The sequence below is a fragment of the Rhodococcus sp. FG69 genome (genome assembly GCF_057808915.1).
The window spans coordinates 173,015-269,562 of sequence record NZ_JBMDIX010000002.1; the positions used below are offsets into that span (position 1 = coordinate 173,015).

At 63.0% G+C, this 96,548-nt stretch carries 87 protein-coding genes and 2 tRNA genes (1 of these 89 cut by a window edge); 44 read left to right on the top strand and 45 right to left on the bottom strand.

What is annotated here, in order from left to right:
• Positions 1-1,220 carry the 5' portion of an ABC transporter ATP-binding protein gene (locus tag ACODSO_RS03230; RefSeq protein ID WP_489035110.1) on the bottom strand. It extends 493 nt beyond the left edge of the window, so only the first 1,220 of its 1,713 coding nucleotides appear in the window; it begins with the start codon at positions 1,218-1,220; its stop codon lies off the left edge, out of view.
• A 202-nt stretch (positions 1,221-1,422) separates the two neighbouring features.
• Here ACODSO_RS03230 and ACODSO_RS03235 point away from each other — a divergent pair, with 202 nt between their 5' ends.
• A complete protein-coding gene (locus ACODSO_RS03235; RefSeq protein WP_489034982.1) occupies positions 1,423-1,848 on the top strand; it encodes a MarR family winged helix-turn-helix transcriptional regulator in 426 nt (141 codons plus the stop codon).
• Positions 1,849-1,884: 36 nt separating this feature from the next.
• On the opposite strand, the gene ACODSO_RS03240 is transcribed toward ACODSO_RS03235, so the two are convergent.
• The 4 genes from ACODSO_RS03240 to ACODSO_RS03255 all read right to left on the bottom strand — a co-directional run bounded on the left by ACODSO_RS03240 (position 1,885) and on the right by ACODSO_RS03255 (position 7,412).
• Entirely contained in the window at positions 1,885-3,918 is a 2,034-nt protein-coding gene (locus ACODSO_RS03240) for a bifunctional copper resistance protein CopD/cytochrome c oxidase assembly protein (protein ID WP_489034983.1), read from the bottom strand.
• 92 nt (positions 3,919-4,010) lie between these two features.
• Positions 4,011-5,129: an XdhC family protein gene (locus tag ACODSO_RS03245; protein WP_489034985.1), complete on the bottom strand. Its 1,119-nt coding sequence runs from the start codon at positions 5,127-5,129 to the stop codon at positions 4,011-4,013.
• 58 nt (positions 5,130-5,187) lie between these two features.
• The gene (locus ACODSO_RS03250; RefSeq protein ID WP_489034987.1) at positions 5,188-6,291 is read right to left on the bottom strand and encodes an SMP-30/gluconolactonase/LRE family protein; all 1,104 of its coding nucleotides are present in this window, start codon (positions 6,289-6,291) and stop codon (positions 5,188-5,190) included.
• Complete coding sequence (locus tag ACODSO_RS03255; protein ID WP_489034988.1) at positions 6,288-7,412, bottom strand: hypothetical protein; 1,125 nt, start codon at positions 7,410-7,412, stop codon at positions 6,288-6,290. The genes ACODSO_RS03250 and ACODSO_RS03255 overlap by 4 nt, the downstream gene beginning before the upstream one ends.
• 221 nt (positions 7,413-7,633) lie before the next feature.
• On the opposite strand from ACODSO_RS03255, the gene ACODSO_RS03260 reads away from it, so the two are divergent.
• On the top strand, positions 7,634-8,284 hold the full coding sequence (locus tag ACODSO_RS03260) for a cutinase family protein (RefSeq protein ID WP_489034990.1): 651 nt from the start codon (positions 7,634-7,636) through the stop codon (positions 8,282-8,284).
• A 66-nt stretch (positions 8,285-8,350) separates the two neighbouring features.
• Here ACODSO_RS03260 and ACODSO_RS03265 read toward each other — a convergent pair.
• Positions 8,351-8,423 (bottom strand) — tRNA-Arg (locus ACODSO_RS03265).
• A gap of 162 nt (positions 8,424-8,585) precedes the next feature.
• On the opposite strand from ACODSO_RS03265, the gene ACODSO_RS03270 reads away from it, so the two are divergent.
• Both ACODSO_RS03270 and ACODSO_RS03275 read left to right on the top strand, forming a co-directional pair.
• The gene (locus ACODSO_RS03270; protein WP_489034992.1) at positions 8,586-9,728 is read left to right on the top strand and encodes a N(5)-(carboxyethyl)ornithine synthase; all 1,143 of its coding nucleotides are present in this window, start codon (positions 8,586-8,588) and stop codon (positions 9,726-9,728) included.
• Between the two features lie 205 nt (positions 9,729-9,933).
• Positions 9,934-10,542: a YdcF family protein gene (locus tag ACODSO_RS03275; protein WP_489034993.1), complete on the top strand. Its 609-nt coding sequence runs from the start codon at positions 9,934-9,936 to the stop codon at positions 10,540-10,542.
• A gap of 46 nt (positions 10,543-10,588) precedes the next feature.
• Here ACODSO_RS03275 and ACODSO_RS03280 read toward each other — a convergent pair whose 3' ends face one another.
• The 4 genes from ACODSO_RS03280 to ACODSO_RS03295 all read right to left on the bottom strand — a co-directional run bounded on the left by ACODSO_RS03280 (position 10,589) and on the right by ACODSO_RS03295 (position 14,671).
• Positions 10,589-11,797 carry a PucR family transcriptional regulator gene (locus tag ACODSO_RS03280; protein ID WP_489034995.1) on the bottom strand — a complete coding sequence of 403 codons (1,209 nt, stop codon included), beginning with the start codon at positions 11,795-11,797 and terminating at the stop codon, positions 10,589-10,591.
• Positions 11,798-12,039: 242 nt separating this feature from the next.
• A complete protein-coding gene (locus ACODSO_RS03285) occupies positions 12,040-12,267 on the bottom strand; it encodes a hypothetical protein (RefSeq protein ID WP_068378511.1) in 228 nt (75 codons plus the stop codon).
• 45 nt (positions 12,268-12,312) lie between these two features.
• Positions 12,313-13,491 (bottom strand): fatty acid desaturase family protein, encoded by a 1,179-nt coding sequence (locus ACODSO_RS03290; protein WP_068378483.1) that lies wholly within the window; start codon positions 13,489-13,491, stop codon positions 12,313-12,315.
• 67 nt (positions 13,492-13,558) lie between these two features.
• On the bottom strand, positions 13,559-14,671 hold the full coding sequence (locus ACODSO_RS03295) for a ferredoxin reductase (RefSeq protein ID WP_489034997.1): 1,113 nt from the start codon (positions 14,669-14,671) through the stop codon (positions 13,559-13,561).
• A gap of 185 nt (positions 14,672-14,856) precedes the next feature.
• Between ACODSO_RS03295 and ACODSO_RS03300 the strand changes: the two genes are divergently transcribed.
• The gene (locus ACODSO_RS03300; protein ID WP_231912666.1) at positions 14,857-15,507 is read left to right on the top strand and encodes a TetR family transcriptional regulator; all 651 of its coding nucleotides are present in this window, start codon (positions 14,857-14,859) and stop codon (positions 15,505-15,507) included.
• 12 nt (positions 15,508-15,519) lie between these two features.
• Positions 15,520-16,383 (top strand): alpha/beta fold hydrolase, encoded by an 864-nt coding sequence (locus tag ACODSO_RS03305; RefSeq protein ID WP_489034999.1) that lies wholly within the window; start codon positions 15,520-15,522, stop codon positions 16,381-16,383.
• On the opposite strand, the gene ACODSO_RS03310 is transcribed toward ACODSO_RS03305, so the two are convergent.
• The gene (locus tag ACODSO_RS03310) at positions 16,361-17,683 is read right to left on the bottom strand and encodes an MFS transporter (protein WP_489035001.1); all 1,323 of its coding nucleotides are present in this window, start codon (positions 17,681-17,683) and stop codon (positions 16,361-16,363) included. The genes ACODSO_RS03305 and ACODSO_RS03310 overlap by 23 nt on opposite strands.
• 108 nt (positions 17,684-17,791) lie before the next feature.
• On the opposite strand from ACODSO_RS03310, the gene ACODSO_RS03315 reads away from it, so the two are divergent.
• From ACODSO_RS03315 to cmrA, 3 genes are read left to right on the top strand one after another with little or no spacing between them, the layout of a single operon-like run.
• Entirely contained in the window at positions 17,792-18,319 is a 528-nt protein-coding gene (locus tag ACODSO_RS03315) for a PadR family transcriptional regulator (protein ID WP_489035003.1), read from the top strand.
• Positions 18,316-20,352, top strand: a complete 2,037-nt coding sequence (locus tag ACODSO_RS03320; protein ID WP_489035005.1) for an oxidoreductase — start codon at positions 18,316-18,318, stop codon at positions 20,350-20,352. The genes ACODSO_RS03315 and ACODSO_RS03320 overlap by 4 nt, the downstream gene beginning before the upstream one ends.
• Positions 20,353-20,376: 24 nt before the next feature.
• Positions 20,377-21,180 carry a mycolate reductase gene (gene cmrA / locus ACODSO_RS03325; protein WP_068378471.1) on the top strand — a complete coding sequence of 268 codons (804 nt, stop codon included), beginning with the start codon at positions 20,377-20,379 and terminating at the stop codon, positions 21,178-21,180.
• Positions 21,181-21,185: 5 nt separating this feature from the next.
• Here the strand turns inward: cmrA and ACODSO_RS03330 are convergent, their stop codons facing one another.
• A complete protein-coding gene (locus ACODSO_RS03330) occupies positions 21,186-22,976 on the bottom strand; it encodes a helicase HerA-like domain-containing protein (protein ID WP_489035007.1) in 1,791 nt (596 codons plus the stop codon).
• An 85-nt stretch (positions 22,977-23,061) separates the two neighbouring features.
• On the opposite strand from ACODSO_RS03330, the gene orn reads away from it, so the two are divergent.
• The 3 genes from orn to ACODSO_RS03345 all read left to right on the top strand — a co-directional run bounded on the left by orn (position 23,062) and on the right by ACODSO_RS03345 (position 24,885).
• Complete coding sequence (gene orn, locus ACODSO_RS03335; protein WP_338891077.1) at positions 23,062-23,664, top strand: oligoribonuclease; 603 nt, start codon at positions 23,062-23,064, stop codon at positions 23,662-23,664.
• An 87-nt stretch (positions 23,665-23,751) separates the two neighbouring features.
• Positions 23,752-23,827 (top strand) — tRNA-His (locus ACODSO_RS03340).
• A 311-nt stretch (positions 23,828-24,138) separates the two neighbouring features.
• On the top strand, positions 24,139-24,885 hold the full coding sequence (locus tag ACODSO_RS03345; protein WP_489035009.1) for a M23 family metallopeptidase: 747 nt from the start codon (positions 24,139-24,141) through the stop codon (positions 24,883-24,885).
• A 3-nt stretch (positions 24,886-24,888) separates the two neighbouring features.
• On the opposite strand, the gene ACODSO_RS03350 is transcribed toward ACODSO_RS03345, so the two are convergent.
• From ACODSO_RS03350 to uraD, 8 genes are all read right to left on the bottom strand, one after another.
• A complete protein-coding gene (locus ACODSO_RS03350) occupies positions 24,889-26,082 on the bottom strand; it encodes a L,D-transpeptidase (protein WP_489035011.1) in 1,194 nt (397 codons plus the stop codon).
• Positions 26,083-26,273: 191 nt separating this feature from the next.
• Positions 26,274-27,758, bottom strand: a complete 1,485-nt coding sequence (locus ACODSO_RS03355) for a flavin-containing monooxygenase (protein ID WP_489035013.1) — start codon at positions 27,756-27,758, stop codon at positions 26,274-26,276.
• Positions 27,759-27,786: 28 nt separating this feature from the next.
• Positions 27,787-28,677 carry an SDR family oxidoreductase gene (locus ACODSO_RS03360; RefSeq protein WP_489035015.1) on the bottom strand — a complete coding sequence of 297 codons (891 nt, stop codon included), beginning with the start codon at positions 28,675-28,677 and terminating at the stop codon, positions 27,787-27,789.
• Between the two features lie 96 nt (positions 28,678-28,773).
• On the bottom strand, positions 28,774-29,535 hold the full coding sequence (locus ACODSO_RS03365) for an IclR family transcriptional regulator (protein WP_068378459.1): 762 nt from the start codon (positions 29,533-29,535) through the stop codon (positions 28,774-28,776).
• A 154-nt stretch (positions 29,536-29,689) separates the two neighbouring features.
• Positions 29,690-31,075, bottom strand: coding sequence for a nucleobase:cation symporter-2 family protein (locus tag ACODSO_RS03370; RefSeq protein WP_489035111.1), 1,386 nt, complete (start codon positions 31,073-31,075; stop codon positions 29,690-29,692).
• A gap of 15 nt (positions 31,076-31,090) precedes the next feature.
• Positions 31,091-31,981: a factor-independent urate hydroxylase gene (gene pucL, locus ACODSO_RS03375; protein WP_068378457.1), complete on the bottom strand. Its 891-nt coding sequence runs from the start codon at positions 31,979-31,981 to the stop codon at positions 31,091-31,093.
• Between the two features lie 2 nt (positions 31,982-31,983).
• Positions 31,984-32,313, bottom strand: coding sequence for a hydroxyisourate hydrolase (uraH, locus tag ACODSO_RS03380; RefSeq protein WP_489035016.1), 330 nt, complete (start codon positions 32,311-32,313; stop codon positions 31,984-31,986).
• Positions 32,306-32,905, bottom strand: coding sequence for a 2-oxo-4-hydroxy-4-carboxy-5-ureidoimidazoline decarboxylase (gene uraD / locus ACODSO_RS03385; protein ID WP_489035112.1), 600 nt, complete (start codon positions 32,903-32,905; stop codon positions 32,306-32,308). Before uraD ends, uraH begins: the two co-directional genes overlap by 8 nt.
• Before the next feature lie 174 nt (positions 32,906-33,079).
• On the opposite strand from uraD, the gene ACODSO_RS03390 reads away from it, so the two are divergent.
• Genes ACODSO_RS03390 through allB form a run of 7 tightly spaced genes read left to right on the top strand, consistent with a single transcriptional unit; the run spans position 33,080 to position 40,525 of the window.
• Positions 33,080-33,469 carry an allophanate hydrolase-related protein gene (locus ACODSO_RS03390; protein WP_068378451.1) on the top strand — a complete coding sequence of 130 codons (390 nt, stop codon included), beginning with the start codon at positions 33,080-33,082 and terminating at the stop codon, positions 33,467-33,469.
• Positions 33,470-33,486: 17 nt separating this feature from the next.
• A complete protein-coding gene (locus ACODSO_RS03395; protein WP_489035018.1) occupies positions 33,487-34,329 on the top strand; it encodes a hydroxypyruvate isomerase family protein in 843 nt (280 codons plus the stop codon).
• A gap of 9 nt (positions 34,330-34,338) precedes the next feature.
• A complete protein-coding gene (locus ACODSO_RS03400; RefSeq protein ID WP_489035020.1) occupies positions 34,339-35,220 on the top strand; it encodes a 2-hydroxy-3-oxopropionate reductase in 882 nt (293 codons plus the stop codon).
• A gap of 1 nt (position 35,221) precedes the next feature.
• Positions 35,222-37,021, top strand: a complete 1,800-nt coding sequence (gene gcl / locus ACODSO_RS03405) for a glyoxylate carboligase (RefSeq protein ID WP_489035022.1) — start codon at positions 35,222-35,224, stop codon at positions 37,019-37,021.
• Positions 37,022-37,023: 2 nt separating this feature from the next.
• Positions 37,024-38,172, top strand: a complete 1,149-nt coding sequence (locus ACODSO_RS03410) for a glycerate kinase (RefSeq protein WP_489035024.1) — start codon at positions 37,024-37,026, stop codon at positions 38,170-38,172.
• Positions 38,169-39,215 carry an allantoicase gene (alc, locus tag ACODSO_RS03415; RefSeq protein WP_489035025.1) on the top strand — a complete coding sequence of 349 codons (1,047 nt, stop codon included), beginning with the start codon at positions 38,169-38,171 and terminating at the stop codon, positions 39,213-39,215. The genes ACODSO_RS03410 and alc overlap by 4 nt, the downstream gene beginning before the upstream one ends.
• Positions 39,212-40,525, top strand: coding sequence for an allantoinase AllB (allB, locus tag ACODSO_RS03420; protein ID WP_489035026.1), 1,314 nt, complete (start codon positions 39,212-39,214; stop codon positions 40,523-40,525). The genes alc and allB overlap by 4 nt, the downstream gene beginning before the upstream one ends.
• A 63-nt stretch (positions 40,526-40,588) precedes the next feature.
• Here allB and ACODSO_RS03425 read toward each other — a convergent pair whose 3' ends face one another.
• Together ACODSO_RS03425 and ACODSO_RS03430 are read right to left on the bottom strand one after the other, a co-directional pair.
• Complete coding sequence (locus ACODSO_RS03425) at positions 40,589-42,193, bottom strand: hypothetical protein (RefSeq protein ID WP_489035028.1); 1,605 nt, start codon at positions 42,191-42,193, stop codon at positions 40,589-40,591.
• Positions 42,194-42,228: 35 nt separating this feature from the next.
• Positions 42,229-43,302, bottom strand: a complete 1,074-nt coding sequence (locus ACODSO_RS03430) for a class I SAM-dependent methyltransferase (protein WP_068378432.1) — start codon at positions 43,300-43,302, stop codon at positions 42,229-42,231.
• Between the two features lie 159 nt (positions 43,303-43,461).
• Here ACODSO_RS03430 and ACODSO_RS03435 point away from each other — a divergent pair, with 159 nt between their 5' ends.
• Positions 43,462-43,767 carry an amidohydrolase family protein gene (locus tag ACODSO_RS03435; protein WP_489035030.1) on the top strand — a complete coding sequence of 102 codons (306 nt, stop codon included), beginning with the start codon at positions 43,462-43,464 and terminating at the stop codon, positions 43,765-43,767.
• A 9-nt stretch (positions 43,768-43,776) separates the two neighbouring features.
• Positions 43,777-44,457 carry a hypothetical protein gene (locus ACODSO_RS03440; RefSeq protein ID WP_489035032.1) on the top strand — a complete coding sequence of 227 codons (681 nt, stop codon included), beginning with the start codon at positions 43,777-43,779 and terminating at the stop codon, positions 44,455-44,457.
• Between the two features lie 93 nt (positions 44,458-44,550).
• Here ACODSO_RS03440 and ACODSO_RS03445 read toward each other — a convergent pair whose 3' ends face one another.
• From ACODSO_RS03445 to ACODSO_RS03475, 7 genes are all read right to left on the bottom strand, one after another.
• Positions 44,551-44,817 (bottom strand): DUF2716 domain-containing protein, encoded by a 267-nt coding sequence (locus tag ACODSO_RS03445; RefSeq protein ID WP_489035033.1) that lies wholly within the window; start codon positions 44,815-44,817, stop codon positions 44,551-44,553.
• A gap of 70 nt (positions 44,818-44,887) precedes the next feature.
• Positions 44,888-45,970: an XdhC family protein gene (locus ACODSO_RS03450; RefSeq protein ID WP_489035035.1), complete on the bottom strand. Its 1,083-nt coding sequence runs from the start codon at positions 45,968-45,970 to the stop codon at positions 44,888-44,890.
• Positions 45,970-47,406 carry an NCS2 family permease gene (locus ACODSO_RS03455; RefSeq protein ID WP_489035037.1) on the bottom strand — a complete coding sequence of 479 codons (1,437 nt, stop codon included), beginning with the start codon at positions 47,404-47,406 and terminating at the stop codon, positions 45,970-45,972. The genes ACODSO_RS03450 and ACODSO_RS03455 overlap by 1 nt, the downstream gene beginning before the upstream one ends.
• 102 nt (positions 47,407-47,508) lie before the next feature.
• On the bottom strand, positions 47,509-49,833 hold the full coding sequence (locus ACODSO_RS03460) for a xanthine dehydrogenase family protein molybdopterin-binding subunit (protein ID WP_489035038.1): 2,325 nt from the start codon (positions 49,831-49,833) through the stop codon (positions 47,509-47,511).
• Positions 49,830-51,185, bottom strand: coding sequence for an 8-oxoguanine deaminase (locus tag ACODSO_RS03465; RefSeq protein ID WP_489035040.1), 1,356 nt, complete (start codon positions 51,183-51,185; stop codon positions 49,830-49,832). The genes ACODSO_RS03460 and ACODSO_RS03465 overlap by 4 nt, the downstream gene beginning before the upstream one ends.
• Positions 51,182-51,655 (bottom strand): (2Fe-2S)-binding protein, encoded by a 474-nt coding sequence (locus tag ACODSO_RS03470; RefSeq protein ID WP_489035042.1) that lies wholly within the window; start codon positions 51,653-51,655, stop codon positions 51,182-51,184. The genes ACODSO_RS03465 and ACODSO_RS03470 overlap by 4 nt, the downstream gene beginning before the upstream one ends.
• Before the next feature lie 3 nt (positions 51,656-51,658).
• The gene (locus tag ACODSO_RS03475; protein WP_489035044.1) at positions 51,659-52,525 is read right to left on the bottom strand and encodes an FAD binding domain-containing protein; all 867 of its coding nucleotides are present in this window, start codon (positions 52,523-52,525) and stop codon (positions 51,659-51,661) included.
• Positions 52,526-52,672: 147 nt separating this feature from the next.
• On the opposite strand from ACODSO_RS03475, the gene ACODSO_RS03480 reads away from it, so the two are divergent.
• From ACODSO_RS03480 to ACODSO_RS03490, 3 genes are all read left to right on the top strand, one after another.
• The gene (locus ACODSO_RS03480; protein ID WP_489035046.1) at positions 52,673-54,175 is read left to right on the top strand and encodes a PucR family transcriptional regulator; all 1,503 of its coding nucleotides are present in this window, start codon (positions 52,673-52,675) and stop codon (positions 54,173-54,175) included.
• A 37-nt stretch (positions 54,176-54,212) separates the two neighbouring features.
• Entirely contained in the window at positions 54,213-54,872 is a 660-nt protein-coding gene (locus ACODSO_RS03485) for a TetR/AcrR family transcriptional regulator (RefSeq protein WP_489035048.1), read from the top strand.
• A gap of 86 nt (positions 54,873-54,958) precedes the next feature.
• Positions 54,959-55,309, top strand: a complete 351-nt coding sequence (locus ACODSO_RS03490; protein WP_489035050.1) for a hypothetical protein — start codon at positions 54,959-54,961, stop codon at positions 55,307-55,309.
• Here ACODSO_RS03490 and ACODSO_RS03495 read toward each other — a convergent pair.
• The 5 genes from ACODSO_RS03495 to ACODSO_RS03515 all read right to left on the bottom strand — a co-directional run bounded on the left by ACODSO_RS03495 (position 55,238) and on the right by ACODSO_RS03515 (position 61,543).
• Positions 55,238-58,144 (bottom strand): AfsR/SARP family transcriptional regulator, encoded by a 2,907-nt coding sequence (locus ACODSO_RS03495; protein WP_489035052.1) that lies wholly within the window; start codon positions 58,142-58,144, stop codon positions 55,238-55,240. The genes ACODSO_RS03490 and ACODSO_RS03495 overlap by 72 nt on opposite strands.
• A gap of 43 nt (positions 58,145-58,187) precedes the next feature.
• Positions 58,188-58,781, bottom strand: a complete 594-nt coding sequence (locus ACODSO_RS03500; RefSeq protein ID WP_489035054.1) for a hypothetical protein — start codon at positions 58,779-58,781, stop codon at positions 58,188-58,190.
• 85 nt (positions 58,782-58,866) lie between these two features.
• The gene (locus ACODSO_RS03505; RefSeq protein ID WP_489035056.1) at positions 58,867-59,499 is read right to left on the bottom strand and encodes a pyridoxamine 5'-phosphate oxidase family protein; all 633 of its coding nucleotides are present in this window, start codon (positions 59,497-59,499) and stop codon (positions 58,867-58,869) included.
• A 44-nt stretch (positions 59,500-59,543) separates the two neighbouring features.
• Positions 59,544-60,731, bottom strand: a complete 1,188-nt coding sequence (locus ACODSO_RS03510) for a PP2C family protein-serine/threonine phosphatase (RefSeq protein WP_489035057.1) — start codon at positions 60,729-60,731, stop codon at positions 59,544-59,546.
• Between the two features lie 11 nt (positions 60,732-60,742).
• On the bottom strand, positions 60,743-61,543 hold the full coding sequence (locus tag ACODSO_RS03515) for an alpha/beta fold hydrolase (protein ID WP_489035059.1): 801 nt from the start codon (positions 61,541-61,543) through the stop codon (positions 60,743-60,745).
• A gap of 79 nt (positions 61,544-61,622) precedes the next feature.
• Between ACODSO_RS03515 and ACODSO_RS03520 the strand changes: the two genes are divergently transcribed.
• The gene (locus ACODSO_RS03520) at positions 61,623-62,642 is read left to right on the top strand and encodes an LLM class flavin-dependent oxidoreductase (protein ID WP_489035061.1); all 1,020 of its coding nucleotides are present in this window, start codon (positions 61,623-61,625) and stop codon (positions 62,640-62,642) included.
• A 21-nt stretch (positions 62,643-62,663) separates the two neighbouring features.
• Here the strand turns inward: ACODSO_RS03520 and ACODSO_RS03525 are convergent, their stop codons facing one another.
• Positions 62,664-63,671 carry an alcohol dehydrogenase catalytic domain-containing protein gene (locus tag ACODSO_RS03525; RefSeq protein ID WP_489035063.1) on the bottom strand — a complete coding sequence of 336 codons (1,008 nt, stop codon included), beginning with the start codon at positions 63,669-63,671 and terminating at the stop codon, positions 62,664-62,666.
• 247 nt (positions 63,672-63,918) lie between these two features.
• Here ACODSO_RS03525 and ACODSO_RS03530 point away from each other — a divergent pair, with 247 nt between their 5' ends.
• The 3 genes from ACODSO_RS03530 (at position 63,919) to ACODSO_RS03540 (ending at position 66,829) form a co-directional block, all read left to right on the top strand.
• The gene (locus tag ACODSO_RS03530) at positions 63,919-65,016 is read left to right on the top strand and encodes a ferredoxin reductase (RefSeq protein WP_489035065.1); all 1,098 of its coding nucleotides are present in this window, start codon (positions 63,919-63,921) and stop codon (positions 65,014-65,016) included.
• 31 nt (positions 65,017-65,047) lie between these two features.
• A complete protein-coding gene (locus ACODSO_RS03535; RefSeq protein ID WP_489035066.1) occupies positions 65,048-66,472 on the top strand; it encodes a fatty acid desaturase family protein in 1,425 nt (474 codons plus the stop codon).
• Positions 66,473-66,628: 156 nt separating this feature from the next.
• Complete coding sequence (locus ACODSO_RS03540; protein WP_489035067.1) at positions 66,629-66,829, top strand: hypothetical protein; 201 nt, start codon at positions 66,629-66,631, stop codon at positions 66,827-66,829.
• A 33-nt stretch (positions 66,830-66,862) separates the two neighbouring features.
• Here ACODSO_RS03540 and ACODSO_RS03545 read toward each other — a convergent pair whose 3' ends face one another.
• Entirely contained in the window at positions 66,863-68,428 is a 1,566-nt protein-coding gene (locus ACODSO_RS03545) for a glutamate synthase-related protein (RefSeq protein WP_489035068.1), read from the bottom strand.
• A 269-nt stretch (positions 68,429-68,697) separates the two neighbouring features.
• Between ACODSO_RS03545 and ACODSO_RS03550 the strand changes: the two genes are divergently transcribed.
• Positions 68,698-70,131: an amidase gene (locus tag ACODSO_RS03550; protein ID WP_489035069.1), complete on the top strand. Its 1,434-nt coding sequence runs from the start codon at positions 68,698-68,700 to the stop codon at positions 70,129-70,131.
• Positions 70,132-70,213: 82 nt separating this feature from the next.
• On the opposite strand, the gene ACODSO_RS03555 is transcribed toward ACODSO_RS03550, so the two are convergent.
• The 3 genes from ACODSO_RS03555 to ACODSO_RS03565 all read right to left on the bottom strand — a co-directional run bounded on the left by ACODSO_RS03555 (position 70,214) and on the right by ACODSO_RS03565 (position 74,485).
• Positions 70,214-71,719, bottom strand: coding sequence for a carboxyl transferase domain-containing protein (locus tag ACODSO_RS03555; protein ID WP_489035071.1), 1,506 nt, complete (start codon positions 71,717-71,719; stop codon positions 70,214-70,216).
• Entirely contained in the window at positions 71,719-72,915 is a 1,197-nt protein-coding gene (locus ACODSO_RS03560) for a CaiB/BaiF CoA transferase family protein (RefSeq protein WP_489035073.1), read from the bottom strand. The genes ACODSO_RS03555 and ACODSO_RS03560 overlap by 1 nt, the downstream gene beginning before the upstream one ends.
• Before the next feature lie 196 nt (positions 72,916-73,111).
• Complete coding sequence (locus ACODSO_RS03565; RefSeq protein ID WP_489035075.1) at positions 73,112-74,485, bottom strand: SLC13 family permease; 1,374 nt, start codon at positions 74,483-74,485, stop codon at positions 73,112-73,114.
• 193 nt (positions 74,486-74,678) lie between these two features.
• Between ACODSO_RS03565 and ACODSO_RS03570 the strand changes: the two genes are divergently transcribed.
• The 3 genes from ACODSO_RS03570 (at position 74,679) to ACODSO_RS03580 (ending at position 77,854) form a co-directional block, all read left to right on the top strand.
• Positions 74,679-75,377, top strand: a complete 699-nt coding sequence (locus tag ACODSO_RS03570) for a FadR/GntR family transcriptional regulator (protein WP_489035076.1) — start codon at positions 74,679-74,681, stop codon at positions 75,375-75,377.
• 87 nt (positions 75,378-75,464) lie between these two features.
• The gene (locus tag ACODSO_RS03575) at positions 75,465-76,292 is read left to right on the top strand and encodes an MBL fold metallo-hydrolase (protein WP_489035078.1); all 828 of its coding nucleotides are present in this window, start codon (positions 75,465-75,467) and stop codon (positions 76,290-76,292) included.
• Between the two features lie 158 nt (positions 76,293-76,450).
• Entirely contained in the window at positions 76,451-77,854 is a 1,404-nt protein-coding gene (locus tag ACODSO_RS03580; protein WP_489035079.1) for a carotenoid oxygenase family protein, read from the top strand.
• Here the strand turns inward: ACODSO_RS03580 and ACODSO_RS03585 are convergent.
• Positions 77,840-78,733, bottom strand: a complete 894-nt coding sequence (locus tag ACODSO_RS03585; protein ID WP_489035081.1) for a helix-turn-helix domain-containing protein — start codon at positions 78,731-78,733, stop codon at positions 77,840-77,842. The two genes, ACODSO_RS03580 and ACODSO_RS03585, sit on opposite strands and share 15 nt — an antisense overlap.
• A 166-nt stretch (positions 78,734-78,899) precedes the next feature.
• Here ACODSO_RS03585 and ACODSO_RS03590 point away from each other — a divergent pair, with 166 nt between their 5' ends.
• Entirely contained in the window at positions 78,900-79,754 is an 855-nt protein-coding gene (locus ACODSO_RS03590; protein WP_489035083.1) for an SDR family NAD(P)-dependent oxidoreductase, read from the top strand.
• 53 nt (positions 79,755-79,807) lie between these two features.
• Here ACODSO_RS03590 and ACODSO_RS03595 read toward each other — a convergent pair whose 3' ends face one another.
• A complete protein-coding gene (locus tag ACODSO_RS03595) occupies positions 79,808-80,986 on the bottom strand; it encodes an Nramp family divalent metal transporter (protein WP_489035113.1) in 1,179 nt (392 codons plus the stop codon).
• Between the two features lie 376 nt (positions 80,987-81,362).
• Positions 81,363-82,304 carry a dihydrodipicolinate synthase family protein gene (locus ACODSO_RS03600; protein ID WP_489035084.1) on the bottom strand — a complete coding sequence of 314 codons (942 nt, stop codon included), beginning with the start codon at positions 82,302-82,304 and terminating at the stop codon, positions 81,363-81,365.
• Between the two features lie 253 nt (positions 82,305-82,557).
• Between ACODSO_RS03600 and ACODSO_RS03605 the strand changes: the two genes are divergently transcribed.
• Entirely contained in the window at positions 82,558-83,589 is a 1,032-nt protein-coding gene (locus ACODSO_RS03605; protein WP_489035085.1) for a LacI family DNA-binding transcriptional regulator, read from the top strand.
• Positions 83,590-83,812: 223 nt separating this feature from the next.
• Positions 83,813-85,075: an MFS transporter gene (locus ACODSO_RS03610; protein ID WP_489035087.1), complete on the top strand. Its 1,263-nt coding sequence runs from the start codon at positions 83,813-83,815 to the stop codon at positions 85,073-85,075.
• Here the strand turns inward: ACODSO_RS03610 and ACODSO_RS03615 are convergent.
• A complete protein-coding gene (locus tag ACODSO_RS03615) occupies positions 85,044-85,925 on the bottom strand; it encodes an ABC transporter substrate-binding protein (protein WP_489035088.1) in 882 nt (293 codons plus the stop codon). The two genes, ACODSO_RS03610 and ACODSO_RS03615, sit on opposite strands and share 32 nt — an antisense overlap.
• 271 nt (positions 85,926-86,196) lie before the next feature.
• Positions 86,197-86,772, bottom strand: a complete 576-nt coding sequence (locus ACODSO_RS03620) for an FKBP-type peptidyl-prolyl cis-trans isomerase (RefSeq protein ID WP_489035114.1) — start codon at positions 86,770-86,772, stop codon at positions 86,197-86,199.
• Between the two features lie 255 nt (positions 86,773-87,027).
• Here ACODSO_RS03620 and ACODSO_RS03625 point away from each other — a divergent pair, with 255 nt between their 5' ends.
• From ACODSO_RS03625 to ACODSO_RS03650, 6 genes are read left to right on the top strand one after another with little or no spacing between them, the layout of a single operon-like run.
• Positions 87,028-87,996 carry an acyl-CoA desaturase gene (locus ACODSO_RS03625; RefSeq protein WP_489035090.1) on the top strand — a complete coding sequence of 323 codons (969 nt, stop codon included), beginning with the start codon at positions 87,028-87,030 and terminating at the stop codon, positions 87,994-87,996.
• The gene (locus tag ACODSO_RS03630) at positions 87,993-88,244 is read left to right on the top strand and encodes an acyl carrier protein (protein ID WP_489035091.1); all 252 of its coding nucleotides are present in this window, start codon (positions 87,993-87,995) and stop codon (positions 88,242-88,244) included. The genes ACODSO_RS03625 and ACODSO_RS03630 overlap by 4 nt, the downstream gene beginning before the upstream one ends.
• A 1-nt stretch (position 88,245) precedes the next feature.
• Entirely contained in the window at positions 88,246-89,100 is an 855-nt protein-coding gene (locus tag ACODSO_RS03635; protein ID WP_489035093.1) for a class I SAM-dependent methyltransferase, read from the top strand.
• Entirely contained in the window at positions 89,097-90,326 is a 1,230-nt protein-coding gene (locus ACODSO_RS03640) for a cytochrome P450 (protein WP_489035094.1), read from the top strand. Before ACODSO_RS03635 ends, ACODSO_RS03640 begins: the two co-directional genes overlap by 4 nt.
• A complete protein-coding gene (locus tag ACODSO_RS03645) occupies positions 90,323-91,060 on the top strand; it encodes a thioesterase II family protein (RefSeq protein WP_489035095.1) in 738 nt (245 codons plus the stop codon). Before ACODSO_RS03640 ends, ACODSO_RS03645 begins: the two co-directional genes overlap by 4 nt.
• A complete protein-coding gene (locus ACODSO_RS03650) occupies positions 91,057-92,676 on the top strand; it encodes a fatty acyl-AMP ligase (RefSeq protein WP_489035096.1) in 1,620 nt (539 codons plus the stop codon). Before ACODSO_RS03645 ends, ACODSO_RS03650 begins: the two co-directional genes overlap by 4 nt.
• On the opposite strand, the gene ACODSO_RS03655 is transcribed toward ACODSO_RS03650, so the two are convergent.
• Entirely contained in the window at positions 92,673-93,614 is a 942-nt protein-coding gene (locus tag ACODSO_RS03655; RefSeq protein ID WP_489035097.1) for a PDR/VanB family oxidoreductase, read from the bottom strand. The two genes, ACODSO_RS03650 and ACODSO_RS03655, sit on opposite strands and share 4 nt — an antisense overlap.
• A gap of 148 nt (positions 93,615-93,762) precedes the next feature.
• Between ACODSO_RS03655 and ACODSO_RS03660 the strand changes: the two genes are divergently transcribed.
• Genes ACODSO_RS03660 through ACODSO_RS03670 form a run of 3 tightly spaced genes read left to right on the top strand, consistent with a single transcriptional unit; the run spans position 93,763 to position 96,490 of the window.
• Positions 93,763-94,968: an acyl-CoA dehydrogenase family protein gene (locus tag ACODSO_RS03660; protein ID WP_489035098.1), complete on the top strand. Its 1,206-nt coding sequence runs from the start codon at positions 93,763-93,765 to the stop codon at positions 94,966-94,968.
• A gap of 34 nt (positions 94,969-95,002) precedes the next feature.
• The gene (locus ACODSO_RS03665; RefSeq protein WP_489035099.1) at positions 95,003-95,539 is read left to right on the top strand and encodes a YiiD C-terminal domain-containing protein; all 537 of its coding nucleotides are present in this window, start codon (positions 95,003-95,005) and stop codon (positions 95,537-95,539) included.
• Between the two features lie 3 nt (positions 95,540-95,542).
• Complete coding sequence (locus ACODSO_RS03670; RefSeq protein ID WP_489035100.1) at positions 95,543-96,490, top strand: alpha/beta hydrolase family protein; 948 nt, start codon at positions 95,543-95,545, stop codon at positions 96,488-96,490.
• The last annotated feature ends 58 nt before the right edge of the window (positions 96,491-96,548 follow it).

A 96,548-nucleotide genomic window follows, 5' to 3' on the forward strand; every position in this document is an offset into this window, starting at 1 on the left:
GTCTCCTGCGAGACGACACCGACGAGATCGGCGACCGTCGTGGTCTCCAGATCGCGAAGGTCGACTCCGTCGATGGTGATTCGTCCCGACGTCGGATCGTGCAACCTGGCAGCGAGATATCCCAAGGTCGTCTTGCCGGAGCCGGTCGCACCGACGAGCGCCAACGTGCTGCCGGAGGGAACGACAAGGTCGATATTTCTCAGTGTCGGCGTCGTCGCCTCCGCGTACGAGAAGTCGACGTGGTCGAACTCGACATCTCCGCGTACGTCCGTGCGTGAGAGCGCTGTCGGATTCAGCGGTTCTGCGATGTCGATCGGCAGATCCAGGTACTCGAAGACCCGTCCGAACAGCGCCAGCGAGCTCTGGACTTCGACACCGGTGCCGAGCAACTGCATGGTCGGACGGAACAACTGGGTCTGCAATGTAGTGAACGCAACGAGTGTTCCCACCGTAAGCGCACTGCCGTTTCCGATGGTGACGCCGGCGAACCAGTAGACGAGAGCGGGCATGATCGCGAAGCTGATCTGCATGCTGGCCATGCGCCACTTTCCCGCCATCATCGCCTTCAACTCGACGTCGGCGACTTCGTCCGATCGTGCTGCGAAGCGGTCGGTGAGCACGTGGGCGGATCCAGTGGTCTTGCCGAGCAGAATTCCGCTGACCGACAGTGATTCCTCGATCTGAACCGACAACTCCCCCAGCAGCTTCTGCCGAGCGGTGGAGATCTTGCGACGCTCGTTGCCGATCCGACGTGCGATTCTGACGAAAACCGGCAGGATGGCGAGCGAGAACAAGGCCAGGCGCCAGTCGAGCAGAAACAGAGCGACGACGGTGGCGGCCACGGTGGTCGCATTCTGCGCGATCGAGGTCGCGGTGTTGGTGACCACCGATTGCATTCCGCCGATGTCGTTGGCGATCCGTGATTGCACCTCACCGGTGCGGGTCCGAGCGAAGAACCCCAGCGATTGCTTCTGAAGATGTCCGTACACGGCGACTCGAAGATCGTGCATGAGCTTCTGACCGACGCCGTTGGACATCCACGTCTGTACGACGCCGAGAGCGTTGGTGATGATGGCGACTGCAATCATGCCCGCAGCGATCAGCGTGACGAGTGTGACGTCGCGATCAGGGATGGCATGGTCGAGCAGTTCGCGGAGAAGGAGGGGTGAAGCGAGCGCGATGATCGCGCTGAAGACGATGATGGCGGAGACTGCGGCGATACGCGCGCGGTACGGATGAAAGAGTGCGAGAACTCGGCCGACGGGTGCTGGATCGGCGACGGGTCCCGGCTTATTCGTCGGAACGGCAGATTCGGTGTTGCTGCTGAGTCGGCTTTCCAAGTAGACCTCCGGGTTCGATGAACAACATAAAGCAGAGGCTACCTCATTATGAGGTTGACCGCAATGCGGCTATGCTGCTGTCATGCATACGGGAGACAACCCGAATCTCGCCGACTCGTTCATGGCTGTTGCGAGGCGAATACGCCGCATACACATGGGCGCGCTCGAGCCGTTCGGTCTCAATCCGTCCCAGAGCCGGGCGTTGCACGTTCTCGCTCGCGAAGAGCGGCCGATGCGACTCCGCGCACTCGCCGACCATTTGCGCATCGTCGCTCGCTCGGCCACGGACATCGTCGACTCCCTCGAAAGCGCAAACCTGGTTGTCCGCGAAAACGATCCCGCGGACCGCCGCGCGGTTCTCGTCGCGTTGACCGACGAAGGCCGCACTCGACTGGACGCTATCGACTCGGCTCGCCGCGCTGTCGCGACCGAGTTGTTCGACAGCCTCGACTCCGCCGAACGCGACGAACTGCAGCGAATTCTCGGGAAGATCACGACCGAGAGATGACGGCTGCGGCGGTGGTGGTGGTGGTGGTGCCTCCGACTACCGCTCCCCGTCGCGATCTCGACGAGCCAATTCGGCGAACATTGCGTTGTGCGCTGCGAGGTCCGCGTCATGGTCACGATCGGCTGCCCGGTCCGTGCGCTGTGCGTTCCGATCGTCGCTGCGCGACCACTGAATCAGGAGTGCAAGCATGACGAGCACGAGCGGAATTTCGCCCGTCGCCCAGGCGATACCGCCGCCCAGCTTCTGATCTCCCATCAGATCGGCGTTCCAGTCGAGACCGAGTGTGCGGTAGTACCACCCACCCATCACGGTGTTCATGCTCATCAACGCGACGCCGAAGAATGCATGGAACGGCAGCGATCCGAAGACCATGGCCAACTTGGTGATCGGTTCGATGTGACGCGGTGATGGATCGACGCCGATGACCACCCAGTAGAAGAGATATCCACTGAGGATGAAGTGCGCGTTCATGAGCAGGTGCGCGGTGTGGTTGTCCAGGATCGCCCCGAAGATTCCGCCCAGGTACAACGCGTAGAACCCACCGACGAACAACACTGCTGCGACGATCGGGTGCGTGAGGAATCTCGAGACCGGGCTGTGCAGAGCTTGCAGCAGCCACTCACGTGGGCCTGGCACGCCGCTCTTGCCCGCCACGGGGAGTGCGCGCAGCGCGAGAGTGAGCGCTCCGCCGAGGGCGAGCAGAACGGGGACCAACATCGACAGAGCCATGTGCGCGCCCATGTGCACGCTGAACGCCGCCGGCGAGTATTTCCCGACGCCGGAGGAGGTGGCAACCAGCATGGTCACGCATCCCAGCACGAACGCCACAGTCCGGCCGACGGGCCACGAGTCGCCCCGTTTGTGGAGGCGACGAACTCCGAGCAGGTACACCACGGCCAGGACGATCGACGCAGTCCCGAAGATGAGGTCGAACCGCCAGTCGAACATCAGGCGTGCGAGCGTCGGCGGTCCGTCGAGGTCGTACCCGAGTGCTGCCTCGGTCAGCGACAGGTCGGGGTTCACATTCGACGGCGGAGGTGTACGGCCGAGTCCGACAGCCAATCCGATGGTGGCTGCCATGACAAGAACTTCGCCGCCGGCAAATCGGATGAGAGCTCCACGCGACTCGGGGTTCGCAGCGAGCGCAGGCAATGATCGCCGTCGCTGAATCCATCCGAAGAATCCGAGGACGACGAGGGCGACGATCTTCCCCAGGATCAGCCGTCCGTACAGGGTGCCGAACAAGTCCGAGACCGACACCCTGACGAGAGCGTTGATCACTCCGGACGCTGCCATCACCACGAAACACACGGACGCGATCGACGAGAATCGCCTGGTCGCCACGTCGGTGTATGCACCTCTGCGGCGTGCATGCGCGAGGACCGCGAACAGGCCACCCGCCCAGAGTGTCGCGGCTATCAAGTGCAGGATCAAACTGTTGGTCGCTACGTCGTGGGATCCTCCCGAGGACGAGTGACCGGTCACGGCGATCGGCATCAGCGTGCCGAGCGCGAACAGCAGTAGCAGCGGGGTCCACGACCACCGCAACACCGCACGCGACGCAATCGCGAGAATGACCGCGAGGATTGCCGTCCAGCGCCAGGCGCTCGCGATTTCCACCTGGTCCAGTGCCACCCACAGATTGGCAGGCTGGATCGCCACGGTGAACGGCTGGCCGGACGTGTCCGACAACGTCAGGGGAACCAGGACCAGCGCACACGCTGCCCACACGATCGCGGCAACCGATCCTGTTCGCACCGCCCGATAGCCACCGACGTCGAGCACGCCACTCTTCTGCGGCGGAACCAGGAATGCAGCGAGAAGGAAGGAGCCGATGGCGATCGACGCGGCGATTTCACCGATAGCTCGTACCGCGGGCAGGCCGTAGGTCGTTGCCGGCCCGGGATCGGGAATACCGAGCAGGACCAGGGCGTCCGACGCGGACAGGCTGATGACGAGAGCAGCGACGACGGCCGCGATCAGAGCCGCCGTCGCGAACACGGACGTCGACGCCGTTGCCGCAGGTTTCGTCGACGACGGTTCGATCGTTCCCACATCAGGTGCTGCCATGACAACCAGAGTAAGAGGTGTCTGGACTGGTGGGATACGCAGCATCCCGTAGTCCTACGGCCCGTCGTAGATGGTGTGGCGTTGCACACCCGTCAATCGTGGTGGATGCGGCCTTGCTGACCGGCGAGCGGCTCGCCGGATCCGCCCCATCGCCTCGCGACGATTTCCGCGGCGATGGACACTGCAGTCTCCTGTGGTGTGCGTGCCCCCAGATCGAGCCCAATGGGACTCGACATGCGAGCAAGTTCGACGTCGGTGAGACCGACCTCCTTCAACCGCGCGACTCGGTCCTCATGCGTTCGACGTGACCCCATGGCACCGACGAATGCGAAGTGCTCCTGGCGAAGCGCAATATCGAGTAGCGGCACGTCGAATTTCGGATCGTGTGTCAGTACACACACGATCGTGCGGTCGTCCAACGCCCCGGCGGCCAGTTGCTCAGCGAGATAGCGGTGTGGCCAGTCGACGACGACGTCAGCTGCGGAAGGAAAGCGATCCGAAGTTGCGAATAGCTCGCGTGCGTCGCACACGGTCACTCGATAGCCGAGGAATGTCCCCTGCTCCGCGACTGCCGCTGCGAAGTCGATGGCCCCGAACACCAGCATGCGCGGCCGCGGCGCATAGCTGGCGACGAACACGTCCATTCCGTCGCCGAGGCGCTCACCGTCGGGGCCGTAGGTGAGCATCGCTGATCGTCCGCTGGCAAGGAGCCCACGAGCGTCGTCGACTACGGCTGCGTCGCAGCGCGGAGACCCCACCGACCCCGAGGAGTCACTTTCACCGAGCACGATATGCATGCCGACACGCTCGACATCTCGGTGACGCACCACCGTCGCGACAGCGATCGGACGATCGGTGGCGATGGCTTCGGCGACGGTTCCCAATTCGGGAAACGTTGACTGCGATACGGATTCGACGAACACGTCGAGTATTCCGCCACAGGTGAGGCCGACTGCGAACGCGTCGTCGTCACTGACGCCGTACCGTTCGAGCACTGGAATACCGCTGGCCGAGACATCGGCTGCGACCTCGTAGACGGCACCTTCGACGCACCCGCCGGAGACCGAGCCATGCACCGAGCCGTCGGGAGCCACCATCATCGATGCACCCGCCGGGCGTGGTGCGGAGCGGAAGGTGCGAACGACGGTTGCCAGGCCCGCTGAACCTCCGGCACGCCACACTGCCACCAGATCATCGAGGACGTCGCGCATGCGTCATCCTCTCACCCCGAAAGTGTGGTGCGCCTCCCGGCTGTGTCGCGCGGCGCGGCTAGGCCAATCCCTCCGGGTAGTTGAGCGCCAGCCCCGTCTCCCCTACGCCGAGCTCGAGGATCGCCCACTGTGACGGGTCGATGACAAGGAGCCCGTGATTGGAGATGATCAGCGACGTTCCCCGGAATGCCACCGAGGCGGGGGTCGAGTACGGAATCGAGCGGGTGACACGATCGACGACGGCCGGCAAGTCCGCCACCACCGAACCCGCGCTCGGGTCGACCACCTGGATCGAGTTGTCGAAGGGGTTCGAGATCGGCAGGTAGATGCGGCCACTGGTTCCGATGGCCAAGCCGTCGGCCTGGCCGACGACCGCGACCTTCTCGAGCAGCCCGGGTGAACCATTGGAATTCAACGCAATTCGGTAGACGACGCCGCGCCCGATAGAGGTGATGTCCGGGGCGAGCGACACCGTCACGACGAAATTGAGCCGTCCCACTGCGTCGAATTGCATTCCGTTGATGCTGTAGATCGAGGCGAAATCGGCGTTTTGATACCAGATTTCGGCTGCACCACCACCCGCGGGCACCTTCCAGATGGTGGCCTGGTTCAGGTCGCTGACGTACATGGTTCCGTCGGGCGCGAAGGTCGCCCAGTTCGGCCAGGCCTGTCGATCGACGGGCGACGGCTCGCACGGAATGCCCGCAACCCCCGCGCAGGCCGGGAGATTCGCAAACGTCGCATAGACCGATTGTGCTCCGGTCGCCGGATCGATACGAACTGCCCGCGCCCCGGAGTAGTCGAGGGCGTACACCCGACCGTCCCCGTCGAGAGTGATCCCGTTGACGCCGTGTTCAGCGGGTACGTGATCTGCCAAGGAATATGTCTCGAGCAGACGGCCATCGGCATCCCAATGCCATACGTCCGCTGACGAATTGGGCCGGTTCGAACCCGACCAGATGCTGCCGTCCTCAGGATCGACTGCGATTCCCTCCGGCTGCCCAGGCAGCGGAACCACAGCGATGTCCCTGGTCTGCCCGTATCCGAGGGGACCGTCCACCGCGGTCGGTTCGGCCACTGCCCCGGGCGCGGTCACCACCGCGCCCGAGATGCAGCTCGCCACCAACGCCAGAACGAGAACCCCGGTCCGACGTCCGATCATCGTGGGGTGATGGGACCGAGGAACGACGTGGTCCAGATCGCCGAATTGGCAGATCCTGCTGCGTCGTTCGTCGGGACCAGGCCGTTGAGCGTCACCTGGCCGCCCGTCAGACCGAGTGCGGGCTGCGGAGGCAAGGTGAAGCCGCAGGACTGCTGCACCGTGCCCGGTTCGATGGCCAGCTCGGTGCGACGGCACTGCCCGGTGGACGTGGCCGTGAGCGCAGGCGTGACGCCGTAGCTCGTGATGCTCAGCGACGCGCCGAAGTCCGGAGACGACGGGTTCTGGTAGCAGATCGACGCCGTAGCGGCGACGTCCTCGGAGGGCTCGGTCGAAGCCGCGCCGGTAGCGGAATCGACGGACACGGCGTGAATCTCGGTTGTGCGCACACCACCCGGGCATGCGGGAGTGCTTCCGGTCGAGACCGAGTTCACCTCGCGGCCGACGCTGTACTTCACCGAACCGGTCGACTGCGGTGTGCCTGCAACAGGCTCGGGTACGGGCGCAGTGCCCTCACCGAGGGTGTACAGGGTCCACATCGAGCCAGTGCGGCCGTCCGGCAGACGAAGCGGGTTGGCGATCGAGTTGCTGGTCGCGACACCGTCGGTGACCCCGGAATCGTTGGGGTTCACTCGCAGAACACAATCGACGGCTGCGCGTCCAGGCGAACCGATCATGAACTCGAGCCCGCACGGCCCGTACATCGAGAGCGTGCCCAGGCCGGGAGCCGTGAGCGCGCCCCACTGATCGAGAAAGGCCTGGCCATCGATGATCGGACCGTCGCACACGTAGATCGGACCGACGTTCTGCGCAGTGGGGTTCGTCAGGAAGCCCGTCGACGGATCGTTGGTGAAGGTGTACATCCGCGCGTCCAGCCGCTCGACCACGGTCAACGAGAGCGGAGAGCCGAAGTAGTCGTTGCACGCAGCGTTGTCCTCCGCAGTGGGACGCTGACCGCTGTCGACGGTCCGGAAGACGCTGAAGCTACCCGGCCCATCCTCGATGGAACCCATGATGGTCGCTGGTGCCGGGCTCGGTGCAGGATCCGCCGACGCCGAAGCGATCGGACACAACGCGACCGCCAAGGCAGACACTACGGCGCCGCGCAACCACTGTTTCGTCACTATGCATCCCCCGGAAAATATGGATCCGCAATTGGTGCAGATCGGACTCACCCCGCCGAGGAGAATAGCGCAACAAACGTTGAGAAGCGAGAGTTCGAGGCGATCGAATCGGGCAGAGAATTCTGCCGCAGTTCGTGGTCCCGTCGTTCGCCACTGCTGCGCTCCGCCGGCCGACGCAGTTAAGGTTCGACAAGCACAGTCACCCGTCGAGGAGTAGCTGAATGAACAACCGTCTGACCTCTTATGTAGTTGCAGCACTGGCTGTTTCCGCATTTTTCGTGGCACAACCGTCGGGTGTCGCGAACGCTGCCCCATGTTCGGACGTCGATGTGTCGTTCGCCCGCGGAACCGGCGAATTCCCCGGCTTGGGCATCACCGGCGCACCGTTCGTCGATCGGTTGAAGTCCGAGCTGTCGGACCGATCGGTCAGCACCTATGCCGTGAACTACGCGGCGGACTTCACTCAGGCCAGCGCCGGCCCGGGATCACGTTACCTCGTCGCCCACCTGACGTCGGTTGCGGCCTCGTGCCCGTCGACAACGTTCGTGATAGCGGGCTACTCGCAGGGAGCGACCGTCGTGACCAACGCAGTGGGCGTGCGGACCACCAGCAGCGTCACCGGTGCCGTAATTCCCGCGGACATCGCCGACCGCGTCGACGCAGTTGTCGTGTTCGGCAATCCGATCGGACTCCGCGGCAGCACCATCGAGACGGCCAGCAGCACCTACGGCCCGCGCTCACGTAGCTTCTGCAACTTCGGCGATCCGGTGTGCCAGATCGGCGGTTTCAACACCTTCGCGCACCTTCAATACGGGACGAACGGCTCCACCACGCAGGGCGCACAGTTCGCAGCGTCGCAGGTCCGTGACTGAACCAGGTGGGGCGGCCCATAGAAGAACCTGCGCCTCGCGGCGAAGGTTCGACTGTGACCACTTCGGTGCCCCCGGCAGGATTCGAACCTGCGACCAAGGGATTAGAAGGCCCTTGCTCTATCCCCTGAGCTACGGAGGCGTTGCTCGGCCGGGCGCAGGCCACGTCCGAGCACGGTGAACGAGTGTACCCGCTGGACCGATGCGGCCTCTGGAAGGGCATTCGAGTGGCCGTACGCAGCGGCTCGAGCGGATCTCGTGGCTGCTCAGGTGTGGTTGACTGAACTCAACCGAAGGGGCCATAGTGCACCAGCTCACCCTCGGCGTCACGTCACGGTCATCGAAGCCGAACGAACGCCGCCTCCCGATTCACCCGCTGCACATCGGACGCATACCTCACGACATTCGAGACCGAGTCTATTTCGAGACCGGCTACGGACAGCCCTTCGGAATCTCCGACGATCACATCGCATCGTTGACGGCAGGGGTTCGCTCACGACAGCAGTTGATCGACGAGTGCGACGTCATTCTGCTTCCCAAGCCGCAAGCCAGCGACCTCGAGTCGCTGCGGATCGGTCAGATCCTGTGGGGTTGGCCCCATTGCGTTCAGGACTTCGAGCTCACGCAGATCGCCATCGATCGACGGTTGACACTCGTTGCATTCGAAGCGATGAACCATTGGAGCCCGGAAGGCGCCTTCAATCTTCATGTCTTCCACAAGAACAACGAACTCGCCGGGTACTGCTCGGTTCTCCACGCCCTACAGCTGATCGGATCCACTGGAGATTACGGACGACGACTTCGGGCGGCCGTCATCGGATTCGGCGCTACAGCTCGTGGGGCCGTGACTGCTCTCAACGCCCACGGCATACACGAGGTCGACGTACTCACTCAGCGTGGCGTCACCGCGGTCAGCTCACCGATCCACTCTGCCAGGATCGTCAATTTCGACCTCGACGGGGAGAACCCACGTCGCAGCCGTGCCTTGACCGACACCGGACGTGTTCCTCTGTCCGAGTTCCTGGGCGATCACGACATCATCGTCAACTGCGTTCTGCAGGATACGAATTCGCCTCTGACGTTTCTGGTGAACGACGATCTGCCGTCGATCTCCCCGGGAACCCTGATCGTCGATGTGTCGTGCGACGAGGGCATGGGCTTCGAGTGGGCAAAGCCCACATCCTTCACCGAGCCGATGTTCACCGTCGGTGACAACGTCCGGTACTACGCCGTCGATCACAGCCCGTCCTACTTGTGGGACTCGGCGACGTGGGAGATCAGCGAGTCCCTGCTTCCATTCGTGCGGACCGTCCTCGGTGGACCGGTCGCCTGGGGAACCAGCGACACCATCGAAAGGGCGATCGAGGTGCGCGAGGGCACTGTCGTCAATCCGAACATCCTCGCATTCCAGCACCGGAGTGCGGAGTACCCACACCTTTCTGCGTAATGCGTTGCTTGTCACAGCATTACGAACCCGACCAGACGCAGGTGTCCTGATTCACAACGGATACCGTTGATCTTGGAAGCACTCACAGCCGGTGATGGTTGTGCACCGCCTACCCCCTGCTGCACGCTGATTCGAAGAGTATTCGAAGGTGATCGGCCGGGGGGCTTTCTTGATGTCAGCAGGATCTTGTTCCACGTTCTGGCGTGTGGCGTTCGCATCGGTGATCGCAGGGGGTCTGACGCTGGGACACAGCACTCATGTAGCGCACGCGGACATAACTCCGATCACTCTTGGAAACAGCGTCATGTCCACGCTCGGGGGATGTCTGTTCCCCGACGTGCCGGCCATAATCTGGTGCACTCAGCAGGAAGTCCTCACCGAACACGCACCGCTGATGCTCGACCTCAACCCTGTCGGCACGGCAATAGTGGTGCTCGGAGCAGGACTGTACGACGATGGCACCATCCAACCTGTGCTGCGGGAACGGCTCGATGCGGCGCTTGCGCTGGCGCAGCGCTACCCTGCCTCGCAGATCATCACCAGCGGAGGTGTGCCTCGATCCGGGATCACCGAGGCCCGCGCCATGCGCACGTGGCTGATCGCGAACGGGGTTCCGCCGGAGCGCATTGTCGAAGAGAACACATCGACGTCCACCGTCGAGAACGCACGAAATACCGCTGCGATCCTCGCCCAGCGCGGCGCGCAGGGCGCTGTGGTCGTATCGAGCCCGAACCACGTCGAGCGTGCATTGATCGACTTCCGCAAGGCGATCTCCGGACGCTTTCCGGTGAGCGGCGTCGTCTCGGCCGGCTAGCAGACTCTCGATGCCGGCCGAGACTCGAGCGACCGGCACCGAACAGCTAGGACGCTTCGGCGACCACGGACGGCCCCGAGGCCCCTGCCGCATCTGCCCGCGTGAGGCAATCGACGACAAGTGCAGCGTGCAGGGACATCAGACCGGCGGAACTCAGTGGGTCCACGCCAGTGAGCTGTTCGATCCGCTTCAACCGGTAGTCCACGGTGTTCGGGTGGACGTAGAGCGACTTGGCGCTGGCCCGTCGATTCGCCTCGCTCGCAACAAAAGTCTTGAGGGTATGCATGAGCTCGGGGAACGCATCAAGGGGCGCGATGACCGATCGCAGCCGCGATCTACCCGGGCCCGGACGAGACAGCTGATACTCCAACGCCAAGTCGCCGGTGCGGTACAACCGCGGCTGCATGCGGAGCGAGCGTGCAAGGTCGACCAATTCTCGACAGTGCGCCACGGCATCCGCTATCGCGCCCGGCACAGCCCGAGCTGTCGCCGCGACCACGTTGACGCGCAATACCGAATTCAATTGCGCGATGCACTCTTCCACCGCATCGGATCGAACGCCCGGCACCAATATCGTTCCGCCACTGGTACTGAGCGACAGCAACGGACCGTGTGCGACAGTGTCCGATGTCAGCGCGAGTTCAGCGGCGGCGACCTTCGCGCTGTCGATCGTGCGACCGACAGACCGTTCGGCATCAGCTGCGTCTGCCACGAAGCGAAGGAACACGACGTCGTACTCGGCAGCGATGTCGATGCCGTGACGTTCCGCCACGGCACGTGCCTCGGGATCGTCGGAGACAAGCAGATCGACCAACCTGGACGCCTGATCGCCAGTCGTCCCCGATTCCTGCTTGCAATGCTCGATGTACGCCGACGACACCGTGTTACCCAGCAACTCGAGAACACGCATCATGAACACCGCGTTGCCGACGACATCGGCATCCTGCCCTCCCGACACACCGTCGATGCTGCCCCTCAGCACGGCGCTCACCGCCAGATGCACGGCGCGTTGCGCGTCACGAAGGGCGACGCCACCCCGGACGAGGTGATCCGACGAGCGCCGAACGGGATCGAGTTCAGCAGGGGTGGGTGGTTTGCCGGCGCGGACGCAGCGAGCAACGATCGCGCCGCAGTGCGCCTCCAGAACGGTCGTGGCGGCTGACGCCCCCCCGCTGGAGTGACCGGACCGAAGGGGTGGGCGATCCACCGCGTGATCGCTGGTGGTGCAGTGCGCGAACGAAGTGTCCAACCGCATGTCGAGCCGCCTTTCGTACCGCTGTGTGGTTCGTCACGTAACGGTAACCCACTTTGCGATCCAAGAGTATGCAAATGGGGCTACAAACATTCTTTGAGTTTGTTTCGATGGAGTCGCGGTTCCAACGAAAACCGGGCCGCCCAGCCCCTTCGGACAGACGACCCGGCATCGAGTGGAACTACAGGGTGGCTCCAGTTGCAGGATTTCTCAGCGACATGGAGAACACTCTGGGGATCTCGAACTCACCGGTTCTCGAACTCACCATTGATGACTTTGCCGACCGGTGCGTCGTCGCGCGCCTTCTTCGCCGCCTCACGCATCTCGATACCGTCGGAGACCCAGTCGCCGATCTCTCGAGTGACATCGCGAACCGCTCCTGCGATGATCACGGCGATCTTCCCGACGTGATTCGCAGCGGACTCCGTCAACTCCTGCACGGTGTCCTTGTTGCGCTCGAACTTGCCTACCACGACGACCACCCCTGATTCGGTATTCGATCCGATTGCACCGGCCACCTACGCAGCAACCTTCTTGCGCTCGACGATAACACCGACGGTCGGCTCGGAACCGGTCAGCGAATTCGGCAGGGCGAGCTTGAAGATCTTTCCCCACACCGAACCGATCTGCTTGAAGAATCCGCCGGTGTTGTACGGGAGACCGTACTTGTCGCACAACGCCTTCACCTCGGGAGCCAGTTCCGGGTAGCGGTGCGCGGGCAGGTCAGGGAACAGGTGATGTTCGATCTGGTGGGACAGGTTTCCGGACATGATGTGGAACAGCGGCGAACCTTCGATGTTGGCCGAGCCCAGCATCTGACGGACATACCACTCGCCGCGCGACTCGTCGGCAGTCTCCTCCTCGGTGAACGTCTGGACTCCAGTCGGAAAGTGTCCACAGAAGATGATCGAGTAGGTCCACAGGTTGCGGATCAGGTTCGCGCCGACGTTACCGACCAACGTGGTGACGAAGAACGGACCCGACAGCGCTGGGAAGATGACATAGTCCTTGAGCACCTGACGGCCGGCCTTGCGCCACATTCCCTGTAGCAGCGGCTTCACGTCGTGCCACTTGCGCTTGCCCTGGATGATGTTTTCCGATTCGAGGTCGTGCAGCATGACGCCCCACTCGAAGAACGTCATCAGCAGGAATGCGTAGACAGGGTTTCCGAGGTAGTACGGGTTCCACTTCTGTCCCTCGTCCATCCTCAGGATGCCGTAGCCGATATCGCGATCCTTGCCGACGATATTGGTGAAGGTGTGGTGCATGTAGTTGTGCGAGTGCTTCCACTGGTCGGCTGGGCAGACCGTGTCCCACTCGAATACCTCGGAATTGAAGCCAGGTTCGCGCATCCAGTCGTACTGGCCGTGCATGACGTTGTGCCCGATCTCCATGTTGTCGAGGATCTTCGACACACCGAGAGCTCCGACTCCAGCGAGCCAGACCGGCGGCAGGAATGGAAGGTACATCATTGCGCGACCGGCGATTTCGAATCCGCGCTGGGTCTTGACGATGTTGTAGATGTACTCACGATCGGTGTCGCCGAGCTTGGCGACGGTGCGTGCGCGCAGTTCGTCGAGTTCACGGCCGAGCTCTTGGACTTGCTCGTAGGACAGGACGGTCGGCGTGAGCGCCTCAGCCTTGGCCGAGGAGCCGAAGAACGGCAAAGATACTGCAGGTAAAGGAATTCCGAACATTGAAACACTCTCCGTTTCGATTGTCGAAAGGTTGTTCTCGGACGGGTTCGATCGGTGGGCCGAGCTGTCAGATCTCGATGGAGACATCACCGACGGGCACCGTGACACAGAGTTGAATCTTCTTGTGCGGCTCGCTGTCCTTCTCACCCGTCTTGACGTTCGTCGTGCATCCGGAGGTCTTCACCGACGTGCAGGTGAAACAAATCCCCATTCGACAGCCGTACGCGGGGGTCAATCCGGCGTCTTCCGCCTGTTCCAGCAGTGTCCGCCCGGAGTTGGACGCGACCACATCACTGTCGGAGAAGGTGACATCACCCGCAGCATCCTCCGCTACGACTGCCACCGGGGCCGCAAATTCCTCGAGGTGGAGGTTTTCACTCAGACCCAGATCCGCGTACACGTTCTTGACTCCGCGCATCAAACCCGGCGGGCCGCAGAGGTACGTCTCCGCGTCGGCGTACCACGGCGCTACGGCGTCCAGGTGCTCCGTGCCGAAGAATCCGTGCAGATCGCCACCCGACTGCTGATCGGTGTACGCCAGCACGATCCGAACGTTGTCGTTCTCGGCCGCGATGGCGTCGAGTTCGGCTCGGTACGACACGTCGTTCTCGGTGTACGCGTAGTGCAAGAAAGTCAGGGCGCCGCTGTACCCCTCGTCCAGCAGCGTCCTGAGCATCGAGAGCACCGGGGTGATGCCGCTTCCGCCGCTGATCAGCAGAACGCGGTCCGGCCTTGGTGTCGGAAGATGGAAGGTGCCGTCGGCCTGCGAGAGGCTGACCACGAGACCGACGTGAGCATTGCCGTGGAGGTACTGCGAGACAAGTCCCTCCGGATGAGCCTTGATCGTGAGCTCGATGCGTCCGTCGTCGCGATACTGCGAGCACGCGGGCGAGTAGCACCGGGTATGCCGGACGCCGTCGATGACGACTCCGACCTGCACGAACTGACCGGCTTCGAAACCCTGCCACTGGTGCGTCGGGCGAATGGTCAGTGTGACGGTATCCGCAGTGGAGCGGTGTACAGCAGTAACCTCACCGCGGAGGTCCCTGACTGTCGTCATCGGGTCGACCAGTTCGAGGTACCGATCGAGAGCATGCGGAGTGGCCATCGCCTCGAACAGTGACAACAGCGAGAACTTGCTTCGGCTTCTAGGGCGCCGAATCTTCTGCTGGACTGTCATGTCGCCTCCGTGTTCGTACGATTAGAAGGACTGATTCAGTGTACGGCTGTGCACTAGAATCCAGTGTGGCAGATCCACACCGGGAACTGTCAACGCCAATGTGATCGCACCGACAGGGAGTGAACATAAGTGATCGGCATCACATCAATAGGTAAGTCGAGGTCAGGACCGGAGGTGATCACACAATGGACGGCAATAAACTCGAACATGTGACAGAACCGGGCACCCGTGCCGAGCGCAAGGAACGGACGAGGCAGGCACTCATCGACGGCACTCTCGACCTGCTGCGTGACCGCTCGTTCGCAAGTGTCAGCCTGCGGGAAGTCACCCGGTCTGCAGGAATCGTCCCCACCGCGTTCTATCGCCACTTCGCGTCGATGGAAGACCTGGGCGTTGCGCTCGTCGAGGACTCGATGCGCATGTTGAGGCAGATGCTCCGGGACGCACGAAAGGACCCCACCACAAAGAACGCGACCGAATCGTTGCGCATCCTCGTGCGCCAGGTCAGGTTGCACGAGGACCAGTTCAGGTTTCTCGCGCGAGAACGCTACGGCGGAGTGACCGAGATTCGACGGGCGTTTGCAACCGAACTTCGCATGTTCGTCAGCGAACTCACCATCGATCTCTCTCGCATGCCCGGCCTCGAATCCTGGGACATCGCCGATCTGGAGATGGCTGCAGACCTCATCGTGTCCACGATGCTGACCGCTACGGTGGGCCTGCTGGAAATCGATCGACCCAACAGTGCGAAAGAACGTGAACTCCTGCGCCGAACCGAACATCAAGTACGGCTCATCGTGCTCGGCATGGGAGGGTGGAAGCGGAACCACGGCTGAGAGGACTCGTCCATGACAGCAACCGCCACCACCGTGACCGTCGACGATCTGGTGTTCGACGTGTCCCTGGACGGACCTGACAACGGCGTCCCGGTCGTTCTTCTTCACGGGTTTCCGCAGACCTCGGCATGCTGGGACCGCGTCGTGCCACGTCTTACCGCTGCCGGCGTCCGCACTATCGCACCTGACCAGCGCGGCTACTCCCCCGGCGCACGACCCATCGGGACCGACGCCTACCGGTCCTCTCATCTGGTCGACGACGTCCTCGCGATCATCGAGGCATTCGACCTCGAATCTGCGCATGTCGTCGGGCACGATTGGGGTGCGGCCGTTGCCTGGCAATTGGCCGCCACGCATCCTGAGCAGGTCCGTACGCTCACGGCGGTGTCGATACCGCACACCGCCGCATTCGGTTGGGCCATCCGAGAAGACGCGGACCAACAGCAGCGGTCGTCGTACATCGGACTGCTTCGGCAAGAAGGCAAAGCCGAACAACTTCTACTCGAGAACGATGCGCAGAGGCTACGGGCAATGTTCTCCGACGACAGTCCGGACGACAGATACGTGAAGCACCTCGCCGAGCCGGGTGCGCTCACGGCCGCTCTCGAGTGGTACCGGGCGATGACGAGCGAGTTCGGACGGTTGGGTCCGGTGAAAGTTCCGACGACTTACGTCTGGAGCAATCAGGACTCGGCCGTCGGCCGCGCAGGCGCCGAACGCTGCGGCGAGTTCGTGGATGCGGAGTACAAGTTCGTCGAGCTCGACGGTGTGTCGCATTGGGTACCGGAGGAGGCGCCGGACCGCCTGGCCACGGAGATCCTCGCGCGGATAAAAGACCTGAGCGTCGGTTCTGTCAGACCTTGTCCGGTGACTTGACCGCCAGAAGCGCGCCCAGTCCGACGACCAGAACCACCAGCAAGCCACCGATGCCGGCGCGGTCGGCGTCGAACATCCATACGAATAGTCCGAACAGCGTCGGCGCGATGAAGGACACTGCCCGGCCCGTTGTCGCGTACAGGCCGAAGAACTGTCCTTCCCGCCCCGGCGGAGCCAACCGCGCCAGGTACGTCCGGGAGGACGATTGCGCTGGGCCGACGAAGAGGCAGAGAATCAGCCCGAACACCCAGAACATCAACGGACCTGACACGAACAGAAGCACGAGGCCCGCGAGGATCATCGCCGTCAGCGAGAACACGATGACCGCCTTCGGTCCCACTCGATCGTCGAACCGACCCGCCGTGATCGCGCCCAGTCCGGCGGCGACGTTCGCAGCGACGCCGAACAGCAGCACGTCGGCGGTCCCGATGCCGTACACGCTCACGGCGAGTACCGCACCGAACGTGAACACCCCTGCGAGACCGTCGCGGAACAACGCACTGGCAGCCAGGAAGTAGACGCTGCGCCTGTCGGCTGTCCAGAGTTCGCGAAGGTCGCGGAACAATACCTTGTACGACTCGAGCATTCCGGCTTTGGCTGCACCGGGATCGGCCGTCGTAGCGGGCAACTCGGGGACAGTGAGCAGCACCGGGATGGCAGACACGGCAAACCACACCGCCGCAAGGAGCGCGACAACACGGATGTTGAGCCCGCCGTCCGTCGTCAGACCGAACAGTCCGCGCGTGTCTCCGTCTCCGACGATGAAGCCGAAGTAGCACATCAACAGCAGGACGATTCCGCCGAAATAGCCCATCGACCAACCGAATCCGGAAACGCGGCCGATGTTCTCCGGAGTCGACACCTGCCTGAGCATCGCGTTGTACGGGATGCTGGCCAACTCGAACAGAATCGATCCTGCAGCCAGCAGCACAAGCCCCAGCCACAGGTAGTGGTAGTCGTCTTTGACAAAGAAGAGACCGGACATGCTCAGGACCGTCAAGCCGGTGAGGAGTGCGAGCGAGCGCTTCCTCTTGCCTCGGGCGTCGAAGCGTTGGCCGGACACCGGCGCCAGTACCGCGATCACGACGCCCGCAAATCCGACCGACCAACTGAACCACGACGTTGCCGAGATCGACCCGGGAAGATCGTCGCCGACGGCATCTGTGAGGTACACCGAGAACACGAAGGTGAGGATGACCGCGTTGAACGCGGCGGATCCCCAATCCCATATCCCCCAGGCGAATACCTGTTTACGCGCAGTCGCAACGCCGACGACGGCATTCTCGGCCCGAGTGTCCATGACGGGAAGCCTAGGCGAGTCGGGCTCTGTGGACCCGCTACTCAGGTATCAGGTCCCGGGCTATGCACTCTGTTGCATAGTCACCTCGTTGCATACATACTGGTTCGCGTGGCACTCGAACACGCGATACTCGTCTCCCTCACCGAACTGTCCGGCTCGGGGTACGAACTCGCGAACAGATTCGACAAATCCATCGGCTTCTTCTGGAGCGCCACGCACCAACAGATCTATCGAGTGCTGACGCGGATGGATGCGGCGGGATGGATCGTCGGCACTGCGGTCGTTCAAGAGGGCCGTCCGGACAAGAAGGTCTACTCGGTCAGTGAGGCCGGACGAAGCGAACTCGACCGGTGGATTGCCGAACCGACCGAACCGAGTACGTTGCGCGAAGAACTGGCCGTGAAGATCCGCGGCGCCGCCAACGGTGACATCGCCGCGCTGACGGCCGAGGTCAGGCGCCACAGGTCGGTCCACGTCGAACGGCTCGAGCTGTACCGACTCATCGAAAAGCATGATTTCCCCTCCCCTGCCGACCTCACCGGAACCGCGTTGCACCAATACCTCGTGCTTCGCGGTGGAATCCGAGTCGAGGAAGGCTTCGCCGAATGGTGCGACGAGATCTTGGAGAAACTGTGACCACATCGAATAGATATCCGAACCTGCTCTCGCCGCTGAACGTCGGCAGAACATCGTTGAAGAATCGCGTGATCATGGGCTCGATCCACACCGGACTCGAGGACCGAGCCCGGGACACCGGCCGGTTGGCGGAGTATTTCGCCGAACGGGCGCGCGGCGGGGTCGCGCTCATCGTGACCGGCGGATACGCGCCCAACCGAACGGGCTGGCTGCTTCCGTTCGGCGCGAAGCTGACCAATCGTCTCGAAGCGCGTCGACATCGCACGATCACCGACGCCGTTCATCGCGAAGGTGGCAAGATCGCGCTGCAGATCCTGCACGCCGGCCGGTACTCGTACCAACCGTTCAGTGTGTCGGCGTCGTCGATCAAGGCTCCTATCAATCCTTTTCGTCCGCGACGGCTCACCTCACGTGGGGTGCGTTGGCAGATCCGCAACTACGTGCGCTGCGCCCGACTGGCACAGTCAGCTGGATACGACGGCGTCGAAATCATGGGCGGTGAAGGCTATTTCATCAATCAATTTCTCTCCGAACGCACCAATCACCGACGCGACGAATGGGGTGGAAGTCCTTCGAACAGGCGTCGAATTGCTGTGGAGATCTCACAGCAGATACGCGAAGCCGTCGGACAGGACTTCTTGATCGTATTCCGACTGTCGATGGCCGATCTGGTGGAGGGCGGTCAGAGCTGGGACGACATCGTCGCTCTTGCACAGGAATTGGAACGCGTCGGCGTCGACATCATCAATACCGACATCGGCTGGCACGAGTCGAGAGTGCCGACCATCGTGACTTCGGTACCCCGTGCTGCCTTCGCCGACATCACCGGAAAACTCGACAAACACGTCTCCATACCCGTCGCGGCATCGAACCGAATCAACATGCCCGACATCGCCGAGGACATTCTTGCCCGTGGCGACGCGCAACTGATCTGCATGGCGAGACCGATGCTCGCCGATCCGTTCTGGGTGCGCAAAGCCGAGGCCGACGCCGCGGACAGCATCAACACCTGCATCGCGTGCAATCAGGCATGCCTGGATCACGCGTTCGTGCACAAGACCGTCTCGTGTTTGGTCAACCCACGAGCCGGACGCGAGATCGAACTGCAGCTGCTTCCCGCTCGTCGGGCCAAGAAGGTGGCCGTCGTCGGCGGTGGGCCCGCCGGACTGTCCGCCGCCTTGGAGTCGGCCCGACGCGGACACGCAGTCAGCCTCTTCGAAGCACGGCCCGCTCTGGGCGGTCAATTCGGCATTGCACAGCGAATTCCAGGCAAGGAGGAGTTCGCCGAGACCATCCGATACTTCACCACCGCGCTGAAAGACGCCGACGTCGCAGTACATCTCGGTCATCGAGTGACCGCAACCGAACTGCGCGACGGCGATTTCGACGAGGTCGTCATAGCCACCGGAGTCGTCCCTCGAATTCCGTCGATACCGGGCATCGATCACCCGTCGGTGTTGTCCTACGCCGAGGTGGTCGAGGACGGTAGGCACGTGGGTGACCGGGTCGCGGTGATAGGCGCAGGCGGCATCGGCGTCGACATCTCCGAATTCCTCACCACCGACGCGTCCCCCACCCTGGATCTGAAGGAGTGGAAGCAGGAATGGGGCGTCACCGAACCCGAAGCCGCGCCCGGCGCACTCACGACCCCGGTCCCCGCACCCTCACCGCGTGAGGTCTTCCTGCTACAACGCAAGAAGGGCAGAATCGGCGCCGGCCTCGCAAAGACCACCGGCTGGGTACATCGCGCAGCGCTGAAAGCAAAAGGCGTGCACGAGCTGTCCGGGGTCAACTACGAGCGGATCGACGATGACGGCCTTCACATCACCTTCGGAGACAAGCACGAGCGGCCACGGACACTGGAGGTCGACACGATCGTCGTCTGCGCCGGGCAGGAATCGGTCAGAGACTTGGTCGACGACCTGAAGGCCTCGGGGACCGCAACTCATGTGATCGGCGGCGCCGAGCTGGCGTCGGAGCTCGATGCCAAGCGAGCGATCGAACAGGGAACCACTCTAGCGGCCCGCATCTGATCCCATCAACTACCCTGTCTCACCGTGAGCCTGCCGAGTCCTGCACCCGAAGCCCGTGCCGTCGTCACCGGAGCCTCCTCCGGCATCGGAGAGGCGTTGGCCACCGAACTTGCCGCACGCGGCCATTCGCTGATCATCGTCGCCCGTAGAGGTGAGTTGCTCGAAGCGCTTGCGAAGAAGCTCGAGGCCGACCACGGAGTGACCGTCGAAATCCGAGTTCTCGACCTTTCGGACCGGGACGCGCGCGCACCGTTCGCCGACGAGCTCGCCGGCCGCGAGATCAGCATCCTGTGCAACAACGCCGGAATCGCGACGTTCGGACCGGTGTCGGGGCTCGACCCCGCCTACGAACGCGACCAGGTCGAACTCAATGCGGTTGCCGTGCACGACCTGACTCTCGCGGTGATCCCGGGGATGATTGCGCGCGGCAGTGGGGGCATTCTCATCACCGGTTCCGCAGCAGGCAACATGGCCATCCCCAACAACGCGACGTACGCAGCGACGAAGGCATTCGTCAACACGTTCTCGGAGTCGCTGCGGCTGGAATTGAAGGACAGCGGCGTCCACGTCACTCTGCTCGCGCCCGGTCCGGTACGCACCGAGACGCCCGATCCGGCCGACGCGTCGATCGTCGACAAGCTCGTTCCCGATTTCCTGTGGATCGACAGCGCCTACACAGCGAAGCTGTCACTCGACTCGCTTGCCAAGAACAAGATGCGAGTCGTTCCCGGGTTGCTGAGCAAGGGCATGTCCATCGCCGGTCAGTACAGCCCGCGTGCGATCTCGGCACCCATCGTGGGCAGCTTCTACAAGAAGCTGGGCGGCTAGCGGATTCACCGCTTGCGGCGACGCCCGGTACCGAAGATGCTGCGTGAGATCTCCCGTCCTGCAGCGGAAGCCGCAGATCGCAGAAAACTCTTGACCGCCGGATTGTCCATGATCCGTTCGGCAGCGGACGGACCCTCCGGCGCCGGTGGAGGCAAGTCGGGTAAATCCGTCGGCAACGGCGGGTAGTCGAACTTCTCGGCGGGAACGGGGGCGTCCGCGACCCGAGCCTGCAGTCTCTCGTACGCCGACTCACGGTCGATCGTCTCGCGGTACTGTGCGCTCAGGGGGCTCGCCGCCGCGGCAGCGGCGATGGCATCGTTGCCGATGGTGTCCATCAGCGAGCGAGGCGGACGGATCTTGGTCCATGCCACCGGCGTCGGTGCACCCTTCTCGGACAAGACCGTCACGATGGCCTCGCCGGTTCCCAGGGAGGTCAGGGCCTTCTCCAGGTCGTACGCCTTCGTCTTCGGATAGGTACGGACGGTCTTGTTCAGCGCCTTCTGATCGTCCGGTGTGAACGCGCGCAGAGCGTGTTGGATCCGCGCGCCGAGTTGGGAGAGGACTTCGTTGGGCACATCGGTCGGGAGCTGCGTGCAGAAGAAGACACCGACGCCTTTGGATCGGATCAGCTTCACGGTCTGCTCGACCTGCTGCAGGAAGGCCTTCGACGCATCCGCGAACAACAGGTGGGCCTCGTCGAAGATGAAGACGAGTTTGGGTTTGTCGACATCGCCTACCTCGGGGAGCGTTTGGAACATATCGGCGAGAACCCACATCAGGAACGTCGAGAACATCACTGGTCGCGCCGCATGCGCTCCGAGTTCGAACAGCGTGATGACGCCCTTGCCGTCGGCACCGACGCGCAGGAGATCCTCGGTCGCGAGCTCGGGCTCGCCGAAGAAGGTGTCCCCGCCGTCTGCTTCGAGATTGACCAGCGCACGCAGAATGACACCTGCTGTCGCCGACGAGACGCCGCCGATGCCTTTCAGGTCCGCTTTGCCCTCGTCGCTCGTCAGATGTGTGATGACGGCGCGAAGGTCCTTGAGGTCCAGCAGCGCGAGCCCCTGCTTGTCCGCCCAGTGAAAGATCAGACCGAGCGTCGACTCCTGAGTGTTGTTCAGCCCCAACACCTTACTCAGCAGGATGGGCCCGAACGCCGTGATGGTCGCGCGCACCGGTATGCCGATTCCTTCGGTGCCGAGGGAGAGGAACTCGACGGGATATCCAGTCGGTACCCAATCCGACGCGCCGGTGTCCACTGCGCGAGCGCGGATCTTCTCGTTGTCTTCACCCGGCGCCGACAGCCCGGACAGGTCACCCTTCACATCGGCCATGACGACCGGTACGCCCGCTGCGGACAACTGCTCCGCGATGCCCTGCAGCGTCTTCGTCTTGCCGGTACCGGTGGCTCCGGCGACGAGTCCATGCCGATTGAGCGTGGCAAGGGGAATGCGTATCTTCGCGCCCGGATCAGTCGTCCCGTCGAGGACGACTGTGCCGAGTTCGAGTGCCGCTCCTTCCGATGCGTAGCCGGCAGCGATCTCGCCTGCGACGGTGCTCGTTGCGGTGTTGGTGGGAACTTCTGTGACGGCGGGTTCTACGGCGGCGGCCGATTCTGCAGCTGCAGCTTCCTTCTCGGCGGCTTCGGCAGCGGCCAATGCTTCTGCGGCGACCCGAGCGGCTTCGACGGCGGCAGCCTTGGCCACCTTCGCTTTCTCGGCAGGGGACAATTCGACGCCTGTGGATGGAACCGATACATCTGGGGTGAAATTCTCCGATGCCGGATCAACCGTCATGTCCGCATGCTCCTTCTCGGTTCGCTCACAGTGGATCGCCACCGCAAACCTTAGCGGTGAGCATGCTCGCACTAGTGTGTGTCTCGTGCAGGACAAACTTGTGTGGATAGATTGCGAAATGACCGGCTTGGATTTGTCGAAGGACAAACTCATCGAAATCGCGGCGCTCGTCACCGACAGTGAGCTCGAAATCCTCGGTGAGGGCGTGGACATCGTCATTCATGCCGACGACGACGCTCTCGCCGGAATGCCCGACGTCGTGAAGAAGATGCATGCCAAGTCCGGATTGACCGAGGAGGTGCGCGCATCCACGGTGAGTTTGGAAGAAGCTCAGCAGCAGGTACTGGCGTACATCCGTGAGCATGTGCCGGTCGCGGGGACCGTTCCGCTTGCAGGCAACTCCATCGCCACCGATCGCGGTTTCATCTCGCGCGACATGGTCGAGCTGGACACCTACCTGCACTACCGCATGATCGACGTCAGCTCGATCAAGGAGCTCTCACGTCGGTGGTACCCGAGGATCTACTTCGGTCAGCCGGCGAAGGGTCTCGCGCACCGCGCGTTGGCAGACATCAAGGAGTCGATCAAGGAGCTGCAGTACTACCGCCAGACCGTCTTCGTGGCCCCTCCAGGCCCGTCGACCAGCGAGATCGCGGCCGTCGTCGAAGGTCTCGACACGCCAACCTGAGGGCGATTCGCAACTGGAGAATCGAACCGCTAGTATTATCTCCGCTGCTGATACAGAGCCCGAAAGGGCGAAGTGGATGCAGTTATGGTGGGTGTAGTTCAGCTGGTAGAGCACCAGGTTGTGATCCTGGGTGTCGCGGGTTCGAGTCCCGTCACTCACCCCATAGAAGCAAGAAAGCCGGTCTCCACACGGAGGCCGGCTTTTTTGTGTCCTCAGTCGGTATTGCCCCCCAGAAGACAACTACCCGCACACGGGTGGGAAAGGCGCACAACGAATTACGTTGTTGTAATTCAACTTTCGAGTTTCCTATGGGGTTCATGTGACGTACGGTTACAAATGGCACTTTTGGGGAAGAAAAGTACCAACGTTAAAGCTGTGAACGTTCAGCGTTGATTCAACGCGCCCCGAAACGCGCCACCGGTACGAAGCCCACATGGGATACATCCGTCGGGCAGAGACGAGGAGGCACTAGACGTGGGTCGAAGAGTTCACAGGGTTATTGCGGGTTCGGTGTTGTCGGCGGCGTTGTGCATCGGTGCCACGGGTCTGATCAACCCGGCTGTTGCAGCAGCGCAGCCGACCATCGACCTGCCCGAGGTCCCGATACCGCAGCCTGACGCGCAACAGCGGTCAGCAATCCTCGCCGCCGTTCTGGACGCCACAGGCGCACTCATCAGCGAAGTCGCCGGCGTAATTCTCGATTCCGACTTCAGCCCCGCTCCGAGCGAGGACACCACTGCGGACGAGCCGGAGATCACGGCCGCTCCCCCAGCAGTCGGACTCGGCGGCTCGATTTTGCCGCTACCGGCGCGCAGCTACGAAATCTCATCCGGATACGGCGGCCGCAACAACCCCACCGGCAACGGCGGCCAGTTCCACCAGGGCGTCGACTTCGCCGCACCGTCGGGAACCCCGATCTACGCCGTCACCGGAGGAACCGTCGAGCAGGCAGGCGACGCAGGCGATGGCTACGGCAATCTCGTACGCGTCAAGAGCGGCAACACGGTGACGTACTACGGGCACCAGTCGAGCATCGGCGTCGAGGTCGGCGACACGGTGGAGGCGGGAGACCAGATCGGAACTGTCGGCAGCACCGGCAACTCGACGGGGCCACACCTCCACCTCGAAGTCAGGAACAACGGCTCCAGCGTCGAACCCGTCGCCTATCTGAAGACGCTCGGGATCGATCCCGCACGGTATGCGAAGGACGACGACCGCTAGCGTCTACACCGATGTGGCGTTGCCCGCCTTCCATTCCTCCCACGGAATGTTCCAGTCGCCGAGCCCATCGGTGCCGGACAGGGTGCCGCCCACGGTGTTCTTCACGACGACAATGTCGCCGCGCTTGGTGTTGTCGTAGACCCACTTCGCGTTCGACGGGCTGAGATTGAGGCAGCCGTGGCTCGCGTTCGAGTAGCCCTGCTGCCCGACCGACCACGGCGCCGAGTGGAAGAAGATACCGCTGTAGGACATCCGAGTGGCCCAGTCGACGGGCGTGCGGTATCCGCTTGCCGAGTTCACCGGCACGCCGTACGTCGACGAATCCATCACGAGGTGCTCGAAGCGGTCGCCGATGATGTAGACACCGTTGTCCGTCGGCGTGCTGTCCTTGCCCATCGACGTCGGCATGGTGATGACGTCTTGTCCGTTGACGCTGAAGGTGACCTGCTTGGTGTTGTCGTCGGCGGTCGCAACGACGGCGTCGCCGATAGTGAACGACGTCGTCGCGTTCTCCTGACCGAAAATGCCGCCACCGAGATCGCGGCCGTACACGTTGACTGCGACGTCCACGCGCGTGCCCGACGCCCAGTAGTTCTGCGGGCGCCATCGAACCTCGCGGTCGTTGACCCAGTAGAACGCGCCCTCGACGGCGGGCGTGGTGGTCACCTGAATCGCGTTCTGCGCCGCGATCTTGTCGGTGATGGTCTCGTCGAATTGGACCGCAACCGGCTGGCCGATTCCGACGACGTCGCCTTCGTACGGCAGTACGTACGGCTTGGTGAAGTTGCCCGGCTGACTCGTGGTGAAGCTGCTGACGGTACTGCTCGACCCACCGAGACCATAGGCGTCGGCCTGCACGCGGTACTGCCGGTTGTACCCGAGCGGTTCGGTATTGGTCCAGCTCATGCCGTCCGGAGAGATTGCCCCGGCTACCGGGACACCCTCTGGGTTCAGCATGGTCACGTTCGCCAACTTGCCGTCGGCGACGGTGACGGTCACCGGATCGGCGGGTGAGAATCCCACGGCTCCGTCGGCGACGGTGGAGGACAGCTTGGGCTTGAGGAGTTCAGCGATCGGGTTCGAGTCGATGGGGGCAGCAGTGGTTGCGCTGTCCGCCGACGACGTGCATCCGGACAGGGCGACCGTTGCCGCCACTGTCACCACCGCGGCCAATACGACTCCGCGCGAGATCCTCATGAACACTCCACTTCCAGACCGACCGATTCCGAGCGTCTACCCGGGGCGGACACTTCGACGCAATACTGCCAGGCCACGGCCTGGGCATCCAACCGAAATGCCGCTCCCCGAATAACGATTCGAATACCAATCGCCCGGTTACGGGTCTGTGTTACTTCACACCGCGGATGTCCCGCCGCAGTGACGCGTCATCACCGCAAGCTCATGTTCTCGTCGACGAGCTTCCCGAACCGCAGCGCGGGCAAGTCACGGAAATAGTTCATCCGGAGCCGCCATGGTGCCACCGACCCCTGCTTGGGGAACGAATCGACAGCCCTGAGCACGTACCCGGCTGCGAAATCGAGGAACGGCTCCTCCCCCACCGACGAGTCGCGTTCGAGTCGCACCTCACGGAAGCCGTTCTTGTCCATGTGTTCGAGGAGTCGAACGACATAGTCGCAGACAAGATCGGCTTTGAGCGTCCACGATGCATTCGTGTATCCGACGACGAAGGCGAAGTTGGGGACATCGGTCAACATCATGCCCTTGTACGCCATGGTGTCCGTGAGTTCGACCTCGAGCCCGTCGACCTTCAGATCCACATGTCCGAAGGCGACCAGATTGAGTCCGGTTGCAGTGACGACGACATCTGCATCGAGGTGCCTCCCCGACTTCAAGGCGATACCGGTCTCGGTGAAGTGGTCGATGTGGTCTGTGACGAATTCGACCTCGTCCCGTCGGATCGATCGAAAGAGGTCGTTGTCCGGCACCAGGCACAACCGCTGATCCCACGGGTTGTACTTCGGGGTGAAGTGCGTGTCCAGGTCGTAGCCCGCGGGGAGCCACCCTTCCTGAAGCTTGCGAATGCGCTTCCTCATGAACTTCGGATACCGCTGGCAGAGAACGTACATGCCGATGGCCGTGACCGCGTTCTTGACGCGGGTGACGCTGTACGCCGCGCGAGAAGGTAAAACCTTGCGGAGAGCAAGTGCGATGGGATCTTTCGACGGCAGCGACATGATGTAGCTCGGCGAACGCTGAAGCAGCGTGACATGCGACGCTTCGCGAGCAAGGTTGGGCGCCAGCGTGATCGCCGTTGCCCCGCTCCCGATCACGACGACCTTCTTGTCTGCGTAGTCGAGGTCCTCGGGCCACTGCTGTGGATGAACAACGGTCCCACCGTAGTTCTCGATACCGGCGAAGTCCGGGGTGAAGCCTTTGTCGTAGTCGTAGTAGCCGCTGCAGCACATGAGAAACGATGCCTTGAATTGCACTGTGGCACCGGTGTCCGACCGCAGAGCCGTGACGGTCCACGTCGTCTCCGCCGTGGACCACTCCGCGGAGATGACCTTGTGGTGGAATCTGATGTGGCTGTCGATCCCACCCTCGCGCGCGGTGTCTTCGATGTACTCCCGGATAGATGAACCGTCGGCGATCGACTTGTCACCGATCCACGGCCGGAAGTTGTATCCGAGGGTGTACATGTCGGAGTCCGAGCGAATCCCCGGGTAGCGGAACAGATCCCATGTGCCACCGATCGCGCCGCGGCTCTCCAGAATGGCGTAGGTCTTGCCGGGCAGTTTCGACTGCAGGTGATGTGCCGCACCGATGCCGGACAGCCCGGCGCCGACGATCAGGACGTCGACCGTCGCGATTTCGGCGTCGTCTTGCGTTTCCGAGGGAGATGTCGTTGTCATCGAACAGCTTTCGTCAGAGTGGGCTGGATCAAGGTGCGATGTTTCGCTTGCTCGTGGAACGGCCGAGTGCGGCCACCTCGGCGTCCATCTTCGGAAGCAACCGTGGCACATGCTTCAGCAGCGCACGATCGCCGACGGCGGAATTGAGCACCGACCGGAAGTGGCCCGCGAACGCCACCCATCGGGGCACGTACACCTTGCGTTTGCGACTTTCGAGGCCGTCGACGAAGGCGTCGACGCACTTGTCGACGGTCATCGTCTGCCCGAACGGTCCCGGCATCACGTCGAGCATTTCGCGGAATGCTCCCAGGTCTTCCTTGGCGTCTCGCACGAGCGGGGTGTCGATCCAGGCCATGTGAGCCGATCCCACCGCGACACCCTGATGCGCGACCTCGAGACGAAGCGCATTGGCGAATTGCTCGACCCCGGCTTTGCTGGCGTTGTACGCCGCGAGCCCCGGGCACGGCGCGAAGGCTGCGAGCGAGGACACGACGAGGATGTAGCCCTGACGTTCGATCAGCGACGGCAGTGCCGCGCGGACCGTGTTGAACACCCCGAGAATGTTGATGTCGAGCACTCGCGCAAACGTTTCGGGGTCCACCTGCAGCACCGAGCCGTAGCTGGAGATTCCAGCGTTGGCCAACACGAGGTCGATACCCCCGAACTTCACGATCCCCTCGTCGACTGCGGCCTGCATGGCAGCCAGATCACGAACGTCGGCGACGACGGTCAACGCGGAGTCGCCGAGTTCGAGTCCCAATTCACGGAGCGGCGTCTCGTCCACGTCGGTGAGCACCAGCTTGCTGCCCTTGGCTGCCAGCGCGCGAGCGGTCTCGGCTCCGATTCCGCGTGCGGCACCGGTGATGAGCACGACCTTGTGCGAGAGCGTGGGCGCTGCTTTGTTCGAGCGTGTGGGCACAGCCCGTCACCTCCAGATTCCGTTCCCCCCGTTATTGGGAACTGCTACGTGTCACTTTCCATCTGATACGGACGGGTGTCAAGATCGGAGGAGGAATCATCTGGACTGCAAATCGCTCGAAAGGTCCTTCGACAACCGTTCTGCAGCGGAGAGGAGTAGCGGTACGAACTGTTCAGCGGATTCGAGAGTCACCCGGGCGGTGGGGCCAGCAATGGACATCGCGGTCAGGGTGGGTGCGCCGACCACTGGCACTGCGAAGCACCGGACGCCGATTTCCTGTTCCCCGTCGTCGATCGCATACCCGCGGGTGCGGACCAGTTCGAGATCGGCCATGAGAGTGTCGAGCGTGCTCAGCGTGTTGACGGTCCGTGGTGTCATTCCGGTCCGCGACACCAGCGCGCGCACCTCGTCGTCGTCCAATTGCGCCAGTAGAGCTTTGCCGACGCCGGTCGAGTGCGGCAGCACTCGCTGACCCACCTCGTTGAACATCCGCATGGCGTGCTCGGAGGGAACTTGGGCTACGTAGACGGCCATGTCGTCCTCGAGGAAGGCCATGTTCGACGTCTCGTGGGTCTGCCGAACCAATTCTGCAAGATACGGTTTCGCCCACCCGCCGATCAGTTTCGTGGCGCTGTCGCCGAGGCCGATCAGCTTCGTTCCCAGCGCATACCGTCGTGTGGCAAGCCTTCGCACGTACCCGAGGGAGACCAGTGTTCCGATCAATCGGTGCACGGTCGGCATGGGCAGATCGGCTGCCTCCGCGAGTTCACTGATTCCGATCGATCCGCCCGAGGACGCCATGATGTCGAGCAATTCGAAAGCCCGCTCGACCGATTGAACGCCGCCGCTCGCTGCCACTGGCCACCTCTCACTGTCGGGTTCTATCCACACTATTCCACCAAGCGGAAGATTCCTCGTCTTCCCTGGTATGAGAGAGGGCCGGACCTGGCTGCACACTATCGCCCGAAATCGACGGCTCTTCGCCGATTCCGGACGATAGTGTGCACTCCGGTCAGCCCAAGTGATGCTTGGTGGCGACGGGAGGTGCAGCGGTCACCACGGACGGGGACGTCTTGTGCCCCCGCGTGAACACGTTGAAGAAGATGTTGAGCAACACCGCGACGATGCTGGCCGCGCTGATGCCGGAATCGAAGATCACGTGCACCCACTCGGGGAACGCCGCGTAGAAGCCCGGCACAGCAATGGGGATCACGCCGAATCCGATGGCGACAGCGACGATCACCAGGTTCAGGTTCCCATCGAAACTCACCTTCGACAGCGTCCTGATGCCGCTGGCAGCCACCGATCCGAACAAGACGATGCCCGCTCCGCCGAGCACCGGCAGTGGCACTGCTGCCACGACCCGACCCAACACCGGGAAGAGCCCCAAGAAAAGCAGCACCGATCCACCCGCTGCCACGACGTAGCGACTCTTGATGCCGGTGACTGCGACGAGACCGACGTTCTGCGCGAACGCGCTGGCCGGGAAGGTTCCGAACACGGGAGCGACAGTCGTGGCGATCATGTCGGCACGCAGCCCGTCGCCCACACGTTTGGCGTCGACCTCGGTGCCGACGATCTCACCGACCGCGAGGATGTCGGCGGTCGTCTCGGTCATGATCACGAGAATGACGACGACCATCGAGACTATCGCGCCGATCTGAAAGACGGGCGCGCCGAACACGAACGGCTCCGGAAGGGCAAAGACGCTGCCGTCACCGACATCGGAGAAGTCGGCCTTGCCGATCGTGAATGCAAACACGGTCCCTGCGACGATGCCGATGAGGATCGACAGCCGTGAGAGTGTGCCTTGCACGAGCCGACTGACCAGCAATACGACGCCGAGACTGAATCCTGCGAGCCCGATGTTCGACATCGACCCCCAGTCCGTCGCTTCCTGATCTCCGCCCATCGCCCACCGCACGGCGACAGGAAGGAGTGAGATGCCGATGACCGTGATGATCGTCCCGGTGACGACGGGAGGAAAGAACCGAACTATCTTGCTGAAGAACGGGGTGATCAGAATACCGATCGCGCCTGCAGCGATGATGGCGCCGAAGACCGAGTTCAGCCCACCCGGGCCACTGGCGATGGCGACCATCGTCGACACCGAGGCGAAAGAGATTCCCTGCACGAGTGGAAGTTTGGCACCCACGTACGGTAGTCCAAGAGTTTGGAGCATCGTCGCCGCTCCGCTGACGAACAGGGCTGCGGAGACCAGGATGGCAATCTCGGTTCCAGTCAGGCCTGCCGCACCACCGACGATCAGTGGTGGTGCGATCACGCCGCCGTACATCGTCAGGATGTGCTGCAGTCCATAGATGTACGACCTTCCGATCGACAACCGCTCGTCCTCGGGACGGGCGGGGTCATGATGCGAGCGTGCGTGCTTCGTCAGCTTCACAGCGCGCTCCTAGCAGAATCCGGGAACGGTATCCCAGACGCGGCCGGCGCCTGGAACGTCGTCCCGTTCGACGGTGGCTTCGATCAATCCGTAGGGACGATCGGCGACGTAGAACACTTCCCCCGGGTTGTCCAGTCCGAACGGCTCCAGGTCCACGAGGAAGTGATGAATGTTCGGCATCGAGAACTTGATCTCACCGATCTCGGGATGGGCTTCGAGTACCTTGGTTCCCATCTGGAACAGGCTCTGCTGCAAAGCCAACGAGTGGGTCGACGCAAAGGCGTCGAGCATGATCGCGCGGACGTCGTCGAATGTCTTGTCGAAGTCGAGGTCCGTCGACAGGTAGCGCCAACGAGCACTGACCGAGGTCGCCAGAATGCGATCCGTGGTCTCTTGCAAGGTGGTGTACCGGTCCTTGGGGTATCCCCAGAACTCCGACGCCGTCGAATTCAACACGACGAGATCGGTGATGCCCGAGATGACAGTGGTGGTGTCACCGTCGATGGTCACGATGGTGTTTCGCTTCTCGTCGCTACCTTTGACGAACGAGTGGTCGTATCCGTCGGTGCCCGACGGGATGCGAGACCAGCTGTACTGCTCGATCTCCCACCTGCCACCGTCGATCCAGTCGAAACTGCCGGTGAAGTGTGCACCGAGCCGCATCGCGAAGTCCTCGATGGCGCCGATGCCATCGCGTGCGAATGCATAGACGGTGTTCTTCTGCGTGTCGGTGGCAACGACGTGGCTGTTGTCGCCGACCGTGTGTACGGCTTCGAGGTCGCCGCGCAACTGCGACGTGACACTGACGTCGGTGATGCGGTGACGCGGGGTGTCCCGGTCGATGCGTACGAGTCGGCATTCGGCTTTGCCGTACTGGTTTGCTCCGAGCACGATACTCATGTCTAGCTCCCTCGATAGGTGGTGAATGCACACGGGCTGAGAAGAAGTGGAACGTGGTAATGCGAGGCGTCGGCGAGAATCTCGAACACGATCTCCACTGCGGGATAAAAGGTTTCGACGTCTCGATCGGCAAAGTAACGGCCGGTCTCGAAGATGAGACGGTAGCGGCCGGGAGGCAAGGACGCGGGCCCTAGATCGGCTATCCGACCCTGCGCGTCCGTCACGCCCGACGCCACATCGCTCCCGCCGGTGAGAGTCACCGAAATCCCCTGCGCTGGTGTACCAGTCGACGCATCCAGAACGTGCGTGCTGATGAGGCTGCGGTCAGGCATCGGCGAACCCTCGCACGAGTCGAAGTGCGGCGATCTCGCGCAACTCACGTTCGACGATGCGTAGCTCGGTGGCGGGGTCGTTGTCTAGCCGCTGTTCGAGGGCCGCCAGGATCTCCGAACCATCGCGTCCGGCCGCTCGAATGAGAAAGACTCGACCGAAGCGGCGTTCGTACTCGAGGTTGCCGTCCCGCAGGCGACGCCGAACGTGCGTCTGGGTGATATCGACACCCGATTGCTCCCCGCGTGCCTGCTCGGCATGCCCGTCGTCCCCGTCCGGGCGTTCACCGATCCTCGGGTGGACCTGCAAGGCGCACGCTATCTCGTCCTCGGTGAGCGGATCGGCCGCCGTGAAGACTGCGGATACGAGAGCGTCGTCGTTCGGATACGGACGTGCGACGGCTATTGCCGCAATCCAGCGAGGTACGTCGAGGCAGAGCTGCAGGGCGCGGTGCATATCCATGTCGGGCGTCGCATTGAAGCGACCTGAGCACCCTTCGAGCTCAAATTCCGTATTGCGAAACAGTAATTCCATATATTGAGCGTGACAGCCGTCACAAGTGCTGTCAATAGGCAATCGGCAGACAGCCAGCATTTCGCCATTCAGGTTCATACACAACAGATTTCGCATCGTGGAATTGATCTTGATCGGCGACCCAGAGGTTGACAGGATCGAGTGTGTCACGTCACACTTGGTTCATTCGTGGAATTACTATTCCACAATACGGACTTTCAAACCGCGATCGTCCATCCGAGAGGAGTCATCTACATGACCGAGCTGTTCTGCAACGGCGGAGCGATGCGCGGAGGGAGTCTTCACCACAACGTGTCCTCCCACCCGTTCGTCGGCACTGTCCGCACCACGCCCAGCTACCGCTTCTATTCGGTACGCGACGAGTTTCCCGCGCTGCTGCTCGACCACACGGCGGGCGCGGCCATCGAAGGTGAGCTCTACGACATCCCCCTGGACGACATCCGGACCGCGTTCCTGCCGGACGAACCACCGGAGCTCGAACTCACCGTCGTTGCCCTCGACGACGGCCGCTCGGTACTCGGTGTCGGCCTGAGGCCGGGTGTCCTGGCGGCGCAGCCCGACGAACTCACCGACATCACCCACACGGGGAGTTGGCGTCGCTACCGCGGGCTTCCGACACCGTAGATCCGAAAGGAACTTGTATGCAGCATAATTCGTACACCGTCAACTGCTCCATTCTGTTCACCGATACCCCGCTCCTGGAGCGACCGCAGCTCGCCAAGGATGCAGGTTTCGACGCCGTCGAGTTCTGGTGGCCGTTCGACTCCCCCGTGCCGGCCGATACCGACGTCGCGACGTTCATCGCCGCCGTCCGCGACGCAGGGGTCCAACTCACCGGACTGAACTTCGCCGCCGGCAACATGCCTGCGGGTGACCGAGGCATCTTGTCCGATCCTGCCCAGGTCCAGGCGTTCCGCGACAACATCGATGTCGTCGTCGGAATCGGAGAAGCATTGGGAACCAAAGCGTTCAATGCCCTGTACGGCAATCGAATCGACGAGATAGACCCGATCGAGCAGGACCGGGTCGCCATCGAGAACCTTGCAGCGGCAGGAACTGCCACGGCCCGCATCGGTGCTGTCGTACTGATCGAGCCCGTCAGCGGCGCTCCTCGGTACCCGTTGAAGCATGCCGCCGGAGCTGTCGCGACCATCCGTCGTGTCGCACGCGAACACGACGTACACAATTTTCGGTTGCTCGCCGATCTGTACCACTTGGACGTCAACGGGGACGACGTCAAGGCAGTTCTCGACGACTATCGCGATCTGATCGGGCACGTACAGATTGCCGACTCCCCCGGCCGCGGAGAACCGGGAACCGGAAACCTCGATCTCGACTCGCATCTGAAGCAACTCGCCGACAACGGCTACGACGGCTACATCGGACTCGAATACAAAGCCACCCGCCCGGACACGTTCTCCTGGATCCAGTCAGATCGTTCCGCAGGCTCCACTCCGGGGCTCGCCCGCACCACCACGACGTAAAGGACACTCATGAGCACCATCGCATTCATCGGTCTAGGAATCATGGGCAGTCCCATGTCCGTGCACCTCGCCAACGCCGGCCACCAGGTCGTCGGCTACAACCTCACACCCGATCGCACCGGGCCGCTCGTCGACGCCGGCGGTGTCGCTGCCGACTCGATCGCCAAAGCAGTCGCCGACGCCGACGTCGTCGCGATCATGGTTCCCGACTCCCCCGACGTGCAGGACGTCCTCACCGGGAAGGACGGCGTGTTCGAGAATGCTCGACGCGGCGCTCTCGTCATCGACTTCTCGAGCATTCGTCCCGATGTGACGGCCACCCTCGCGGAAGAAGCCGCGACCCGCGGTTTCCGTCTGATCGACGCACCCGTCTCGGGTGGTCAGGCAGGCGCCGAGAACGCCGCCCTGTCCATCATGGTCGGCGGCAGCCCCGAGGACTTCGCCTCGGCCAAGCCGATACTCGATGTCGTCGGCAAAACCGTCGTGCACGTCGGGCCCAACGGGTCAGGACAGACGGTGAAAGCAGCCAACCAGCTCATCGTCGCCGGCAACATTCAGGTCCTCGCGGAGGCCATTGCGTTCCTCGAAGCGTACGGAGTCGACCTGGCCGCATCGGTCGAGGTGCTCGGCGGCGGTCTCGCCGGATCGGCTGTGCTGAACCAGAAGGCGCAGAAGATCCTCGACCGCAATTTCGACCCCGGTTTCCGAATCGACCTGCATCACAAGGACCTCGGCATCGTCACCTCTGCTGCACGCGAAGCCGGCGTGGTCATCCCGATGGGCGCAGTCCTCGCTCAGCTGATGGCGTCGGCCCGCGCGAACGGTGATGGCTCACTCGATCATTCGGCTCTGTACCGCGGGGTCGCACGCCTTTCCGGCAAGGAGAACTGACATGGCGAAGATGCGCGCGGCGGACGCCGCCGTCAAGATACTCGAGCTCGAAGGCGCCACGACGGCGTTCGGACTGCCCGGTGCCGCCATCAACCCCTTCTACTCCGCGATGCGCAACCACGGCGGCATCCGGCACGTCCTCGCCCGCCACGTCGAGGGTGCCTCGCACATGGCCGAGGGATTCACCCGCGCGGCCGCAGGCAACATCGGTATCTGTATCGGAACCTCCGGCCCCGCCGGAACCGATATGATCACCGGTTTGTATTCGGCGATGGCGGACTCGATTCCGATCCTTGCCATCACCGGCCAGGCCCCCGTCGCCCGCCTGCACAAGGAAGACTTCCAGGCCGTCGACATCGCCGCCATCGCCGCGCCAGTCACGAAAATGGCGATGACCGTTCTCGAACCCGCCCAGGTCCCAGGCGCCTTCGCCCAAGCATTTCACCTCATGCGTTCAGGACGCCCCGGCCCGGTTCTCATCGACCTGCCCATCGACGTGCAGCTTGCCGAGATCGAGTTCGATCCCGACACATACCAGTCGCTCCCCGTGCACAAGCCGCTCTGTTCACGTGCACAGGCCGAGAAGGCAATCGACATGCTGATCGCGTCCGAGCGACCGTTGATCGTGGCCGGCGGCGGCATCATCAACGCCGACGCGTCCGAGTTGCTCGTCGAACTTGCCGAACTTCTCGACGTTCCCGTCATCCCGACGCTGATGGGCTGGGGAACCATTCCCGACGACCACCGTCTGGCTGCGGGCATGGTCGGACTGCAGACCGCGCATCGCTACGGAAATGCGACGATGTTGGCGTCGGACTTCGTGTTGGGTATCGGCAACCGCTGGGCCAACCGGCACACCGGGGGCCTCGACACCTACCGCAGGGGCCGCACGTTCATTCACGTCGACATCGAGCCGACGCAGATCGGCCGGGTCTTCGCGCCCGACTACGGAATCATTTCCGACGCCAAGGCTGCGCTGGAGCAATTCATCGCCGTCGCCAAGGAACGCGCTTCGGCCGGCACACTACGCAACCTCACCGGCTGGGTCGACGAGTGTGCCACCCGCAAGCGCACGATGCACCGGCGCACGCACTTCGACAACGTCCCCATAAAACCGCAGCGGGTCTACGAGGAGATGAACAAGGTCTTCGGTCGCGACACTCGATACATCAGCACCATCGGGCTCTCGCAGATCGCCGGCGGACAGTTCCTGCACGTGTTCTCGCCGCGAAACTGGATCAACTGCGGTCAGGCCGGCCCGTTGGGGTGGACCATTCCCGCTGCGCTCGGAGCCGTCGCGGCCGACCCGTCCGCGGACGTCGTTGCCCTCTCGGGTGATTACGACTTCCAGTTCATGATCGAGGAACTCGCCGTCGGCGCGCAGTTCAATCTTCCGTACGTGCATGTGGTCGTGAACAATTCCTACCTGGGACTCATCCGTCAGGCCCAGCGCGCGTTCGACATGGACTTCTGCGTGCAGCTCGGTTTCGACAACATCAACACACAGGAATCACAGGACACGCAGCCCGGAATCCCCAAGGGGTACGGCGTCGACCACGTCCGGGTCGCGGAAGGCTTGGGCTGCAAAGCACTTCGCGTCACCGAGCCCGAGCTGATCGGCGAGGCGCTCGTGCGAGCTCGCACGTTGGCGTCAGAGCACAAGGTGCCGGTCATCGTCGAGGTCATCCTCGAACGTGTCACGAACATCTCGATGGGCACCGAGATCGACAACGTCGGCGAGTTCGAGGAACTGGCAGCAACGTCGGCCGACGCACCTACTGCCCTGCTGTTGTTGGACTAGAGATGACACGAATTCTGCTTGCACCGGACAAGTTCAAAGGATCGCTCACGGCGCTGCAGGTGACCGATGCCCTCCGAGACGGCATGCTGTCCGCGGACCCGTCTCTGGGCATCAAGTCCCTTCCTGTCGCGGACGGCGGCGACGGTCCCGGCGCCGCCGCGGTCTCCGCCGGATGGGAACCGGTGGAGGTGTCCTGCCACGGTCCGACGGGGCTGCCGGTGGAGACGTCGTATGCACGTCGAGGTACCTCTGCGGTCGTCGAACTGGCCTCAGCCGTCGGTCTCGAGCTCGTGGACTCTCTCGATCCGCTCGGTGCAAGCACGTTCGGGCTCGGAACCGTGATGGCCCACGCGTTGAGCGCCGGAGCCGATCACATCGTCCTCGGCCTCGGTGGGAGTGCGTCCACCGACGGCGGCGCGGGGATGCTTCAGGCGTTGGGAGCTCGGATCCAGGGCGCCGACGGCAACGACGTCGCACGAGGAGGGGGTGCGCTACGTGGCGCCACGCGGCTCGACGCGTCGGGGCTGCATCCGGCACTTCGACGTGCTCGAATCCAACTCGCGTGCGACGTCGACAACCCACTGTTGGGCCCCACCGGCGCGAGTGCTGTGTACGGGCCGCAAAAAGGCGCAGGGCCACAGGATCTGCTCCATCTCGATCATGCGATGAAGCAGTGGGCGCATGTCGTGCGATCGGCGATCGGCCGGGATCTCAGCGGTGTGGCCGGAGCAGGCGCCGGCGGCGGCACCGGGTTCGGTGCGCTTGCCGTGTTGGGAGCCGACGTCCGACCAGGCATCGGGACCGTCCTCGATCTGATCGAGTTCCACCGTCGCCTGGCATCGGCAGATCTCGTCGTGACGGGGGAAGGCTCGTTGGACGAACAATCGCTGCATGGCAAGGCCCCGATCGGAGTGGCCCTGGCAGCGCGCAGCGCCGGTGTCCCGGTCGTCGCGGTGTCAGGACGCCGAACCGTCGGAACCGACACGTTGCGCGAGTACGGCGTCGTCGATTCCTACACGTTGAGCGATCTCGAACCCGACACCGCCACGTCCATGCGTGACGCCGCCGATCTGCTGCGTCGTATCGGGGAATTCATCGCCCTGTCCCCTGTCGTCAGATCCACCATCCATACATCCGAGGGAGTTTCATGAGTACCACCGACTTCACCCTGCTGACGGACCTCGCCTCGCGCGCGCTCGGCGGCAGTGTATCCGCAGCCAACGACGAGCTGTTCGCGCAACGCGAGAACCTGATCAGACCCGAGGCGCCCTTCTTCGACCCCAACGAATTCGGACACAAGGGCAAGGTTTACGACGGGTGGGAAACACGCAGGCGGCGAGACGAGGGCGGCCACGACTGGGCAATCGTCCGCCTCGGCGCGCCTGGGATCGTGCACGGAGTGGTCGTCGACACCGCCTATTTCAAGGGCAACTACCCGCCGTTCGTGTCGGTGGAAGCTGCGTTCGTCGAGGGCTATCCGTCGATCGAGGAGGTGCTGAAAGCCGATTGGCAGACCATCGTCACCAAGGCGCCGGCCGAGGGCGACACCGCCAATCGCTATGCAGTCGAGGACCGCCACCGCTGGACACACGTCCGGTTGTCGATCTATCCCGACGGCGGGGTGGCCCGGTTCCGCGTACACGGCCAGGTCGTGCAGGATCCGCGATTCCTCTCCGGCACAGTCGATCTACTGGCGGCCGAGAACGGCGGACGACTCACCGAGTGCTCCGACGCCTTCTATTCCTCCCCTGCGAACATCATCCTTCCCGGCCGGGCGCGCAACATGGGCGAAGGGTGGGAGAACTCTCGACGACGCAACGGCGGAAACGATTTCGCGATCTTCGAGCTCGCAGCTCCCGGAGTGCCGCGGCACGTCGAAGTCGACACAAGCTACTACGTGGGCAATGCTCCGGGGTGGATTCGGCTCAGCGCCATCGACTCTCGTCACCGCCACAAGGCCGACCACACTGCCTGGACCGAGATTCTCTCTCGCACAGCGGTGCAGCCGGATACTCGTCATCGCTTCCTGATCGATCGCGCCGACGCCTATACCCATCTGCGACTCGACGTCTATCCCGACGGCGGCCTCTCTCGGCTGCGTCTGTTCGGAGAGCTCGATGGCGACGCGCACGACACCGTCGACCAGGCATGGCAGGCGTCGGCCTCGCAGTTGGTCACGAGCGGAAAGCAATGAGGGAGACTCTCGATCTCGATCTGCTGATCAGAGCGCAACGCGCGATCGTCGACGGCCGAGAGATCGCCGTTGCGGTCGGCGTGCGCGCTGGACGAATTGTTCATCTGGGTTCTTTCGACGCCGCGGCCGAAGCCGGCGAGGTCGTCGAACTCGGCTCGGACGAGGTGCTGATCCCCGGACTCGTCGACACGCACGTTCACGTCAACGAACCAGGCCGCACCGAATGGGAGGGCTTCGCCAGCGCGACCCGGGCCGCTGAGGCCGGCGGGATCACGACCATCATCGACATGCCTCTCAACAGCATTCCACCGACCGTCGACGTCGACGCACTCGAGATCAAGCGAGAGGTAGCGGCTGACCAGTCCGTTGTGAACGTCGGCTTCTGGGGCGGAGCAGTGCCCGGCAACCTCGAGCAGCTGCGTCCGCTGCACGACTCGGGTGTGTTCGGGTTCAAGTGCTTTCTGCTGCACTCCGGTGTCGACGAGTTCCCGCCGCTGTCGTTACCGGAACTCGAGAAGGCACTGATCGAGATCGCGTCGTTCGACGGGTTGATGATCGTCCACGCCGAGGATGCGGGCGTGATCTCGTCCTCGCCGCAGCCCGTGGGCACCGCGTACGCGGGGTTCCTCGAATCCCGTCCGCGCGCCGCGGAGAATCTGGCGATCTCCCAGGTAATCGAGTTGTCCCGGCGCACAGGTTGCCGGGTGCACATTCTGCATCTGTCGAGTTCGGATGCGCTTCCCATGATCGCCACAGCCCGACGGGCAGGTGTCCGAGTCACCGCCGAGACGTGCCCGCACTACCTCTGCTTCGATGCCGAGGACATCCCCGCGGGTGCAACGCAGTTCAAGTGCTGCCCGCCGATCCGCGAGGCCGGAAACCGAGAGTTGCTGTGGCAGGGGCTCTCCGACGGCATCATCGACACGATAGTCACCGACCACTCCCCCTCCACCGTCGATCTCAAGCGGCTCGACACTGGCAACTTCGGCGACGCGTGGGGCGGGATCGCATCGCTGCAGGTCTCGTTGCCAGCGGTCTGGACCGAAGCGTCACGGCGCGGGTTCGACCTCGCCGATGTCGTGCGATGGATGGCGACGAACACTGCCGATCAGGTCGGCTTGACCGACCGCGGCCGGATCGCTGTCGGTGCCGTCGCAGATCTGGTGGTCTTCGCACCCGACGAGGAGTTCACGGTCGATGTGGCTCGGCTGCACCACAAAAACGCCGTGACGGCCTACGACCAGCTCGGTCTGCGCGGGTTAGTTCGACGAACCTGGCTGGCCGGCGCGTCATTGCTCGTGCGTGGGTAGTTACCGCCGTGCGTAACTGCACGCCGTCACAGGTTTCGATGATCGCGGGCTCGATCTGATTCGTCATGGCTTGCCAAGCGTGCGTCGGATCAAATCGAGTGCTTCGTCGGCCCACGCAATGATGTCGAGGGTGGAGTTGATGTTTTGGGGCGGATTACGGACCAGGGTGTCGCGACGAAGGAGTCGGTCGAAGTCGACGGTGACCGTATCTGTTCGCTCGGCGCCGCTGGGGTGGTAGAACTTCACCTTGGCCAACCGCATGACGTTGATCATTTCCTGGGCGATCAGTCCGTAGCCGACTGTCGTCGGGTGCACGCCGTCCAACGAGAACAGTCCGCCGCTGGCCCTGCCTCCGCGACCGTCGGAGGTCAGCCAACGCGAATCGGGGGGCGGATCAAGGGCCGACAGCGGCGCAGGTAAGGGATACGGGGTCCACCAATCCGGGCGCGCGGCGGGATCCTCGATGTAACGGCGGGAGGCGATTCGATCCAACAGACCAGCGATGTCGACGAGGTACCAATCCCGTTCGACACCGTCCGCGCCGTCCCGTGCAGCCCGAACTGCCGCCTCGATCGTGTCGTTGTACATGTCGATCGCATAGTCCACTGCACGTGCCTGCACAGCGGTGATGTGTTTGTCCTGCTTAGCGTTGAAGGTTTCGTTTCGCAACCACGGACGGGCGTAATACGGATAGTACCGTGATCCCGGCATCACCTTGCTTCCGAGCCCGCGTGCGATGGGGGCGATGGTCACATGGGGAACGGTGCACCAAATCACGTGGCGCGCCTTGATCGCCTTCACCGCGGTGACGACTTCGGTGAACTCTGCGGCGAAGTGCTCCGGCTGCCAGATGGTGTATGCGCCCCTCCTCTTGGGGTCACGGAAGTTCTCATCGCTCCACGTGACGCGCAGTTCGGTGACCGTCTTCAGCGCGTTGTTGGCGCCGAGGAACACCACCAAGGTTTCGATGCCGCAGTCGGTGTCGTCGTTGTGTTCCTCACCGAGTGCCTTCGCGGTGTGAAATAGCGTCATCTTCGTTTGTTCGGGTGCCCAATGTGGGTAGACCCGTAGCGCTGCGCGGTCGCTGTTGTTCTGTACGACCTGGTCGAAGATGTCGTCGTTCGGAGCTTTGATTGCCTTTTCACAGCTGGCGGCCGTCTTGCTCAACGCGTCGCGCAGGTTCCAGCCGTAGACCGACAGGTTGTGGCAGTACGCCGAGAGTGCGGGCGCTTCCTTGCCGGGTCCGCGTTCCCAGTAGTCCTCGACGTCATCCATAAAGGAGCGTGCGGCAAACAGGGCCAGTGGAATCTCCCAGACGTTGGTTTCGGGGCCGAAGCGTTCCTCGAGTGTGCGCAGGAGGAGTTCGATGTTCAGCGGAAGGCCTCCCGGACCCGCGTAGCGAGGGAAGCGGAAGTCATTGAGCCAGCCGAGTTCGTGAGCGATGATCGCGGGGTAAGAGATATCGGTGTTGAAGATGGCGCCACTTTGGAAGCCGTGGGAGAGGGAGTCTCCGATCACGACCAATCGATGCGGCGGCGTGCCTTGCCAATCTGCTGAGATATCCGTTCCGAGCGTGGGATCGAATTGGGGCTCCCGCGGCCCGGCAGCTGCCCTGACTCGTATCTCCTCGGGTGCGTCCTTCGGTAGATCGGTACTGGTGTCCAACATTGGCGCATTCGACTTTCCATTCGAATCGTGCCGGGTCAGTGCCGCGCCTCCAAGACAAGGTTGAACGGGGTTTCGGACACCCGCCTGAAGGAGCTGAATCCTGCGGCCGCGGCCACCTCGCCGAGTCGCTGCTCGCCCGCCTGTGCGCCGAGCCCAAGAGCGACGGGCTGGTCGAGTGAGGACGGAGTGCACAGCACTGTCGATGCCGCGTAGTACATCCGACCGACCGGGTTGAGGTTCTCGGCAAGACTGTCGTTCGCAAAGGGCTCGACGAGCATGACACTGCCGTCGTCTGACAGCGTTTCGCGCGCATGGCGTAGCGCACCGACCGGGTCACCCATATCGTGCAGGCAGTCGAAGTAGCAGATCAGGTCGTATCCGCTCCCTGGGTAGTCCGACGCCGAGGCGACGGAAAAGTCCGTGTTGTTTTCGGCACCCTGCTCCGTCGCCAACTCGCGGGCCCGCTCGATCGACGCGTCGTGGTAGTCAAATCCATGCACCCTCGAGTTCGGGAATGCCTGCGCAATGAGTGTGGTGGACACGCCGTGTCCGCAGCCAACATCGGCGACCGTGGCTCCGGCGGAAAGCTTGTCGACCACCCCGTCGAGCGCTGGCAACCATGATTCGACGAGATTCGCGCGGTACCCCGGTCGGAAGAACTGTTCGGTACCAGAGAAGAGCTCACGGTCGTGTTCGTGCCAACCGAATCCCTCGCCCTTGCCAATCCTTTCGGTGATCTTCGGTAGGTCCTTGAATACCGAACCGATCAGGTGGTACCCGCCCGCCATGTACACCGGACTGTCGTCGCGGGCGAACGCCATTGCCTGTTCAGGAGGCAGCGTGAACGTTTCTTCGTGCGCGTCGTAGGTCAGGTAGCCACTGGCGGCCTGCGCGGCCAGCCACTCGCGAATGTACCGCTCGCGGATACCGGTCGCTTCCGCCAGAGCACTACTGTCCATAGGTCCGGCGTCGTCCAGCGCTCGCCACAGCCCCAGGTCGACCCCAATCAGAACCAGCGCACCATTCATGGCTGCGCCCATGTCGACGACCAGCTGTCCGAGGACTTGCTCAAGTTTGACTTCGTCGAGGTCACCCGCCTCCGCCGCCATCAAATGCCTCCAATGTCGATGTGATGTGGATCACATTTTACGCTGCTCTGGAGAGGTGAGTACGGCCCCAGGCCGCAATCGGGTGTCGATGTACAACGAGATTCGGAGCCGTATGGTCACGGAAGAGTAACTGACCCACCAACCACTCAACGGAAGGTCGTGAGCGGAGAGTTACGGCGCGGGTTCGACCTCGCCGATGTCGTGCGATGGATGGCGACGAACACTGCCGATCAGATCGGCTTGACCGACCGCGGCCGGATCGCTGTCGGTGCCGTCGCAGATCTGGTGGTCTTCGCACCCGACGAGGAGTTCACGGTGGATGTGGCTCGGCTGCACCACAAGAACGCCGTCACGGCGTACGGCAAACTCGGTGGTCCGAGTAGATTCAACGTGGACCGACAGAAGCAGCGAATTCGAACCCCGCAGCATCCTCTCCGACGCTGCGGACGCCACACCGTCCAGTAACTTTGTCCCGTGCACAGAACTGGTTTTCGGGTCGACCTGCTGGTGGTGGTGTCGATTGTCGCAATCGGTGTACTCGTGGCCGGCGCGACACATGATTCGGCCCCAATCGATCAATACGCCTCCGGTAGCTCCGAGACGGCTTTCCCCACGACCGAATTGGATCCGGCCACTGCGGCGCGCGCACTTTCGGAACTACCGAATGTGCCAGGAGCGCACGACTTCGACTGGTCGCCTGATCTTTCGAACGGCATAGCGGCGATGGAGTCGCAACAGCAACGAGAACTGGCGCGGTGGGCCGCGGCCCGCGCATTCGAATTCGCAGGCCTTGCCAATCGGAGTTGGGTTGTTCCAGCACTCACCGCCCTGTCCAAAGGACAGCCCCTACCGGCGCCCTTCAACGATCCGAGCGCAGCAACCAGAAGGCTGATAGAGGAGGATCTTCCAGCCGAGGGGAACGGAGGACCGTTCATTCCCCTCGGAACCGCAGCTAGCGGCCATCCATCGCAGGCCGCGGAACTTTTCAATACTGGGCCGATCGACCGCCCTTTCTATGCGCTGCCCGCCTTGTTCAGTGCCCTCGATCCGAACCCCCTGCTCGCAGCTTTTCAAGCGCTGTCACACGCCTGCGGCACCTACGGTGGGTATGTCGATATCCTCCTCTCCGAAGTCCGTCGCGACTTCGGACTTTGATTCGGACTTGGAGCTAGGCGTTCTGCGCGATTGTTGCGCGTGTGCGAGCAATCGGTCAACAGCGGGTTGTAGCGCAGGCTATCGCAGGGCGGCTCAATGGGTCTCTTTCTGCCGGCCGTCGGTGCGGACTGTCGGAAGCCACGTGGCCAAGGTACGACCGAGAGTTGCGACCATTAGTGGCCCGTAGACGCACAGGGTGCGTTCCCACGGGTGGCCGAATGTTCCTTCGTCGAACCCATCGCGCGCGAAAATACAGTAATCGCCGTTCGGATATACGGGAATTCGCCATTCGGCACCCTCGGCGGTGGCGTGTGCTGCTGCGTCGAAGGTCGCAGTCTTCTCCACGTCGGCTGCCGCCATTCTCAGGCATCGGTCGATTGCGGGTGAGAGCAGCCGATCGAGCTGAGCGGGCGATGACAGCCCAACCTAACTACGCGAACACCGACGGCGAAGCTGTGTAGTCATGATGAATCGGTCCGCTGGATGCCACGAGGGGCACAGCGCTTCCGCCCCTGCGAACGGCGACGAACTCGGCCGCAATCGCGACTGCGGTCTCCTCCGGAGTCCTGGCCCCGAGATCCAACCCGATAGGCGACCTCAGCCGCGCCAACTCCACCTCCTCGAGCCCCACCTCCCGTAGCCGACGCAACCGATCTACATGTGTTCGGCGAGAACCCATTGCACCGACGAACGCAACCGGCAAACGCAGCGCCACCTTCAGCAGCGGCACATCGAATTTCGCATCGTGGGTCAGAACGCAGACGACGGTTCTCGAATCCACTTCTGTCCGAGCCAGGTAGCTGTGCGGCCACTCCACCACTACCTCGTCGGCGTCCGGGAACCGCGCTTCCGTAGCGAACACGGGCCGCGCGTCGCACACTGTCACGCGGTAGCCGAGGAACGATCCGAGCCGAGCGAGTGCGCCCGCGTAGTCGATGGCGCCGAAAATCAACAGCCGCGGTTTCGATGCGTACGACTGCACGAACACCTCCAGATCCGGCCGACAGCGGACGGAACGGATTCCCGACGAACCGGAATCGAGCATGGCGATCGCCTCGTCGGCTACCACAGCATCCACATCTGCGAACCCCGTTGTCCCCGACACTCCGTGAGCTCCGACCATCACCATTGCGCCTGACTCATCGAGAACCTGGGCAGTCGCCACCGACTCGCCACACCCCACGGCATCGACGAAAGACGCGGGATCAGCACAGGATACGAACACCTCGACAACACCACCGCACGTCAGCCCGACCGCGAAAGCGTCATCGTCGCTGTACCCGAAACTCGTCCGGACACACTGCCGGCTCGAGAGCACCTCGCGGCACAGCTCGTAGACAGCACTCTCGACGCACCCGCCGGACACGCTGCCCACCGCTTCGCCGTCCGCACTGACGGCCATCGCCGCCCCCGGCAGGCGAGGCGCACTGCCTGAGACGGAGATGACCGTGGCCAGTGCGTACGGCATCGACTCGGAATGCCATTGCGCCAACCTCGCTGCGATGTCGCGCATCACGAAATGCCCAGAGCCTCTTCGATCGGGTGCAGCGCGAAGTACACGAAGAAGATGGCCGACATCACGTAGAGCAGCCAGTGAGTCTGTCGCACCTTTCCTTTCGCCACTCGGATCAGCGTGTACGCGATCACCCCGGCCGCGACACCCACCGTGATCGAGTAGGTGAACGGCATCAGCACGATGGTCAGAAAGGCGGGAATCGCGATTTCGGTGTTCTCCCAGTCGATCTTGCGGACGTGGGTCATCATCAGTGCACCGACCAGGACGAGTGCGGGTGCTGCCGCACCGACAGGTACGACGCCTGCCAGCGGAGTGAAGAAGATCAGGCTGGTCAGGAGCCCGCCGGTCACGATACTGGCCAATCCGGTTCGGGCGCCCTCGGTGACACCTGCTGCGGACTCGACGACGGCGGTGTTGGCCGAGCCGTTGATCGCACCACCCACGACGGCACCCAGTCCGTCGACGGTCAGAATGCGGCTCAGGCCGGGCATCTTTCCCTGCTTGTCGACCAAACCTGCTTCTTCACCGACACCGAGGATGGTGCCCATCGCGTCGAAGAATCCCGACAGCACCAGCGTGAACAGCACCACCGACGCGGTGACGACACCGGCTCGGGCGAATCCGCCGAACAGGTCGACCTCGAACAGCAGGCCGAACTGCGGGGTAGCGATGATCGAATCAGGCACCTTGGGCACCACGGGTCCCCACGACTTGGGATCGATGTCGATCATCGAGTTCAAGATGATCGCAAGGTTGGTCGCGACGAAGATGCCGATCAGCATCGCTCCCGGAACACGCCGGACGAACAGCATGATCATCACGACGAGCCCGACGCAGAACACGAACACCGGCCAGCCTGCGAGCTTGCCGAAAGTACCCAGAGTCACGGCGGTGGCGGCCGATTCATGATGTCCGACGAATCCAGCGTCGACCAGTCCGATCAGCGCGATGAACGCACCGATTCCGACGCCGATCGCCTGTTTGAGAACCAGCGGTATGGCATCCATGATCAGCTGCCGAATTCCGGTGAGCGCGAAGATGACGATCACGACGCCTTCGAGCACCACCAGCCCCATCGCCTGCGGCCATGTCATGTACGGAGCGGCTTGGAACACGACGATCGGGGTGACGCCGAGGCCTGCAGCCATTGCCAGCGGCGCGTTTCCGACCACGCCCATGAGGATCGTCGTCAGCCCGGCCGACAACGCAACCATGGTGGACAGCTGCGCGGGATCGAGAGTGGCGCCGGTGACGTCCTTGGCATCGCCGATGATCAGTGGGATGAGCACGATCAGGTAGGCCATGGCGACGAACGTGGTTACACCGCCACGTATTTCGCGAGATATGGTCGACCCTCGAACGGAGATCGAGAAGAACTTGTCGAGCGGAGACAAACTCCGTTCGCGGGTACTGGAGGAATCTAGCTGTGTCATGACAGTGCCCTCCCAGGGCTGTGGTGGCTAGGGGCAGCGTAGGTGGGGTCGGGCCCGGGGAGTTGGCGCGCGGCACCGCTACCTGCATGGTCGTAGGTGAGATCAGCTGTTGACGATGTGTTCCGGCCGGATCGGCACGCGGGTGAGCGCGAGTCCGGTGGCGTCGCGGATCGCGGCGACGACGGCGGGCGTGGACGACAGAGTGGGTGGTTCCCCGGCGCCGCGAAGACCATACGGCGCCAAGGGGTCTGCGTTCTCGAGAATGTCCAGCTTCATGGGCGGCATGTCGAGAATCGTCGGAATGAGGTAGTCGGTGAACGATGGGTTCTTGACGAGACCGTCCTTGACGACGATCTCCTCCATGACGGCGAGCCCGAGGCCCTGAGCCGATCCGCCGTGAATCTGACCTTCGAGCGAGAGTCGGTTCAGAATCTTGCCGACATCTTGGACAGCCGCCATTTCGACGACCTTGACCAGACCCAGTTCGACGTCGACATCGACCACTGCTCGGTGAACGCACAGCGCGAGCTGAGTGTGGCTTGCACCCTGTCCGGTAATGGGGTCCATGCCACTGGTGGGCCGGTGGTGAAACTCGCGGGTCTGCTCGATCACGCGCTCGCCCAGGACGTCCTCGATACTCGCCAGCACACCGTCGGTGGCAGAGACGATCTTTCCGCCGTCGAGACGGAGATCGTTCACAGCGCGCCCGAGGTGGAGTCCCGCGAGCACGAACACTGCCTCACGAACGGCTTCGCAGGCCGTCTTGACTGCCCCGCCGGTCATGTACGACTGACGCGACGCCGACGAGGACCCGGCATTGCCGACCTTCGTGTCCGCGGGATGGATGACCACCTTCGTCACTCCGAGTTCGGTTCGGGCGATCTGCGCCTCGAGTGTGACCAGGCCCTGCCCGACTTCTGCTGCGGCAGTGTGCACCAGCGCAGTGGCCTCGCCGCCGATGACTTCCAAACGCACTCGCGCAGTCGAGTAGTCGTCGTAGTTCTCGGAGAAGCAGATGTTCTTGATACCGACGCCGTATCCGACGCCGCGGACGACGCCCTCACCGTGCGTGGTCTGCGACGCTCCACCCGGCAAGTTACGGATGTCCGACGCATCGATCGGGGCAGGCATTTCCATCGCCTCGGCCCTGGCCAGCATCTCGGCGAGCGGAGCCGGCGCCTCGATTACCTGACCGGTCGCCAGCACGGAACCTTGGCTGACTGCGTTGATCTGGCGGATCTCGATGGGGCCGATTCCGCAGGCCTCGCCGAGTTTGTCCATCATCGACTCGTACGCGAAACATGCTTGCACAGCCCCGAATCCACGCATCGCACCGCACGGCGGATTGTTGGTATACACGCCGTACGCGTCGATCTCGATGTTCGGGATGATGTACGGCCCGACACCGAGCGATGCCGCATTGCCGACGACGTTGAGCGTCGCGGAGGTATAGGCACCACCGTCGAGAATGATCTCCACGTCCGCGTACAGCAACTTCCCGTCGCGGGTCGCGCCGTACTCGTAGTGCATCTGCGCCGGATGACGGTGGACGTGCCCGAAGAACGATTCGTACCGGTTGTAGACGATCTTGACCGGTTTGCCGGTGTGCATCGCCAACATAGCCGCGTGGATCTGCATCGACAGATCCTCACGCCCACCGAAGGCGCCTCCGACGCCGGCCAGCGTCATCCGAATCTTCTCTTTCGGCAGGCCGAGGCACGGTCCGATCTGTTCGAGGTCGTTGTGCATCCACTGCGTCGCGACGTAGAGGTCGATGCCACCGTCTTCGCCGGGTATGGCCAGGCCGGATTCGGGACCGAGGAATGCCTGGTCCTGAATCCCTACCGAGAACTCGCTACTGACCACAACGTCGGCCGTTGCCTTCGCCGCAGCAACGTCGCCCACCCGCACGGGCTGGTGACGAGCCACTCCCCCTCGCTCCTGAACCTTGGGGTAGGACGGGTCCAGCGCGGCGCGTCGAGCGTCGGTCAGTGGCTCGAGTACCTCGTAGACCACCTCGATCTTCTCCATTGCCCGGCGTGCAGTCTCGGGATGGTCGGCGGCGATCAGCGCAATCGGCTCGCCCTCGTGGCGCACCTCGTCGAATGCGAGGACGGGCTGATCCCAGGTGTGGTCGAGTCCGAAGCACTTACGTCCCGGTACGTCTTCGTGCGTCAGAACTGCTTCGACGCCAGGGGTCGCGAGCGCCTTCGAAATGTCCACGGACACGATACGAGCGCGCGGGTGGGGACTGCGTAGTGTTGCTCCCCAAAGCATTCCGTCGATGAACAGATCCGAGGAATACGCGAACTCGCCTTTGACCTTCAGCGTTCCGTCGGGACGTAACGGGCTGTCCCCGACGCGACCGCGTCCGGGCGCCGCGATATCCGCGGGAGCGCGCGTCGGGGTGGAAGTTGGAGTGGTCACAATACGTCCTCTGCAAGTTTCATCAAGCGACGGTGGGCGTCGACGCCCTCCTGCGCGACGGCATCCTGCGGCGCGCTGACGAGCACATCGTCCTCGACGATGGTGCGGCCCCCGACGAGGAGGCGTGCCAGCGGTGGGGTCTGGCCGTACGCGAACGCTACGATCGGATCGTCCACCGCCGAGTAGAACCCGTCGGTCCGCCACAGTGCGAGATCGGCCACCTTCCCGACCTCGATCGACCCGATTTCGTCCTGGCGGCCGAGCACTGTTGCTCCGCCGAGAGTCCCGATCTCCAATGCCTGACGAGCCGTCAGTGCCGTAGGCCCGTACTTGGCGCGCTGCATGTACATGGCCTGGCGGATCTCGCCTGCCAGCGGCACCATTTCCGCCGAGGCACTGCCGTCGACCCCGAGTCCGACGGGAGCGCCCGCCGCGAGCAGGTCCGAGATCCGCGCGATTCCAGCACCGAGACGGGCATTCGAGCTCGGGCAGTGCGCGGCACCGGTTCCGGTTGCCGCCATCTTGGCGATGTCGGAGTCGTGAAGGTGCACCGCATGCGCAAACCAGACGTCGTCGCCGAGCCAGCCGACTTGTTCCATGTATTCGACTGGTGTGCAGCCCATCTGAGCGAGGCAGTGCTCTTCTTCGTCGATCGTCTCGGCGAGGTGCGTGTGCAGCCTGACGCCTTTGGCGCGCGCAAGCGTCGCCGATTCGACGAGGAGGTCCTTGCTGATGGAGAACGGAGAGCACGGTGCGACGGCAATGCGCAGCATCGATCCGAATGAACTGTCGTGGTAGGTGTCGATCGCGTCCGACGTCGCGGTCAGAATGTCGTCGAGACTCTCCACGACCTCGTCCGGCGGCAGTCCTCCGTCGGACACACCGCGGTCCATCGACCCCCGGCACGGCTGGAAGCGAACGCCGATACGGCGAGCGGCCTCGATCTCCGCAGCGAACAGATCACCACGATCCTTCGGGAAGATGTAATGGTGGTCGGTCGTCGTCGTGCATCCGGATTTCGCGAGCCATGCGAGACCTGCTGCGGCGGCGCCTCCGACGACTTCCGCGTCCATCTTCGACCACGGCTTGTACAACGCGACGAGCCACTCGAACAGGGTGTTGTCCTTCGCCAGTCCCTGCGAGGCCCACTGGTAGAGGTGATGGTGCGTGTTCACCAAGCCCGGGGTCAGGAGCCCGCCGCCTGCGTCGATCCTCTCGGCGCCGGCGACAGCGGGAGCCTCACCGGATCCGAGTGCCGAGATGATGCCATTCTCGATCACGACGTAGCCGTTCGTGATCTCGTGGCCGACGATCGGAGCGATGTACGCGTTGTGGATGATGGTCTTCGTCATCGGGCTTCGGCCTTTCGAGTTGCAGCGAGTCGCACCGCGTCGAGAATCTTCTCGTATCCGGTACAGCGACACAGGTTTCCGGCGAGCGATTCGCGGATCTCTGCATCGGACGGATTCGGTACCCGTTCGACGAGATCGTGCGCTTGGACGACGAGACCGGGGGTGCAGAATCCGCATTGCACCGCGCCGCATTCCACGAACGCTTCCTGCATCGGATCGAGGGTGTCACCGTCAGCCAGGCCCTCGACGGTACGGACCGACCGACCCTCGACCTGACCGGCTGCCACGAGACATGCACATGCCGGTACCTGGTCGAGATAGACCGTGCACGAACCACACTCACCTTGCTCGCATGCGTTCTTCGAACCGGGCAATCCCATCCGCTCCCGCAGGAGATACAGCAGACTCTCGCCCTCCCAGACGTCGTCGGCTTCCAATTCCTTGCCGTTGACCGTGCACGTGACGCGCATGTCTCACGCCGCCTTTCCGTTGTTGCCGAGGTCTTTCCACGCCCAGCCGAGGGTTCTCTTCGCCATGACTGCCAATGCATGCCTGCGGTAGTTCGCAGTGCCGCGAACATCGTCGATGGGGCTCGCGGCGTCCGAGACCAGTTCGCCGAATCGCGCGACCACCCGGTCGTCCAGCGGACCGGACCAGTCGAGCTCGCCGGCGAGGAATTCCTCGGCAGCATAAGCCCGCCGGGGCGTCGGCGCAGCGGAGCCGAGCCCGGTTCCGATTCGCTTCTCACCGGGGTAGAGAGCTATCGAGAAGGAGCACACCGCGATCACCATTGCGTTGCGCGTACCGATCTTGGAGAAGTACTGAGGACCGGCGGCGGGCTTCACGTGGAACGCTCTGATCAATTCGTCTCGCTCGCAGCAGTTCCGCTTCACCCCGACGTAGAAGTCGGCGGCCGGAATCATCCGAGTACCGCGGGCAGCCGACTCCACCTCGATCACGGCCCCTGCTGCGAGAAGTGGTGCGTGCAGGTCGCCGGCGGGAGATGCGCCGCCGAGGTTGCCGCCCACGGTCCCCCGGTTTCGAATCTGTGGAGATCCGACGGTCCGGGAGGCCTGAGCGATGCCGGGAAGCCGGTCTCCGAGTTCCTCGATGATGCGCACGTACGGCATCCCCGCGCCGATGCGAAGGGTGTCGTCGGGCAGTTTTTCCCAGGTGGTGAGTTCGCTGATGGGGTTCAGATCGAGGAGAGCTCCCGGCCGATGAACGTCGAAGTTCAACTCGACCATGACGTCGGTGCCGCCTTGAATCGGGACGGCATCGACGTCGTCGGCTTTGGCCGTCAGTGCGTCGGCCCAGGTCTGTGGCCGTAGAAAGTCCATCGTGCTCGCTCCAACTTTTCGATGCCGGGTGTGTGCATCCAGTACACCTGCGCGACATCCGACGAACGAGAGACAATAACGACGAACTATGACGGTGATCACAGTGTAGGTTCTGGAGGTTCCTACAAAGAGCGAGGTCGATTCGCCGTGAGACTGCATGATTTGCTGGGATTGTCCGACCTGAAGCTGCAGCAGGTAGTCGCACCCGAGCACTTCGATCCGGTGATCCGATGGGTAGTCACCACCGACATGCTCGATCCGAGTCGCTATCTGACCGGCGGCGAGCTCGTTCTCACCGGCCTGGTGTGGCACACCGACCCTGATGACTCGTATGCCTTCGTCAGTTCGGTCGCCAAGGCCGGGGTCGCGGCGGTTGCAGCATCCGAAGGCGGGTTGGTCCCCGACGACCTCGTGGCCGCATGCCGCGAGCACGGGTTGCCGCTGTTCCGGGTTCCCGCGGACGTCGCTTTCGCGACGGTGACCGAGGTCGTCGTCCGCCAGTTGTCGACGGCGAGAACGTCGGACTTGAAGGCTGTGCTCGACCGACACCAACGCCTTGTCGAAAGCACCGGACCGGGCGGCATAGGTCCGCTGCTGGACCTCGTCGGCACCGAACTCGGGATGGCGTGCTGGGTGTCCACGGCGTCAGGCAACGTCCTCGCGGGTCCGGAAGGCCTTCCTGACCCTGCTTTCCTCGCCCACGAGTTCTTGACCGCTCGGAGGCTTCCCCACTACGTCGAGGAGTACGGAATCTCCCTGCTGCCGGTGGACAGCGATTCCGCAGCACGGGTCGTCGACTGGTTCGTAGCTGTCCGAAGCGATTGGCAGACATGGCATCCGGAGAGGCTGGCGCTCGCCGAACAATTGTCATCCATCGTCGCGGTCGAGCGCGCCCGATCCGATGACAGGCTCACCGGATCCGGCATCCTCGCACAGGAATTCGTGCGTGCAGTGTCCGAGGGAGCGTCGGCGTCGGACATTGCGCAGCAGATGTACGTCATCGGCCTTCCGGTCGAATCACGCTATATCGCAATAGCAGCGGCAGTGTCCGAGGACGTGCTACGCCTCGGCGAAGTTCGTCAGTTGATTCGTGAGACCTCGGCGTCCTCTATGTCGGCAGTCGGCATCACCGACGGCGAGGTCATCGCGATCGTGCCCGCCGACCAAGACCTCACCCCGGCAATCGAACGAGCCGTGGAAGCCCTCGCCCCGGGACTGACGGGTACCGGACTGTCCATCGGCGTCAGCAGCCTCGTCGCCTCACGCGACATCCGCAGCGCCGTCGAGGAGGCCAAACATGCGCGTCAGCTTGCCGCACGTCGCAACGACGACCGCTACGTAGTCGGACACGAGGAACTTGCCACCCTCGTATTATTGCTGGCCGGAGTTCCCGACGATGTTCGACGGATGTTCCGCTCACGGCTGCTCACGCCCCTCGCCGACTACGACGACGTCCACAAGAGCGACCTGATTGCCACCCTGTCTGCGTTCCTCGACACCAACGGGTCGTGGACGAAGTGCGCCGATCAGATGCACCTTCACGTCAACTCGGTGCGCTATCGGATCCAGCGAATCGAAGAGTTGACGGGCCGCGATCTCTCCCGACTCGAGGACAGGGTCGAGTTCTATTTGGCGCTGCGCCTCGCGTGACTTCCCATCTGATACCGATCGGTGTCAAGATCGCTGAGTGAGCACTTCCGAGACCGACACCGCCACCGGCCGCCCGTACCGCGGATCGACACCCGGACAGCGGCGCGAGACGCGGCGCGAGCAACTCCTCGACGCCGCTGTCGAGGTGTTCGGAACAACCGGATTCCGCTCGGCTTCGATCGATCGGATCTGCGCGACGGCGGGCTTGACCAAGAGGTACTTCTACGAATCGTTCGACAGCAGCGAAGACCTGCTCGAAGCGGTCTACCGGCGTGCAACGGCCACGATGCTGACGAGCATCCACCCGCCTACCACCAGCGCAGCGATCGGACCCGAGACCAGTGCCGAGGAAGTTCTTCAAGCCGCACTGTCGAACTTCTTTCGCACGATTGCCGACGATCCACGTTCTGCGCGCATCGTTCTGCTCGAGGTGCTCGGCGTCTCGGCCGAGATCGATGCTTTGTATCGGCAGACGACGTCGCTGTTCGTCGACGCGGTGCTCGCCCTCGCAACGTCCGTCGGGATTGCCAACGGTCTCGCGGGTCCGAATCGACGGACCCTCGCCATCGGGCTGGTCGGCGCCGTTCTGATGATGACGCAGCAGTGGTTGCTCGCGCCGGACTCGGAACCGTTGGACGGCATCATCGCCGGTGCTCACACCATCCTCGGTGCGGTGGCGTTCGGGCGTCTCGACTGACCATCCTTCGTCTCCAAGTCGTTTCCAAGTGGGCACGTGCACTCTCGTCTGCAGACTCCCAGCGAACGGAAGTGAGACCGACCCTTATGAGCGCTCCTACTCTCGACAACTTCATCGACAGTGCGACCACCCGCAGACTGCGTGCGGCACGCGTCAGTTTTTGCGACCGCGAGGATGCCGAGATGTTCCTGGAATGGCTCAGGGTTCGCTCCGAAGCGCTGGCGACCGCGGTGACGTTTCCGCTGTTCGTGTGCACAGCCGCGGACGCCTACAGCCTGTCGTCGGCGACGACGTACGCCGTGTTCGGGGACACACCGGTCGATGACCTTTCGCCGGCGGTCGCCGAGTCAATCGCCACGTGCGAGCTACCCGCAGTCCTCGGTCCGTTCGACGCGGCCGCGGGCTGGGATGTCGTCTTCGCACTGTCGCGACGGTGAGTGCGCAGTAGTCGGTAGAGGGGGAACCAGTGTGAGGACGAGATCACGTACGCGATTTCGGTCCAGTTCGCGACCGATCGCGCCGCCCGCCCTCATGATCTCGGGTGGGATGGACGTACGCATCTCCTGGTCGTACCGCCCCATGTCGATCGGGTCCATCGTGGCAGGAACGTAGCCGCTCAACTCGGTGTGTCGCCCCACAACTCCCAGCAACTGTGCGGCGGAGTCGAAGTCGCCCCGACGGAACAACGCATATGCCAGCGTCTCCAGGCCAACCATCCATGACGACGTATCGGACACAACGTCGCAGGCGTCGATCATGCGGGCAAGCTTGAGTTCGGCCGGTCCTCCCCAATCACCGCGCGCCAGATCGACCTTCGCGTGGATCCACAGAGCCGACGCCTCACACCACTGGTAGCCGGACTCGGCCGACACCTCGGCCGACGCTTCCAGCAGTTCCTGCGCCCGTTCGAGGTCTCCGCTGCGCAAGTACGCTGTGCCGGCGGACATCAGGGCCTCCGCCCTCGTGTACGGCGCGTCCATGGCAGTTCCGAGTTCGAGCGCTTCGTTTGCATGGCCGAGCGCTTGCTCCGTCATTCCCGCTCCAGCTTCGAAGAACGCAAGCGAGACGAGCACGTCGGACCTGGCCACATCGTCACCAGCAGTGTCGGGTTCGAGTCCTGCCAGCCTGGACAACGACTCGAGAAGACCGGAGATGTCACCCGCCAGGTATCGCGTGATCGTAAGACCGGCGAGCGCCCGGACGAGGACCCCGACCGGGATGTCTTTCGCCTTCATGGCTGGTTCGAGGTATCGAAGCCCTTCGGCGACATGCCCGCGCCGGTACCAGTACCAATAGAGACTGCCGACTATGCGCAAGTACGTCTCGGATGCAGAGTCGAGGTGATCGAGAGCTGCTCGTACGTTGGGTATATCGCGATCCAGCCGTGCCATCCACCGTGGACAGTCTGGTCCACGTAGACCGAAATACGCCCCCTCTGCCATCTGAATCACCCACTCCGCGTGGCGTTGGCGCAGATCGGCCGTTCGTGCCGGATCACGCTGTAGCGCTGCGTAGCTTCGGAGCGTCTCCAACATGCGATACCGACGGGGATCACCGCCGACCGACTTGACGAGCGACTTGTCGATGAGGGTTCCCAGATCACCGATGATGTCCGACTCACCGACGACGGTGCGCGCTGCATCCAGGTCGAAGCCACCGTCGAAGATCGCCAGGTTTTCGAACAGGGTTCGCTCGGAGCCGCCGAGGGTGGAATACGACCATTCGACCGCGGCCAGCATGGTCGAGTGGCGAACATTGTTGCGCGGGCCGCCTCGAAGGACCGCGAAACGGTCGTCGATGTTGTCGACGAGTTGCCGAACGGACAACGTCCGGCACTGCCCGGCCGCGAGTTCGATCGCCAGCGGCATGCCGTCGAGTTCCTGGCAGAGGTTCTCGAGCAGCCCCAACTCGTCGACGTCGGGTTGCCATCCGCCCATCTGCGACTCCGCCCGCTCCACGAACAACCGCACCGCCTCCCCGTGCGGACCGCCAGACAGCGACGGCATCTCGTACACGAATTCGCCGGAAACACCCAGAGCTTCGCGGCTGGTGGCAAGGACCGAAATCCCCGGACTCGACGCGAGCAACGCGGACACGAAGGCTGCGATGGGTTCGACGATCTGTTCGCAGTTGTCCAGCACGAGCACAGTCTCACGTTCCCGGAGGATCGCTATCAGTGCGGGAGCTCCACCCGACACCGTCACGTTGAGTCCCGTCGCGATCGCGTCGATGAGCAGGTCCCCGTCGCGTACGTCGGCGAGTTCGACGAACCACGGGCCGTCCGAATCCCTCCGCAGCCGCGCGACTTCGAGCGCGAGCCGTGTCTTCCCCATCCCGCCGGGCCCGGTCAGCGTCACGAGACGATGCGCGGACGTGGCATCTGCGACTTCGCCGAGGATGTCCTGGCGTCCGACCAGCGGTGTCGGAGGAATGGGGACATGGCTACCGCGCGACCGCGCCGGCGCCGGTGCCGCGGCGGCGTCGAGTGACGGATCCTGACGCAGGATGGCGTCGTGCAACGCCAGCAGGCTCGGTCGTGGATCCGCACCGAGTTCTTCTGCCAGACGCTCCCGGGCGGTTCGCAGCGCCGCCAGTGCGTCGCCCTGTCTTCCCGACCGGTACAGCGAGGTGGCAAGCAGTTCCCACGCCCGCTCTCGCAACGGGTACTCGCGAGTGTGAGCTTCCAGTTCGGCTGCGGCAGAAGCATTGTTGCCCAAAGCCACGGAGGAATCCATGCGATCCTCGACCGCGTCGAGCCGCAATTCGTCGAGATGTCGAATCTCGGCCACGGCGAATTCACGGTCCGCACAGTCGGCGTATGCCGGCCCGCGCCACATCTCGAGTGCCTCGCCCAGCATTCGTTCGGCGTCAGCAGGATCGCCGGCAGCGAGGGCCTGCTTGCCTCGGGATGCGGCCACGACGAACCGCTTGGAATCGACGGAGCCGGAGGGCAGCTCGAGTGCGTAACCCGGCCCTTTTCGGACGAGGACCGTCGGTTTGCCGCTTCCCCGGTGCGGCTCGAGAGCCTTGCGGAGTGTCGATACGTATCCCTGCAGGGTGAGCGAGGCGGTGCGGGGTGGCTGTTCGCCCCACAGGTCGTCGATCAGCGTCTCGTCGGTGACCATTCGGCCGTCGGCGATCACCAACCTCGCGAGGAGTGCGCGAGGGACCGGGCCACCGAGTGCGACCGGAGCGCCGTCGAGGAAGGCCTCGAGGGGCCCGAGCACACGCAGGTCCGGCGCTGAGCTGGTAGCGGATTCAACGGTCGGCACCGATGGATCATAAGTTGCGCCTCGGCTTCCGTCGCCCTACAGGCTACTTCGGCGTGACCGTTCCCAGCTTCGCCAGAATGATCCCCAGGACGACATAGCCTGCGATCAGCTGGACGGAACCCACGACCTGGCCCGCGTCGCGCGCGATCAGCACCACAGGAATGGCGGCCACGAACCACGACTGCGCCCACAGGGTCCACCAACGAACGATTCCGGTCCAGCGACCGGCAATGGCGATGCGCACACCGATGCCCACCATCCCAAGCATCGACAGCGGCCAGAACATGTCGAACGCCGCCCAAACCGGGGTGCCTTGGATCAGCCAGAACGCGTCGAACGTCGAGGACACGAGCGCGCCGGCCATGAACACGAACTGGGCGAGGTAGAAGCCCTTGGCCACCCGACCGTTACCCATCGCATTCGTCTGCATCTGCAGGAGCAGGAGGCGGATGATGGCAATCTGGAATGCAATCGCGGTCGCTCCCCCGACGAGCGTCTGCCAACCGAATCCTTCGTGGTCGCCGATCAGAGCCATGCCGAGCGCCCAGGCAGCGGTGGCGACGGCCAATCCGATGCCGGTGGCACGAACCCCCCGGACGGTGTCGCTGTGGGGGGCGGTGTTCTCGGTGACGGTCATGGTTACTACTCCCTGTGTGTGATCCGAGTGGAACTTCGTCGACTACACGATGGCGTGAACCACTTGGAAATCACTGGGACTCGAGCTACTGACTCTCGTAGAGCCTGTTCTCGTAGGCCGGGCCGAAGTACTCCTCCAGCTCGGCAACCGTCTCGGGCGAATTCGGCATGACTGCTTTCGTGATGGCCGCAACCGTGGGCATCACCGTCGGATCCCAGGATTGCGGTTCCCACAGCCGCGATCTCATGAACGCCTTGGCACAGTGAAAGAAGACCTGTTCGACGTCGACGACGAGACACAGGATGGGTCGATGTCCCTTCACCGACATCTCGTCGAAGAACGGTGCGTCCTTGACGAGGCGGGCGCCACCGTTGATCCGAAGTGTGTCGCCACGACCCGGAATGAAGAAGTTGATACCGACGAACGGATTCGCCAGGACGTTTCGATAGCCGTCCATGCGCTTGTTTCCCGGACGCTCGGCAATCGCAATCGTCTTTTCGTCGAGCACACGAACGAGTTCGCCTGCGGGGTCTCCCTTCGGCGAGACGTCGCACCGACCGTCGGTGTCGACTGTGCCGATCAAGCAGAACGGGGAGTGCGCGAGCCACTGGACATCGAGCGGGTGCAGCGCGGAACGGTCCTTGTTCGCAGCGCGATAACTCGGAGTGCCGAACATCGCTGTCAACTCTTCGGCGTCTCGAATTTCGTCCCATTCCACGCCTGCGAGACTAACAACCGACCCGACGTCGGGTCACGCGAGTTTCAGACGGAGTGATCCGACGCAGGCAACCCGAACGCCATGATCGCCGCGTCGTCTTCCAGTCCGGTGCCGAAGCTCTCCATCAACTCGCGGAGTGCGTCCACGATCCGGTGCGCGCTCGACGGCGCATGAGCCCTCGCGAATTCGAGCAAAGCTCCGTCGTCGTCGTAGCGCTCGCGGCCGCTTCCGGTCCGCGCCTCCGTCAAGCCATCGGAATAGAGCACCACGGTGTCCCCCGGCATCAACCGAACGCAAGTCGACACGAACCGAGCATCAGGAAGAATTCCTACGAGTTGTCCGCCCGCCGTGTCCAAATACTCTGCGGTGCCTGCCTTTCGGAGCAGGATCGCCGGCGGGTGTCCGCCACTGGCCAATTCGACGTCGAGTCCACCCCCACCGGGCGTCATGACTCCGAACACGACCGTGCAAAACTTGGCCGCGTCCTGTCCGAATTCCTGCAGGAGAAGCGAATTGAGATCGCGCAGCACCGTTACCGGATCTCGGTCGTACACTGCTGCTGCACGGAGGGTGTACCTCGTCGACGACGTGATGGCTGCAGCCTCGGGTCCCTTGCCGCACACATCGCCGAGGAAGAACCCCCACCGATTGTCCGACAATGGAAACAGGTCGTAGAAATCTCCCCCGACGTCGTAGTTCGAGGCGAAGTGGTAGTACGCGTGGGCGGCGACCCCCGTGGGCGGCGTCAACGACGGGGGCAGCAGGGATCTCTGCAGAGTGGTGGCGAGTAACTGCACCCGCTCACGCTCGAACTCCGCGCGTCGACGTTCCTCGATCAACTCGCGCTCGTAGGAGCGTCGTTCCCGGGCGTCGAGCGCGGTGATTCGAATCAGGGCCGGAACCCCGTCCGGCCCGATCCGAGTGTTCGCGGTGACGAAGACCGGAAGTTGCTCGCCGTGCGAGTCGAGGAGATCGAGTGCTGCACTGTCGATCGAACCGCGAGTGAGGAGCAACGGCGCGAAATGTGTCTCGTAGTGGATTCGACCGCCGACTGTCAGGAGATCTGCGAAACGGCGTCCGAGCAGTTCTCCACGCTCGTATTCGAGCCACTTCAACAGGGTGGCGTTCACTTTCGCGATCCTGCCGTCGGGCCAGGTCGACAGGTAGCCGCATGGCGCGAACTCGTAGAGATCCTCGGCCGTGTCGTGCAGCAGAGGGTCGGTGTCGTTCATCGGGCGGTCGATCATGAGAAGTCGACGAACGACAGAATCGCCTGCGCAGTGATGTCCGGATTACTCACGTGTGGGCAGTGTCCACTTGCATCCAGTGTGACCAAGGAACTGCCTGCGATGTTGTCGCAGACGTAGCGCCCCACCGACGGTGGTGCGAGCGAGTCGTTCGCGCAGTCGATCACGAGCGTCGGAGTCACAACGCGCGCCAGGTCGGCCCGATTGTCCGACAGAAAGGTGGCCCGGGCGAACGATCGAGCGCACGCAGGGTCTGTCCTGCAAAAGCTTTCGGTCAATTCTTCGCCGAGTTCGGGACGATTGGGGTTGCCCATGATCCGCGGAGCCATCTGGCTGGACCAACCGAGGTAGTTGCTGTCGAGCGAGTCGAGCAGTTCATCGATGTCGGCGGGGCTGAAGCCGCCTCGGTAGTCGACATCGTCGATGTACCGGGGTGACGGTGTCAGCAGAATCAGCCTGGCGAACAAGTCCGGGCGCGCCGCGGCAGCCAGAACACCGATCATCGATGCCACCGAGTGGCCGACGAACGTGACGTTTCGCAGATCGAGGTCGGTCACGATATCCACGACGTCGGCCGCGTATGCATCGAGAGACGAGTAGCGTTCCTCGTCCCATGCCGACAGGTCCGAGGCACCGGCTCCCACATGGTCGAACAGCACCACGCGACACGTCGGCGCCAACAGGTGCGTGACGGCCCGCCACAGATGCTGATCGCAGCCGAAACCGTGCGCAAGCATGACCGTCGGACCGGTGTCCACGCCCACGATCGACACGTTGTTCCTTGCTCGCACATCCACCGACACAGTGTCTCACCCGCCTATTCGCAGGTGAGAGCGGAGGCGGAATAGGAATCTCGCAGCTCATGTTGAAGCGACAATGAAAAAGATCGGGTTCTTGTCGTTCGGTCACTGGACGCCGTCGCCGCAGTCCCAGACGCGGTCTGCTTCGGACGTGCTCCTGCAGTCGATCGATCTGGCGGTTGCTGCCGAGGAGTTGGGCGCCGACGGCGCGTACTACCGCGTACACCACTTCGCCAATCAGCTTTCCTCGCCGTTCCCGCTGCTCGCAGCAATCGGCGCCAAGACCGACTCCATCGAGATCGGCACCGGGGTCATCGACATGCGCTACGAAAACCCGTACTACATGACCGAGGATGCGGGATCTGCCGACCTCATCTCGGGAGGCCGACTACAACTCGGCATCAGCCGAGGATCGCCCGAGCAGGTCATCGAGGGATACAAGTATTTCGGTCACATTCCGAAGGACGGAACCGACCACGCGGAGATGGCCCGCGATCACACTCGCACGTTCCTCGACCTCCTCGACGGAAAGGGATTCGCCGAGCCCAATCCTCGGCCCATGTTCCCGAATCCCCCTGGACTGCTTCGTCTCGAACCGCACTCTGCTGGTTTGCGCAAGCGGATCTGGTGGGGAGCGGGCAACCGTCAGACTGCCGAATGGGCGGCCGAGCAGGGCATGAACCTCATGAGTTCGACGCTGCTGAGCGAGGACACCGGAGTCCCGTTTCACCAACTCCAAGCCGAGCAGATCGAGCGCTTTCGCAAGACCTGGGCAGACGCGCAGCACTCACACGAGCCGCGCGTCTCGGTCAGTCGGAGCATCTTTCCGATCGTGAACGACACGGACCGCGCCTACTTCGGGCGGCAAACCGACGGGCAGGATCAGGTCGGTTACATCGACGGAGGCATCGCTCGCTTCGGCAAGTCCTACGCCGGCGAACCGGACCGGCTCATCGAGGAACTCGCCGCGGACGAGGCCATCGCCGCTGCCGACACCGTGCTGCTCACCGTTCCCAACCAACTCGGAGTCGACTACTGCGCGCACGTGATGGAATCGCTACTCACCGAGGTGGCACCCGCGCTGGGTTGGCGCTGAGGCAGGCCGGGACGGCAGTCGTCACGGATGCACGATTGTCACCCCGCCCGCACCTGCACCCGACGCGTGAAGCGTCATCAATCGGGTCGCCGCCTCCTCGATGCCGATGACGTCCCGGACCAGCGCCTGCGGACGCAGGGTCCCGGCCACGATCTCGGCGAGCATCGCCGGGTAGGTGCGAGCAGACATCCCGTGACTGCCCAGCACCTGAAGCTCCTTGGCGATGACGCGGCCCATGTCGACCGTCGGAGATCCGTTCTCGCCCAGTAGGCCCACCTGAACGTGCCTGCCACGCGGACGCAGGCAGCCGATGGACGCCCGCATCGATTCCACCGCGCCGAAGCAATCCAACGAGACGTCGACATCGAGCACACCGGACGCATCCGCGTGCGCCTCGCTCGCTCCGAGTGAGCAAGCGAGCTCACGACTGGCCGACGCAGGATCGACGGCGATCACATGCGCACCTCGGGAAGCGGCGACCATCACAGCTGACAGCCCGACGCCGCCGCACCCGTGCACCGCGACCACTTCTCCTCGCTGTACGCCGGCTACCTGTACGACCGCTCGGTATGCAGTCGCAAACCTGCATCCGAGACTTGCAGCGGTGTCGAAGTCGATCTCGTCGGGGAGCAACACCAGATTGACGTCTGCGTGGTCGAGCGCGACACGGTCCGCGAACGACCCGTGGTGAGTGAAACCGGGCTGAGTTTGGACATCGCACACTTGCTGGTCGCCGCGCCGGCACGGTGGACAGTCCCCGCAGGCATTGACGAACGGGACCGTGATGCGGGCGCCGACGGCGAAACTTTCGACCAGGTCACCGACTTCGACGACGGTTCCGGCCAGTTCGTGACCAGGAACGTTCGGCAGCGGAATGTCAGGATCGTGACCGCGCCAGCCGTGCCAGTCACTCCGGCACAGACCGGTAGCAGCGACCTCGACGACGACCCCGTGCGGCGGGCACGTCGGATTCGGTATGTCGCGGATCTCGATCGGGCCGCCGAACATCTCGTACATTGCTGCTTTCATCGGTTCATTGTGCTGTAGTCACGCCTCGCAACGCTCGACCACGGCGGCGTTCGAGTCCGCAGGGCAGTATGGTGACGTTTGACTAAGCTACCGGCGGGTAATACCTACTGCTGAGCGCAGAGCGCTCGGGCATTCGTGTGCCCCAGTGACACTCCTCTGATCTCCAATCTGCTTGCAATACAAAAATATTCGGCCCAATTAGCCGATTTCCACACGAAGCCCGCTGTGTGGCGGTTACGTTGCAGTCGTGGCAGAGCGGGGGGCCAAGCCCCAGGTTTCATTGGTTCGCAGGACGGCGTTGCGCGCCGTCCGAATGTTGTTCAATCCGCTGAGACCCGACGACTACCTGTCGATGATCAACCCCTTGTGGACGACACGGGAGTTGCGGGGTCAGGTGGTGCGCGTCGCGCCCGAAGGGTCGGATGCGGTATCGGTGTTCATCAAGCCCGGCTTCGAGTGGGCAGGTCACACGCCGGGACAGTACGTACGCCTCGGAGTTCTCATCGACGGCCGCTATCACTGGCGGGCGTACTCGTTGACGTCCGATCCCGAACCTGTCGACGGCCTCGTGAGTGTCAGCCCGAAGCTGGTACCGGAGGGCACCGTCTCGCCGTACCTGGTGGGGACCATCAGGACGGGCGACATCGTCCGTCTCAGCGAGGTGGAGGGTGAGTTCACGCTTCCGAGTCCGATCCCGGACAAGATGGTGTTCATCAGCGCGGGCAGCGGCATCACGCCCATCATCAGCATGCTGCGCAGTCTCGATCACCACGACCAGGTGACCGACATCGTGGTGGTGCACTCGGTGCACACCCGTGAACAGCTCATGTTCGCCGAGACGCTCGAGGAGTTGGAGGCCAAGCACGACGGGCTGCGCCTCGAGCTTCGTATCACCAGCGACGAAGGCCGGATGAAGGCTTCGGAGCTGGACGCGCTCGTCCCTGACTGGCGCGAGCGCGACGCGTTCTGCTCGGGTCCGGGAGAGCATCTGGACGATCTTCGGTCTTACTGGAAGGACCAGGGAGATTACGATCGGTTCCACCACGAGAGCTTCCAACCTGTCATCGGCGGGGGCGATGACGCAGGTGAGGGCGGTACGGTCCGATTCATCAACAGCAACAAGGACGTCGAGTGCGACGGTAGCACCACTATCCTGGCCGCCGGCGAAGACGCAGGTCTCGATCTGACCTTCGGTTGCCGCATCGGAATTTGCCATACCTGTGTGGGCACGCTCAAGTCCGGGCGTTTACGAGACCTTCGAAACGGGGACGTCTCAGAACCTACCGGGCAAGCGGTGCGTATCTGCGTGAACACAGCAGAGGGCGACATCGAAATCGAACTATGAGTTCACGATTCATTTGCGACAAGGGGTACCCATGACCATCGACGACACAACCAGGATAGATCCAGTCAATCCACTGGCGCATCTCAGCGACGACACAATCGCTGAGCTCGCAAAGGAATTCGACGCCATCCACGACGAGGTCTATGCGAGCCTTGGTGCGAAGGATCGCAAGTACATCACTTCCGTGATCGCTGCCCAGCGCCAGTTGCTCGTCGCAGGTCGGGTTCTGCTGCTCGGCTCGACGAGCAAGCCTGCCTGGGTTGCCGGCACCGCATGCCTTGGGATCGCCAAGATTCTCGAGAACATGGAAATCGGTCACAACGTCATGCACGGGCAGTGGGATTGGATGAACGACCCGGAGATCCACTCCTCGGTGTGGGACTGGGACACGGCATCCACGGCCCAGTCCTGGAAGCACTCGCACAACTACGTCCACCACACGTACACCAACATTCGCGGCAAGGACAAAGATCTCGGATACGAGATCATGCGGATCGACCCGCGCCAGAAATGGCATCCGGTGTATCTCGCCCAGCCGTTCTACAACGTCCTCCTGATGGCATTCTTCGAGTGGGGCGTCGCATTGCACGACCTCGACATCGAAGCGATCCGACGGGGCGAGAAGCCCGCCAAAGATGTCATCAGCGACCTCAAAGGTATTGCGGTAAAGGCACGCAAGCAGTTCGTCAAGGACTACATCGGCTGGCCGGTCATCAGTGCCGGCGCGTTCGCTCTGGCGCAATTGGCGTCGGGCGGTCGTCTGCGCGAGAGCAAGAGGTCGCGCATCGCGACGAAGCTCCGCTCGTCCACTCGCTTCGGCTCATCGCGCAAGACGGCGGCGTTCCTCGACAGCAGGTTCAGCGGTATCGAGAGCACGTTCCTGTCCACTGTCGCTGCCAACTTCACAGCGAACATCATCCGCAACGTCTGGTCGCACGGGATCATCTTCTGCGGTCACTTCCCGGATCAGGCGTACACGTTCAGCGAGGAAGAGGTCGAGAACGAGACCCGCGGAGGCTGGTACGTCCGTCAGCTGGTCGGCGCCGCCAACATCGACGGCGGGCCACTGTTCCACCTCATGAGCGGCAACCTCAGCTACCAGGTCGAGCACCACCTGTACCCGGATATGCCGAGCACCAGATACTCCGAGGTCGCACCGAAGATCAAGGACATCTGCGAGCGCTACCAGTTGCCGTACAACAGTGGACCACTGATGCAGCAGTGGGGCATGGTGCACCGCACCATCGCGAGACTGGCGCTCCCCGGCGGCAAGATTCGGCCGAAGCCAGGCCCTTACCGGCCGGAAGAGGCCTGGCGTCGCAAGTTCAGCGAGACTCCTTCGGAGAGCGAGGCTGCCCGCTCGCGTAGCCGCGTTCCCGCCGGGCACCCTGCCGCCGGACCGGAGCACAACTCCGGTGGCGTCGACGTCGAACCACCGCCCCGCGGCGACGACTGACCGAAGTAGCTTCTTTCCTGCTCCAAGCCTGGGCACAACGTCGTTCGGCGTTGCCCAGGCTGGAGCATTGCGTGTCGTGGTGCACGCACTCTCGAACGCAGATGAATTCATCTGCCGTTGGTTGACATGATTGCGTGCGGATCCGATCATGAATCGATGACCGAGCCCTTCATGCCCCGCCATCATCACGACGATTCGATCGATGCGGCCGACCCCGGCCTCGGCGCTCCCGGTCACGTCGAGGACGTACCGGATGCAGACGAGCTCGACGCGCAGGTCGACGCCTTCGAGAAGCGCCTCGACGCCGAGCGCAACGGCCACATCCCGTTCCACGCACCAACTCCGAAGTCGGACTGACGGCAACGAGAATGGTCGGGCCGGAGGAGCGGGCTATCTCTCTCGACTCGAACGACCGGTTCCGCTCGGCCCCTGCATCACGCGAACGATCTCTGCCGCGTCGAATTCGTTGGGAACGCCCCACTTCGATTCGTATCCGTACACCTCTCGCAACGATGTCGCAGATTCGTGGCCGTACAAGATGTCCAGATCGTCGGCCGTGATCAATCCGGGGTGTGCCACTCCACACGCCTCGGACACCTTCAGCAGGTCACGTCGCAACGTCCGCAGGTAGTTGGTGGCTCGGTCGGCCTTACTCAGCGGGTCGAGACCATGGGTAAGCCACTTACCCTGTGTTGCAATGCCTGTCGGGCACATGTCCGTGTGGCATTTCTGTGCCTGCACGCATCCGATAGACATCATGACTTCGCGGGCGACATTGACCATGTCGCATCCCAGCGCGAAGGCGACGACCGCGTTGTCGGGCAGTCCGAGCTTGCCCGACCCGATGAACGTGACGTGGTCGGCGATGCCTGCGCGAGCGAACTGTTCGTATACGCGCGCAAATCCGACGCGAAACGGTAGCGACACCGATTCGCTGAACAGCAACGGTGCCGCGCCGGTCCCCCCTTCGCCGCCATCGATTGTCACGAAGTCGACGCCTCGCTCGGTAGTACTCATCAAGTCCACCAGTTCGGACCAGAAGTCCATGTTGCCGAGAGCGGACTTGATGCCAACGGGAACCCCGGTCCGGTCGGCGATCATTTCGACCCAGTCCAACATGGAGTCGACACTGTCGAATTCGGAGTGCCTCGACGGACTCGCACAATCGACGCCTTCCTCGATTCCTCGAATTCTGGCGATCTCGGGCGTCACCTTGGCCCCGGGAAGTAGACCGCCGAGACCGGGTTTCGCGCCCTGGCTGAGTTTGATCTCGATCGACTTCACGGGGTTGGAGGCAACGAGATCTTCCAGTCGCGACAGTTCGAATCGGCCCGCGCTGTCACGGCATCCGAAGTAGGACGTGCCGATCTGAAGTGTCAGGTCGGCGCCGTGTCGGTGGTGCGGCGACAACCCACCCTCTCCGGTGTTGTGCAGAGCCCCAGCAGCGGCCGCGCCGCGGTTGAGTGCTTCGATCGCTGCGGCGGACAACGAACCGAAGCTCATGGCCGACACGTTGACGACGGACGACGGCCTGAATGCACCCCGCCGGTCGCGGTGCCCGCCGAGTACCTTCGCTGCCGGAACGGTGTCGCCGCCACCCACGTGCTGCGCCGTCGCAGGTGCGATATCGGAGAATGTGCGGTGCTTGATGATCGGGTAACCCTGTGCGAACTCGGTGTCGTTGTCGGCTCCGAAACCGAAATAGTTGTTCTGCAACTTCGCCGACGAGTAGATCCACCGCCGCTGGTTGCGACTGAACGGACGCTCCTCGTCGTTCCCGCTGACGATGTACTGCCGCAGTTCCGGACCGACCGCTTCCAGGAGATACCGGGCGTGCCCGAGCACCGGGAAGTTACGCAGGATTGCGTGACGCTTCTGTGTGAGGTCGTATGCCGCGACGCCGAGAACGCCCGCGACCGGAACCAGCGGCAATGCCCGTACCCATTTCGATGCCATAGTCGATCACACTGTCACCGTGAGGGGTGGCGGGAGCGGTCGAACAGTGAAACAACACGCGACATTTGCGCGACCGTCCGGGCTCGCACGCGTGGTCAGGCGTCATACGGTTCCAGCGACGAGCACAGGATGGCCGAGTGAGTCTGTCACAGGACTAGACCCGTGGCCTGACGTTCACCGCAGTCGTGGACATTCGATCGAATCGATCGAGAGTGTCCTATAGTCGATCGGTTAGGTCGACTACAGAACTGGCGAGGAAGCAGGTTTTCATGTCACGTCCAGGCCGGGTACATGCGTTCGCCGACGATGCGCTGGGCGAGCTCGATGCGACGGGTGTCGCTGCGGCAATCGAGTCGGGCGAGATCACTTCGCTCGAAGCCGTCGATGCTGCGATCGCACGCGCCGAAGATGTGAACGAGCGTGTGAATGCCATCCAGACTACCGATTTCGATCGTGCACGCACCATCGCGCAGAACCCGTCAGCGGGCGTCTTCTCCGGAGTTCCGACCTTCGTCAAGGACAACACCGATGTCGCTGGACTACCGACCGATCACGGTTCGCTCGCCATTCACTCCCACCCAGCAACCCGCAACGCCGCCTACACCGATCAGTTCCTCTCGACCGGGTTGATCAGCCTGGGCAAGTCGACGTTGCCCGAGTTCGGCTTCAACGCCAGCACCGAATACGAGACTCTGCCACCGACCCGTAATCCCTGGAACACCGACTACTCCAGCGGTGCGTCGTCAGGCGGCTCCGCAGCCCTTGTCGCAGCAGGTGTAGTCCCGATCGCCCACGCGAACGACGGCGGCGGTTCCATTCGGATACCCGCAGCAGCGTGCGGACTGGTAGGACTCAAGCTCACCCGCGGCCGTGAGATCGCCGACGCCCACTCCTCGGGAATGCCGGTCAACATCGTGTCCAACGGCGTGCTCACTCGCACGGTGCGGGACACCGCCGCGTTCGTGGCGCAGATCGAGCGATACCGAACCCCCCCGAAGCTACGTCCGGTCGGGTTGATCGAAGGCCCGTCGAAGCGGCGACTGCGAATCGGAGTGATCACGGAATCACTGCCGGGCATACCCGTCGACGACACAACCCAGCTGGCGGTACAGGACAGCGCCCGCCTACTGGCCGATCTGGGACATGATGTCAGCGAACTTGGGCTGCCGTTGTCGGAAAAGGATCTTCGCGAGTTCCAGGAGGACTTCAAGATCTACTGGGCCTTCCTGGCATTTGCGGTGCGAACGTTCGGGAAGAAGGTAATGGACCCGACGTTCGACGCGGCCGGAACGGATGCGTTGACCCGGGGCCTGTCGCGCACATACATGCGGAACTTCTGGCGGACCCCACAGATGATTCATCGACTCCGACGGTCCGCGGACAGGTATCACGAAGCCTTCGCCGACATCGACGTCATGGTCTCGCCGGTTCTCGCGCACACAACGCCGAAGCTCGGATTCCTCTCCCCCGCAAATGGTTTCGATGTCCTGTTCCCGCGACTTCTCGCGTATGTCGCGTTCACTCCACTCAACAACGCCACCGGTGGCCCGGCCATTTCGCTTCCGCTCGCGCAGACCACGGACGGCCTACCGGTCGGTGTTCAATTCTTGGCCGACCATGGCGACGAAGCGAAGTTGCTGGAGTTGGCGTTCGAACTCGAAGCTGCACGACCGTTCCGAAAGATCACCTCGGACGCGCAATAGGAGTGCGGCTCCGCCGCACCGGCACGGTTGAGTGTCCTCTCGTGCACTCAACCGTGCCGGTGAGCGCGGGCCTGCGAGCGACTCAGGCACTGTTGACTGCTACGGATCCGATTCGACTGAAACGCTTCTCGCGGGCAATTCGTCTCATGTCGGGGTCCTGACCGAGGAGCTCACCTAATTCGCGATGGAGGACCGCCCCGACCCGGTCGCAGAACTGTTGTGGTTCGTCTGCCGCATCAGGCAACTCGGGGATGATCAGATCCACGATTCCCGCGCTCAGCAGATCGAGCGAGCGCACTCCCTGCTTCGTCGCCATATCCGCAGCATGGCCGATGTCGCGATAGACGATGGCACTGGCGCCTTCGGGGGGGAGCGGCGACAGCCAGGCGTGCTGCGCAGCGAGAACCCGGTCCGCCGGCACCAGAGCAAGAGCGCCGCCTCCTGTCCCCTGCCCCAGCAGAAGTGACACTGTGGGAGTCTCCAGATCGACCATGTCGGCTATGCAGCGGGCAATCTCGCCGGCGAGGCCACCTTCCTCTGCCTCCTTGGACAGAGCGGCACCCGCTGTGTCTATGACGGTGACCAACGGCAGCTGCAGGTCTTGCGCCAGACGCATTCCGCGGCGCGCCTCACGCAGCGCTGCGGGGCCAAGTGGTGTCTTCGTCGTCTGACCTCGCCGATCCTGGCCGAGCAGAACGCAGGGCATGTCACCGAATCGAACGAGCGCAAGAATCAATCCCGGGTCGGCCTCGCCTTGGCCGGTTCCATTGAGCGGTAGTACATCTGCTGCGGTATTGAACAGTAGATCGCGGACGCCAGGGCGATCGTGGCGACGAGACGCGACAATGGACGTCCACGCAGGTACATCGGCGATCTCCCACTCGACGACGTCGGAGTCTCGCGTGCGACAGGGCATTTTGTCCGTCATGATCCGCAGTGCGCGGTCGACGATCTCTCCGAGTTGTTCCGGCGATCTGATCGCGTCGACAATTCCGTGAGCCTGTAGGTTCTCGGCCGTCTGGACTCCGGAAGGAAACTTCGCGTCGTACAACGCCTCGTACACACGCGGGCCGAGGAAGCCCACGAGGGCACCCGGTTCGGCGACCGTGACATGTCCGAGCGATCCCCAGGACGCGAACACTCCCCCTGTGGTCGGGTGCCGCAAGTACACGATGTACGGGAGGTGCGCGGCTTTGTGAGCAGTGATGGCGGCGGTGATCTTGACCATCTGTAGGAATGCCACGGTCCCTTCCTGCATGCGTGTGCCACCGGATGTCGGCAGTGCAAGAAGTGGAAGTCGTTCCGCAGTTGCGCGGTGCACGGCCGTCACCAGCCGTTCCCCTGCCGCCACGCCGATCGAGCCTGCAAGGAAGGAGAACTCGCACAGCAGGATGGCAACCGTGCGTCCGCGGATGGTCGCCGAGCCGGTCAGCACCGATTCGTCGAGACCGGTCTTGTGACGTGCCGCTGCCAATTCGACGGCGTACGCGTCGTCGACGAGATAGTCCACGCCAGGCGTATCCCACGACTCGAAGCTTCCTGCGTCGATCACGAGATCCAGCAATTCGACGGCCGTCATTCTGGTCATCAGATCGCTTCCTTCAGCCAGTTGCGGACGAGTTCGTCGTCGGCTCCGAGTACCGGCGGGGCCAAATGGCGCGTCTCGGTGACCTCGGTGCCGTCGGCTTCGAAGAACCGCAGGGGTGGCCCGGGCAGTGTCACGGTGCCGAGCGTCTGATGCTCGACATCGACCAGTAGGCCTTGCGATTTCGTCTGTTCCCATTCGTAGACTTCTTGCACGTTGCGGACTTTGCCTGCGGGAACACCGATGTCGTCGAGTAATTGCAGCAGCGGTTCGGTGTCGTAGGTACGGAAGATCTTCGAGACCAAATCGATGACCTCCAACCGGCTGTCGACGCGCTGCGGGTTGGTCGCCATGCCTTCGAGATCCGGGTCGATACCGAATCCATCGCAGAATCGATGCCACAATCCTTCGCTGCCGACGGAGATCTGCACTGCGCCATCGGCTGTCGGGAAGAGACCATAGGGACAGATGGAGGGGTGGTGGTTGCCCTGTGCCTGACCGACCTCACCGGCGACGGTCCATTTCGTTCCCTGGAACGCGTGCACTCCGACAACGCTGGCGAGCAACGACGTGCGAACGACCTTGCCTCGGCCGGTACGGTCCCTCTCACGCAGGGCGGCGAGGACACCGAACGCCCCGTACATGCCCGCGAGGAGATCCGCGATGGGGACGCCGACGCGTTGCACGTCGTCCGGTCCAGGGCCGGTGAACGACATCAGTCCCGCCTCACCCTGGGCGATCTGGTCGTATCCCGAACGGCCACCTTCCGGCCCATCGTGACCGAAGCCGCTGATGGACAACACGACCAGAGTCGGGTTTATATCCGCCAACCGCTCGGGTGAGAACCCCAGCCGGTCGAGCACACCGGTACGGAAGTTTTCGAGGAGAACATCCGCTCGTTCGATCATGCGCTCGAGTGCTTCGCGACCGTCGTCGGTCTTCAGATCCAGGGCGATGGACCTCTTGTTGCGATTCGCCGACAGAAAGTACGTCGACTCACGCTCGGCATCCCGTGGGGTTACGAACGGCGGCCCCCAGACTCGGGTGTCGTCCCCTCCCTTGGGGGATTCGACTTTGATGATGTCCGCACCGAGATCGCCGAGCATCATCGCTGCATGCGGACCCGCGAGTGCCCGTGTCAGGTCGACGACGACGGTACCTGCGAGTGGTCCGGTCCTGCCTGTCGTGTTGAGCGGCATTGTCTTCACGATCCTTAAGTCGAAACGAAGGGTTGACCCTGCGATAAAGGCTTAGTGGCCGAGTGGCCTATCCAATTAAATTGAGCCAGAGCGGCGATGAAAAGTCAAGAAGTCACCCATGTAAGCCCAGGTCAGGGCTGCGCACCCGGCCGAGTGCGCAGCCCTTCATTCGAGCGAACCGCGCAGACGAAAAGCTCTACAACCAGCCGGGTACAACCAATAGCGCCCACGCGACGACGGGCCCCAACACGACGACGAGGGCGCTGTACTTCAGGATCTGCTTGTAGAAGACATCCTTGTCCACACCCTGTGCGTTGGCCAGCACGAGAGCGCCGTTCGTCGAGAACGGGCTGACGTCGACGATTGTCGACGAGATCGCCAGAGCAACGATCACGCCGACGGCGCCGACCTCACCAGCGAGCAGGAAGGGGACGGCAAGTGGGATCGTCACGCCGAGGATGGCGGTCGACGAGGCGAAGGCAGAGACGATGGCGCCGATGTAGCAGAGCAGCAGGGCCACGAGCAGCGGGATGCCGATGCTTGCCACGGCATCTCCGACGTATCCGACGGTGCCGGCTTCCTGCAGCACGCCAACGAAGGTGAGGACGCCTCCGATGAGTAGAACCGTCGACCAACTGATCTGGTTGATCGCACCCTTCTGAGCCTTCGGCGACGCGAGGGCGAGCACGACCGCCACCGTCATTGCGACGAAGCCGACGTCCAGATCGAGGATGAGGGAGAGGACTGCAAGCGACGCAAGGCCGATGAGCGTCAGGATCTGATCGAAGGTGATCGCCTTGACTGCGACCGCGAGAGGAGGCGCGTTTTCGACGGTCACCGTTTGCGAGCGAGCTTTGGTCGTCGTCGCACCGAATCCACGCATCACGGTCGACGGAGTCTTGCCACCGCCCACTGATCCGGTATCACCATCGGGCCGATCGCTGTCGTCGTCATGAACACTGCGGCCGATCAGAGATCGACCACCGAGGAACACGAACAGCAGGACTCCGATCGCGGCGTTGAAGAACATACTTCCGAGAAAGAGTGCGAGCGGGCTGTTGGTGAGCCCGGCGTCGGCCGCGATGCCATTGACGGTGACCCCGTAGATGCTGATCGGCGAGAAACCGCCTGCCTGCGCGCCATGTATCACCATCATGCCCATGAGCAGGGCATTTATCTTGTATCGGGCAGCAAACCCCAGAGCAATCGGCGCGACGATGGCGACTGCAGCCGGTCCGAGGGCCCCGATCGAGGTGAGAACGCCGGTAATGCCGAACATCACCCATGGAATGAGTGCGACTCTTCCGCCGACCAGGCGGACGGCACCGCGGACCAGTAGATCCACAGTGCCGTTGTTCTGGGCTATCGCGAACAGATAAGTAATTCCGACGAGCGTCAGGAAGAGGCCGCTCGGGAACCCGCCGATAATCTCGTCCGTACCCATGCCCACGGCAAGGGTTCCGACGAAGAACGCCGCCACGAACCCCAACGCGCCCATGTTCACAGGGAACACGGTTGCGGCGAGGAACATGACGACGAGCGCAAGGATTGGTATCAACTCGGTCGACATCGAAGGTCTCCGGTTCGTCTGGTGTCACCCAGGCGGTTGCCCGGGATCTTCAGTGGCTAATTGGACTGGCCACTGAGTCATTAGCGAATCAACCAGTGAAGTGGATCACTTGTCAAGATGCAATGTGTCGCCGATTACTCAACTCGAGGCCGTTAAGGTGGAAGGTCCAGAGGAACAGAGAGCGAGTGACACAGTGGCTGAGCAAATCCGCCCGGTGACCCGACCACGGCTATACGAGGTGATCGTCGAACAGCTGTGTGAGCACATCGTGAACCGGGATATGCAGCTCGGCGAGCGGCTGCCGCCTGAACGAGAACTCGCCGCGCAACTCGGCGTCAGTCGCGCATCCTTGAGTCAGGCGCTAGTGGCCCTCGAAGTTCAGGGGATCTTGTCCGTCCGACACGGGGACGGCGCCGTCCTTATCCGTCGCCCGGTCGGCGATATGGCCATCCGAGCCCTCCGCGAACACGCCGACCGGCTACCCGAAGTGATCGAGGCTCGTGAGGCTCTCGAGGTCAAACTTGCCGAACTCGCCGCAGCCCGACGAAGCGACAGCGAAATGGCCGCGATCGATCACGCATTGACGGTTATGGCCTCGGAGATCACCGAAGGGGAACGCGGCGTATCGGGAGACGAGCTGTTCCACCACGCGATCACCGAAGCTGCGCATTCGCCCCTACTCGCCAGACTCATGGGTGAGATTGCCGGACTCATTCGCGAAACTCGCATCGAATCTCTGTCGCAGTCCGATCGCCCGAAGGCTTCACTCGAAGGTCACCGAAGGATCGCCGAGGCTGTGCGACAACAGGATCCGATGGGCGCGGGCAGGGCAATGGCCGAGCACATCAGGCTCGTGTCCGACGTCGCGCTTCTCCGCCCCATTGACGGCTGAGCGGCGTCCTGGTTTCCCGCGAACCCATTGTGGTTCCGCGATAGCAATCGGGCTCGCGGGAACGCGACCGGATCGCGGGAAGAGTGAATGCACACGGTCACCGATGGAATGATGGGGACCATGCAATCGTTGGGTTCGTCGGTCCGGGTTCGCCACATCAACTGCGGAACGTTCCGGGCGCGGATCGGCGGACCGGCGCTGGTGAGTCATGTGCTGGTGTGCGAATTCGAGCATGGTCTCGTACTCGTCGACAGCGGTCTCGGTACAGACGACGTCACGCACGCCAACTCCCGACTCGGTGCAGGATTTCGTCTCCTCCTCCCTGCACTCGACAGCGCGGAGACCGCGCTCGACCAGCTCGAAAAGTTCGGATGGACGGCAAACGATGTCACAGACGTCGTGTTGACTCACCTGGATCTCGATCACGCGGGCGGCGCGGCCGACTTCCCGTCGGCGACCGTCCACACGACCGCAATCGAGCTGGCAACTGCTCGGACTCGATCGGGCCTACCGGCCAAAGTACGTTACCGCCCAGCGCATCTGGCCGCTATCGAACACCGATCAGTTGGCTATGTCGAGAGTTCCGGTGAACTGTTCAGGATGGCCGGGCACCAACTGCACGACTCGTTGTGGTTGATTCCCATGCCTGGACATACGGCAGGTCATAGCGCTGTCGCCATCCGCGACCCAGAGCACGGATGGCTTCTGCACGCCGGCGATGCGTTCCACCACCGCCGTGCAGTCACCGGAGAGCGATCCGGGAGGTCGATCTCCATGGCCGAGGCATTGTTTGCCGACGATCTGAAGCTACTCCGAAGCAATCAACGTCGACTCGCCGAGCTTGCCGCATCTCCAGGCGGCCCGCGCGTATTCTGCGCGCACGATCCGATCCAGTTTCGCGAACTCACCACATAAAGCGCACGACTTCTATCGGGCTGTACTGCAACACTATCCGACCCTCATGTCGAATTTGCTGGTTCAGCCCTGCCGACTTCGGCATCGGCGTAAACTACCTCGGCAGTTACCAGTGATCTGATCCGCCACGACATCATTCGCTGACTACCGAGGACACCATGACCGTCATCGCCGATCCACACCGGCCACTGCCGGTCGATGTTACCCACCATGCCCACTTGACCGGCGTCTTCGCCCCACAGCGTGAGGAAGTGGACGTCGCAGACCTGAAGATCGTCGGCGACTTGCCCGACGACCTGAACGGCAGCTATCTCCGCAACGGTCCCAACCCACGGTTCGACCCGATCGGCTCATTCGTCTTTCCCCTGGACGGCGACGGGATGGTTCACCGCATCAGCATCGCAGGGGGTCAGGCGTCGTACAGCAATCGGTTCGTTCGCACGCCGATGGTCGAACTGGAAGAACAACGCGGAGAGGCCATCTGGTCCGGCTTGATGGACGGCTATACACCGCCCGCGTCGGTAGTCGGCGACGCACTCGCCGGAACCACCCGGCAACTCCCCGACATCAACATCGTCGAACACGCGGGCAGGCTCATGGCCATGGCCGAGAGCGACAAACCCTACCTGCTCGACCGTGCTCAGCTCGAGACTCTGGGCCAGGAGGACTGCGACGGCGCGATGCGCGTCGGAAGCACTGCGCACCCGAAGATCGACCCACACACCGGTGAGATGGTGCTGTTCAATTACAGCCTCGAAGCGCCGTACCTTACCTGGTCCGTCGTAGGAGCAGACGGGAATGCCCTTCGCTCACCGACGCCGGTGCCGGGTCTGGACAAGCCGATGATGATTCACGACATGGCTCTGACCGAAAAGTACATCGTGCTCTTCGTCAACCCATTGGCCTTCGATCTCGCTGCGGCCATGACCGGTGGCAGCCTGCTGGCCTGGCACCCGGAGGACGGCACCCGCATCGCGATGATCCCGCGTGCCGGTGGTGGAGTCCGATGGATCGACACCGACACATTCTGGGTATGGCACTTCGCCAATGCCTTCGACAATCCTGACGGCACCGTGACCGTCGACTACGTCGAGCATCTCTACCCGATGGGATTCGCACAGACCTCGGTACCCAATCACTCGACGTTGATGCGAGCGCACTGCACTCCGTCGACGGGTGCGATCACGCGCACACAGATCAGCGAACGGACCGGTATCGAGTTCCCGCGAGTCGACGATCGGTTACTCACTCGCGACCACCGTCGCATTGCTACCGTCGGTCGGGCGGACGAGGATCACGACGTCCTCGAATCGCTGTGGTTCCACGACGTACACACAGGCCGCGACGACGTGTGGACTCCGGGCGTCGCCCTCGGCGAACCCATCTACATTCCAGGTGAACAGCGCGACTATTGGGGAGCGATCGGCACCGATCCCGCCGACATGAAATCGCGGTTCTACGTGCTCGACGCCGAAAGTCCAGCAGACGGTCCGCTTGCGACGATCGAGCTGCCCATCAGAGTCCCGGCAGGACTGCACGGCGCCTGGCTACCAGCGCGGTAGACGCGAAGCGCCAGGGGCAGAGCCGAACTCGACTGCCGATTTCGTGAGCGACCAGCTGGAGAGGGTGTTCATGGCCTGGTGGGAGTCGGTACCGCCCTCGGTCGTGTAGACGAACAGCGTTTGACTGGGATCACCGGGCATGGTGAGCGTTTCGTAGCTGACGGTCAACTCCCCCACCAATGGATGTCGAAGTCGCTTTGATCCGAACGTCCGCTGATACACCCGGTTTTCACTCCACCAGCGTCGGAATTCAGGGCTAAGGCTGGTGAGCTCATCGATCAGATTCTTGATTCCCTTGTCGTCGGGGTAATTTCCGACGTCGAACCTGAGACTCTCGACAGCTGCACGCGCGTGAATTTCCCAGTCGACGAACAATCGGCGAGCGTCGTCCGCGACGAACATCCACCGCGCATAGTTGCGTTCGCTCGGACGCATCGACTCGAAGTCGGCGAACAACGCGTTCGCCATTCGATTGCTCGCAAGCACGTCTGACCGTCGTCCGAGTATCAACGCCGGCTGACCGTCGAGCGAGTCGACAAGCTGTCGCAGGCCCGGCCGTACCCGCTGCACCGGCCTCGACCGGGCATGGCCGCTCGACGTGGTCCCGACCAGATTGCCCAGATGTACTCGCCCAGCCTCGCCGAGACCGAGTGCTCGGGCAATGGCGTCGAGAACTCCCGATGACGGTGTTATTCGTCGTCCTTGTTCCAGACGCGTGTAGTAGTCGGTGGACACCCCGGCAAGGAGCGCGACTTCCTCGCGGCGCAATCCCGGCACTCGACGCACTCGGCCGTCCTGGGGCAAGCCGGCACGCGATGGGTCACAATCCGCCCGGGCGCGCCTGAGGTAGTCGGCCAACTCCTGGTTGACGTCTGGCATGTTGGAAGCATCTCAGAAATGTGACCGTCGTGCCTGGCCCGCTCAGTCCTAGTCATGCAATTCCGAGGACGAAGAGGGTGCGTTATGGCCGAATTTCGACCGTAGTTCTGGCTCACGATCGAGTGGTCGAGGAAAGTCCCGACCTGATCGCACGAGGAGTCTCCCTATGCCCTACCCCACCGCCTCACCTGCAACCTGGTTCGTCACCGGCACGTCGCGAGGCCTCGGTCTCGAGCTCGTCAAGCAGCTTCTGGACCGCGGCGACAACGTGACAGCGACGACCCGCTCACCGGGGCGCCTCACCGCGGCGCTGGGCGAGATGGACACGCAGCGACTGTTGATCGTCGACGTCGACCTGGTCGACAGTGGTTCGGTCTCGAGCGCTGTCACCGAGACCGTCGAACACTTCGGCAGGCTCGACGTAGTGGTCAACAACGCTGGCTACGGACTCATCGGATCCGTCGAAGACACCACCGATGTCGAGGCCCGAGCGATGTTCGACATTCACATCTTCGGGGTGTGGAACGTCTTGCGCGCCGCTCTGCCGATTCTTCGTACACAGGGCAATGGTCACATCATCAACCTGTCTTCGGTTTTCGGTCTCGTAGCCGGTCCTGGCTGGGGACTCTACAACGCAACGAAGTTCGCCCTCGAAGGCCTCAGCGATGCTCTTGCACAGGAGGTTGCAGAACTCGGCGTCAAGGTCAGCGTCGTGGAACCGGGTTACTTCCGAACAGACTTCCTGACCGCCGATTCGCTGGCGATGCCCGAGAGCGTGAACGAGGCGTACGTCCATATCCATGAGACGACTCGCACCCACCTTGCTCTTCACGGCAGCCAACTCGGTGACCCGACGAAGGGGGCCACCGCCATCATCGACATGGCCGTGGCGGGTGACGGCCCGCTGCATCAGCTTCTCGGTTCGGATTCGTACGCCTACGCCACCGCCAAGCTCGAGAGCCTGCGTGCAGATTTCGAGGCCGGGCGCGAACTGGCACACAGCACCGACCATCAGGCATGAGCCCCATACGCCTCTCGCGGCAGCGGCGACGACGCTGCCGCGAGACGCGGGCACTACCGGGTGACGAGTTCGTAGACAAGCAATCCCGAGAGCGAGAGGATCGAGACGAACCCTAGACCTCCGATAATGTTCTTGAACATAGTGTTTCGGAGGTCACCCATGAGCTGACGATTGTTGCTCATGATGAACAGAAGCAGCGCGAGAAGCGGCGCGATCAAGACTGTGAGTGCCTGGGCAACGATGATCAGTTGGATCGGCGACGCCGTGAACATCAGGGTGATCACCAGTCCCCATGCAAGGATGGCGGCGGCGGTCAACTTTGCGGTCGGGGTGCTCGGCGACGATCCCTTGCCGAGTGCGTCCGAGAGCATCGTTCCGCCGGCGGTGGCGTTTGCGACCATCGACGAAAACGCTGCTCCGGACAGTCCCAACGCGAAGATCGTGGATCCGACGGGGCCGGCGATCGGCTCGAAGATCTTCGCGAGACCGACGAGGCTTGTGGCCTCGGCATTCTCGCGACCCAACACGGCCGCGGCGACAACGATCACCAGAGCGGTCATGATGCCGGGTGCCACGATGCCCGGAACCGTGTCGGCAATGGTTGTCCGCCGGTACTCGGCGCGGGTGCGACCGCGCTCGTGAATTCCGTAGGAGGTGAAGAACGCGGCATTGAGTGAGAAGTTGGTGCCAACCAATGCGACGACGAGCAACGCACTGCCAGGTGGAACTGTGGGCATCACACCATCGAGCGCCTGGTACCAGTCGGGCTTGGAGATGACAGCGCTGATGATGAACGTCGCACCCAGCAGCCCCACGATGACGAGCAGGACCCGCTCTACCGCACGGTAGACGTTGCGGAACAACAAAATCAAACCGACGAACAGCGTGCACGCGACGGTCCACACGAGTGGTGATCCGCCGAACACCATCGACAGGCCTAGCCCGGAGCCCACTGCATTGCCTACGGAGAAGCACAGCGTGATGAGGACGACGCCGAGGCCTGCTGCGACTCCGACCCGCTGTCCGAGAACATCTTTGACGGAACTGATCAACGACGTCGGGGTACGGATGCCGAGTCGGACGCTCATGTCGGCGTAGATCAGCATGAAGATCGTCGACAGGACGATGACCCAGATAAGTGTGTAGCTGAACCTGCTACCGGCTTCGACTGCACTGGCGAGGTTGCCGGGGCCGAACTGCCAGGCGCCGGCGATGAACGCGGGGCCCGCCATCGCCAGCGTGCTCAGCAGTGACTTCCATTTGGTCGAAGCGCCCGGTGGTGGTACTGCGTCAGGAACGGTCGCGGACCGTGCCACCTGTGTTGTTCGGTGCTGACTCATGACGAGCCTTTCTTCGAGGTGCTCTACGAACCGCTGGTAGGCAGTGTGCCCTCAAACTCAGCGCGGTGGGGAGCAGATACGAGAAGTGGATACTGGGATGTAGTCGAGCACGTCCTACCGGATCGAGATGGTGGGTGCCTACCGAAAACAGTCGTGCGCGTCCTGCACGGTCACCAGGTGCGCGTCGATCGAAGAAAGTGGTGACTCGGGCCCCTCCTGGACTATGACCTGGTAGGAGGGGCGCCGATGTCGGAACCTGGCGAACAGGTCAGACCAGGGCGGGAACGACTGAACCGAGGTTGGCGGAATCGAGAGCAGCCGCGATTTCGTCATGAGCACCTGCAGCGAGGGGCAGGAGTGGTGAACGAACGGTTGCGTGCTCGAGGATTCCTCGGTGGACGAGTCCTTCCTTGAGTGCGACGGTTCCTTCCATGTGCGAGCCGCGATGGTAGACATTCGCGGTCACAGGAAGCAGACGATCATGAATGGCTCGGGCAGCCGGGTAGTCCTGGGCCTTTCCGGCAGCGATGAGTTCGATGAGCGGCTCGGGAGCGAGGCCACCGTAACCGACGAGCAGCCCGTCGACATCGAACATGGTGTGCAGCAGGTATTCGTCGTGGCAGCTGAGAATCTGCAGTTCGGGGTTTTCCTTGCGCAGCACCGGAATTTCACGGTCCCAACGACGCATGTTGCGTACGCCGTTCTTGGTGGCGAAAACGCCTTCCTGCGCGGCGATCTCGAGCTGTGTGTCGAGGTTGTACGTTGCCTTGGTGACATCGGGGTACTGGAACAGGATCAGCGGCAGACCGGATCCTTCGTATAGCGCCTTGTAGCGGTCCTGGGGTGCACCGTCCTGGTAGCCGAAGCGCAACCACCCGTGCGAAGGGTAAACCAGACCGGCCGACGCACCCGCGTCGACGGCGCGCTTCGCCTCGTCGACGGATACCGCAGTGCCTTCTCCGGTGATGCCGGCGATGATCGGCAGTCGCCCCTCGACCGAGTCTTTGAACGCTCCGATGACGCGGGCCTGCTCGTCCTGAGTCAGGAAAGTTCCTTCACCGGCGTGGCCCAGAACGACCAGGCTCTTGACGCCGTCGATACTGCCGAGCCAGGAGCCGAGCCGATGGATCGCGTTGTAGTCGACGGCACCGTCGCGAGTGAAGGGAGTGATCGGTGCTGGATTCAGGCCGCGGAGGTCGAGGGTGCTCATTGGTCATCCTTCTGTCTTCGAGTGGGAACGTTGTCGGGAACGTTTGCATAACGATAGACGCCCCCTCCGGAATGTGTCAACCATCACTTTCCGATGTAGTTGTCGAGCAGATCTCACCCGTGCAGCTCATCGAGTCGATTCCCGCAAACGTTCCCGGGATATTTTCATGCGTTGTAGCCTGGAGCGTGTCGGTACGTCGGCGACGCGGACTCGACATGGACCGCCGAACAACTACGAAAGTAAGGTTCAACAGATGCGCTCGACCCGCGGTGGACTGACGTCGGACCGAACAGACGCGGTCACTCTGCGGGATGTTGCGAAAGCTGCCGGTGTCAGCATCTCCACTGTGAGCCGAGTGCTCGACGACCGCGCTGCCCCCTCTCGGTCTGCGACGGCGGTGCGGGTGCGGGAAATAGCAGAACAGCTCGGCTATCGGCGCAACACCTTCGCATCGAATCTTCGACGAGGCGCAACCGCCACGATCGGCGTACTGGTACCGCGGCTATCGGACACGGTGATGGCCTTGATGTTCGAGGCACTAGGCAGAGCCGCCGGCAAACACGGCTACTACGCCATTGTCGCAACCAGCGGAGACGACCCGACAGACGAGTGGAACGCGGCTCAGTCATTGCTGGAACGCAATGTGGATGGAGTTGTCCTTGCGACCAGCCGCAACGAGGACCCTCTGCCTGCACATCTGCGCGACAACGGAATCCCGCACGTTCTGGTTCTTCGGACCGACAACGAGAGTCCATCGTCGATCGGAGACGACGAGACGGGGGGCTATCTCGCGGTTCGCCATCTAATCGATCTCGGCCATACCGACATCGCCGTATTGTCCGGCCCTCTGTTCACCTCCAGCGCCATCGGGCGCTTGGCAGGCGCACGGCGCGCGTTCGCCGAGGCTGGACTCGAATCCGACGCGGCCTGGACCATCGAGACCGGATACGGCATCGAAGCAGGCGCGGTCGCGGGAAATCAATTATTGGAAGGCCGTAGACGCCCCACCGCAGTATTTGCAGCCAATGACAACCTGGCCCTCGGGGTGTTGTCCGCGGCACACCGACATCAGCTGATGGTCGGCCACGACCTATCCCTCGTCGGCTACAACGATATTCCGCTCGCTCAACTGCTTCCTGTCCCACTTACATCCGTACACACTGCATTCGATCAGATTGCAAGCACTGCAATGGACTTGCTTCTCGACCGAACCGACAACACTTCGCCGATCAAAATGGCGTTACCGACGCTGATTCCCCGTCAGTCCTCCGGTCGGCGCCGCTGATCACATCTACGCGGGCCGAAGGTCTTGCGGACGAGTCGTTCTGCGCGCTTCGCGGCCGCATCGGACGCACTGACATAAGGGGCGCTCCGCGCCCAGTGGCACGAATAAGTGCATTGCCGTGCACTCAACCGCGCCACTGGCTCGGAGCGCCAGGTATACCCACGTGTGGGCTAGTGGACGTCACGTCCCACTAACCGTCGCGCGCTCAATATAGTTACTGCTCATGCACTCCGACACCGACGACCGTCACAATCGCGCTGGTAGGTTGCGAGACGTCCCTGCGGTGGTCAAGTTGCTACTGATGTCGATGGCACTGTTCAACATCGGCTTCTACCTGGTCGTTCCGTACCTTGCCGTGCACCTGTCGGACACACTCGACTTCAGCGCTGCCATGGTCGGCATCGTTCTCGGGCTGCGGACTTTCAGCCAACAAGGCATGTTCTTCCTCGGCGGAAGCATCGGCGACCGCCTAGGCCGCCGACCGGTCATACTGTGCGGCATATCGATTCGCATCATCGGCTTCGTGGTCCTGGCGGTGGCCGACAATTCCGCCGCAGTCGTGCTGGGTGTGCTGCTGATCGGCTTCGCGGCGGCATTGTTCGCTCCCGCAGTGGAGTCCGCCAACGCAGAATTCGGACGCGAACTCGAACAGAGCGGCATCATGCGTCGCACCGAGTTGTTCGGGTGGGAACAGATGAGCAGTCGCCTCGGCACAGTCATCGGACCGGTCCTCGGTGCGGTACTGCTGGTGTTCCCGTTCGCGGTGAGCGCGGCTGCTGCTGCCATGCTCTTCGCGGGGCTGTGGGTCTGCTTCTACTTGCTCTTCCCCGCCAGAGATGTGACTGCGCCGTCGGTGGCGTTGCCCGAGGTGTGGAGAACGGTTGCGAAGAATCGAGCGTTCATGGTGTTCGCTGCGCTGTGCAGCATGCAGTTCGTAGCCTTGGCCCAGGTCTATCTCATGCTGCCCGAGCACCTCGATCGCACCGTCGGATCGCAGAATGCGCTGGGGTGGTTCTACGGGGGCGCCGCAGTGCTGGTCATTGTTGGACAGCGGCCGATGCTTCGAGCTGCTGGCCGGATCGGTCGACGAACGGCGATCGTAGGGGGTTTGACGCTGATGGCCGTTTCCTTCGTGATCCCCGCAGTCTCTTTCACATTCGGGAACCCCACAACTGTTGTTTCGTATGTGGTGTTGTCGGGGTGGCTCGCTGTGTTGTACCTCGGTCAGATGTTGATGGTTCCGACGATGCGCGACGCTCTTGCAGTTCTTGCGCGCGAACGACACTTGGGAGCGCACTTCGGAATGCTCAACACGATCGGCGGAACCCTTGCGCTCGGCGCGGGCGCTGGGACAGGGTTTCTCTACGATCATGCAGAGTCAGCGGCAGCACCCTGGCTGGCTACTGCCACTGTCACTGCCATTGCAGCTCTGCTGCTCTGGTTCTGGTCTAGAACTAACGACCCCTGGCCGTCTCGGCCTGATTGATCTGTTCGACGAACTGCGACAACACGAACGGGATGGTCAACGGGTTGGGCATCGAGACGGCGTCGCTGACGATCGGGTCGAGCGGAATCAGGCCACCGGTGCGCACGACCTCCATCGAGGCGAAGGTGGGTTGCTGCTCCATATCCGAGCGCGAACGTTCGTAGTTGTCGAACAAGAGGTAGTCGGCCTCGAGCAGGCTGTAGTTCTCGGCGGACAGTTCGGTGTTGAGCTTGCCCGCGAACCGGGCGGCCAGGGCCGGTGGTGGCGTGAATCCAAGTGCGGTCAGTAGTTGCGCGCGTGCTGATTCCGGACTGAACGCCCTGAGGTTGCCGTCACTCCACCGAATAACCAGAGCCGCCGACTTACCGACGAACTGCGGGTTTTCTTCGCGCGTTCGAGCAATCAACGCTTCGACATCGCGCACTTCGTTCTGCCCCGCGGTAGGCAACCCGACCGCGGTACCGATTCGGGTGGTGACCTCCTGCCACGGCAGAACCCAATCCACTTGGTCTGCTGCGTGCAACACCGTCGGTGCGATGGCACTGAGCTGCTGATATGTTTCTTCGTCGATCGCGTTGTTGACGGCGAGGATCAGATCAGGAGACGCCGCCGCGATGGTTTCTATGTCGAAATCGGTGGTCGCGTTCGCGAGCGATACTGGTTCACCCCCGGTGAGGGCCGGCTCTGCCCACACACCGATCCCGTCATCGGTGGATCCGTTCCAGACCGGCACGAGCACTGGCGTCAGCCCCAAGGACAGTAGAACGTCGGCATCACCGATACCCACCGCTGCGATCCGAGTCGGCGCCGAGTCAATCGTCGTTGCCCCGAACTTATGGTCGATCGTCACGGGAAACGCGTTCGGCTCGACGTTGCTCCCTGAAGAGAGAATGTTTGCGGAGCCAGCGCTTTCATCCGTTCCTGTGCAGGCGGTGACGGCCAATCCGGCCACAGTCGCGAAAGTCAAGGACAACATGGATCTACGCGTGATCGCTGGGTTCATCAAGCCTCCTGGGAAATGTGGTGTGGCTATCCTAACTGGAGAATCGCGGCTTTGGTCAGCGCTACGCGCAAGCCCGCCGCAGCTGACGCCCTATGCCCACACCTACGTCGTACGGAGCTTATCCAGTGACGCCGAGAATCTTGATCGCGAAGACGAGGCTGTCTCCCGCTTCGATGCCTGCGCGCGGTTGACCATCGGGGTACCCGTCTGCCGAGTTCATCGCGACGGCGACAGTAGACCCGACCGTCTGGCCTGCGATTGCCTTCTGGAAGCCTGACACGACTCCGTCGAGCGGGAACTCGGCGGGAGCGCCGCGCTCGTAGCTGCTGTCGAACACAGACCCGTCACGACCGTTGACGCCCATGTAGCAGACCGAGACCTCCGCGTCGTCCGCCACGATCTCACCCGTACCGGTCTGCAGTGTCTCCACCTGCGTCTCCGTCACCGCAAACGGTGCCTCGACATCGACGAGCGGTGCCGACGACTCCGTGGGACCGGTGACCGAGACGCTGCCGGTCGTACCAGAGAGTGTCCACTCCGGCTCGCCGTCGCTTCCCGGAACAGCGGTGGGACAGGTAGTGGTTGCGGGCGTTGTTTCAGCAGCCGATCCGGATGCCGGTGTCGCAGAATCGGATCCACACGCTGCGAGAGCAAGGACGAGCGACGCAGCACTGGCTACCAGTACACCGGACATAGATATGCGGGGTGAGTTCACGGGAGCAACGCTACAGAAGGTACTCCCCGTGCCGGCCATCAGCTGCCCTGATGAAACGGTCCCGCACCTGGCGCGGACAGACACTTGTCGCCGATGGCAATCGTGACATCCGATCCCTCGATCGGCTTCGTTCCGCGGAGGTGAAGGCAACGCCCTCTGCTCCTACGGTTGGGGTCGCTACCGACCATCACCCGTTGATTCAGGACGGCACATCGACATGACCCAAGGCTGGACATGACTGAACTACAGGGCGAACGGCCACCCGCTCCTCGGCGCAAGACGGTCAGTAACTCCTATCTCCACCGCCTTCAGCGTCGCCACTTCATCCTCTTCGATATCCTCCCGATCGTCGGTACCGTCGCCGCTGTCGGATTCCTTGCCGTCCAGCCGTTCGGCATCACCGAACTCGTGCTGTTCTTCTCGATGTGGCTGATCACCGGGCTAGGTATCACCGCCGGATACCACCGGTTGTTCACGCACCGCAGCTACAAAGCGAGCACGTGGGTATATGCGGTCCTCGCTGTTGCAGGCTCGATGGCCGGCCAGGGTCCAGTCGTCTCCTGGGTTGCGCTGCATCGTCGGCACCACGAGTGCAGCGACCGTGAGGGAGATCCTCATTCGCCGAACCTCGATGGATCGGGCATTCGCGGACGGATTCGCGGACTGGCCCACTCACACTTTCTGTGGATGCGTCGGCACGACTACCCGAACATCGTTCACTACGCGCCCGACCTTCTGAAGAATCCTGTCGTCATGCGTATCTCACGCCGCTACCACTTCTGGGTGGTCCTCGGACTGGTGATTCCGGCGGCCATCGGCGGGATCGCTCATATGAGCTGGCAGGGCGCGGTGAGCGGGCTCCTGTGGGGCGGGTTCGTCCGGATGTTCGTCCTCGAACACATCGTCTGGGCGATCAACTCCTTCCTGCACATGTTCGGAACGCGTCCATACGAATCGCGCGAGAACAGCCGCAATGCAGGGGTTTTGGCCCTGGTGACGTTCGGAGAGTCCTGGCACAACAACCACCATGCTTTCCCTGACTCCGCGTCGTTCGGACTCAATTGGTACCGCCTCGACCCCGGGTACTGGTTGATCAAGTTCTTGTCCCTTGTCGGCGCGGCCCACGACGTCGGGATCCCGACCCGCGAGCGTCGACATTCCAAGCGCAGGCGCCACCAGACACTCTCAGGAGCACAGCCATGACCGACATACTCGACCAGCAGTCCATCGCGCAGTGGTGCCAAGACTACGTCGCAGGGCTGTTGGACGTACCCGCAGACTCGATTGCGCTCGACGCGACGTTCGACCGTCTGGGGATCGACTCTGCCCACGCCGTCGCGCTGCTGATCGAGATCGAATCTCGTTACGGCATAGACCTTCCACCCGAGGCGTTGTTCGAGAATCCGACCCTGGGTGCAGTCGCACAGTACCTGTACGAGCATTCGAGCTGACGTGGAGACCGCAGACGCCATCAAATACCACTACGACGTCGGCAACGATTTCTACCGGCTGTGGCTCGACCCGTCGTTGACCTACTCGTGCGCTCTTCGAGAACCTGGCGACACGCTGGAACAGGCCCAGGATCGCAAACTGAGGTGGCATCTCGACGCCGTCGACGCAGACGAAGCCCGCAGTCTCCTCGATATCGGCTGCGGATGGGGCGCGATACTCGAGCGTGCATCGCTCGGCCATCATGTCGATCGTTGCACCGGTCTCACGCTGAGTGACGAGCAAGCGCACTACATTCGGGGCCGATCTCTTCCCGGTGTCGAGGTACGAACCGAGAACTGGATCGACTACCAGCCGGAGGAACCGGTAGACGCCATCGTGTCGATCGGCGCATTCGAGCACTTCGCCCGGCCGACCGATTCGCCTGCCGACAAGATTGCCGTCTATCGAGAGTTCTTCACCCGATGCGCCGGGTGGCTCGCCGACGGAGGAGCGCTGTCGCTGCAAACCATCGCCTACGCCAACATGTCACCGTCGAACGCGAACGCATTCATCAACAACGACATATTTCCCGACGCCGACTTACCGACGCTCGTCGAGATCACCTCCGCCGCCGAAGGAATCTTCGAGATCGTCAGCCTGCGCAACGACCGGACCGACTACGCGTGGACCTGCGAGGAGTGGGTATCTCGACTTCGCGCCCAGCGGCCGCGCGCCGTCGAACTGGTCGGCGACGACGTCGTGCAACGGTACGAGCGGTATCTGAAGATGTCGGCGCTGGGATTCAGAATGGGAAAGATCGGGCTCCTGCGCATCGTATTGCGTCCATATGTCAGCCATTTCGGAAGCCGACGATGACATCCGTTACCCGAGCAGACACAGTCCGATTCAATCCATTCTCCCCGGCCTTCCGAAGAAACCCGTACCCCTGCTACGACCAGCTACGCACACAGTCCCCGGTTCACCGAACGCTCGGGATGTGGGTGCTCACCCGACACTCGGACGTTCGACACGTCCTGCGCGACGACATGTTCAGCGCTGCGTTGATCCCTGAGCTGGTCTCGGCGCAAACAGCTCGGTACGGACGGGAGGACGCCGTTGCCGTCCGCCGAATGGGGACGAAATCGCTGGTTTTCACCGACGATCCAGAACACAGGAGACTGCGTGAGCTAGCGAATCGAATCTTCGGAGGCCGCGCGATCGCCTCCTTGCGCGAGCACGTACGTATGACCTCGGAGACTCTGCTGCAGAATGCACTGCGCACCTGCGCACCTGTCGACGTGATCGCGGACTATGCAACTCTCCTTCCCATCACGGTGATCTGTGACTGGATGAACCTGCCTGCGTCGATGCGACCGGATATCGGCCGTTGGACGCACGACATACGCTTCCTTCTCGAGCCGACGTTGATGACAGCGACGGATCTCGACCGCGTCCACTCCGTCGTCGACGCGTTCACCCTGGCCTTGCAGCACGTGGTCTTCGAGCGCCGCGACCACCCCGGCACAGACTTGATCAGTCGAATGCTCTCTGCGACAACCGATACCGACGAGCTGTCTGTCGACGAGATCGTCGTGCTGTGCATCATGTGCTTCGTCGCGGGCAACGAGACGACGACCGCGCTCATCGGCAATACAACCCTCGTGCTGCTGTCCCGTCCCGACTTGGTGACGGCACTGCGCGCCGGGTCGCTGCCCGTGCGCGCCATCATCGACGAATCTGTGCGCTACGACAGTCCTCTGCAGATGACCAAGCGCGTCGCGAAAGTCGACACCGAGATCGGCGGCCACCACATACACGCAGGAGATCACCTGCTGCTGTGCATCGGCGCAGCGAATCGGGACCCTGACGTGTTCGACCGGCCCGACGACTTCGATCCCGCCCGCACCGGGGCCACACACGTCGGCTTCGGACACGGCATGCATCGATGCCTCGGTGCCCTTCTGGCTCAGATGCAGGCAGAGATCGCCGTCGAGACGCTCTTCACGCAACACGACCCACGACGAACCGACACGACCCCACTGCAATGGCAGACCCGGAGCTCGATTGTGCGCGGGCTTGCCCACTTGCCGGTGGCGCTGTGAGTTCACGGCAATGGTTCGCCCCCGCGGTCACCGTCGACATCCGGCCGACGAGCGCCACCGTGCCCCTTCTACTCATCCCCCATGCCGGGGCAGGCGCATCGTCGTTTGCACGGTGGAGGTTTCCGGCGTCGATCACTGCACATCCCGTCCAGCTCCCGGGACGGGAAGGCGCCGCAGCGGAACCACCACTGCGCGACATCCACACGATCGTGGCCGCGCTCGCGGCGCAGGTCGGACGTTCAGTGGACAGATCCGTTGCGCTGTACGGCCACAGCATGGGAGCCCTTGTCGCGTTCGAATTGGCACGGGCCCTCACCGACGCAGGGACGCCGCCGCGCCATCTGTTCGTCTCGGGTAGGCGGGCGCCGCACCTGGCGGCCAGCAGGCGGACCGTCCACCGACTGCCAGAACCGCAATTCGTGGCCGCCCTCGAAGAAATGGGGGGAACATCGCGCGCCGCGCTGCGAAGCGCATCGTTGCTGCGGTACACAGTCAAGGTCAGTCGGGCCGATCTCGAGGTGTGCGAGACGTATTCGTATCGAGACCGTACCGAGCTTCCATGTCCGATAACAGGATTCCACGCTCAGAACGATCCCGTCGTCGATCCTGACGAAATCTCCGCGTGGAGTCAGCACACGAACGACGCCTTCGCTACACACTCCTTCACGGGAGGACACTTCTTCCACCAAGATCATCGCACCACGATCGCCGCGATCATCGGTGACGCTCTGTGACCGCTCTGCTGACCGACATCCTTCGATCGAGGGCTCACGACACACCCAACGCTCGTGCGTACGTGTTCCTCGACACCGCCGGCGACGAAGCCGAGGTCCTCACCTACCACCGACTACACACGCGCGCACAGGGCGTCGCGAGTGCTCTGCGCACCCAGTGCAGGCCAGGAGAACGCGCACTGTTGCTGTTCGGACCAGGACTCGACTTCATCGTCGCGTACTTCGGATGTCTGTATGCGGGTGTGATCGCCGTTCCGGTGAACCCGCCGCGGCCAGGCAGGCCGCACGATGCCACGAACAGCATCGTCGTGGACTGCGCGCCGTCGGTCGTCTTGTCCGACGCGCCGACGCGATCCGCCAGTGAAGACGAACTGGGTGCGGTGACAGGCAGGCTCAGATGGATAACGGTCAGCGAGACGCCGGAGGGTGGCGACGAGGAATATGCTCCACCGGAACACGATTCGACTGCGTTCCTGCAATACACGTCCGGATCCACGTCACGTCCGAAAGGTGTTCGCGTCACCCACCGCAATCTGATTGCCAACCAACGCATGATCGCGTCCGCGTTCAGCCATGATCGTCACTCCACGTTCGTCGGCTGGGCGCCGCTCTTCCACGATCAGGGCCTGATCGGCAACGTTCTCCAGCCGCTGTACCTCGGCAGCACCAGTATCTTGATGTCGCCGTGGACCTTCATCCGCCGGCCGCTGCTCTGGCCCCTCACGGTGGCGAAGTATCGGGCACACACAAGCGGAGGACCCAATTTCGCATTCGACGCGTGTGTAGCGCACGCCGAGCGAACCTCGATACCTACCGACCTCGATCTCGCGTCGTGGCAGGTGGCCTTCAACGGTGCAGAGCCCATCCGCGCAGACACGATCGAACGCTTCGTATCTACGTTCGCGCCCTACGGATTTCTCCGCTCGGCGATGTACCCGTGCTACGGGCTGGCCGAAGCGACGTTGTTCGTGGCAGGGAGCGTGAAGGGCCGCGGACCACGAACCCTGATCGTCGACGCCGACGAACTCACACGCGGCCGATTGACCCCCGCCGCTGACGCCCCGTCACGTACGGTCGTCGGATCGGGCGTACCCGCTGCCGACGGAAACGTCCGAATAGCGGACCCGAACTCAGCAGAGTCGCTCGAGGACAACATGATCGGCGAGATACGGGTTTCTGGTCCTCACGTGAGCCCCGGCTACTGGGGCCACAGCGAGACCGGAAAGGAACTGTGCACGGGCGACCTCGGTGCGGTCGTCGATGGTGAGCTGTACGTGGTCGGGCGCATCAAGGACGTCATCATCGTACGGGGCAAGAACTACTACCCGCATGACATCGAGAATACCGTGCGGATCCACGTCGGAGGGGCGAAGTCTTCGGCATGCGCGGCGTTCGCGATCGCAGACGCCCAAGGAATCGACAAGTTGGTGATCATTGCAGAGACGTCTGCCGATCACGAGGTGAGTCCGCCTGCGGTGCGAGAGGCAGTGACTCGCGAGCACGGACTCACGGTCGGTGAACTGGTCTTGACAGACATGCGACTGCAGAAGACCAGCAGCGGCAAGCTGATGCGAGCCGCTGCCAAAGCCCGCTACCTGAGGGGCGAGTTCAGCTAGAGATCCAGCACGAGGACCGAAGACGCCGCAGCCCTCGACACGCACACCATCATCGATTCGCCCCGTTCACGCTCGTCGTCGGACAGCACGGAATCCCGGTGAATGGGGCTCCCGCTGATCACCTTCGTCTCGCAACTCGAGCAGGTACCTTCTCGGCACGAGGTCGCGACCGAAACACCTGCTCGTTCGAGAGCGTCCACGAGCAACTGTCCGGCGCCAACTCGAATCACTTCCCCTGTACTGAGAAGTTGCACCTCGAAAGCAGAGTCCGGTTCCTCGGCGACAATAGGGCGCGGTGCGAACCGTTCGACATGCAGTGAACCGATACCGTGTTGCTCTGCCGCCGCGAGCAACGGCTCCGGTCCGCAGCAGTACACGCTGGCGTCGCCACCGGCGACCCGAGCAATGTCGGCAAGCGGCAGCATCCCGGCTTCGTCCTGCGGGAGTATCGCGACTCTGTCTCCATACGCGGCGAGTTCGTCGACGAACGCCATGGAAGCGCGGGTACGCCCCCCGTAGTACAACTTCCATTCCGCACCGCCACACTCGGCGGCGGCGATCATCGGAAGGATAGGAGTGATCCCGATCCCACCCGCTACGAACACATAAGCCGACGCGTCGACGAGAGGAAAGTTGTTGCGCGGCACAGAGACCTCGAGGGTGGATCCGAGTTGTGCGTGTTCGTGGAGGTAGGCCGACCCACCTCGGCCGTTCGGCTCACGCAGAACTCCGATGCGCCACCGTGACGGCTCCGCCGGTGAGCCACACAGCGAGTATTGCCGCACGTCATCGCCACCGACGCGGACGTCCACGTGCGCGCCGGCACTCCAACCGGGCAGGTCACCGTCGTCGGGTGACGCGAGTTCGAGTGAGATGACGTTCGCGGCAACATCCGAACGCCCGACGACGACCACGGTGAACATACCGGCTTCCAACACTCTGTGCTCCTTCGATCGAGGACTGTCGCACGCTCTAGGCTCGGGGAACACCGTCACCGCCGCACACCGTGGGTCCCATCGATGTCGTGCGATCGGCGTCGCCTATCGCGGCCCCTCGCGCACGACCTGCCGCACGACACTGGATGCCATGACAACCGTCGAACGAGACATCGATCGCATCGAGAGATCCGATACCCCCGAGACAGTCGATCTGCTGGTCGCCAGGACCGCCGCCTTCATCCAGGAACATGTTCTGCCTGTCGAGCGTGAGGTCGTGGTCGACGGCCGCGAAGTCGACGACGAGATGCGACTCGAACTGCAACGTAAGGCAAAGGACGCAGGCGTGTTCGGCCCCCTGTCGGACACCGAGTACGGCGGCCTGCAACTGTCCATGCGCACCCAGGCCCGCGTCCTCGAGGCGTCGGGCGCGAGCCTGCTGGGTCCGTTGTCGGTCAATGCATCAGCGCCCGACGACGGCAACATTCACTTGTTGAAGCACGCGGGAACCCCGGAACAGCGGGCACGCTACCTGGCTCCGCTGGCGTCCGGAGACGTGCGCTCGTCCATAGCGATGACCGAACCTGCTCCCGGGACGGGCTCCGATCCGGCCATGTTGCAGACCACGGCGCGCCGCTCCGGATCGGGCTGGGTGATCGACGGTGCCAAACACTTCACGACGGGAGCCGCCGGCGCGGCCTTCACCATCGTCATGGCCGCGACTCCGAGCGGTCCGACTATGTTCCTGGTCGATCAGGACAACCCGGGTCTCCACGTCGGACGGCGCATGCCTACCCTCGACCACAGCATTCCCGGCGGGCACTGCGAGGTGCAGTTCACCGAGTGCGAGGTCTCCGCGGATGCCGTGCTCGGCGAAGAAGGAAAAGGCTTGCAGTACGCCGGAGTTCGGCTCGCACCGTCCCGTTTGGTCTTCTGCATGAATTGGCTCGGCCTAGCCGTGCGAGCACATGAAATGGCTGCCCGACACATCGTCGGCCGCTCGTCCTTCGGTGTTCCGATCGCTGACCACGGAATGGCGCAAGCCCATGTCGCCGACAGCGAGATCGATATCGAAGCCTCACGCGGTTTGATCCGCCGAGCTGCGGAGATCATCGACACCGAGGGTGCCGACTCCTCCGGCGCGCGCCACAGCGCCTCCATCGCAAAAACATTCGTCTCGGAAGCAGTGTGGCGAATTCTCGATCGATCGGTTCAGCTCCACGGCGGACTCGGCGTGTGCGAAGACCACCTCGTCGCCCGATTCCTCGTCGAGGCCCGCGCATTCCGCATCTACGAGGGCCCGTCGGAGGTTCTTCGGTGGTCCATAGCGCGCCGAGTACTGCGCCCCTTCCGCTGACCCATCCTTTTCACGCAACAGAACGGAGCACATCGTGTCCCTGTCCACCACCGGCCGCCGGGTCGGACTCTTCGCTGCCGCGTTCGGCAACATCGACGGCGACGCACCCGATTACGAGCGTCTTCGATCGGTGTCCAACTCCCTCGTGCCGTTCGGTAAACATGTTGGAACCACCGTCACCGAGATCGGACCCGATCGGGCCGTCGTCGATATCCCTCGCGAACCGCACGTGGTGAATCACATGAACACAGTCCATGCGGGCGCGTTGTTCACCGCTGCCGATATCGCCGGGGCGGCAGCGTTCGTCGGTGCCGCCGCCACGAGGCTGTACGTCGTCGAAAGTCTCGTGGTGCGCTCGGCGAACTCGACGTACCGCAAACCCGCCTCGGGACGAATTCGTGCGATCGCAACCGTCGACGAGCGAGAGATGCGAGCCATCCTCGCCGCCGAGTCCGACGCACGCTTCGAGCTCACGGGCAAAGCAGTGATGGTGAACGACGACGACATCACCGTCGCGAAATTCACCTTCGACTATGTGTGTGATGTCGTCGTGTCCGACGGGAAGGAATAGCCGATGTCCACCACCTCAGGAACACCCGCCGACCAGTCTGCCGAGAACGCCGCATCGACTCGGCGCCCCTCCGCATACTCGCTGCTCGAATCTTTCCCCGTCGAGGTTCCGGGCGGAATCACGTTCACGGTTCGATTGGTGCCGGCGGCGGACCCATCGGCTCCGGTGGTTCTCGTCCTCCCGGCAATGGTCATGAAGGCCAAGCACTACCTGCATCTCGCGAAAAGCCTCAATGCACAGGGAATGTCGGTCGCACTGTGCGATCTGCGTGGACAGGGCGAATGCACACCCGCGCTGCAGGATCAACCGAACTTCGGCTACCGGGAGATGATCGAGATCGATCTTCCCGCGGTGACGGCAGCAGTGCGAGATCGTTTCCCGAACAGTGAGCTTCACCTGTTCGGGCACAGTCTCGGGGGTCAGCTGTCACTGCTCTACGCGGCGGGGGAACCGGGCGCGGTCGACAGTGTCACGGTAATCGGTACCGGGACGGTCTATTGGCGCGCGTTCGGCATCCGGCGGTGGTTCGAGGCGCTGCGCGACATCCAGTGGATCGGCTTGGTCGCACGGGTCAAGGGGCACTGGCCGGGTGGCGTGCTGATTCCGGGGGCAATGGCGGGCCGCGTCATGGTCGATTGGTCACGGCATTCCCTGACCAGCCACTACCGGCCCGCTGGGACGTCCCGCAACTACGACCGCCTGCTCGCGGAGATGACGACACGGGTTCTGGCCATCTCGCTGGCCGACGACCGTCTCGGTCCCAAGTCGAACGTCGACTTCCTGGAATCGAAGTTGACGGCGGCGCCGGTGACGCGGTGGCACATCGACGCAGATTCCCCGGTGATCCACCGTGACCACTTCGAGTGGATCAAGGATTCACCCGTGATCGCGCGAGTCGCATCCGAGTGGGTTCGAACGGGTGTGTTGGATCGGACGGGCTTGGACGGGTGACGTGAGTCCAGCTTGCTGATCGCTCACCGGCGCGGTCCTGACGGCCGCAGTACGACGG

Excerpts from the sequence above, each read along its gene's own strand:
- ACODSO_RS03455 (WP_489035037.1), bottom strand. The coding sequence starts at position 47,406 with ATGACACAGCTAGATTCCTCCAGTACCCGCGAACGGAGTTTGTCTCCG.
- ACODSO_RS03640 (WP_489035094.1), top strand. The coding sequence starts at position 89,097 with ATGACATCCGTTACCCGAGCAGACACAGTCCGATTCAATCCATTCTCC.
- pucL (WP_068378457.1), bottom strand. The coding sequence starts at position 31,981 with ATGAGTATCGTGCTCGGAGCAAACCAGTACGGCAAAGCCGAATGCCGA.
- ACODSO_RS03470 (WP_489035042.1), bottom strand. The coding sequence starts at position 51,655 with ATGCGCGTCACGTGCACGGTCAACGGCAAGGAATTGGAAGCCGACGAC.
- ACODSO_RS03540 (WP_489035067.1), top strand. The coding sequence starts at position 66,629 with ATGACCGAGCCCTTCATGCCCCGCCATCATCACGACGATTCGATCGAT.
- ACODSO_RS03490 (WP_489035050.1), top strand. The coding sequence starts at position 54,959 with ATGAGCGCTCCTACTCTCGACAACTTCATCGACAGTGCGACCACCCGC.
- ACODSO_RS03240 (WP_489034983.1), bottom strand. The coding sequence starts at position 3,918 with ATGGCAGCACCTGATGTGGGAACGATCGAACCGTCGTCGACGAAACCT.
- ACODSO_RS03590 (WP_489035083.1), top strand. The coding sequence starts at position 78,900 with ATGCCCTACCCCACCGCCTCACCTGCAACCTGGTTCGTCACCGGCACG.
- ACODSO_RS03600 (WP_489035084.1), bottom strand. The coding sequence starts at position 82,304 with ATGAGCACCCTCGACCTCCGCGGCCTGAATCCAGCACCGATCACTCCC.
- ACODSO_RS03535 (WP_489035066.1), top strand. The coding sequence starts at position 65,048 with ATGACCATCGACGACACAACCAGGATAGATCCAGTCAATCCACTGGCG.
- ACODSO_RS03445 (WP_489035033.1), bottom strand. The coding sequence starts at position 44,817 with ATGGCGGCAGCCGACGTGGAGAAGACTGCGACCTTCGACGCAGCAGCA.
- ACODSO_RS03350 (WP_489035011.1), bottom strand. The coding sequence starts at position 26,082 with ATGAGGATCTCGCGCGGAGTCGTATTGGCCGCGGTGGTGACAGTGGCG.
- allB (WP_489035026.1), top strand. The coding sequence starts at position 39,212 with ATGAGGGAGACTCTCGATCTCGATCTGCTGATCAGAGCGCAACGCGCG.
- ACODSO_RS03410 (WP_489035024.1), top strand. The coding sequence starts at position 37,024 with ATGACACGAATTCTGCTTGCACCGGACAAGTTCAAAGGATCGCTCACG.
- ACODSO_RS03630 (WP_489035091.1), top strand. The coding sequence starts at position 87,993 with ATGACCGACATACTCGACCAGCAGTCCATCGCGCAGTGGTGCCAAGAC.
- ACODSO_RS03550 (WP_489035069.1), top strand. The coding sequence starts at position 68,698 with ATGTCACGTCCAGGCCGGGTACATGCGTTCGCCGACGATGCGCTGGGC.
- ACODSO_RS03355 (WP_489035013.1), bottom strand. The coding sequence starts at position 27,758 with ATGACAACGACATCTCCCTCGGAAACGCAAGACGACGCCGAAATCGCG.
- ACODSO_RS03465 (WP_489035040.1), bottom strand. The coding sequence starts at position 51,185 with ATGACGAAGACCATCATCCACAACGCGTACATCGCTCCGATCGTCGGC.
- ACODSO_RS03430 (WP_068378432.1), bottom strand. The coding sequence starts at position 43,302 with ATGGCGGCGGAGGCGGGTGACCTCGACGAAGTCAAACTTGAGCAAGTC.
- ACODSO_RS03565 (WP_489035075.1), bottom strand. The coding sequence starts at position 74,485 with ATGTCGACCGAGTTGATACCAATCCTTGCGCTCGTCGTCATGTTCCTC.
- ACODSO_RS03425 (WP_489035028.1), bottom strand. The coding sequence starts at position 42,193 with ATGTTGGACACCAGTACCGATCTACCGAAGGACGCACCCGAGGAGATA.
- ACODSO_RS03235 (WP_489034982.1), top strand. The coding sequence starts at position 1,423 with ATGCATACGGGAGACAACCCGAATCTCGCCGACTCGTTCATGGCTGTT.
- ACODSO_RS03450 (WP_489035035.1), bottom strand. The coding sequence starts at position 45,970 with ATGCGCGACATCGCAGCGAGGTTGGCGCAATGGCATTCCGAGTCGATG.
- ACODSO_RS03520 (WP_489035061.1), top strand. The coding sequence starts at position 61,623 with ATGAAAAAGATCGGGTTCTTGTCGTTCGGTCACTGGACGCCGTCGCCG.
- ACODSO_RS03510 (WP_489035057.1), bottom strand. The coding sequence starts at position 60,731 with ATGAACGACACCGACCCTCTGCTGCACGACACGGCCGAGGATCTCTAC.
- ACODSO_RS03610 (WP_489035087.1), top strand. The coding sequence starts at position 83,813 with ATGCACTCCGACACCGACGACCGTCACAATCGCGCTGGTAGGTTGCGA.
- ACODSO_RS03585 (WP_489035081.1), bottom strand. The coding sequence starts at position 78,733 with ATGCCAGACGTCAACCAGGAGTTGGCCGACTACCTCAGGCGCGCCCGG.
- ACODSO_RS03625 (WP_489035090.1), top strand. The coding sequence starts at position 87,028 with ATGACTGAACTACAGGGCGAACGGCCACCCGCTCCTCGGCGCAAGACG.
- ACODSO_RS03575 (WP_489035078.1), top strand. The coding sequence starts at position 75,465 with ATGCACACGGTCACCGATGGAATGATGGGGACCATGCAATCGTTGGGT.
- alc (WP_489035025.1), top strand. The coding sequence starts at position 38,169 with ATGAGTACCACCGACTTCACCCTGCTGACGGACCTCGCCTCGCGCGCG.
- ACODSO_RS03595 (WP_489035113.1), bottom strand. The coding sequence starts at position 80,986 with ATGGCGGGCCCCGCGTTCATCGCCGGCGCCTGGCAGTTCGGCCCCGGC.
- ACODSO_RS03280 (WP_489034995.1), bottom strand. The coding sequence starts at position 11,797 with ATGCGGTTGGACACTTCGTTCGCGCACTGCACCACCAGCGATCACGCG.
- ACODSO_RS03245 (WP_489034985.1), bottom strand. The coding sequence starts at position 5,129 with ATGCGCGACGTCCTCGATGATCTGGTGGCAGTGTGGCGTGCCGGAGGT.
- ACODSO_RS03290 (WP_068378483.1), bottom strand. The coding sequence starts at position 13,491 with ATGTTCGGAATTCCTTTACCTGCAGTATCTTTGCCGTTCTTCGGCTCC.
- ACODSO_RS03555 (WP_489035071.1), bottom strand. The coding sequence starts at position 71,719 with ATGACCAGAATGACGGCCGTCGAATTGCTGGATCTCGTGATCGACGCA.
- uraH (WP_489035016.1), bottom strand. The coding sequence starts at position 32,313 with ATGCCTGACCGCAGCCTCATCAGCACGCACGTTCTGGATGCGTCGACT.
- ACODSO_RS03660 (WP_489035098.1), top strand. The coding sequence starts at position 93,763 with ATGACAACCGTCGAACGAGACATCGATCGCATCGAGAGATCCGATACC.
- gcl (WP_489035022.1), top strand. The coding sequence starts at position 35,222 with ATGGCGAAGATGCGCGCGGCGGACGCCGCCGTCAAGATACTCGAGCTC.
- ACODSO_RS03300 (WP_231912666.1), top strand. The coding sequence starts at position 14,857 with ATGGACGGCAATAAACTCGAACATGTGACAGAACCGGGCACCCGTGCC.
- ACODSO_RS03295 (WP_489034997.1), bottom strand. The coding sequence starts at position 14,671 with ATGACAGTCCAGCAGAAGATTCGGCGCCCTAGAAGCCGAAGCAAGTTC.
- ACODSO_RS03250 (WP_489034987.1), bottom strand. The coding sequence starts at position 6,291 with ATGATCGGACGTCGGACCGGGGTTCTCGTTCTGGCGTTGGTGGCGAGC.
- ACODSO_RS03475 (WP_489035044.1), bottom strand. The coding sequence starts at position 52,525 with ATGGACTTTCTACGGCCACAGACCTGGGCCGACGCACTGACGGCCAAA.
- ACODSO_RS03400 (WP_489035020.1), top strand. The coding sequence starts at position 34,339 with ATGAGCACCATCGCATTCATCGGTCTAGGAATCATGGGCAGTCCCATG.
- ACODSO_RS03545 (WP_489035068.1), bottom strand. The coding sequence starts at position 68,428 with ATGGCATCGAAATGGGTACGGGCATTGCCGCTGGTTCCGGTCGCGGGC.
- uraD (WP_489035112.1), bottom strand. The coding sequence starts at position 32,905 with ATGCTGGCTGTCTGCCGATTGCCTATTGACAGCACTTGTGACGGCTGT.
- ACODSO_RS03305 (WP_489034999.1), top strand. The coding sequence starts at position 15,520 with ATGACAGCAACCGCCACCACCGTGACCGTCGACGATCTGGTGTTCGAC.
- ACODSO_RS03390 (WP_068378451.1), top strand. The coding sequence starts at position 33,080 with ATGACCGAGCTGTTCTGCAACGGCGGAGCGATGCGCGGAGGGAGTCTT.
- ACODSO_RS03330 (WP_489035007.1), bottom strand. The coding sequence starts at position 22,976 with ATGACGGTTGATCCGGCATCGGAGAATTTCACCCCAGATGTATCGGTT.
- ACODSO_RS03310 (WP_489035001.1), bottom strand. The coding sequence starts at position 17,683 with ATGGACACTCGGGCCGAGAATGCCGTCGTCGGCGTTGCGACTGCGCGT.
- ACODSO_RS03500 (WP_489035054.1), bottom strand. The coding sequence starts at position 58,781 with ATGACCGTCACCGAGAACACCGCCCCCCACAGCGACACCGTCCGGGGG.
- ACODSO_RS03395 (WP_489035018.1), top strand. The coding sequence starts at position 33,487 with ATGCAGCATAATTCGTACACCGTCAACTGCTCCATTCTGTTCACCGAT.
- ACODSO_RS03560 (WP_489035073.1), bottom strand. The coding sequence starts at position 72,915 with ATGCCGCTCAACACGACAGGCAGGACCGGACCACTCGCAGGTACCGTC.
- ACODSO_RS03620 (WP_489035114.1), bottom strand. The coding sequence starts at position 86,772 with ATGTCCGGTGTACTGGTAGCCAGTGCTGCGTCGCTCGTCCTTGCTCTC.
- ACODSO_RS03260 (WP_489034990.1), top strand. The coding sequence starts at position 7,634 with ATGAACAACCGTCTGACCTCTTATGTAGTTGCAGCACTGGCTGTTTCC.
- ACODSO_RS03605 (WP_489035085.1), top strand. The coding sequence starts at position 82,558 with ATGCGCTCGACCCGCGGTGGACTGACGTCGGACCGAACAGACGCGGTC.
- ACODSO_RS03580 (WP_489035079.1), top strand. The coding sequence starts at position 76,451 with ATGACCGTCATCGCCGATCCACACCGGCCACTGCCGGTCGATGTTACC.
- ACODSO_RS03525 (WP_489035063.1), bottom strand. The coding sequence starts at position 63,671 with ATGAAAGCAGCAATGTACGAGATGTTCGGCGGCCCGATCGAGATCCGC.
- ACODSO_RS03670 (WP_489035100.1), top strand. The coding sequence starts at position 95,543 with ATGTCCACCACCTCAGGAACACCCGCCGACCAGTCTGCCGAGAACGCC.